The organism is Streptomyces sp. NPDC102451, from assembly GCF_044765485.1.
GTDB lineage: Bacteria > Actinomycetota > Actinomycetes > Streptomycetales > Streptomycetaceae > Streptomyces.
The window spans coordinates 341738-456597 of the sequence record NZ_JBIWKD010000002.1 but is presented as its reverse complement, the minus strand read 5'-3'; the positions used below and the strand labels follow the sequence as shown (position 1 = coordinate 456597).

Sequence of the window (114860 nt, the reverse complement as noted above, 5' to 3'; positions counted from 1 at the left end):
CACGCATCCCAGGAGCGAGCACGCCTACGAGAAGATCTGGAGCGACTCGGTCGCCGACCTCGCCGAGGAGAACGGCGTGCCCGTCCTGATCCGCAACCGGCCCGACGACGAGGAGCTGTTCACCCGTCTCAAGGAGGCGGAGCCGGACATCATCGTGGCCAACAACTGGCGTACGTGGATCCCGCCGCACATCTACGGGCTCCCCCGGCACGGCACGCTGAACGTGCACGATTCGCTGCTCCCGAAGTACGCGGGCTTCTCGCCCCTGATCTGGGCGCTGATCAACGGCGAGCGCGAGGTCGGTGTGACCGCGCACATGATGGACGCCGAACTCGACGCCGGCGACATCGTGATGCAGCGCGCCGTGGAGGTCGGCCCCTCCGACACGGCCACGGACCTGTTCCACAAGACCGTCGACCTCATCGCCCCCGTCACGACGGAGGCGCTCGACCTCATCGCCTCCGGGCGTACGGACTTCACCCCGCAGGACCGGTCCCAGGCCACGTTCTTCCACAAGCGTGCCGCCGAGGACATCCGCATCGACTGGAACTGGCCGGCCGAGGACCTCGAACGTCTCGTGCGCGCCCAGTCCGCCCCGTACCCCAGCGCGTTCACCCACCACAGGGGCGCGCGTCTGGAGATCGTGACGGCGGTCGTGTCCGAGGGCCGTTACGGCGGCACCCCTGGAAGGATCTTCTACCGTGAGGGCGACGGCGTGGTGATCGTCGCCGGGGCGGACGCCCGTACCGGCCGCAACCGCGGTCTGGCCGTCACCCGGGTGCGTACGGAGGACGGCACGGAGCTGCCCGCTGCCGAGTACTTCACCTCGATGGGCGGCTACCTCACCGGCCGGCCCTGACCTCCGGGTCCCCTCCCGGCCGTCGCCACGTTAGGAAGAACCATGCACCAGCCGAGCTCTCCGGGGACGGCGGCCGCCCCCCGGGCCGCGGGCGTGACGCCGCCGAGTGTGCTGAGCCTCAACGCCTATCTCATGTACGCGACGGGCAAGGCCGCACGCCGCAGGCTCACCGACGCGCTGACGGCCCACGGGCTGCGGCTGTGGCACCTGACCATCCTGGCCATGCTGGACGAGGCCGGCCGGCTGTCCAAGGGTGATCTCGCCTCGCGGCTGGACATGAACCAGAGCGATCTGACCAGAACCGTGACCGACCTGGACGCGGCCGGCTACGTCGTGTGTGCCCGCGATTCCTCGGACCGCCGCCGCATCGAGGTCTCCCTGACACCGTCGGGCAGGGGCGCGCTGGCACGGCTCAACGCCGATGTCTTCGGCACCGAGGCGGATCTCCTCGCCCCGCTGGCCCCCGAGGAGCGCGAGCTGTTCGCCTCCCTGCTGCGCCGGGTCCACACCCACCTGGAACGGGACAGGTCGGTCACCGGGCTCACCGGCGGGTTATCCGGTCCTGATCTGCGGCTCGCCGCGGATCAGGACCTGCGACCCGCCCCGTGAGTTCCGCGAGGCGTCCGGCGTCCTCCGTGCCGGGCTCGGCCGTGTAGAGCATGATGCGCAGGTCACTGCCCGCCACGGTGAGGACGTCGCAGTCCAGGGTCACGGGGCCGACGTCCGGGTGGTCGATGGTCTTGCGCGCCGCCTCGTGCCGGCCGGACGCGCCGGAGTCCCACAGTCCGGCGAACCGGGCGCTGTGCTCGTACAGCTCGGCGACCAGGCGCTTCAGCGGCTCGTCGGCCGGATAGCGGACGGCGGCCGTGCGCAGGTCCGCGACCAGGGCCGCCTCGAACCTCGCGCGGGACTCCGGTGTGTGGCGCACACGGCCGGGCGGGCCGACGAGGTTGCGCCAGACCCCGTTGCGCTCGGTGCCGCGCCACCCGGAGGGGTCGCCCATCAGCGCCCCGTACGAGGGATTGGCGAGGAGCAGGTTCCACGTCGCGTCGTACACCGCGACCGGGTTCACGGCCAGCCGGTCGAGCATCCGGTGGACGCTCGGCGGGATGTGGGCGGGCACGGTGTCAGGGCCGGGCATGGCCAGCCCGGCCAGCTGGAACAGCTGGGCGCGTTCCTCTCCCGGCATACGCAGCGCCCGGGCCAGGGCTTCGACGACCTGTGCCGAGGGGTGGGAGGCGCGGCCCTGTTCGAGGCGGGTGACGTAGTCGACGGAGATCCCGGCCAGCAGCGCCAGCTCCTCGCGGCGCAGCCCGGCCGCGCGCCGTCGCCCTCCGGCGGGCAGTCCCGCGTCCGCGGGTGCCACCCTGTCGCGCCGGCGGCGCACCGCCCTGCCGAATTCCGCCGTCGCCATGCCACCAGTGTGCCCCGGCCGGAGCCGGTCGTCCTGGTACCGGTGGTCCCAGGAAAAGCAGGTCACTGGCCGGGCCGTCGGCGCGGCGGGAGTCTGGACGCATGACCACCACACTGATCACCGGAGCGAACAAGGGTCTCGGCTTCGAGACCGCCCGCAGGCTCGTCGAGGCGGGACACACCGTGTACGTCGGCAGCCGGGACGCCGAGCGGGGGCGGCGGGCCGCCGAGCGGCTCGGGGCACACATGATCCACATCGATGTCACCGACGAGGAGTCCGTCGCCGCGGCGGCGAAGACCGTCGAGGCCCGGGGCAGGCTCGACGTACTGATCAACAACGCCGGTGTCGAAGGCACGGTCGTCGGCGCCGGGGAGACGACCGTGGACACGCTGCGGCCCCTGTTCGAGACGAACGTCTACGGTCCGGTGCGCGTCACCCATGCGTTCCTGCCGCTGCTGCGGCGCTCACCCGCGCCGGTCGTGGTGAACGTGAGCAGCGGCCTGGCCTCGCTGGCCCTGGTGAGCGCACCGGACACGCCGACCCATGCGTACCCGGGTGTCGCCTACCCGGCGTCCAAGACCGCGCTCAACATGATCACCGTGCAGTACGCGAAGGCCTTCCCGGACATCCGGATCAATGCGGTGGAGCCCGGATTCACCGCCACGGACCTGAACGGGCACCGGGGCACGCAGACCGTGGAGGAGGGGGCCGAGATCATCGTCCGTATGGCTCAGGTGGGCCCGGACGGCCCGACCGGTGGCTACGTCGACGCCTCGGGCCCGCTCCCCTGGTGAACGCCCCCACGCGGTGCGTCCCTCAGGCTCCCGCCGCCGACTGGGCCTCGGCCGCCGCGCGGTAGAGCCGGCGCAGCCGCACCACGCCCAGGTCGTGCTGGTAGAGGTTCTCCCGCTGGTCGGCGTCGGCCGGCATGGCCTCCAGCATGACGCGGTCCTGCTCCAGGACGTCCCAGTGGCGCTGTTCGATCAGCGTCCGGTACAGGAAGCGCCAGGACGCGCGCTGCCAGTCCTGGACCCGGCGGTAGCGCCAGAAGAAGACGCCGCTGCGCTGTTCGTCGACCGGGCAGACCATGCCGACGATGCCGAACGGGCCACCGGGGCCGGCCGACGGCGGGTAGGGGATGGAGAGGTCGACCCAGTCCACACCGGTGCGGCAGAGCTCCACCCAGTCGAAGTTGACGCCGCGCTGGTCGGTCTTCTCGAAGAAGTAGCCGCGTGCGGTCTCCCGGATGCGGAACTTGGCCGTGGTGTCACCGTCGAACATGGTGTGCGAGTCGTGGTGCAGGAACGCGCCGTGCATGGGGTCGAGCAGGTTCTCCACGGCGTAGCGCCAGGGCGCGTTCCATTCCGCGTAGCAGAGGAAGGCGTCCACGTCGGGGTCGGTCAGCGGCTCCGGCAGGGTCAGCTCGGCCGGCTCGGGGTGCTCCTCGTCGCCGAAGTAGGCGAGGATCGCGCCGGCGACCTCGCGGACCGGCAGGGAGGTCACCAGCCGCTTGCCCTCCAGGCTGCAGCCGGGCAGCCCGGGGACGGAGGAGACGGTGCCGTCGGACTCGACCTCGACCCCGTGGTACCAGCAGGCGACCCGGTCGCCGAGGTGTTTGCCGAGCGACAGCGGTGCGCCGCGGTGCGGGCAGCGGTCGGCGAGCATCGACAGGACCCCGTCGGAGCGCCGGAAGAGGAGCCACTGCTCGCCGAGCGCGGTCACCTTGCGCATGGCGCCGGGGGCCACGAAGTGCGAGGGGACGACCGCGTGCCACTGGTTGCGCAGACCGGTGGCGTAGATGTGGTCCGCGGTGGCGGAGGACGACAGCGTCATGGTCAGGCTCCCAGTCGGTTCATCTCGGCGCGGAAGGATTCCTCGGTCCACGGGGCGCCGTCGGCGGCGTGGACCTGGCGGGCGTTGAGCCCGCGCACGACGTCGGCGAGCTCGTGGCCCTCGCGGGTGAAGACCTCTTCGAGGGTGGCGGCGAGTTTGTACTCGTACGGGGTGGGCTCGTGGCTCCGGGACTGGTGGATGTCCAGGTAGGGCCAGGTGTCGTTCACGGTGTCTCCTGAAAGTGCGGGGGGAGGTGTCAGAGGTCGAGGACGAGCCGGCCGGAGGCGCACCGCGAGACGCAGATCATCATCGAGGCGCCCGCGGCCCGTTCGGCCTCGCTGAGCAGGAAGTCGCGGTGGTCCGGGGTGCCTTCGACGACCCGGGTCTCGCAGGAGCCGCAGATTCCGTCGCGGCACGAGTTGTTGACGGTCAGCCCGGCGCTCTCGGCGGCTTCCAGGACGGAGGTCCCGGCACCGACGGTGAGGGTCACCCCCGAGGTGCGGCACTCGACCTCGAACGCCTCGTCGTCGCCGCTGCGCTCCACGGTCGGTGCGGCGAACCGCTCCAGGCGCAGCCGGTCCTCGGGGCAGCGCTGTTCGACGGCCGCGAGCAGTGGTTCGGGTCCGCAGGAGTACACGAGCGTGCCGGCGGGCACTTCGGCGAGCACGGAGTCCAGGTCGATGTGGCCGTGTTCGTCCTGCGGGACGAGCGTGACGTCACCGCCGAGCGCGTCGAGTTCGCCGGTGAACGCCATGGAGGCCCGGCTCCTGCCGCCGTAGACCATGCGCCATCCGGCTCCCCGGCGGGCCGCCTCCCGGGCCATGGCCAGCAGCGGTGTGATCCCGATGCCTCCGGCGACGAACACGTACGACGGGGCGTCCTCCAGCACGAAGTGGTTACGCGGCTCGGAGACCGTGATCTGCTGGCCGGGCCGCAGCTGGGTGTGCACGAAGCGCGAACCGCCGCGCGAGGCGGGCTCGTTGAGCACGCCGATGCGGTAGACGTCCGGGGTGCCCGGGTCGCCGCACAGGCTGTACTGACGGACCTGGCCACCGGCGTGGACATCGAGGTGCGCGCCGGGGGTCCAGGCGGGCAGGGGCTTGCCGTCGGGGTGGGTCAGCTCGACGGACAGGACGCCCTCGGCCTCCCAGGTCATACGGCGGACGGTCAGCCGCAGCGAATCCTCGGTCATGGTCTGTTGCCTCCTTACCGGCAGTTCGGGCGTCCGGGCTACTGGCCCGGAATCCTCACGGGCGGGGTGAACGGGTTCTTCATCGGGCCGAGGGCTTCCAGGTCGACCTCGACGAGGGTGGGGCCCTGGGAGGCGATGGCCTCGCTGAGCACCGGTCCCGCGTGTTCCTCGGCGGATATGCGGGCGTACGGCAGGCCGCAGGCGCGGGCCAGCAGGCCGAAGTCGGGGGTGGTCAGATCGACCCCTGAGCGGCGCTCGCTGTGGTGGTCCTGCATGTTGCGCAGGACTCCGTAGCCGCCGTCGTTGAAGACGATCAGGGTCAGGCGGGGCCGCTCCTGGGCGAGGGTGAGGAGCTCGCCCAGGTGGACGGCGAGGCCGCCGTCGCCCGCGATCACGACGGTGGGCGCGTCGGGCCGGGCGAGCGCCGCGCCGATGCCCATGCCGAGGCCCTGCCCGATGCCTCCGCCGCGCGGGAAGACGTTGTCCTTGGGGTCGTACACCTCCAGGAGCCGGTTGCCCCAGCTGCTGGAGGGGATGGTGACGTCGCGTGCGACGACGGCCTCGCGGGGCAGGGCGGCCCGGATCGCGTCGCAGATGGCGGCCTGCGGTCCGATGTTGTCGTGCAGGATCGCGCGCACCTCGGTGCGTACGGCCCCGACGCGTTCCGTCCAGCCGGGTTCGGCGGTTCCGGCGTGCGGCAGGAGGGCGGTGAGGGTGTCGGCGGCGTCCCCGTGCAGCGCGTGGGTGGCCGGGTACACCCGGCCGAGGGCGGCTGCGTCGAGGTCGATCTGGATGTGCGCCCCGGGGAGTTCCAGGGTGTAGTCGGCGGTCTCGTTCGACCGGAAGTGGGTGCCGACGGTCAGCAGGACGTCCGCGTCGGCGAGCAGGGCGCGCACCGCGGGGGTGGTGGCGAAGTTCCCGATGACCTGCTCGTGGTCCTCGGGGACGCTGCCGCGGCCCGAGTTCGAGGTGATCAGTCCGGCGCCGGTCGCCTCCAGCAGCCGGGCCAGTTCGCCCCGGGCGGTGTTCGCGCCGCCGCCGGCCCAGACGAGCGGGCGGCGGGCCGAGGCCAGGAGGGCTCCCGCGGCGGCGAGTTCACCCTCCGTGGGGGCCACCGGGGCGGGCTCCTCGTACTCGGCGGGTTCGTCGGTCTGCGCGGCGTACTGGAGGTCGATCGGCCACTCCACGCTGGCGGGGCCGCCGGGCGCGGTCAGCGCCGAGCGGGCCGCCTCGCGCAGGATCCGGCCCGCCTGGGCGGCGTCCGGCACGCTCGCGGCGTAAGCGGAGACGGCCCGGAGCATGCCGATCTGGTCCTTGGTCTCGTGGATGAACCCCCGTCCGCTGCCCAGGAATTCGCTCTCCACCTGGCCGGTGACGTGCAGCACGGAGCTGCCCGCGCTGAGCGCCTCGATCAGCGATCCGGCGGCGTTGCCCGCGCCGGTGCCGGTCGAGGTGAGGGCGCAGCCGAGGGTGCCCCGGGCGCGGCCGTAGGCGTCGGCGGCGTTGACGGCGGACGCCTCGTGCCGCACGGGGACGAACCGCAGTTCGCGGTCGACGGCCTCGACGAGCGGCAGGTTGTGGACGCTGACGATGCCGAAGACGGTGTCGATGCCGAGTTCGCGCAGGACGGTGACGAGGAGATCGCCTCCGTTGTCGTGACGCATGGTGGTCTCCTCAGAGGATGGAGCGGCCGACGCCGCCGCAGACGTCGATGCTGGTGCCGGTGATGTAGGAGGCGCGGGGCGAGAGCAGGGCGACGACCGCGTACGCGACCTCTTCGGCCCGGCCGAGGCGGCCCAGCGCGATGCCCCGGTCCGCGGCCAGTCCGGCCTGCCACTGCTCGTACGTCAGGCCGGAGTCCGCGGCCGCGTGGCGGCGGGTCCACTGGCCGGTGTCGACGAGCCCGAGGCAGACGGAGTTGACCCGGATCCCGTCGCCGGCGAGTTCGACGGACAGGGACTTGGAGAGGTTGAGGATGCCGGCGCGTGCCGCGCTGGTGGTGATCAGCCGGGTCTCCGGCTGCTTGGCGAGGACGGCGTTGATGTTGACGACGCTCGCCGCTCCGGACGCGGCCAGGTGGGGGCGCGCCGCCTGGAGCGGGTTGAGCACCCCGGCGAACTTCAGCTCCAGCTCGTCGCGCCAGTCCTCGGCGGTGGAGTCGTCGAGCCCTTTCATCCTGGACTGTCCGGCGTTGTTGACGAGCCCGTCGATGCCGCCGAACTCCTCGGCAGTCCGGCGGACGAATCCGCGGACGGCTTCGGCGTCCCGTACGTCGCAGACGCCGGTCAGCAGCCGGTCGCTCCCGGCGCCGAGGCCGGCCGTCGCCTTCGCGAGCCGGTCGGCGTCACGGCCGCAGGTGGCGACACGGGCGCCCTCGTCGAGCAGGGCGCGGACCGTGGCCAGGCCGACGCCCGAGCTGCCGCCGGTGACCACGATGGTGCGGTCGGCGAGGCCCAGATCCATAACTCGTATCTCCTGCGGTTCAGTTCATGGTGAAGCCGCCGTTGACGGCGATCACCTGTCCGGTCAGGTAGCGGGATTCCTCGCCGAGCAGGAAGGAGACGATCCCGGTGAGGTCGTCGGGCTGCTGCGGCCGGGAGATGGCCCGGTTCATGCGGTAGAGGTCGTGCCGCTCGGCGGGCACGGTCTCGGTCGCCTCGCACTCGGTGAGGCCGGGGGCCACCGCGTTGACGGTGATCCCCCTGTCTCCGAGTTCGCGGGCCATGGCGCGGGTCAGCGCGATGACGGCGCCCTTGGAGGCGATGTAGTGGGCGAGGCGCGGGGAGCCGTACAGTGCGGCGTCCGAGGCGAGGTTGACGATCCGGCCCGGCTCGGTGAAGAGCGGGTACAGGGCCTTGGACACCAGCCAGGGGCTGCGGGCGTTGACCGCCATCAGCCGGTCCCAGACCTCGATGTCGATGTCCTGGAACTCCTTGCCGCCCACGCCGTTGGCGAGCGCCGCGTTGTTGACCAGGCCGTACAGCGGGCCCAGTTCGCGCACGGCGTCGGCGAGCGCCTCCACCGAGGTGGGGTCGGCGACGTCGCAGCGTACGAAGTGGGCGTCGAGGCCTTCCGCGCGCAGCTCGGCCGCGGCGTGCTCGCCCCGCTCCTTCTCCAGTTCGGCGAGGACGACCCGGAAGCCGTCGGTGCCCGCCCGGCGGGCCATGGCCAGTCCGAGGCCACGGCCCGCTCCGGTGACGACGACGGTGCGCCGGCCTGCCGGGGGCTGGTCAGCCACGGGTGACGCCGTGCATCGGCGAGTACTCGGGGTAGGTCGGCACCTGCGGCTTCTGCGTGCCGATGACGACGCAGAACAGGGCGTCGGTGTCGCCCTCGTTCTTGAGCGACCGGGTGACACCGGCGGGGACGACGATCATGTCGCGGTAGCCCAGGGTGCGGTACTCGGCCTCTTCTGCGCCGCGGTGGATGCCGACCTTGACCTCGCCCTCCAGGACGAAGAAGGCCTCCTCGACGTCGTGGTGGGTGTGGGCGGGGCCCTCGGCGCCGGGCGGCAGCAGCATGTTGGAGAAGGTGAATCCGCCGGAGGGCAGGATCCGGCTGTCGCTCTCGTGGTTGCCGGTGGCGCCGGAGCCGACGTAGCGGATCTGACCGCGGCGGAACTGCGCGCCGGCCTTCTCCTGGAAGGACAGGGTGTCGAAGTCGGCGACCCGGGAGGCCTTGGTGGCGATGAGGGAGTCGGTGTACGCGGAGAGGTCGTCGCCGTTGTCGTACGCGTCGGTGGTCAGAGGCATGGTGAAGGCTCCTACTCGGGGATGGATGCGGTGATGCGGAGGTGGGAGAGCACCCAGGCGTCGAAGTGGCCCGGCTGCTCCTGGTTGGCCAGGTGACCGGCGTCCTTGACGATCACGTAGGCGGTCTTGTGGATGGCCCCGGCGATGGCCTGGCTCGCCTCGATGCCGGTGACCCGGTCCTGTTCGCCGCAGAGCACGAGGGTGGGGGCGGCGATCGAGGGGAGTTCGGCGCGCAGGTCGGCGGAGGCCATGGACTCGGCGGCGTACGCGTAGCCCGGCAGCCGGACCGAGGCTGCCATGGTGTCCACCACGCGGCGCACCAGCTCGTCCCGTGCGCCGGGTGACACGAGGCGCGGGCCCCGGGCCTCGGCGAAGGCGCGGGGGCCCAGCTCGGCAAGGTCGGCGGCCCTGGCCCGCATGGCCTCGGCCTTCTTCTCCTCGGTGCCCGAGCCCGGGCTGGAGTCGGCGATGACCAGCGAGGCGACGAGCTCCGGGTGCCGGGTGGCGAGCCGCAGCGCGATCACCCCGCCCCAGGAGACGCCGAGGACGTGCGCGGTGGTGGCGCGTTCCCGGATGAGGGCGGCCGCCGCGTCCGCGTAGTCGTCGAGGCTCATCGGCCCCGCGGGGTCGGGCGACTTCGCGTACCCGGGCGCGTCCCAGGCCACGACCCGTACGTACGCCGAGAGTTCGGCGAGCTGCGGGGCGAAGGCCGCCGAGGAGGAGCCGATGCCGTGCAGGCACAGCAGCAGGGGGCCGTGGTCGCCCGCCTCCTCGACGTGGACATCGGCGGCACTGGTGGCGGCGCTCACAGGATCTGCCCGGTCCGGCCGGCGAGGGCGGCGAGGCTGCGCAGCACGGCGTACGGCACCACCTGGCTGGTGGCGGGGTTGCCGGGGTCGGGCAGGTGCGCGACCTCGAAGCGGTACGTTCCGTGTCCGCCGGACGCCTCGATCACATGGCGGGTGTGGTGGGCCGCCGGGTCGGCGACGACCTGGACCCGCACAGCGTCCAGGTCGCCGACGGCCAGCGCGACCGAGGCGGCCACGTTCGTCGACTTGGGGAACTTGACCGGGACGTCCCGGGCGGTGCCGGACATGACCTCGACCGGCCCGGTCGCCGTCCTCATGCGTCCCAGCAGCTCGTCGTCCATCCACGGCTGTTCGAGGGTGGACGGCAGCTTGGTGGTGGTCAGCCGGACCTCGTCGAGCGGGCCGAGGGTGCGCACCGCCTGGAGCAGGTCGAGCCCGCCGACGGCACCTCCCGTGAAGTAGACACGGCCGGGGCCGGCCGCCAGCAGCCGCTTCGTGAGCTCGTCGTCGGTGAGCGCGCCGGTGGAGGCGATCAGCAGATCGGTGCCGGAGGCCAGGACCCGCTCTCCCCATTCGCGTACGACGCCCTGTCCCGCGGCCTCGACCACGAGGTCGCAGGAGTCCATGGCCTCCTCGAAGGTGGCCTGCCGCACGGGGGCGGCCTCGCCCAGCGGGCGGTTGTCGACGACACAGACCAGCTCGGCGCCGGTCACGCGGCCTTCGGCGAGCGCGGTGCCGACGACCCTGCCGATGGCGCCCCAGCCGACGACGGCGACCTTGCGGACGGTGCTCATGCGGTGGCCTCCTGGGCGTCTGCGGGTTCTGCGCCTGCGGGTTCTGCGTCTTCGGGGTCTGTGTCCACGGGCACGAGCGGGCCGGGGTCCGGGGAGCCGGCCATGCTGCAGCGGATCTCCTTGGACGGCGCACCGGCCGTCCCCCACAGGTCGGAGAGTTCCGGGACCCGCCGCCAGACCCGGGCTATCCAGGCGTCCTCGACGATCTGGGCGACCTCGGAGGTGTACTCGCAGACCAGGCCCGAGGGGTCGGTGAAGTAGGAGAAGGTGTTGTTGCCGGGTCCGTGCCGGCCGGGGCCCCACTGCGGGGTGATGCCGTGGTGGCGCAGCCGTCCGAGACCCCGCATGAAGTGGTCGACCGAGGTCATCTCGTACGCCACGTGGTTCAGTGAGGTCCACTCCGCCTGGTTGAAGGCGATGCAGTGGTGGTCGCTGTTGCAGCGCAGGAACGCCATCTGGTGCTCGGACCAGTCGGAGACGCGCAGCCCGAGGACGTCGCAGTAGAAGGCGACGGCCGCGTCGATGTCGGTGGTGTTGAGCACGGCGTGCGTCACCCCGACGGGCACGGCGCCGTCCCGGCCGCGCGGTACGACGGCTTCGACCTGGGCGCTGATCTCGATGAGACGGCCCTCGGGGTCGGTGAACCGCAGTCCGTAGCCGCCGCCGGCCTGGTCCAGCGGTCCGGGTCCGGTGACGGGCACGAGGGCGCGCGCTTCGAGCCGGCGTGCCGCCTCGTCGACCTCGGCGGGGGTGGCGACGGCGAAGGCGATGCGGCCGAGGCCGACGCGGTCCCGTTCGGTCAGGTGCAGGACGTGGTGCTCGTCGCTCGTACCCCGGAGCCAGCGGGCGCCGGTGTCGGACTCGACGGTCTCCAGGCCCCAGACGTCCTCGTAGAAGTCTGCGGCCTCGGTGAAGGCCGGGGTGTGCAGCTCGACGTAGCGCAGCGAGCGGAGCCGGGCGATCGGACCGGGCGGTGGTTGGTGCATGAGTCCCTCCAGGACGGGCTGGCGTGCCGGGTCAGTTGGCCCACGGGAGCGGGTGGTCCGAGATGCCCCAGTACAGGGACTTCTGGCGCTGGTAGGCGCGGATCGCGTCGCGGCCCTTCTCCGTGCCGAGGCCGCTGTCCTTCCACCCGCTGAAGGGGGTGGAGGCGCTGAACTGCTTGTAGGTGTTGATCCAGACGGTTCCGGCCTCGATCCGGCGTGCCAGAGCCCCGGCGGCCCGCAGGTCGCGGGTCCAGATGCCGCAGGCCAGGCCGTAGACGGAGTCGTTGGCCTGGCGGACCAGGTCGTCCTCGTCGTCGTAGGGCAGGGCGACCAGGACCGGGCCGAAGATCTCCTCCTGGCAGGTGCGCGAGGTGTTCGGCAGGCCGTCGATGACGGTGGGCAGGTAGTACGCCCCGTCCTCGTACGTCTCGCCCTCGGGCGCCGAGCCGCCGCACAGCACGCGCCCGCCCTCCGACCGGGCGAGGTCGACGTAGGCGGCGACGGAGTCGCGGTGGCGGTGGTGGACCAGGGGGCCGACCTGGGTGGACGGGTCGGTGCCGGGGCCGACGCGCAGTTTGCGTACGCGCTCGACGAGTTCACCGATGAAGGAGTCGTAGATCTCGCGTGCCACGAAGAGCCGGGAGCCGGCGATGCAGGACTGGCCGCTGGACGAGAAGATCCCGAACAGCACGCCGGCCAGGGCCTGTTCGACGTCGGCGTCGGCGCGCACGATCGTCGGGGACTTGCCGCCCAGCTCCAGGGAGGCGGGGATCAGCTTCCGGGCGGCGATCTCCGCGATGGACCGCCCGGTCTCCGTGCCTCCGGTGAAGCCGATGCGGCCGACGAGCGGGTGGCGCACGAGGGCGTCACCGACCACCCGGCCGCTCCCCGGCAGCACGGAGAGCAGTGCGGCGGGCAGCCGGAACTCTTCGAGCGCCTGGAAGATCAGCCGGCCGAGAGCCAGGGAGACCAGGGGGGTCCAGGCCGCGGGCTTGAGGATCACCGCGTTGCCTGCGGCGAGAGCGGGGGCGATCTTCTGCGCGTCGCTGGCGACCGGGGAGTTCCAGGGGTTGATCGCGCCGACGACACCGATCGGCTCGTGCGTGCTCACCGTGACGTACGGGCCGCGGGACGGGGTCACCGACTCCTCGGCCGTCTCCAGGGCTGCCGCCATGTAGCGGAAGGTGCCCGCCGCGCTGAGCGCGAGAGCCCTGGTCTCGGTGAGCGTCTTGCCGGTGTCGGCGGTCTGCAGGGCGGAGAGCTCGTCGGCGGCCTGCTCGGTGAGCTCGCCGATCCGGTGCAGCAGCCGGGCCCGGTCGTGGGCGGGCAGGTCGCGCCAGGCCGGGTCGGCCACGGCCCCGGCCGCGGCGCGGGCGGCCTCGGCCACCTCCTCCGCCGTGGCGGAGTGGACGGTGGCGAGGACGCGGCCGGTCGCGGGGTCGATCGTGTCGACGGGCTCGCCCGCACCGCGCCGCCACTGGCCCGCGATCAGGATGTCGGTGGAGAACTGCAGCACGGGTGGACCTCCGGACGAGGCGGAAAGGGGTGGACTCCGGGTGCGGACAGGCTCGTTGGGTTACCGCCACCGGACTGCCGAAGTACTAGAAATCTAAGCGCTTAAGTTTCTCGACACAAGACCCCGAGGTGAAATCGTTGCCCGGGAGGCCTTGAGCACCACATCCGCGGCACCGATGATGGTGGCCGAGTTGCAGGGAGCAAGCTTCCTAAGCTCTTAACTATTGACCGCTTAGATATAGCCCCCTACTGTCTCGGCAACTCATCTGCCCGCGGAAGGACCCCCTCCATGACGACTGTGGCCGGCAAGCCCGCACTCGGCTCGATCGCCGCGAGACTCGAACGGCTGCCGCACTCGCGCTGGCACGTCAAGGTCCGGTTCCTGATCGGCGCCGTCACCTTCTTCGAGGCGTTCGACCAGCTGCTGGCCGCGTCCGCACTGCCCGTCCTGATGAAGGAGTGGCACCTGTCCACCGGGCAGGCCACCTTCGCCGTCACCTCGGCTTCGATCGGCATGCTGCTGGGCGCCCTGGCGGCGGGCTGGCTGGGCGACCGCATCGGACGGGTGCGCACCGTCGCCCTGGGCGTCGTGATCACCGGCCTCGCCAGCCTCGCCGTCGCCTTCTCCGGCACCATAGAGATGTTCTCGCTCTTCCGGTTCCTCCAGGGGCTCGGCATCGGCGGTGTCGTGCCGGTCGCGGCCACGTACATCAACGAGATCGCCCGGTCCGACAAGCGGGGCCGCTTCGTCCTGCTGTACGAGATGATCTTCCCGGCCGGTCTCGCCGCCGCGACCCTGCTCGCCGTCTGGGTGGTCCCCACCTTCGGCTGGCGCGCGATGTTCCTGGTGGGCGCCCTGCCGGTGGTGATCGGTGCGATGCTGCCGCGCCACGTCGAGGAGTCCCCGCGCTGGCTGCTGTCCCGTGGCCGTACGGCCGAGGCCGAGGCCGCCATCGCCCGGATCGAGGCGGAGGTCGCCCGCGCGACCGCCGAGGAGCTCCCCGCACCGGCCCCGTCGGCCGACCCGCCGAACGAGCCCAAGGGCACCCTGATGGACCTGTTCCGGGGTCGCTATCTGCGGCGTACGGCGGTCCTGTCGGGGCTGTGGTTCGTGGCGTACTACGTGAACCACGGCATCTCCACCTGGCTGCCCTCCCTCTACACGAAGGAGTTCGGCCTGGACCTCACCACGGCGCTCGTGTACACGCTGCTCAGCAACGTCACCGGCCTGCTGGGCACCTTCGTCGTGGCGATGCTGATCGACCGCATCGGCCGCAGGCCCGCCCTGATCGGCGCCTTCGTCGGCACGGTGCTCTCGCTCGCCGTACTGGCACTCGCCGGCGCGACCTCGGGCGGCCAGGTGGCGATCTTCGCCTCCTGTACGACGTTCTTCCTGTACGCGGTCAACGCGGGGCTCTACCTCTACTCCCCCGAGCTGTACCCCACCTTCAACCGGGCCAAGGGCGCGGCGTTCGGCGGCCTGTGGAACCGGCTCGGCGTCATCCTCGGCCCGGTGGCCGTCGGTGCGGTCATCGGGGCGGGCGGCGGCCTGTCCCTGGTCTTCGCGCAGCTCGCGGTGGTGGGCGCGGTGGGTGCGGTGATCGCGTGGTTCGCCGTCGAGACCAAGGGCAGGACGCTGGAGGAGCTCAACGCCTGACCACGCCGGTACGGGGCCGGTGGCCCGGAGCAGCGCTCACTGCTCCGGGCCACCGGCCCCGAGCGTGTGCGCCAGGGTCCCCAGGAGCGCCGTGAGCCGCCGGCGTTCCGCGTGGCCCAGTCCGGCCAGCAGCTCCTGCTCCTGGCCGGACCGTACGGCAGCCACCCGGTCCGTGAGTTCGAGGCCCTCGGGGGTGAGACACAGCCGGACGATCCTGCGGTCGTCGGTGTCGCGCTCCCGGCGGATCAGTCCGGCTTCCGTTAGCCGGTCGGCCTGCTGGGTCAGCCCGCCCGCCCGGACCGGTCCCGCCGCCGCGACCTCACCCGTCGTCAGCCGGTACGGGGCACCCGCCTCGCGCAGCGTGGCCAGCACGTCGTAGGCGGGCAGGCTGATGCCGTACGCACGCACGGCTCTGCCCACGACCTGCTGGTGGCGCGCGGCGCACTCGCCGAGCAGGGCGAACAGGCCGGCGGAGTTGTCGCCCGGCTCCGGTGAGGAAGCGGGGGGCTCCGCCGGGCCGGGGTCCGTGCGCGGAGCTGCCGGCCCCCCGGTCCCGCCGAACGCCGTGGCGAGCACGTCCGTCAGCGCCGGGGCGAACTCCGCCGTCGGCACGGACGCCGCCGGTTCGTGCGCGAACACATAGCGCTCCATGATCACGCCGAAGAGGACGCTGCGGATGACCGCGGCCCGCACATCGGCCTCGGCGGTGGTGCCGAGGACCTGGGCGAGGGGCTCCCCCACCTGCGTGTCGAGGATCGTGCGCAGCAGCTCGGCGCTCGGAGGGTGGCTGACCGCCGAGCGGATCAGCGCCGGCCAGGGGTCGTCGGCGGGCAGCCGGTCCCACCGGTCGAGATAGGCGCGGGCGAGGACGCCCGGCAGGTCCGCCGCCTCACCGCCGGTCGCCGCGAGTACGTCACCGCTGACGCCGGCCCCGCTGCCCACCGCCTCCCGGAAGAGGCCGTCCTTCGTGCCGAAGTACGCCATCACGAGGCCGGCCGTCACCCCCGCCTCCGCCGCGATGGCGCGTACTCCCACGCCCTTGTAGCCGTGCGCGCCGAAGAGGCGCCGGGCCGCGTCGAGGACCGCCCGGCGATTGCCCTCCGGGTCGTGCGAGCCGGGGCGCCGGGGCGCGGCCGTTCCCCGCGCGGCGGCGGCGTGCGCGGCGTCGTCCGTCTGTCGTCGCGGGCTCATGCTCTTGCTCTCTGGATCCACGTGCTTCAGATTAAACGGATGTTTATAAAAACAGGCGTTCAAAAACAGTCACATCGTGTGCACCGGACCTGTGCCGACGGTGAGCGGGAGGCCACTGCCGCCGCGTCGTACGGCGACGATCTCCGCCAGGACCGACAGGGCGGTCTCCTCGGGCCCCCGGCCGCCCAGGTCGAGCCCGATCGGCGAGCGCAGACGGGCCAGCCCGGCCTCGGTCACACCGGCCGCCCGCAGACGCACCAGCCGGTCCTCGTGCGTGCGGCGGCTCCCCATGGCGCCCACATATCCGGCGGCGCCGCTCAGGGCACGCGTGAGGACGGGGACGTCGAAGCGGGGCTCATGGGTCAGGACGCACACCGCCGTCGTCGGATCGACGAGGTCCTCGTGGGCACGGAACCAGCGGTCCGGCCGGTCGACGACGACCTCGTCGGCGCCCGGGAAGCGTCCGGGATCCGCGAAGGCGGGCCTGGCGTCGCAGACGGTCACACGGTGGCCGAGGGCCGCGGCGAAGCCGGCCAGCGGCCGGGCGAACTCGGCGGCCCCGAAGATCAGAAGCCGGGGCCGGGGCGCGAAGGACTGCACCAGCAGCTCGCGCTCCGGGACGCAGTCGGGTCCGGCGCCGCCCTCCGCCCTCGCGGTGACCAGCCCGCTCTCACCCCGGCCGAGCATGCCCTCGGCGGCCAGCGCGGCCACCCGGCCGGCGGCCTCGCCGCCCAGTGAACCGCTCACCTCCCCACGGCCGACGGCCAGGCTTCCGCCGCCGTCGAGCGGCGTGACGAGCGCGACCGGGACCCCCGCCGCCAGATCCGCCGAGATCCGGTCCAGCGGCGTCTCGGGCTCCACCTCGCGGATCAGCACCTCGATCGTCCCGCCGCAGGTCAGCCCCACCGCGAAGGCGTCGTCGTCGCCGACTCCCCAGCGCTCCACGACCGGCGGGCCGCCCGCGAACACCTCCTCCGCGGACGCGATCACGGCGGCTTCCACGCATCCGCCGGAGACGCTGCCGACGATCCTGCCGTCCTCCGCCACCAGCATGGAGGCGCCGGGACCGTGCGGGGCCGAGCCCCAGGTCCGCACCACGGTCGCCATGACACAGCGGGTTCCGGAGCTCTGCCAGGCAGCCGCCTGATCGATGACATGTCGCATTCTTCGCCACCTCGGGCCGTGAAATCTGCGGGAGCCTCTTGCCAACCAGAAACTTTAGTGTAAATCATTTCAGGTACTAGATAGATCTGTGCGTATCGATCGTCACGCCGACGCGCCGAGTGCGACGGCGTGACGACCATCCGAGAGGCCCGGTGGCAGCAGATTGAAACCCACACCCTTCGACTACACCGCCCCGCGCACCGTCGCCGAGGCGGTCGCTCTCCTCGCCGACCCGTCGCGGGACGCCAAGGTCGTGGCGGGCGGCCAGTCATTGATCCCCATGCTGAACATGCGCCTCGCCCGTCCTGAGCTCCTCGTGGACATCACGCGCATACCGGAGCTGGCCCATCTGGCGGTCGACGTGTCCGGTGCCCTGCACATCGGCGCCGCCGTCCGGCAGTCCCGCGCCGCCGCCGACCCGGCAGTCCGGCACGGATGGCCCCTCCTGGCAGCGGCGATCAGCCACATCGGCCACCCGCAGATCCGGGGCCGCGGCACCGTGTGCGGCAGCCTGGCGCACCATGACCCCGCCGCCGAGCTGCCGACGGCGGCGAGGGCGCTGGAAGCCCGTTTCGTGATCACCGGGCCGGGCGGCAGCCGCACCGTCACCGCCGAGGACTTCTTCGTCGCCACGTTCTCCACCGCCCTCGACGACGACGAGCTGCTCTCGGAGGTGATCGTCCCCCCGCCGCCCGCGCGGCAGGGTTGGGCCTTCGAGGAACTCACCCGCAGGCACGGTGACTTCGCGACCGTCGGAGTGGCCGTCCTGCTGGAGCGGGACCCCGGTACGGGCCTGGTCCGCACCGCCCGTGTGGTCTTCAGCGGTGCCGGCCCCGTCCCCGTACGCCTGCCCGCCGCCGAGGACGCGCTCGTCGGCACCGGGGCCGACGAAGCGGCGCTGGCCGCCGCGCGGCACGCCGCACTCGCCGGCCTCGACCCCTCCGACGACGTCCACGCGAGCGCCGCCCACCGGCGCGAGACCGCCGCCCACCTCCTCGTCCGCGCCTGTACCACCGCATGGGAGCGCTGCTGATGACCCCGTCCGTCCCTGCCCCCCGCACCGTCCGTACCCCGCCGCTCGCCGAGCCGTCCGGCTGGCACCGGATCGCCCTCACCGTGAACGGCGAGCAGATCACCGCCGAAGTGGAGTCCCGGCTGCTGCTCAGCGACTTCCTGCGCGACCGGCTCCGTCTCACCGGCACCCATGTCGGCTGCGAGCACGGGGTGTGCGGGGCGTGCACCGTACTCCTCGACGACGAACCGGCCCGCTCCTGCCTGACCCTCGCCGTCCAGTGCGACGGGACTGCGATCCGCACCGTCGAGGGCCTCGCCCCCGACGACGCCCCGCTCACCCCGGTCCAGCGCGCCTTCCACACCTGCCACGGCATGCAGTGCGGCTTCTGCACGCCCGGGTTCGTCATGACGACGACCGCCCTGACCGAACAGCCCGAGCGCCCCGGCACGGAAGACGTCGCCGACGCGCTCAGCGGCCACCTGTGCCGGTGCACCGGCTACCGCAACATCCGCCGTGCCGTGTGCCAGGCACTCGACGAGAGCTTCGGGGAGTGACCCGTATGTCCCACGCATCCGACCCGGGCCGGCAGGACGGCGGCAGCTGGATCGGCCGGTCCGTCCCGCGTGTCGAGGACGACAGGCTGCTGCGCGGCAACGGCCGCTACGTCGACGACATCGCCCTGCCGGGCGCCGTCGAGGCGGCCTTTCTGCGCAGCCCCCACGCGCACGCCCGCATCGAGTCCATCGACGTGAAGGCGGCCCTGGAGGCCCCCGGCGTCGTCGCCGTGTGGACCGGCGGCGACGTCGCCGGACTGCCGCCCATGCTCAACAAGGAGGAACTGCGCACCCCGCCGGGCCTCGCCGCACTCCTGGACCCCACGGTCCGTATGACGCCCATGCCCTTGCTCGCCGACGACAAGGTGCTGTACGTCGGCCAGCCCGTCGCCCTGGTCCTCGCTGAGAACCGCTATCTCGCCGAGGACGCCCTCGAACTCGTCGACGTCCGCTACGCCCCGCTGCCCGTGCTCGTCGACCCCGAGGAAGCCCTGGCGGAGGACGCACCGCTGCTGCACGACGGTCTGCCGGACAACGCCGTCGTCGCCGTCACGGCCCGCGTCGGCGACCCGGACACCGTCTTCGCCACCGCACACACCGTGGTCGGCGAGCGGTTCGAGGCCCACCGCTACGTGGCCTCACCGATCGAGACCCGCGCGGTCTCGGCCCAGGTGGACCCCTACAGCGGCCGGCTGAACGTCTGGTCGGGGACCCAGACACCCCACCGGCTGCGGGAGGCCATCGCCCATACGCTCGGCCTCACGGCCGACACGGTCCATGTCGTCGCCGCCGATGTCGGGGGCGGCTTCGGCCAGAAGGGCATCCTCTACGTCGAGGAGCTCCTCGTCCCCCACGCCGCCCGGGTGCTCGGCCGCCCCGTGCTGTGGCGCGAGGACCGCAACGAGAACCTCACCGCCTCCTCGCACGCCCGCGAGCAGATCCACAGCATCGAACTCGCCGCGGACGCCGAGGGCCGCATCCTCGGCGTCCGCGACCGGATCCTGGTGAACTTCGGCGCGTACAACATGACCGGGCTCGTCGTGCCGTACAACTCGCTCTGCCATCTGCTCGGCCCCTACCGCATCCCCCACGTGGACATCGACGTCACCGGTGTCCTCACCAACACCACGTTCGCCACGCCGTACCGGGGGGCGGGCAGGCCCGAGACGGTCTTCGCCATGGAACGCGCGATGGACCGGCTGGCCGCCGCACTGGGCATCGCGCCCGAGGAGCTGCGGGCCCGGAATCTCGTGGGGCCGGACGAGATGCCGTACGCGACGGGGCTGGTGGACCGCTCCGGCAGCCCCCAGTCCTACGACTCCGGCGACTTCCCCGAACTCCTGCGCCGGGCCGTGGCGAAGGCGGACCCCGAAGGCGTACGGGCGAGGCAGCGCGAGGGCGCCCGCGACGGGAAGCACATCGGCATCGGGTTCGCGATGTACATCGAGGCGACCGGTCTCGGACCGTTCGAGACGGCTCGCATCGAGATCGCCCCGACGGGGCGGGTCCGGCTCGCCATAGGCGCGCCGTCCCAGGGGCAGGGGCACCGTACGTCCATGGCGCAGATCGCCGCCGACGCCATCGGGGTGCCGCTCGGCGTCATCGATGTGACCGGGGGCGACACCGAGGCCACCCCCTTCGGTGTGGGCACCATCGCCAGCCGCGCCCTGGTCAACGCGGGCAACGCCACCCACCGGGCCGGACGGCTGGTCCGCGAGAAGATCATCGATGCGGCGGCGCGCCGCCTCGGTGTCCCGGCGGACGGCCTGGACCTCAGCGACGGGGTGGTGACGGCCAAGGAGCCGGGCGGCCCGTCGATGGACCTGGCGGAGCTCGCCGGGCGTGCTCCGCTGCCGGGCACACCGGAACCCACCGACGGCCGGCACGGCACCGAGATCAGCGAGACCGTGCACTTCCGGCCGCCCGGTTTCGCCGTCGCGAGCGGGGCGCACGCCGCCGTCGTGGAGGTGGACGAGCACACCGGCGCCGTCGAGATCCTGCACTACGTCGTCGTCCACGACGCGGGTGTGATCGTCAACCCGATGATCGCGGAGGGCCAGGTCACCGGCGGCATCGCGCAGGGCATCGGCGGCGCGCTGTACGAGGAGATGGTCTACGGGCCCGACGGCCAGCCCAGGACCGGCACCTACATGGACTACCTGGTGCCCACCTCCTCGGAGATCCCCGACCTCGACATGGACGAGCTCTTCACCCCCAGCCCGATGAACGACCTCGGGGTGAAGGGGCTCGGGGAGGGCGGTGCGATCGCCCCGCAGGCCGTGCTCGCCAACGCCGTGGAGGACGCGCTGCGCCCCTTCGGCGTGGTCGTACGCCGCGGCCCCCTCTCGCCGAGCCGGGTGCGCGACCTGATCCGCACCCCGGCCACCCCCGCCTGACCGGCCCCGACGTCCGCCTCAGCAATCCAAGGATGGGAAACCATGCAGCTCGACCACACCTTCACCGTTCCGGCCGATCCCGATGAGGCGTGGAAGCTCTTCCACGACCTCGGACGGGTCGCGCCCTGCATGCCCGGCGCGGTCCTCGACACCCTCGACGGGGACGCGTTCACCGGCCGGGTCAAGGTCAAGATCGGCGCGGTGCAGATGAGTTACCGCGGCGAGGGCACCGTCACGCGCGACGAGGCCGCCCGCTCCATGCACCTCGACCTCAGCGGCAGCGAGACCCGGGGCTCGGGCACCGCCTCCGCGACGGTCACCGCGACCCTGGCCGCCGGCCCCGACGGCACCCGGGTGCACGTGCGGACGGACCTCGACATCACCGGCCGTCCCGCGCAGTTCGGCCGCGGGATCATGACCGAGGTCGGGGACCGGCTGGTCCAGCAGTTCGCGGACCGCCTCGAAGGCCTTCTGCGGGACCGGCCCGGCCCCGGCTCGGCGCCTGCCGCCCCCGCGGCCGAGCCGGAGCCGGTGGACCTCGGCGCGGCGGCCCTGCCGGTGCTGCTCAGGAAGGCGGCCGTACCCGCCGCCGCCGTACTGTTGGCCGTGGTGCTGATCAGGGTGGTGCGGCGGCGGTCCAGCGGCCGATGATCCTCTTATCACCTCAGCGGTAAGATTCTCAGTGCCGTGAGAAGCCGGGGGGACGCCGGCCGACGCCGTACAAGGGGATGAGATGGCAGCATCAAGGCCTGGGGACCAGGACGCCGTGGCGAAGGTGATCGAGGACTGGGCGCGGGAGCGGCCGGAGCTGGACACCAGCCCGCTCGAGGTCCTCGCCAGGCTCCATCGCTCGTTCCTGCGCTACAGCACCGGGCTCACCGAGTCGATCGAGCGGCACGGCCTGTCCGTGGCGGGCTTCGACGTCCTGACCGCGCTGCGCAGGGCGGGCGAGCCGTACCGGCTGACGGCCGGGCAGCTCGCCGACTCCGGGCTGGTGTCCTCGGCGGGGGTGACCCTGCGGATCGACCGCCTGGAGAAGGACGGCCTCATCGTCCGCGAGCGGGACACCCAGGACCGCAGGGTCGTCTACTCCCGACTGACGGAGAAGGGCCTCGCCACGGTGGACACGGCGTTCGCCGAGCACCTGGACAACGAGAACCGGATGCTCGGAGGGCTGTCCCCCTCCGAGCGCCGGCAGCTCGCGCGGCTGCTGCGCAAGCTGGAGATCTCGATCCTCGACGCCGACGAGGAGCGGGCCGGCGCGGAGCGGTAGCCCGCCCGCCCGGGTCTAGGTGTTCTGAAAATAGCGCCGTGGGAAGAGACGGGCCAGCTCCTCCGCCAGCTCGGTGAGCTGGGCGCGCCCGGGGTGTCCGGCGAAGGCCGCGATCTGGAGGAGCGAGCCGCCGCCGCGGACGGTCAGCAGCTCGGTGTCGAGCAGTCCTGGGACGATCCGGCGGATCGCGTCGGTGGCGGCGGGTTCGGCGAGCAGTTCGGCCAGCGGTGTACGGAGATTGAGAGCGCCCTCGGCGAACTCGTGGGAGCGCGCGGCCGGTTCACGGGCCGCCTCGGCACGCTCGCGCTGGGCGGCGACCAGCAGATGGGACTCGCCCACCTCGTCGGGATCGTGCGGCAGGCCGAGCCGCTCGTACTGGTCGTCCGGCGCCTCGCTCGCCTGCAGCCGCTCCACCAGCAGCCTGATCATGCGCAGTTCGGCGGCGTCGTCGACGAGGGGCTTCTCCTGCCGGGGGTCCGCGTCCAGGTCGAAGAGGAGGCTGCCGAAGCGCTGCGGCCCCAGCAGCGGTGAGGGGTTGGCGGCGATCCTGAGCGTGCGTACGCCCTTGGTGAAGCCGAACGGTTCGGCGAGGGTCAGGCCGGAGAGCTCCTCCGGGGTGAAGCGGCCCCGGATGCGGGTGGGCATCAGGGTGTGCTCGTACAGCGGCTGGTTGGTGTCGTCGTGGCAGGCCCGCATGTAGACGTACCGCCCGTCGGTGACGTTCACATGCCCGCCGAACATCCCGAACAGCGCTGCGTCCCGGGGCTGTTGTGCGTCCGGTGTCTCGCGCAGCGGCCGGCCCTGCATGTCGGGGGTCGGTTCGGCCCCGAAGAAGTCGAGGAGGGTCGGCGCGAGGTCGATCGTCTGGACGAGCGCTCCGTCACGGCTGCCGGCGCGGTCCGGGCGGCGCGGGTCGTGGACGAAGAGCGGGGTGTGGACCAGCTCTTCGTACCAGGGGGTGACGACCTTCGCCCACCAGCCCTTCTCGCCCAGCAGATAGCCGTGGTCGGTGCAGACGATGAGCATCGTGTCGTCCCACAGTCCGTGGGCGTCCATGGCGTCCAGGACCCGGCCCAGCGAGTGGTCGCACATGGAGAGCAGCGCCGCGTACTCGTAGCGGGCGTGCTGCTCCTGGTCGTCGGTCTCGGTGACGCGGTTGTAGTCGGGCCAGTCGAAGTGGGGGCCCTCGTAGTCGTGCGGGTAGAGGTCCTTGTAGTGGTCCTGGGTGAAAAAGGGTTCGTGCGGGTCGAAGGTCTCGATCTGGACGAACCAGTCGTCCTCGGTGTGGTTGGTCCGCAGGAATTCGAGCCCCGCGTCGAAGGTGAGGGTCTGCGGCTGCTTCGCCTCGGTGTCGAGGTGCTGCCGGTTGACCCAGTCCTGGCGCCAGAGGTCGTTGCGGGTGGTCCGCAGGTCCTCGGGTATCTCCGGGTCGGCGACCTGGCCCTTCCAGGCGTCGCCCTCCTGGCCGCGGAAGAACTCCCAGGAGTTGTAGCGGCCGTGGTAGGTGGCGCCGCCGTCCTCCCAGTAGTGCTGGTGGTCGCTGACGAGGTGGGTGTAGACGCCGTGCCGCTTGAGGATCTCGGGCATCGAGTCGTCGAACGGCTCCAGCGGGCCCCAGCCGCGGTGCAGGAAGTTGTGGCGGCCGGTGTGCAGTTCGCGGCGGGCCGGCATGCAGGGCATGGAGCCCGCGTAACAGGTGTCGTAGGTGACCGTGCGCTCGGCGAGGCGCCGGAAGTTGGGGGCGTGGGTCCAGTCGGCGCCGTAGGGCGGCAGCAGGTGCCGGTTGAGGCTGTCGAACATCACCATGACGGCCTTCACGAGGTGGTACGTCCTTCCGCTGCTGGGGCGGGTGCGAGGTCGCGGGCACAGCGGAAGCCGCCGTGGCCGGTCGAGGAGTCGGGTGTGTTGTGGGAGCGGGCGGCGACCCGGTAGCGGTTGCAGTACGAGGCGTGGCACAGGTAGGAGCCGCCGCGGATGACGCGTTCGCCGGGCCCGAAGGCGTCGGCGCACCATTCCCAGACGTTGCCCGAGGTGTTGTGGAGGCCGTGGCCGTTGGGTTCGTACGCCGTGACGGGCACGGTTCCCGGGCGGCCGCCGGGCCGCTCCGAGCGGTGCGGGAACCGGCCCTGCCAGATGTTGCACATCTCGCGGCCGCCGGGGGTGAGGTCGTCGCCCCACGGGTAGCGCGCGCCCTCCAGGCCGCCGCGCGCGGCGTACTCCCATTCCGCTTCGGTGGGCAGCCGGACGCCGGCCCAGGCGCAGTAGGCCAGGGCGTCGTCGTGGGAGATGTGGACGACCGGGTGGTCCTCGCGTCCGGCGAGGCCGGAGCCGGGTCCCTCGGGGGCGTCCCAGGAGGCTCCCGCGACGCCGAGCCACCACGGGGCCCCGGCCGCCCGGCCGAGTACGTGGCGTTCGGCGGCCGGGGGGACGAGGAGGTGGAACACGAAGGAGCTGCCGAAGCGTTCGGCGTCGGTGCGGTAACCGGTGGCCTCGGCGAAGGCCGCCCAGTCGGCGTTGCTGACGGCGGCGGTGTCGATGGCGAACGGCTCCACGCGCACCTCGCGCGCGGGGCCCTCCCGGTCGGCGAGGTAGCCCTCGCCGAACGCGTCGCCCATCCGGAAGACACCGCCGGGCAGTTCGGCCATGGCACGGCGGGTGACGGGCGGGGCCTGTGCCGTGCGGCGTACGGACGGCAGGGGCAGCAGGGCCGTCGCGGACCCGCCCGTACAGGGGCGTCCGGGGGTGCAGCAGGCGCTCACGCGAGGACCTCCGTCCGGTGGGAGCGCGGGGCCCGGGGTACGGGTTCGGGGGCGGCGGCCAGCAGCGCGCGGGTGTAGGGGTCGCCGGGGTTCTCGCAGATCTCGTCGGCGCTGCCGCTCTCCACGATCCGGCCCCGGTGCATCACGGCGATGCGGTGGCTGACCTGCCGGACCACGGCGAGGTCGTGCGCGATGAAAACCAGGGCGAGGCCCAGGTCGCGCTGGAGGTCGGTGAGGAGGCCGACGATCTGTGCCTGGACCGAGACGTCGAGCGCGGAGACGGGTTCGTCGCAGATGAGGACGGACGGCGCGGGTGCGAGGGCGCGGGCGATGCCGATGCGCTGGCGCTGGCCGCCGGAGAAGGAGCGCGGGTGCCGGCCGGCGGCGGACGGGTCGAGGCCCGCGAGCCGCAGGAGTTCCGCCACCCGCTCCTCGCGCTCGTCCCGGTCCCCGAGGCCGAAGGCGAGCAGGGGTTCGGCGACGATCTGGCCGACCGTCATCCGGGGGTTGAGGGAGGCGTAGGGGTCCTGGAAGACCATCTGGACCTGGCGGCGTATCCCGTGCAACTCGCGGCGCGAGGGCCGGGTGACGTCCGTGCCGTGCAGCAGCAGCCTGCCGCCGTCCGCGGGATGGGCGTGCGCCAGGACCCGGGCCAGGGTGGACTTCCCGGAGCCGGACTCGCCGACGATGCCGAGGGTCTCCCCCGCGGCCAGGGTCAGCGACACCCCGTCGAGTGCGGTGAATCCCTTACGTCCCCGTGTTCCGCGCCCCTTGTACGTCTTGCGCAGTCCCTCGGCCTCCAGGACGACGGCCCCCGGTGCGGGGCGGTCGATGCGGGAGGGAGGGGCCGGTGCGGGCAGCGGTGCGGTGCGCCCGGCGGCGGGCAGGCAGGCGGCCCGTACCCCGTCCGTCAGCTCGACGAGCGGGGGTGCCGTGGTGCGGCAGCGGTCCTCGACGAGCGTGCAGCGGTCGGCGAAGGCGCAGCCGTCCCCGAGGAGGGTGAGGTCGGGCGGGCTGCCCGGGATGCCGGTGAGCCGGGTGCCCGACGGGGCGGAGAGGCGGGGCACGGCGGCGAGGAGGCCCGCGGTGTAGGGGTGCCGGGGGCGGGTGAGCACCTCGGCGGTGGGCCCGTCCTCGACGACGGTGCCGCCGTACATGACGAGGACGCGTTCGCAGGAGCGGGCGACGACGCCCATGTTGTGGGTGATGAGGACCAGTGCGGTGCCGGTCTCCCGGTTGAGGTCGGCGAGCAGGGTGAGGATCTGGTCCTGGACGGTGGCGTCCAGCGCGGTCGTGGGTTCGTCGGCGAGGAGGATGTCCGGCTCGCCGGCCAGCGCCATGGCGATGAGGATCCGCTGCCGCTGGCCGCCGGAGAACTGGTGCGGGTGGTCGTCCACGCGGCGGTGCGGTTCGGGGATGCCGACCCGGTCCAGGAGTTCGACGGCACGTTTCCTGCGGGCGGCCCGGTCGTGGTGGCCGTGGGCGCGGAGCACCTCGTCGAGGTGGCGGCCGGCCGTCAGCACGGGGTTGAGGGCCGTCATGGGGTCCTGGAAGATCATGCCGATGCGGGCGCCGCGCACGGCGCGCAGTTCCGCGTCGGTGGCCTCGGCCAGGTCCTGGCCGTCGAGCAGGACCGAGCCGGAGGTGATGCGGCCGGTGCCGGGCAGCATCCGGGTCAGGGCGAGCGCGGTGGTGGACTTCCCCGATCCGGACTCCCCCACGACGGCGAGCGTCCCGCCGCGGCGCAGGCTGAAGGAGACCCCGCGCACGGCACGCAGCGCCGACCCGTCGTCGGCCGTGAACTCGACGCCGAGATCGCGTACTTCGAGCAGTTCCCGGTCGGTCATCGGCGTATCTCCCGGTTGAGCGCCTCGGCGACGAGCGAGAGTCCGAGGACGAGCGCGGTCACGGTGATCAGGGGGCCCGCCGCGAAGTGCGGGGCCTCGGAGAGGTAGGGCAGGGACTGGGCCAGTACGGATCCGAGGGTGGGCTCCGGCGGCCGTACGCCCACGCCGAGGAAGCTCATCGCGCCCTCGATGAACACGGCCACGGTCAGCGAGACGGCGATCTGGACGATCAGCGGGTCCGCTGCGTTGGGCAGGATGTGCCGGAACAGCACCCGGCGTCCGGAACTCCCGCCGACCCGGGCTGCGGTGACGTACTCCCGCTCCCGCTGGACGAGGACCGAGCCGCGCAGCAGCCGGCCGAAGACCGGGATCTCGGCGAGGGCGATGACGAGGACGACGGGGATGCGGCCCGGGCCGAGGATCGCGGTGACGGCGAGGGCCAGGATCAGTCCGGGGAAGGCGAGGACGAGGTCGAAGACGCGCTGCACGATCGTGTCGGCCACCGGGTGCGAGGCGGCGAGCAGCGCGGCCAGGCAGCCGAGGGCGGCGCCGAGGGGCACGGCGACCGCGATGATCCCGAGGTCGGCGCGGATGCCGTACAGGACCCGGCTGAGCAGGTCCCGCCCGAGGTCGTCGGTGCCGAGCGGATGCCCGGGGGCGGCGAAGGCGGCGAGGCTCTGTGCGCTCTGCTCGGTGGGCCCGTGGCCCGCGAGGAGCGGGGCGAACAGGCCGGCGAGGACCACCGCGCCGACGAGGACGAGACCGGTCCGGGCCCGTGCGGTCGACAGCGCCGTGCGGTACGGGTGGCGCGGGCGGGACCGGCGGCCCGGCTTGCGGGTGGCGGCGGGAGGGGGCGGGCCGGTGAGGACGGTGTCGGTCGTTGTGGTCATGGGTCACTCCCACCTGATCCGGGGGTCGAGCCAGGCGTACACGAGGTCGGTGAAGAGCTGGACGAGGACGAAGACGGCGACCAGGAGCAGCAGGAGGTCCTGGACGACGGGATAGTCACGGCGGATGAGGCCCTGCTCGGCGAGCTGTCCGAGGCCCGGCCAGGCGAAGATCGCCTCGACGAGGACGGCTCCGCCGAGCAGGTGCCCGGTCTGCATGCCGAGGAGGGTGACGACGGACGGGAGCGCGTTCGGCAGGGCGTGCCGCCACAGCAGCCTGCGGGGTGCGACACCGGCTGCGGTCGCGGTGCGGACGTAGTCCTCGGCCAGCGCGTGCTCGATCCCGTCCTTGAGGTAGCGGCCGAGGACGGCGGCGCTGGGCAGGGCGAGGCAGAGCGCGGGCAGCAGGAGGTACTGCACGGCGAGGTCGGGGGCGGTGAGGAAGGCGATCCGGCCGCCCGGGGGCAGCACGCCCAGGATCACGGCGAACAGGAGCACGAGCACGACGCCGCTGATGAAGGGCGGCACGGCGAGGGCGGCCGTCGTGGTCACCCGGATCGCCGAGCGGATCCAGCGGCTGCGGGAGGTGGCGCCCAGGACGCCGAAGGCGGTCCCGAGCACGACCACGAACAGGAGCGCCGCCAGGGTGAGTTCGGTGGTGGCGCCGAGACCGTCCCGGATCAGGTCGGACGTCTGCCCGCCGATCGCGTAGGAGGGTCCGAGGTCGCCGGTGACCAGCGATCCGATCCAGTGCGCGTACTGCGTGAGGAGGGGCGCGTCGAGGCCGAGCCGTTCCCGGATCGCGGCGACGGTCGAGGCGTCCGCGTCGGGTCCCGCGAGGGTGCTGGCGGGGTCGCCGGGGACAAGCCGCAGGATGGTGAAGATCAAGAACGAGGCGACGAGCAGGACGAGGAGGGCGGAGGGGAGCCTCCGCAGCAGATAGCCGCGCATGTCACACCAGGTAGGCGTCGTCGAGGTTCAGGTACGAGAACTTGTTGAGCGTGACGCCGTGCAGCCCGGCGGCGGATACCTGGATCTGGCCCCGTACGACGAGATCGATGATGAAGGCCTCGTCGAGCAGGATGCCGGAGATCTTCTCGTGCAGGGCGTTCGCCGCCGCGGCACTCGACTCGGGCTTCGTCCAGGCCTCCCGGACGACCGTCGTGTACTCCTTCGACCCGTACCGGGAGGTGTTCTTGGCCTCGTTGAACGGATAGGCGCTCACCGCGAGTGTGGAGGGCTGGACCTGGGCGAACCCGTGCCCCATGGTCCACAGCGCCGGCATGTCCTGGGAGATCAGCTTCTTCTGCCCGGTGGCGGGGTCGGTGGGCTGGAGCGTGACGTGCACACCCACCTGTTCGAGGTCGTACTGGAGCGACTCGGCGATCGCGGTCTCGCTCGGCAGCGCGAGGTGGAGCAGGGGGAATTCGAGCTTGGTGTGCCCGGCGGACCGGAGCAGTTCCCTGGCCTTGCCGGGGTTGTGGGCGTAGTGGGTGCGGTGGGCCTCGGTGAAGGCGGGTGAGGACTTGGGCCAGGGGGCGGCGGAGGCCAGTCCGTAGCCGCCGAGGGTCTGGGCGAGGAGCCGGTCGCGGTCGACGGCCCAGGCGAGGGCGTGCCTGACCACCTGGTCGTCGAGCGGCTTCACGGTCGTGTTGACCCCGAGGTAGATGGCTCCGGCGCCCGTGTCGTAGTCGCTGACGGAGAGCCGCTTGTCGCTCTTGACGGTGCCGAGGTTCTTGCCGGGCACATTGAAGGAGAGCTGCGACTGGCCGGAGCGCAGGGACGAGATCAGCGCGTCGGCCTGCGGTACGACGCGCAGTTCGACGCCGTCGAGATAGGGGCGGCCGGGCTTCCAGTAGTCGTCGTTCCGCGTCAGGCTCAGTCCGGAGCCGGGGCTCCACTTCTTGAGCCTGAACGGGCCGGTGCCGATGAGCTTCTTTCCGGTGACGGCGTCCTCGACCGCCTCCGGGGCGGTGATGATCATGAACTCGAAGAGGTCGAAGAGGTTGTTCACCGGATGCGCCAGCTTGAGCACCAGCTCGTGGTCGCCGCGCTTCTCGAACCCGGTGACCGTCTCGGCGGTGCTACGCAACTGGGCTGCGCGCACCGGGTTCTGCAGGTTCTTCACCGCGAAGACGACGTCGTCCGCAGTGAACTTCCGGCCGTTGTGGAAGGTGACGTCGTCGCGCAGCCGCAGCGTGATGCTGCGCCCGTCCTCGGCGTACGTCCAGGAGGCGGCCAGCTCCGGCTGCGGACTGAGCCTGTCGTCGTAGCGGGTCAGGGTGTTGAAGATCAGCCGGTGCTGCAGGGACTGCTGGCTCTGCGAGTAGAGCAGGGCGGGCGTGAAGTCGGCGTTGACGGCGACGTCGAGGGTGCCGCCGCGCTTGGGTGTGGCACCCGCGCTCCGGGTGTCGGACGAGGCCTCCGAGACCGCCGAGCGGCAGCCGGCCAGGCCCAGTCCGAGAAGCAGGGTGCCGCCGCCCGCGGCGCGCAAGGTGGAGCGCCGGGACGGTCCGGTGGGCGTGGAGGGGTACAGCTCGGTCATCGAAGCCTGCCTGTGACGGTGAGGGACGGGGTGGACCGGGGCGCGCCGACGCTTTGATTCCGCTGCGACACGAATTGAGGGCGCGAGGGAGCGGCTCGAAGAAGACGCGTTCCCGTACGGAGATTCCGGCCGGCCGATCAGGCCGGACGGTGGCGGCGGAGCCCGGGGCGGCCGTGCGGGCCGGAAGCACCGCTCCGCACGTACGGCGTCAGCGGCGCCCGTTGCGGGCCGGAGAAGGGAGGGCGGTGATCAGTCGCGAACAGCACAGACCGCGCTGGCCTGTCGACAGAGGTCGACGTGCCTGCGGGAGACAAGGCGTATGTCCGGGTTCACGGGAGCAATATGACAGCGGCCCCGCCGGACGGTCAACCCGCCCTGTCCGCATCCTGGTACGCGGCCCTCCTCCCGCGCCCCGGCCTCCCCGTTATCGCTCGACGGTCGCCAAAGGGCGCCTGAACAGCGGGTTCAGCAGGATCGTGCCGGCTGCCACGGGCAAGGTGGCCGTCCCGGCATGCGGACTGACGATGCGTTCGGGATCTCCGCAGACATGGGAGAGATCGACCGCGGCGCCGCGGATCTCCTCCAGGTACTCCGGGTTGAGGAGGCTGGAGTGTTCGGTGACCACGATCAGATCGGGGTTCAGGACGTCGAGCAGCAGGGCCGCCGCCCGGCCGACCGCGCGGGCCCGCTCCCGCAGCAGCCGGTCCGCGCGCCGGTCCCCGGCCGCCGCCGCGTCCACCACCAGGAACACATCGGGCTCGGGCACGATGCCGCGGCGCACGGCGGTCAGTGCGATCGCCGTGTTGGACGCCGTCGCCTCCAGGCATCCGGTCCTCCCGCAGGCGCACGGGACCGTGGAGTCCGGTACGGGGAGATGGGCCACGTCGCCCGCGCCCGATCCGGGACCCTGGTGGACGACCCCGGCGATCCCCAGGGCGGCGTCGACCACGTTGCCGACGAAGAGATGGACCAGGCTGCGGCGGGCCGCCGGCCGGCCGAAGAGGATCTCCGACTGGGCGATGGCCCGGGCGTGGTTGTCGATCCGCACCTCGACTCCCCCCAGGCCACGGGCGAGTTCGGCCGCCAGCGGACGCTGGTGCCATCCCAGTGCGTCGTGCCGGACCGCCGTCCCCAGCGCGGGATCCACCCAGCCGCCGAGTGCCGCGCCCACCCCCAGCAGGGGCCTGTCCCGGACCGCGTCGTCGAGGAATCCCCGCATCACGTCCACGATCCGGCGCGGCAGATCCCCCGGAGCGATGCCCTCGTGCGAGAGGTGACGCCGGGCGAGGAGCCGGCCCCGCAGGTCCATGAGGCCGAACGTCGAGGCGGGCACGCCGATATGGATGCCGCCCGCCACCGGACCCGCGGTCCCCTCGTCCCCCTCCGCGGAGCCGGTGTGCAGGTCGATGGGGATCTGGGGCCGGCCCACACCGCTGCTCGCCACCAGCTCGGGCAGTTCCCTCACCAGGCCGAGCCGGACGAGGTCGGTGCACTGGCGCGAGACGGCGGCCGGGCTCAGCCCACAGAGCTCGGCGATCGTCCGGCGGGCGACGGGCCCGTGATCGAGCACCGTGCGCAACACCGTGGCGGCGTTGGCCTCACGGCGGCCGTCACCGGTCGCCCGGGAGATCTGCGGGGCGGCTGTCATGGGGGCCTTCCTTCGGTCCTGCGACACGGGGCGTCGCAACATTACGGCGGCATGAATTCGGTCCGGGCCGTGCGCCCGGTGCTCCGGCTGGGCGCGCACCACGCACGCGACCGGGGAAGGAACCGCAGGCCGGAGGGGGTTTGACCACGCGTCACCGGATGCGGTGCGAGCGTCGTGCGAGCGCTGATTCAACCACCGCCGGGCGGCCTCCGGGGGACGGACGGGTGCTTGACGACCACCGTGGGGCGCTGGAAGTCTCCGGGGCATGTTCGCGACGGCCGTTCCCGCAGCGCGGCCCGCCCACGCCGGCCGCCCCACCACGCCGACGGCGTGTCCGGGCCGCTGTTCCGCCGCCTGACCCGCCACCTCCGGCCCGTACGACCGAGGCGGCTCCCGCCCCGCACCACGGTTCGGTCAGTCATCACCCGACGTTCCGCATCTCCCGCACCCACTGCTCGGCCGATTACTTCCTCTCCAAGATTAATGAATGCCCGGTCTTGGACGAGTCCGCATCCCACATCCCGCATCCCGAAGGGAATCCCGTCATGTCCTCAGCAACCACCGCTCCCGCCTCCACCCTCACCGTCCAGAAGGTCGGCGGCCGCCTCGGCGCCGTCATCTCCGGGGTGCGCCTCGGCGGGGACCTGGACCCGGCGACGGTCGCCGGGATCAGGGCCGCGCTGCTGGCCAACAAGGTGGTGTTCTTCCGCGGCCAGGACCACCTGGACGAGGACAGTCACGAGGCGTTCGGCCGACTGCTCGGTACCCCGGTGGCCCACCCCACCGTCCCGTCCGCGGACGGCCGTTACTCGCTCGGCATCGACTCCGACCACGGCGGCCGCGCCAACCAGTGGCACACCGATGTGACCTTCGTGCCGGCCTATCCGGCCTTCTCGATCCTGCGTGCCGTGGTCATCCCGCCGTACGGCGGCAACACCCTGTGGTCCAACACGGGTGCCGCGTACGCCGAGCTGCCCGAGCCGCTGCGCGTGCTCGCCGACAGCCTGCGCGCGGTCCACTCCAACGACTACGACTACGTGGCCCTTCGCCCCGAGGCCCGCCCGGAGGCACTCGCCCAGTACCGGAAGGTGTTCACCTCGACGAAGTTCCTCACCGAGCACCCGGTGGTGCGCGTCCACCCCGAGACCGGCGAACGCGTCCTGCTCCTGGGCAACTTCGTCCAGCGCATCAGCGGGCTGACCGGCCGTGACTCCCGTGCGCTCGTCGAACTGTTCCAGTCCCACATCGAGCGCCCGGAGAACACCGTGCGCTGGCAGTGGCAGACCGGCGACGTGGCCATCTGGGACAACCGCGCCACCCAGCACTACGGCGTGGACGACTCCGACGCCCACGAGCGCAAGCTGCGCCGCGTCACCATCGACGGTGACGTGCCGGTCGGCGTCGACGGCCGCTCCTCGACGCTGATCAGCCCCGAGGCGGTGCCCGACCCCTCGTTCGGCATCGCGTCCGGCGCCTCGACGGCCGAGGCCGCGGAGAAGACGGACGCATGAGCGGGCACGGTGACACACCCGCCCCGGCGGGCGATGCGCGGGCATCGTCCGCCGGGGCGCCCCCGCAGGTGATCGTGATCCTCACGGACCAGCAGCGCTGGGACACGGCCGGCGTGCACGGCAACCGGGCGGGGGTGACCCCCGAGTTCGACAGGATCGCCCGCGAAGGGACCCTGTTCGAGCAGGCGATCACACCCAATCCCGTCTGCGCACCGGCCCGTTCGGCCCTGCAGACCGGTCGCTTCCCCACCGCGTCCGGCGTGTTCCGCAACGGACTGCCGCTCCCCGGGGACCTGCCCACCCTCGCCGGGGCGTTCGCCGGGGCCGGGTACACGACGGGCTACATCGGCAAGTGGCACCTGGCCGGGGAGGACGGCCCGGACGGCCCCGTACCGCCCGGGCGGCGCGGCGGTTACGAGAAGTGGCTCGCCTCGGACCGGCTGGAGTTCACCTCGGACGCGTACCGCACCGTGGTGTACGACGAGGACGGGGAGCCGGTCCGGCTCCCCGGGTACCGTTCGGACGCCCTGATCGACGCCGCCATCCGCTTCGTGGCCGACCACCACGACCGCCCCTACCTGCTCTTCCTCTCCCTGCTGGAGCCCCACCACCAGAACCCCACCGACGACTACCCGGCGCCCGTCGGTTACCGCGAGCGCTACGAGGGCGCGTGGCTCCCGCCGGACCTGGCGGCGCTCGCGCCGGGCGCTCCGCAGGGCGGCGCCCACCGCCATCTCGCCGGATACCTCGGCCAGATCAAGCGGGTCGACGAGGGGGTGGGACGGCTGCGCGACGCGCTCAGGAGTCTGGGCACGGAGGAGCGCACGGTGCTGGCGTGGACCGCGGACCACGGCTCGCACTTCCGTACCCGTAACAGCGAGTACAAGCGCTCCGCCCATGAGTCGTCCGTGCGGGTGCCGCTGGCACTCACCGGCCCCGGCTTCACCGGCGGCGGACTCGTCCGGCGGCCCGTCGGCACGGTGGACCTGATGCCCACACTGCTGGAGGCCGCGGGCATCGCCGTACCGGACGGTGTCCAGGGCCGGTCGCTGCTGCCGCTGACCGGCGGGGGCGACGACCCCGGCCGGGCGGGATCCGCCTTCGTCCAGATCAGTGAGGACCGGGTCGGCCGCGCGGTGCGCACCTCCCGGTGGAAGTACGTGGTGGACGCACCGGGGGCCGACGCCTGGAACGAGCCGGACGCGGAGCACTACACGGAGACCGAGCTGTACGACCTGGCGGCGGACCCCTACGAGCTGGACAACCTCGCCGGGCTCACGTCGCACCGGACGGTCGCGGACGGACTCCGGACGGAACTGCTGGAGTGGCTGGAGTCGGTCGAGGGCGTCAAGCCCGTGATCGAGCCCGCCGCCCCACGGCCTGCCGGGCAGCGCCGCGCGGAGCCGTTCCCTGCCGAGATGCCGTGGGAGGGGGTGAGGTTCGGCCACCGGTCCGGCGTCCGGCCGGGGCCACCGGCCCCGAACCTCTGACCGGGGCACATCAATCCGAGCGGGCCAGGCCCATTGACGGCACCGATTGCGTGATCAAAATCCGGTGCGGTTAACATATGAGCACCGCCTAGCTCGAAAGATGGACTTGTGACTGCCACCGAGGACTCGTTCACCAATTGGAAGACCCGCGAGGAGATCGCGGAGTCGATGATCCCGATCATCGGGAAGCTGCACCGGGAGCGGGACGTCACGGTCCTGCTCCACAGCCGCTCCCTGGTGAACAAGTCGGTGGTCAGCATCCTCAAGACCCACCGGTTCGCCCGCCAGATAGCCGGTGAGGAGCTCTCGGTCACCGAGACCCTGCCGTTCCTGCACGCCCTCACGGCGCTCGACCTCGGCCCGTCGCAGATCGACCTCGGCATGCTCGCCGCGACGTACCGGACCGACGACCGCGGCCTGTCGGTGGACGACTTCACCGCCGAGGCCGTGGCCGGCGCCACGGGTTCCAACAAGACGGAGCGCCGCGAGTCGCGCGACGTGGTCCTCTACGGTTTCGGGCGCATCGGCCGCCTCCTGGCCCGCCTGCTCATCGAGAAGACCGGCTCCGGCAACGGTCTGCGGCTGCGCGCCATCGTCGTGCGCCAGGCCGCCGGGCAGGACCTCGTGAAGCGTGCCTCGCTGCTGCGCCGCGACTCCATCCACGGCCAGTTCCAGGGCACGATCACCGTCGACGAGGCGAACAGCAGGATCATCGCCAACGGCAACGAGATCCAGGTGATCTACTCCGACGACCCGACGGCCGTCGACTACACGGCGTACGGCATCAAGGACGCCATCCTGATCGACAACACGGGCCGGTGGCGCGACCGCGAGGGCCTGTCCAAGCACCTCCGCCCCGGCATCGGCAAGGTCGTCCTGACCGCGCCGGGCAAGGGCGACGTCCCCAACATCGTGCACGGCGTCAACCACGACACGATCAAGCCTGACGAGCAGATCATCTCCTGCGCCTCCTGCACCACCAACGCGATCGTCCCGCCGCTGAAGGCGATGGCGGACGAGTACGGCGTGCTGCGCGGGCATGTGGAGACGGTCCACTCGTTCACCAACGACCAGAACCTGCTGGACAATTACCACAACTCGGACCGTCGTGGACGCTCGGCGCCGCTGAACATGGTCATCACCGAGACGGGCGCGGCCTCCGCCGTCACCAAGGCGCTGCCCGACCTCCAGGCCAAGATCACCGGCAGCTCCATCCGGGTCCCGGTGCCGGACGTCTCGATCGCGATCCTGAACCTGCAGCTCGCGCGCGGCACCAACCGCGAGGAGGTCCTCGACTACCTCCGCAACGTGTCGCTGACCTCGCCGCTGCGGCGCCAGATCGACTTCATCACCGCTCCCGACGCGGTGTCGAGCGACTTCATCGGCTCGCGTCACGCCTCGATCGTCGACGCCGGCGCCACCAAGGTCGAGGGCGACAACGCGATCCTCTACCTCTGGTACGACAACGAGTTCGGCTACTCCTCCCAGGTCATCCGGGTCGTCCAGCACGTCTCCGGGGTCGAGTACCCGACCTACCCCGCCCCGGCTGCCTGATCCGGACGGGAGACCCCCTCGGCTCCCGGTGCCGCGAGACGGCGCCGGGAGCCGGGCCCGGTCGACACCACTTCCCCGTAGGAGCAGGGCAGTTGACCCCGGCTCGCGGGCCGGGAACGGGACGCCGGCCGCCCTCAGACCAGATCCGTCTCCTCCGCGTCCGGAAGAGGCTGTTCGGCCCAGATCGTCTTGCCGATGCTGCTGTACCGGGTGCCCCAGCGCTCGGTGAGACTCGCGACGAGCAGGAGGCCGCGTCCGCCCTCGTCGAAGATCCGGGCGCGGCGCAGGTGGGGAGCGGTGCTGCTGCCGTCGAAGACCTCGCAGATGAGCGCGGTGTTCCGGATGAGGCGGAGCCGGATGGGATCGCCCCCGTAGCGGATGGCGTTGGTGACCAGTTCGCTGACGACCAGCTCGGTGGTGAACACCGCGTCGTCCAGGCCCCACGCGGTGAGTTGCGCGGCGGCGCGTTTACGGGCGTTCGAGACGACGGCGGGGTCGGTGGGGAGGTCCCACGAGGCGTAGTGGCCTGCGTCGAGGCGCCGGGTGCGGGCCAGCAGCAGGGCGACGTCGTCGGTCGGCTGCTCGGGGACCAGCGCGTCCATGACGGTCTCGCACGCCTCTTCGAGGGAGAGTGCGGGGCGGCCCAGCAGCTCGCGGAGCTCGTCGAGAGCGCTGTCGACGTCCCTGTCCGCCGTCGTCTCGATCAGACCGTCCGTGTACAGGGCGAGCCGGCTGCCCTCGGGGAGCTCGAACTCGGTCCCCTCGAAGGTCACACCGCCGACCCCGAGCGGAGGTCCGGCGGGCAGTGCCAGCTGCCTGACGGTGCCGTCGGGGCAGGCCAGCATCGGCTCCGGGTGGCCCGCCCTGGCCATCGTGCAGCGCCCGGTCGCGGGGTCGTAGACGGCGTAGAGGCAGGTCGCGCCTGCCACCTGTCCGCCCTCGGAGCTGTCCGCCGGCCCTTCGCGGTCGAGTGTGAGCGCCAGGTCGTCCAGCTGGGTGAGCAGTTCCTCGGGTGCGAGGTCGACATCGGCCAGCGTCCGTACGGCGGTACGGAGCCTGCCCATGGTGGCCGAGGCGTGCAGACCGTGGCCGACGACATCGCCGACCACCAGCGCGACCCGCGCGCCGGACAGCGGGATGACGTCGAACCAGTCTCCCCCGATGCCCGCTCCGGTGGTGTTCGGGAGGTAGCGTGCCGTGACCTCGACCGCCTGCTGGCGGGCCGCCCGCCGCGGGAGCAGGCTGCGCTGCAGGGCGAGGGCCGTGGCCCGCTCGCGGGTGTAGCGACGGGCGTTGTCGACGCATACCGCCGCCCGCGAGACGAGTTCCGTGGCGAGCTGCAGATCGGCGGCATCGAACACCCCGGGGGTCCGGTGCCGGCAGAACAGCGCCATACCGAGGGTGACGCCACGGGCCCGGAGGGGAACCACGAGTACGGAGTGGATCTTGTTGTCACATACGCTCCGCGTCCGGGCGGGGTCGACCGGCGCCCAGCGGAGCAGCGTCTCCTCGTCGACGGTGAAGCGCGCCGGTTCTCCGAGGACCAGTGCCCGGCCCACCTCGGAGTTCCGGTCGTAGGCGTGCGTCTCACCGAGCGGGACGACCGACTCGGGGCACCCTTCGAGCACGGACTGCTGGGCCACCCGGTGGAAACCGATCTTCTCCCTGTGCAGCACGGAACGCGCCTCGTCACCTCTCAGCACCTCGGAGAGCAGGTCGACGGCGACGAAGTCGGCGAAGTCCTCGACGGCGAGCTCCGCCAACTCCTCGGCGGTGCGGCCCACATCGAGGGTGCTGCCGATGCGCGTGCTGGCCTTGTTCAGTACGGCCAGGCGTTTGCGCGCCCGGAACTGTTCGGTCGTATCGAGTGCCACGACGGAGACGCCCTGGATCTCGTCGGCGCCGTTCCGCACCGGCGACAGCGCCGACTGCCAGATGCGCTCGTCGCCTCCCACCAGGACGTGCGCGCTGAAGGACTCGCCCTCGCCCGTCCGCAGCACCCGGTCGACGGCATCCGCGAGGGCTTCCCAGCTTGCGAGGAACCGTCCGGACTCGACCTCTCCGGGCGGCAGCCCGAGCATGGCCGCCTCGGTGCTGCCGACCGAGGCGGCCGACGCCGCATTGGCCATGGCGAGCCTCTGGTGCTGGTCGAAGTACGCCACCAGCACCGGCAGCTGTTCGAGGATCTGGCAGCGCAGTTCCTCGGTCGGGACGTCGACGGGCAGCCTGCCATCGGCGGCCGGGGGCGCGCCACGGTCCGCGTCAGGACCCTGGCGGCCCGTCTGGTCCCTGCTCATGGGCCCATCACTCGTCCTCCACGCCTGGGCAGGTCGCCCACGAACACACATATGCGACCTTTTCTCAAGAATGCCCTTGTGTGTCCCCGCGCTCAACCGCCCCTTCCCCCGGGCGCGGCCGATTGGCTCAGCCGGACCCTGGGGCAGCCCTCCCGGCACCGGACGGGCGCGCGGTCAGTCGACCGCGACGGCGAGCGGGCCGTCCGCGCGGAACGCCAGCTCCGCGAAGCGTTCGCCGATGCGGAGGTGCGTGGCGGCGTCGGGGTGCAGGGCGTCGGGGAGCGGCAGCTCGACGGCGTCCGCCTCGCCGTAGAGTTCCCGGCCGTCGAGGTAGTGCAGGTTCGGGTCCTCGGCCGCCCGCTGCTCGACGATGCGGGCCAGTTCGGCCCTGATGATGCTCAGGGTGAGCTTTCCCGCAGCCGTCTCGGCGGGGTCTCCCGCGGCCCTGAAGCTCAGCTTCCCCTCGCTCAGGGCGCTGTGGTCCGGGGCGCTGGGGCCCGGGGTGTTCTCGTGGATGGGGCACAGGACGGGCGAGACGACCAGCAGCGGGGTGGTGGGGTGGCCCTCGCGGATCGTGTCGAGGAAGCCGTGGACCGCCGGGGTGAAGGCACGCAGGCGCATCACGTCGGTGTTGACCAGGTTGATGCCGAGCTTGACGCTGATCCGGTCCGCGGGCGTGTCGCGCAGGGCGCGGGCGGTGAACGGGTCGAGCAGCGCGCCGCCGCCGAACCCCAGGTTGACCAGCTCCACCCCGCCGAGGGCGGCGGCCCGCGCGGGCCAGGTGGTGGTGGGGCTCGCCGCGTCGGAGCCGTGGCTGATCGAGCTGCCGTGGTGCAGCCACACCGCCCGACCCCGGCCCGGGACCGGCTCGACGGGGGCGTCGGTGCGCAGGGCGATCAGCTCGGTGGTCTCGTTGTGCGGCAGCCAGATCTCGATGTCCTTGAGACCGGCGGAGAGACCGCTGAAGCGGAGGGTTCCCGCCGGCCCCGGCAGGACCTCGGCGGATCCGGTCGCCATGTCGATGGTCAGGGTGTTGCCGCCGGCCACGGAGGCCCGGCCGGCGAGCCGGCCGTCGACCAGCAGGTCGTACACGCCGTCCGGCCGGGGCGGGGCGCCCACGTACACCCGTTTGGTGGGCACGGTGTCCAGCTCGACGACCGTCGCCCGGGTACGCAGGACGAGCCGTACGCCGGAGGGCTGGGCCTCCGCCATGGCCAGCTGGCCATCGGTGTTCCGGGCGCGCGCACGGGCGGGCAGCCGGTGCGGCAGCAGACCGTGCCCGGTTCGCTCCAGATCGAGGGCGCCGCGCAGGAGGTCCTCGGTGAGAGGGGTGGTTATCAGGGGGTGGGTGCTCATCCTCGGCTGCCTGTCCGTCGTGCGGTCTGTTCGATAGGGGCCGGCCGGGATCAGGGCGCCGGCCAGTTGCGCAGGAGGGCGTCGAGGGCGTCCAGGACACGTGACCAGGTCTCCTCGGTGCCGGGCTCGCTGTGGCTGAAGCTTCCGCCCGACTCCAGGCTGATGTAGCCGTGGAAGACGCTGCCCAGCAGCCGGACGGCGTGTGTCTGGTCCGGCTCCGTCAGGTCGTAGCCGCGCAGGATCGCCCGCGTCATCCCGGAGTGCCGGGGGCCCGCACTGGCGGCCGCCGCCTCCGGGTCGAGCCTGGTCTGCGCCGCCGCGTAGCGGCCCGGGTGTTCCCGGGCGTAGTCGCGGTAGGCGTTGGCGAACGCCTCCAGCGCGTCCTTGCCCGCCCGGCCGGCCAGCGCGGCAGCGACGCGGTCGGCCATCTCCGCCAGAGCCAGCAGGGCGATCCTCGTCCTGAGGTCCTGGGAGTTCTTCAGATGCGAGTAGAGGCTCGCGTCCTTCACACCGAACTGCCGGGCGAGTGCCGCGACGGTCACCTTGTCGAAGCCGACCTCGTCGGCCATCTCCGCTCCGGCCTGCGCCAGACGCTCCGCGTTCAGTCCTGCCCTGGCCATACACATCATCTCCTCCGGCAGATTCGATTATGCATTTACCTAGGAATATTAGGCAAATACCAAGCACCCCTAAGAACGAGATCCCGAGATCGGACTCCGGTACGAAACTTTCGACACTCGTCGCTCGATCACCGGAAGCAGATGCCAGATGCAACAACAGAACGATCGGCGGAAATGGCTGCACAGGACCGCTGAACAGCAAAGACGCCCCATGGCATACCTCTCCGCTCGACCGACTCTTTCGTAGAACCTGCCGAAACTATTGACACCTGACAGGTCCAGTTCAACACTCGACACTCCCGCTCCCTCCTGACGAGAAGGACGCACCCGCATGCACCTCACCCCCCGTCTGTCCCTGCGACCGGTGGTCACGGCAGTCGCCGTCGCCGCGATGGCCGCGACCGCCACCGCCGCCGTGGACACCACGCCCTCCCACGCGGCCGCCGCCTGCAACGGATATGTCGGGCTCACCTTCGACGACGGCCCGTCCGGCAGCACGGCGGCTCTGCTCAGCGCCCTGAAGCAGAACGGGCTGCGCGCCACGATGTTCAACCAGGGCCAGTACGCCGCGTCCAACCCGGCCCAGGTACGGGCGCAGGTGGACGCCGGCATGTGGGTCGGCAACCACAGTTACACCCATCCGCACCTGACCCAGCAGAGCCAGGCCCAGGTCGACTCGGAGCTCTCCCGGACCCAGCAGGCCATCGCCGGCGCCGGCGGGGGCACGCCGAAGCTGTTCCGCCCTCCGTACGGTGAGTCCAATGCGACGGTCCAGGCATCCGCGGCCAAGTACGGGCTGACCCAGATCATCTGGGATGTCGACTCGCAGGACTGGAACGGCGCGAGCACCGACGCGATCGTGCAGGCCAACGCCCAGCTCACCAACGGCCAGATCATCCTCATGCACGAGTGGCCGGCCAACACGCTCGCCGCCATCCCCCGCATCGCGCAGGGTCTGGCGGGCCGGGGACTGTGCGCCGGCATGATCTCCCCGCAGACCGGCCGCGCCGTGGCCCCCGGCTGAAACTCCGCCCGACACCCTGCGCACACCGGCCCGATGGGGGCGGCGGCCCTGCCCGCCGCCCCCACCGGCTTCCGTCACGGCCTGGTACGTAGACGACATCGCCGACGAAGTGACCTGTTTCGGCAGCGGAGTTGGTCAACGTAACGACATCTTCGGTACGCGCGTTGCCTATTCTGTTCGCAAGCTGATCATCCGCTGCCGCGCACGCACACGAACACCCAGGAGTTCGCCATGTCCCGACCGGAGAACGATGCCCCCGCCCTGCGCATCGACACCAGCAGACCTCATCCGGCCCGGATGTACGACTGGTTCCTCGGCGGCAAGGACAACTACCCGGTAGACGAGGCGCTGGGCCGGCAGATGCTCGCCGTCGAACCCGGGGTGCCGGTCATGGCGAAGGTGAACCGGGCCTTCATGCACCGCGCCACCCGCTGGCTGACCGCCCAGGGAATCCGGCAGTTCCTCGACATCGGCACCGGGATCCCCACCGAGCCGAATCTCCACCAGGTGGCCCAGCAGGCGGCGCCCGCGACGCGCGTCGTCTACTGCGACAACGACCCGATCGTCCTGGCGCACGCGGAGGCCCTGCTGAAGGGGACCGAGGAGGGCGCCATCGACTATGTACAGGCGGACGCCCGCGACGTGGAGGCCATACTCGAACGCGCGGGCAGGACCCTGGACTTCAGCCGGCCGGTCGCGCTCTCGATGATCGCTCTGCTGCACTTCGTGAGCGACGAGGACGGCGCCCACGAGCTGGTGGACCGGCTGACGGAGGTGCTCGCGCCGGGCAGCCACGTGGTGATCTCGCACCTCACCGCCGACTTCCACCCGACGGCGGCCCGCAAGGTCGACGACATGTACAAGGCCAACACGCTCACCCTGGCGCCGCGCACCCGCGATCAGTTCGCCCGCTTCTTCGACGGACTCGACATCGTCGAGCCCGGCATCGTGGCGGCCGAGGCCTGGCACCCCGAGCTCGGCGAACCGGTCCCCGGCCAGGACGACGTCATCAGCGCCGGCTATGTGGCGGTGGGCCGCAAGCCGTAGCCGCCGCTTGAGACACGAGGGCCGTCGCCTCCCCGGGGGCGACGGCCCTCGTGTCTCAAGCGGGCCGGCCCGGACTCCGGAAGCAGGACAGGACCACGACGAGGGGCCAGAAGGACTGCGCGAACGTGAGGACGCGCTCGGCCGCTCCCGCGGTGTCGAGGACGAAGAGGGCGAGCAGGAACCAGGCCCCGCCGAGCCACATCAGCGCGGCCGCCGTGACGGACGGTCCGGGCCTCAGCCCCCATGGCGGAGCCGTCACGCGCGGCAGGCCGGCTGCGCCCGGTCCGGACGTGGTCCGCGCTGCCCTTCCGCGTCGTACGGCCAGGACCGGCCACAGGGCGAGCAGCGCGAAGCCCACGGCCACGACCACGCCGTGAGCGAACGAGCCACCGCTGCTCGGCGCCGGGAACAGGGCCAGCAGCATCGCAGAGAGTCCGCCGCCGGCCAGGGCGGCCCGGCCGAACGGCGCGGCGGGTCGCAGTCCGCACGCGGTGACGACGTGGCAGGCTCCCAGGGCGAGCAGGGCCGACGTCATCACCCAGTACCCGGCGGCGCCGTCGGCCGCCAGGACACTGATCGTCGTCGTCGCGGAATCGTAGCCGGGTCCCTGGAGCTGCTCCGCGACCGCCCATCCGCAGACGAGGAGGATCGGGGCGCACAGGGAGGAGAACAGGACCCACCGGGAGACAGACCGCATCGGTGAACGGTAGAACGCCCGGGCCGGCAACCGCCGGTGTACACGCAGGCGGGGAGCGTACTCCGCCCGCACATGGGTACACGCGTGACGCCGGGTCACATGACCGCGTGTGCGACCGCACCGCTCGGCCGGACCACCGGCCCCCTTGTCCCGGCGCGCCGCACCGGACGTGGATCCGAACAGAGGAGAATCTGCTGTGCTGACACCCAGTCCTCAGGACCTGAGAGCCGCTCTCGCCCGCTACGCCGACGCACGGATCGAGGACGCGCGCCGCTCCACGGCGGCGACCGCCCGTGCCGCGGAGGACGCCGCCTACACCCTGTGTGTGATGACCGGTTCCCGGGCCGTTCCGCAGGCCCTGCACGTCGCCGACACCATGCTGGGCATGCGGACCACGGTCTCCCCGGCCCTTCGCCGGCCCGGCGGGGCGCCGCGGGGTGACAGCCTCCAGACGGCCTGAGGGGCCGTCGGCCCGACGGTGCCGACCGCCGCCGGGCACGCGCGCCCCGGCCGGCTCCCGGCATGCCCGCTGTCGGCCTAATCCCGACCGGTGTCGCCCCCGCCCCTGGACGCTGGGAGGGTGGACGACACCCGAGCGGGCACGGGCGACGAGAAGAACGCGGAGCGGCTGACCGCCCTCTCCGACGGGATCTTCGCGATCGCCATGACCCTGCTGGTGCTCGATGTGCGTGTGCCGCCGGGTCTGAGTCCGGACGGTTTCCGGGACGCCGTCCGCGATGTGCTGCCCGACCTCGGCGCCTACGCCCTGAGCTTCATGATCCTGGCAGCCTTCTGGCGGGACCACCGCCGGATCGTGGAGCTGGTCCCGCGGTTCGAGGGGCCTTCGCTGAAGCTCGCGCTCATCTGGCTCGGCACCATCGCGCTCATCCCGTTCCCGACCGCGCTGCTGTCGGAGTACGCCTCCGAGCCCCTGGCGGTCGCGGTCTACGCGAGCGCCGTGTGCGTCACCAATCTGCTGGAACTGGCGGTGCTCAGGACAGGCCTGCGCGCGGCGAGGCACGCCGATCCCGCCACGGAGAGGACCGCCCGCTTCGTGGTCACCGATCTCGTGGGCACCGCCCTGGTCTTCGGCGCCACCGTCCCGCTGGCCTACGTCCTCTCCCCCGCCTTCGCCATGTGGTCCTGGCTGGCTCTCCTCCCGGTCAAGGTCACGACCGGCCGCAGGAGCCGCCGTGCGCAGTCCTCCTAGCGGTGCCGGACAGCGCTCCGGCGCCACCGGGGATTCCGGTGGCGCCGGTACCGTCCCTCATTCCGGGGCGTCGGTCAGGGATTCGTAGTACGCGCCGAGCTGCCGCAGGTAGAAGAGGTCGCCGGTGTCCTGATCGCGTTCGAAGCGCGGGGCTTCCTTGATCTGGTCCTTGGTACAGCCGACCTTGATGATCCGCTCGGTGTCGTCGACGGCCGCCACCATGCCGACGGGCACGACGACGCTTCTCCCGAACTTCCAGACTCCGGCGTCGATCACCAGATGGCCGAAGCCTGGTACCGACGAGAGTCTGACGACGCTGCCCACGCTTCTGTCCGGCGCCTCCACCTCGTAACCGATGACGTCGTCATCCAGCGGGCGGGCCAGCCGTGCCGGAACTGCCCAGACCGTTTCCATGGTCTCCTCCTCCTGGCAGCCGGCCCGATCCGGCCGCCGGATCTTCCGTATGCCCCCGGGAGCCCGGGCGATGCGGCCCGGTTCCGGGAAGGCTGCCAGGAGTGGTCCGGCGGTCGGGCGCCGCCTACGGGGCCATCTCGTAGGACCCGGACAGCGCCTCGACGCGCTCCCAGACCCGTGCCGCGCGCGCCTCGTCGACGACGGGGCGGCGTACGGCCGCGAGGGCCCACCCCTGCTGTTCCCCGGTCGCGGAGTCCTTGCCGTGCAGTTCGACGGCGTGCGCGGAGAAGTCCCGGACGAGTACGGAGAAGAGCTCGTCGAGCACGTCCTCGTCCAGGCCGGTCAGCCGGGCCTGCTCCAGGATGAGCTGCCCGTGGACCACGAGTGCGAAGAGCTGGCCCACCGACAGCAGGAAGTCGAGGTCGCGGCTCTGCTCCTCGTCGGGGGCGGAGTCCGACACGAAGGCGCACAGGGCGTCCGCCTGCTCCCGGAAACGGGCGACGTTGGGGACCGAGGCGTACGCGTCGTAGGCCGGGCGCCAGTCGTGGAAGCGTACGGATCCGAGGCCGCGGGCCGGTCCCTGGCGGAAGAGGAACACGTCGTCCGCGGCGTCCAGACGTGTCGTCACGGGCTCGTACCCGGCCGGGTCCAGCAGGTGGTTGCGCATGAACTTCAGGATGAGCGCGAGGTTGACGTGGACCGTGCCCTCCAGCTTGGGAAGGCCCCGGATCTCCACGGCCGCCTGGGCGAAGTAGGTGTCCTTCTCGAAGCCCTTGGCGGCGATGACGTCCCACATCAGGTCGATGACCTTCTCGCCCTCCGTGGTCACCTTCATCTTCGTCATCGGGTTGAACAGCAGGTACCGGCGGTCGTCGGGTCCGGCCGAGCGGAAGTAGTCGACGGCCCGGTCGCTGAACAGCTTCATCCCGACGAGCCGGACGTAGGCGTCGGCCAGCTCCCGGCGGACGTGCGGGAAGGCGGTCACGGGGCGGCCGTAGAGGATGCGGTTCTGCGCGTGGGTGACCGCCTCGTACATCGCGTGCTCGCAGATGCCGATGGAGGCGGTGCAGAGGTTGAACTTGCCGACGTTGACGGTGTTGAGGGCTGCGTCGAAGGCGGCGCGGCCGGTGTGCAGGACGTCGTCGGGGCCGACCGGGTAGCCGTCGAGGCGGAACTCGCTGACGTACTTGGAGGAGTCGACGACGTTCTTCACCAGGTGGTAGGCGGGGTGGCGGCTGTCGGCCGCGAAGAAGACGTAGCCGTCGGGGCCTTCGACGTCGGTGCGCCTGCCGAAGACGGAGACAAGGCCGGCGGCGTTGCCGTTGCCTATGTAGTACTTGGATCCGGTGGCCAGGAAGCCTCCGTCGCCGTCCGGTTCAAGGAGCATGTCGGTGGAGTAGATATCGGCGCCGTGCGCCTTCTCCGACAGGCCGAAGGCGAACACCTCGCCCTGGGCGAGGAGTTCGGCGGCGCGGGCGCGGGCGACGGCGTTGTCGCTCTGCCAGACCGGGCCGAGACCGAGGATGGTCACCTGCCAGGCGTACCAGTAGTCGAGGCCGTAGAAGCCGAAGATCTCGTTGAGCGCGGCGATCCGGGCGGTGTCCCAGCGCTGGTCCTCCCGCTCGGCGGCGGATGCGGGGGTGAGGAAGGTGGCGAACAGACCTTCCTTCGCGGCGAACTCCAGGAAGTCCCCCAGCCAGGCGCGGGTCCGGTAGTCCTCGATGATCCGGCGCTTGCCGCGGGCCTCGAACCAGTCGACGGTGGCGCGCAGCAGCCTGCGGGTCTCGGCGTCGAAGTGCGCCGGGTCGTAGGTACGCGGGTTGAAGAGCAGCGGGTCGGCCATGATGGTTCGCCTTCCGGGAGGGTACGGGCGGGAGGGTGCGGGGCGGTTCAGGTGCGCGGGCCGGCCGCGCCGAGCCGGTGGAGCGTGGCGAGTACGTCGTCGAGCCAGGCGACCGTCATGCGCTCGTAGGCGATGCCGCCGCGCAGCACGACGTGCTGCAGCTCCTGGCCCGCGTCGAGCGGCACGGGGGCGCCGGGGCCGGTGAAGTCACGCAGCTCCCCGGCGAGGTAGTGCGCGAGCCGGTCGCTGTGGACCCGGTGGTGCCGCTCGACCTCGTGGAGCAGCGCGGCCGGGTCGTCGAAGGCCGCGCCACGGATCTTCACGGCGAGATCGTGGCGGAGGCTCTCGGGTTCGATCGGTTCGTGCAGCCACGCGGAGAGGGCTGTGCGGCCGGGTCCGGCGACGGAGTACTCCTTCTTGTCCGGCCGGCGCTCCTGCGGGACGTCGCGGACGTCGAGCAGGCCGTCGCTCTCCATGCGCTTGAGGACGCGGTAGATCTGCTGGTGTGTGGCGGTCCAGAAGTAGCCGATGGACCGCTCGAAGCGCCGGGCGAGCTCATAGCCCGAGCCGGGCTGCTCCAGCAGGGAGACGAGGATCGCGTGTTCGAGCGCCATGCCCCGATCGTTCTATGCAACTGGTTGCATAGCAAGCGGCGGGGGGGGGGGGGGGGGGGGCGCGCCCCCCCCCCCCCCCGGGGGGGGCCCCCCCCGGGGCCCCCCCCCGGGGGGGCCCCCCCCGGGGGGGCCCCCCCCCCCCCCCGGGGGGGGCGCCCCGCGGCCGGGCCGTGGGGGGGGCTCCCCCCCCCCCCCCCCTCTTTCTTCTCCTTCTTGTTCCGCCCCCCCCCACGGGGGGGGGGGGGGGGGGGGGCCCCCCCCCCCCCCCCCCCCCCCCCGCCGTGTGGACGACCTCAGTGCTCACCCCAGGGCGATCCGTACGCCGAGGCGAGCGCGCCCGCCTCCTCGGGTGTCAGCAGGCGCGGGGACCGCTCCCCCAGGGCGAGGAGGAGGGCGGACACCTCCTCCAGTTCCACCGCGGCGTCGACGGCGCGGGCCATGGTGGGGCCGGCGAGCACGGGGCCGTGGTTCTGGAGGAGCGCGGCGCGGAACGGGAAGGGCAGCCGGGCGAGGTCCTCGGCCTGTCCCGCGTCACCGGGCGGGGCGTACGGGAGGAGGGGGGTCTGGCCGACGCGCATCACGAAGTACGGGGTCAGGGGAGGCACCGCGCTCCTCGGCGACCACGGGTCGAGGCAGGACACCGCGGTGGCGTGCCGGGCGTGCAGGTGGACGACGGCGCGCGTGCTGTCGTCGCGCCGGTAGAAGGCGCTGTGCAGGGGGAACTCCTTCGACGGCCGCGGTCCGTCGAGGTGGGTGCCGTCGGGGCCGAGCACGCTGAGCCCGTCGGGGTCAAGGTCGGAGAGGTCGGCGCCGGTGGGGGTGATGAGGATGCGGTCGTCGATCCGGACGCTGAGGTTGCCGGAGGAGCCGGGGCTGAGCCCGAGGGCCGCGAGCCGGGCGCCCGCGGCGGCGAGTTCGGTGCGGGGGTCGCTCATGCCAGGGCGCTCCAGGCTTCCGTGAAGATGGCGGTGTCGCCGAAGTTGCCGGACTTGAGGGCGAGGTCCACCGCGAGCTGCCGACCGTGCGCCCGGCCTTCGGCGCGTGCCCAGGTGACGCCCGGTGCGATCGGCGAGCTGATGGCCAGGGTGCGGACGCCGAGGGCGGTGACGACGGCGCCGGAGGTCTCGCCGCCGGCCACGAGGAGGCGGCGTGCGCCTGCGGCGACCAGGGCGGTGGCGCAGGTGGCGAGGGCACGCTCGACCAGTTCCGAGGCGGCGGGGCCGTCGTGCGGCGCCGCCTGTTCCAGGTCGCCGAGGTCGTCGACCGCGTAGATGAGCGGGGGCTTCCCCGGGTCGTCCTCCCAGGACCGGCGTGCGAAGTCGACGAGTCCGGCGACCGCCCCGGTGAAGTCGGCGCGCAGGGCTGCCAGATCGAGCTTGCGGTGCGGCAGACGGGCGCGCGCGTGGGCGACCTGGGCCCTGGTGGCGGACGAGGCGCTGCCGGAGAGGACGACGCCGGGGTCACCGGGGCGGGAGGCCGGTGCGGCGCGGGCGGCCTCGGCGTGCGGGCCGGTGAGGCCGAGGGCGAGGCCCGCCGCACCGGTGACGAGGGTGAGGTGGGTGGTGGCCGCGCAGACCGTCACGAGGTCCTCGTCGGTCACGGCGTCCACGACCACCAGGGCGTCGGCGAGCTCCGGGGCGTCGAGTGCGGCGCGCAGCGCGCCGCTGCCCTCCCGCACGGTGTCGAGGCCGACGAGGTGGACCGGGTGGCCGGTCTGCGGGGTGAGCAGCCGGCCGAGGTCCGAGTCACGCATCGGTGTGAGCGGGTGGTGCCGCATGGGGCTCTCGTCGAGGGGTTCGCCGTGGACGAGGAGACGGCCCCCGTGGACGGTGCGTCCGGTGGCGGGGAAGGAGGGGACGACGACCGTGCGGCGTTCGCCCAGTTCCGCGAGGAGGGCGTCGGCCACCGGGCCGATGTTGCCGCGCGGGGTGGAGTCGAAGGTGGAGCAGTACTTGAAGTAGAAGCGCGCGCAGCCGGACGCGCGCAGGGCACGCAGGGCCGCGATCGACGTACCGACGGCCTCCTCCACCGGCGCGGTGCGCGACTTGAGGGCGACCACCACCGCGTCGGCGTCACGCACCGCTGTCTCCCCCGGGCCGCCGGAGAGGGCGTCCGGGCCCACGGTCACCACGGTCCGGTGGCCCCGGGCGACGAGCATGGTGGCGAGATCGGTGGCTCCGGTGAAGTCGTCGGCGATGGCCCCGAGGGTCGGCATCGGACCTCCTTGCGTTGGGGGGTGCGGTGCCGAGTGGGATTCCCCGACAGCCTGTGTGTGAAAAAATGTTAACAGACTTTACGCACACGAGATCTGCTGGTACATCTTGTTAACACGCTCCCCTGTGGTGCTCGTGCCGTGGCCGAGACCGCGTCTGCCGGAGCCGTTGAACCGAGCCGTGTGCCCGTCTAGGAGAGCCCATGAACCTGCATCACCTGTTCGCCGGAACCGGCGACCGGACCGTGCGTTACGCACTGTCCGGAGCCGGCGGCGGCTTCGCCCGGACCCTGCTGGCCCAGACCCCGCGCATCGGACGTCTGGCCCCGGCCGTCCTGTGCGACCGTGACGTGGAGCGGCTGCGCGGGATGCTCGTCGAGCTCGGCTACCCGGCGGAGGGCCTGGCGGTCTGCGCGGACGCCGACGAGGTCGCGCGGGCCGCCGAGCAGGGGTCGATCGCCCTGGTCGCGGACGGCTCCCTGCTCTCCGCCGCTCCCTGGGACATCCTGGTGGAGGCGACCGGGAGCCCGGCCGACGGATACGCCATGGCCCGCGAGGCACTGACCGGCAGCCGTCACGTCGCCATGGTGAGCAAGGAGGTCGACTCCGTCGCCGGCCTGCACCTCGCGGATCTGGCCCGCGACAACGGCGTCGTCTACACCACGGCCGACGGTGACCAGCCGGCCAACCTCATCGCGCTCGTGACCTGGGCGGAGCTGCTCGGCCTGGACATCGTGGCGATCGGCAAGTCCAGCGAGTACGACCTGGTCCTCGACCCCGAGGCCGGCACGGTCACGCAGCTCGACACCACGGTGCCCGCCCCCGAGCTGGCCGGGCTGCTGAGTCTCGGTTCCGACGTACGCGCCACACTCGCCGCCCGCGCCGCCGCGGTGACCGCGCTGCCGACCGGGGCCACCGCCGACTACTGCGAGATGGCGGTGGTCGCGACCAGCACGGGCTTCCGGCCGGACACCGAGCGCCTGCACTACCCGGTCGCCCGGATCGCCGAACTCGCCGACGTCTACGCCCTGCGCGAGGACGGCGGCCTGCTGCACCGCGCGGGTGCCGTCGACGTGTTCAGCGCGCTGCGGCTGCCGGACGAGGCCTCGTTCGCCGGGGGCGTCTTCGTCGTCGTACGCACCGGTGACCCGGTCACCTGGGAGACGCTGCGCGGCAAGGGACACGTGGTCAGCCGGGACGGGCGCTACGCGGCGATCTATCTGCCGTACCACCTGATGGGTGTCGAGACCCCGGTCTCGCTGCTCTCGGCGGTGCTCCACGGCCGGCCCTCCGGCGGCACCGACCCGCGCGCCCACGCCGTGCTCGCCGGCCGGGCCCGGCGTGACCTGCCCGCCGGCACGGTGCTGGACATGGGCGGCCACCACCACGACGTCACCGGCGTCCAGGCCGTCCTGCTCCGCGACGAGGACGCTCCCGCCGACACGGCCCCGCTGTACCTCGCCGCGCACGCCACCCTCGCACGCGAGGTGCGGGCCGGTGACCTGATCACCCTCGGCGATCTCGCCGACCCGGACGCGGACCTGCTGCACGCCTGGACCTCCGGGCGTAACTCCCGCGCCACCGCCTCCTCCGCCCCCTACGCGAGCCGATGATGGGTACCGACCTCCAACACCTCCTGCTGGGCGCCGCCGCGGTCGTCGTCCTGATCCTGCTGATCACCAAGGCCAAGCTCCACCCGTTCCTGGCGCTGGCGCTGTCCGCCCTCGGCCTGGGACTCGCGGCGGGCCTCGGGCCCGGCGACACCGTCGAGCACTTCCAGGACGGCTTCGGCGACGCGCTGAAGAGCACCGGGCCCACCATCGGGCTCGGCACGATCCTCGGCGGCATCCTGCTGGGCTCCGGCGGCGCCGACCGGATCGCCACCGTCTTCATCGGCTCCCGGCCGGTGAAGTGGATCCCGACGGCGATCACCGCCGCCGCCCTGCTCATCGGGATGCCGCACCTCTTCGACGTCAGCTTCGTGATGCTCGTGCCGCTGGTGTACGCCGTCGCCAAGCGCACGGGCACCCACCTGCTGTACGTGGGGCTGCCGCTCGCCGCCGGCCTGTACATCTCGCACGGCCTGCTGCCCCCGCACCCCTCCCCCACGCTCGCCGTCTCCGCGTACGGGGCGAACACCGGCCTGACCATCATGTACGGCCTGATCATCGGCATCCCGATCGCGGTGATCAGCGGACCGCTGCTGACGAAGTTCGCCTCGCGGTGGTTCGGCCCGGCCCCGGACCTCGACAAGGGCCCCATCCCGGAGACCGGCCCCGAGCCGGAGAACCGCAAGCGGCCGGCCTCGTTCACCCTCGCGCTGATCACGGTGCTGCTGCCGCCCGTCCTGATGCTCATCGGAACGGTCGGTACCTCGAACACCGCGGAGGGCTCGCTCCCGTACGCGATCTTCGAGGCGTGCGACTCCTCGGTCATATCACTGCTGGCCGCGGTGATTTTCGCCTTCTTCGCGCTGGGTCTGCGCTCCGGCTTCGGTCTGGGCCAGCTCCAGAAGATGGCGGGCAAGGGCCTCGGCCCGGTCGGCGGGATCGTGCTGATCCTCGGCGCCGGCGGCGGCCTCAAGGCGATGCTCACCGCGACCGGCATCGACAAGCTGATCTCCGACTACGCGGTGCACTGGTCGATCCCGCCGCTGCTGCTCGCCTGGCTGGTCGCCGCGCTGCTGCGGATCTGCCTCGGCTCGGCGACGGTGGCCACGGCCGCCGCCACCGGGATCGTCGCCCCGCTGATCGGCGCCTACCCGGGCCTCTCCCCCGAACTGCTGGTGCTGGCGACGGCGTCGGGCGCGGTGATGCTGTCGCACGTCAACGACTCCGGGTTCTGGCTGTTCAAGGAGTACTACCAGCTCTCGGTGGCCCAGACGTTCCGCACCTGGACCCTGATGCTGTCCCTGCAGTCGCTGCTCAGCCTCGGCGGGGTGCTCCTGCTCAGCACCTTCGTGGGGTCCTGAGGCCGCGCCCTGTTGGGGCGCCGCACGCCGGGACGGCACAATCGAGCAGCGACCGCGGTGGTCGCAGGAGGAAAGGTAAGAAGCAGTGGCCGACGAAGAGCAGTTGCCCCTGATCCCCGATCAACGGCGCGAGCTCCTGTTGAAGCATCTGCGGCGCGACGGGGTACTGAGCGTGCAGCAGATCACCCAGCTCTTCGGCGTCTCCCACATGACTGTCCGCCGCGACATCGCCGAACTGGAGCGTCAGGGGCTGGTGTTCTCCGTGCCCGGCGGGGCGCGGATCGCCAGCCATCTCCAGAGCGAGCCCAGCTTCCAGGCGAAGTCGCTGACGGAGCAGCCGGAGAAGCAGGCCATGGCCACGACCGCCGCCGGACTCGTACGCGAGGGGATGACGGTCTACCTGGACGCGGGTACGACGCTGCTGGCCATGGTGCCGTTGCTCGCCCGCCACGAGTCACTGACGGTCGTCACCAACGACTTCACGACCGTCGACCGGCTGATGGCCTCGTCGCACCTCGACGTCATACACATCGGCGGCCAGGTGGACCCCTCCAACCGGTCGAGCGTGGGCCGGCTCGCGGCCACCACGCTGCGCCAGCTCGCCCTCGACATCGCCTTCATCAGCACCAGCTCCTGGGATCTGCTGCGCGGGGTGACGACCCCTTCGGCGGCGAAGGTGGAGGTCAAACAGGCGGCGATGGAGTGCACGGGGTCGAGTGTGCTGGTCGCCGGGGCGTCGAAGTACGGGACGTTCGGCAAGTTCCGGGTGGCGCCGCTCAGTGCGTTCGACACGATCGTCACCGACGACTCGCTGGCGGAGGCCGCTGCCGAGGGCCTGCGGGCCGGCGGCGCCGACCTGCGGCTGGCAGCCGTCTGAGCGGACACCGGATGTGCCCCTGAGCAGCCGGGGACCGTAGTGGCTTCCACCGGGCCCGGGCGCCCTCAGCCGCCGTCCGGCCGGGCGCCCGGGCCCGGCTGCGGGGCCTTCTCCGTGGGCGGGTCCCCGGTGACCCGTGTCCCCGGATGCCGGAGGGCGCACAGATAGGCGACGCCGAGGGCGATGGCCATCCCGTAGAACACCCATTGGTTCGCCTCGGCGAAGTCCATCCTGACCGCGTTCATCGAGTCCCTCATCAGGGTGGCGACCGGACCTGAGCCGGTCGGCTCCTGTGCGTCCGGGTTGCCGGTGACGGCCTCCGCGACCGATCTGGCGGCGTCGTTCGCCGCGCCCGCCGGAACCCCCTTGGACGTGAGGGTCTCCACGACCCTGTCGGTGGTGACATGGGTGAGGACCGTCCCGAAGACGGCGATGCCGACGGCTGCCGCGTAATTGCGGACGGTCTGAGTGATGCCGGTGACCTCGCCGTACGAGGCGCCGATCGACCGGTTGACCGCGTCGGTGGACGCGGGGGCGAGGAGGAAGCCGATACCGGCGCCGGCGAGCGCGGCGTACGGCCACTGGTCGTGCATCGACAGGTCCGTCAGCTTGTTCGCCCACAGGGCGAACCCGACAGCGCCGAGCGCCGTTCCGAGCTTCATCGCCGGACGGGCTCCGCGCCGGTCCAGAATGCGGCCGCCCCACTGGGACGCGATCCCGAAGCCGATGAAGAAGTACAGCAGGTACAGGGCCGCCTGGTTGGGTGAGGCGCTCAGCGACACCTGTGCGTAGACGGAGGCGAAGAAGAACACCGGGACGAAGGCCAGCATCGAGAAGAAGAGGACGAGGCTGTCGACGGTGAACGCCCGGTCGCGGAAGACACGCAGCTTGATGAGTGGCTCCGCCACGCCGAGTTCGAAGCGGCAGAAGACCGCCAGGACGACGAGCCCGCCCACGATGCACGCCCAGGTGGCGACGCTGCTCCAGCCCCAGGCGGAAGCCTGCTGGAACCCGAGCACGCTCAGCCCCATGCCCACGGCGACCAGGACGGCACCGGGTACGTCGAGCTTCTCGCGGCGGCGGGTCTCCGGGATGTGGGCCAGGGCGGCGAGGACGAGGGCGATGACGGCGATCGGCACGTTCACCCAGAAGATCGCCCGCCAGGTCCAGGCCGTCAGCCAGCCGCCGAGCAGCGGTCCGACCGCGGTGAGAGCGCCCGACAGTCCGAAGAACAGCGCCAGTGCGCGCCCGCGCTTCCCCACAGGAAAGACGGCGATGACCACGGCGAGCGCGGCAGGGAACATCAGCGCAGCGCCGAGCCCCTGGGTGGCACGGAAGATGATCAGCCAGGGCTGCGCGAAATCGCCTTTCGGGACGCACCCGCACAGCACGGAGGAGACGACGAACACGAGCGTGCCGATCACCATCACCCGACGGTGGCCGAGGATGTCGGACAGCCGCCCGCCGAGCGCGAAGAAGGCGGCGAGCGCGAGCAGGTAGGCGTTGACGACCCACTGCATCCCGGAGGACGAGAGGCCCAGTTCGTGGATGATGCTGGGAGCGGCGATGGCGACGATCGTCTGGTCGATGAACGTCATCGACACGGCGAAGAGCATCGCCGCGAGGGCCAGCGTCTGGTGGGCGCCCCCTCCGGCAGGGGGGCCGGCCGGACCCGGGCCGGAGGCCGGAGGAGGGTCGTTGGGCATGGGACGAGTGTGAACCGGATGGGAACCGCGCGCACTCCAGGTCGCGCCCGCTGTACGGCGGATGGCTGATGGCCGGCGGTGGTGCCTCAGCTCCTCCGCAGGAGGAGGCCCGCCGCGACGAGTCCCGCCAGGCCCACGTCCGCGTCCGTGTACTCACCGCCGAGGAGGTGGTCCACGTACGCGTCCTGCTCCAGGGTGAACGGCTCGACGAACTCCTCAGCGTCAGGTGTGGGTTCGGCGACCTCGCGGCAGCCCCTGGCCAGCACGGCGTACCTCACGTTGGTCGCGTAGGACGCCAGGTACGTGCGCATGACGACCTCGGCCGTCCCCACCTGATATCCGGTCTCCTCCAGGAGCTCCCGTGCCGCCGCGTGCAGCACGTCCTCGCCGGGCTCGATCATGCCGCCGGGGAGCTCGGCCAGCACCTTGCCGGGGCCGGGGCGGTACTGGCGCACGAGAATGCCCCGGCCGTCCTCCGTGAACGCGACGAGGGCCACCGTCCTCGGGCCCTGGAGGATGTCCCAGTCCGATTCCTTGCCGTCGGGCTGGACATAGGTGCGGCACCGCACCGTCAGATAGCCGGCGGGCTCCGGGCGCTCGCTCTTCAGCGTCCACGTCACTGCGTCAGGGCTTTTCGTCACGAACCGGATCATGTCCAGCCCGGCGGGGGACAAACGGGCGGGGGTGCGGGCCGGTCAGAGCGGGGAGACGGCCGGGGCGGGTCCGTGTCCGGGGTGCGCGCGGTGCAGGGCCAGCATGGCCTGGTCGTCCTGCGGCCGGCCGCCGACATGGCGCCGCACGTCCAGGATCAGCGCGTCCAGGATCTGCCCCGGCGTGACGCGCCCACCGGAGAGCGCCCGCCTGCCGAGCACGAGCGGCATACGGGCGACGGGGTCGTAGAAGCGTCCTGCGATGTCGCGTGACTCGGTGACGCCGTCGGTGTAGCAGAGCAGGGTGGAGCCGGCCGGGAAGGGGAAGCTGTCGACCGGGGAGGACCAGACGCCCAGATCGCTCATCCCCAGCGGGGGTGACTCCTCGGACGCCTCGAGCAGGGTCGTGCGGCCCTCCGCGTCCAGGATCACCGGCGGCGGATGGCCCCGGTTGACCAGGCGCACGGTCTCCAGGTCCGAGGAGAACTCCGCGATGAGCGCCGTGGTGAAGCCCTCCTCCTGCTGCTGGCCCCCGCGCCTGCCGCCCTCGCGCAGCAGGGCCCGCTCCAGCCGGGCCACCAGCTGCGGAAGGTCCTCGGCCTCGTCGGCCGCGTACCGGAATGCGCCGAGGTCGGCACTGACGGCGCTGACCGCCCCGAGCCCCTTCCCCCGCACGTCACCGACCATGACCCGGATCCCGTACGGGGTGCTCTGCACCACGTACAGGTCCCCGCCGATCAGGGCCTCGCTCTCGGCGGGCACGTACCGCGCGTCGATGTGGAGGTCCCCCAGGCGGGACGGGGGTCTGGGCAGTACGGCCCGCTGGGCGACGGCCGCGACGTGCTGGGCGCGCCGGGCGCGGTCGTCCCCTCTGCGCAGCGTGCGGTGGATCAGGACGGCGAGCGCGGTGACGGCCGCCAGGGTGATCTGGTTGGCCACGCCCGCGCGCCAGCCGAAGGTTCCGTCGACCCGTGCGAGGAACGCGTGGACGACCATCGCCGTGATGCCGACGCCGATGATCCCGCGGACACCGCAGAGCGGTGCGGCGGCGACGGGCGCCGCCATGAGGAGCGGCGCCGACGTCACGTCGTGCGGCGTGACCAGGTCGACCACCACGGCCAGCACGATGAGGCCTACGGGGATCCACTGGGTTCTCGGCAACGGCGGCACTCCCCCACGCTGCCCGCAAGCACGGCCCTCCGCATCCCCGGCGGCGCGGTTCCGGCGTACATGGCGGGGCTTCTGACGGGCATGAGCACATATGTATGACACATGCGCCTGCTCGTACGGAGCAGCCGGTGCCTGACGGCAGGGGAACTCATGCGCCTTCGCAAGACATCTGTCGGGGTCGCGGTGGTGGCCGCGCTCTCCCTCGCCGCCTGCGACGGCGGCGGCAGCAGTGACGTCGGCGCGGCGGCGTCCGCGTCTGCGTCCACATCGACGGAGCCCTCCGCCGGTTCGGGAAGCCCGAGCGGCGACGGTGCCACGGACGGCAGCACGGACGGTTCCGGCGGCGGGGACAGTCAGGCGTCGGCCTCCGCCACCGCCTCCGTCAGCCCGTCCGGCTCCTCGTCCGGCGGTGTCTGCCGGACCGCGGACCTCTCCTTCAGCAGTTCCGGAGGCATGGCGGAGGGCGAGCTCCTGATCAACCTCCGGAACACCGGATCCGCGTCCTGCTCGATGCACGGGTTCCCCGGCCTGGACCTCAAGGGCAAGGACGGCACCGTGAGCGCCGCCCGTAACAGCGGCAGGTCGGCGCCGACGGTCACACTGACGCCCGGCGAGGCCACCAACTTCTCCCTCTACTTCCCGCCGAACAGCAGCGGAGGCTCCGGTGTCACGTTCACCTCGGCGCTCGTGACACCGCCGAACGAGACCCACTCGCACAGCATGTCCCTCTCCGTGAACGTCCCCGCGGGCGACGGCACTGCTTCCCGCATCACGGTGACGCCGGTCGGCTCGGGCAAGTAGGGATGACGACGTCTCAGGAGCGGCGGAGGGCCGGCTGCTAGGGTCGTGCGGACATCGTTCTCTCGGTGAGGAGACCGGACATGGTGGGAGACGACGACATCTCCGGGTGACACCCGGATGTGATCGCCCGTGGGCAGGTGCGCGACAGCGCCGCTGCCGCGAGGCGCCGTGTCGTGCCCGCCCCCTGCCCGCCCCGGGCGGAAGCCTGTCCGCCCGCATGCCCCACGAGGTCTTCTCCCATGTCCGACACTCCCGCAGCCCTGCTCGCACGCGACATCGTCCGCTCCTTCGGCACCGGGCGGGTGGTCGACGGCTTCTCCCTCACGGCGCCCCCAGGCCACCGCATCGGGCTGATCGGGGAGAACGGCGTCGGCAAGTCGACGCTGCTCCGCCTGCTCGCCGGGGCCGACGAACCGGACGCGGGGAGCATCACCCGCCCGGCCGATCTCGGCTTCCTGCACCAGGAGATGCCGTTCGCCGCCGCGGCGACGATCACCGACGTACTGGACGAGGCCCTGAGCGAGGTCCGCGACGCCCTCGCCGAACTCGAACGCCTCTCGGCGCAACTCGCCCACGCCGAGGAGGACTCCCCCGGTTACGCCGCGCTGCTCGACGCCTACGGCCGGCGGCTGGAGCGGGCCCAGGAGCAGGAGGCGTGGGACGCCGACCGCCGCGCCACGATGGTGCTGGAGGGTCTGGGCCTCGGCGGGATCCGGCGGGACCGCACGCTCGGCTCCCTGTCCGGCGGGCAGCGCGGGCGTCTGGCACTGGCTTCGCTGCTGGTCAGGAGGCCTTCGGCCCTGTTGCTGGACGAGCCGACCAACCACCTCGACGACAGCGCCGCCGCGTTCCTGGAGGAGCAGGTGTGCGGGCTGCCCGGTGCGGTCGTCGTGGCCAGCCATGACCGGGCCTTCCTCGACGCCGTGTGCACGGACCTGATCGACCTCGACCCGGCCGTGGACGGCCCGGTGCGGTACGGCGGCAACTACACCGCCTACCAGGCCGAGAAGCGTGCCGAACGCGAGCGCTGGGAGCGGCGCTACGCCGAGGAGCAGGAGGAACTGGACGTACTGCGCCGGTCGATCGGTACGACCACGCACCGCGTCGCCCCGGACCGTGGGCCCCGCGACAGCGAGAAGATGGGCTACGGCGTCCGGGCCAACCGGGTGCAGAGCCAGATCTCGCGCCGGGTGCGCAACGCCGCGCGCAGGCTGGACGAGCTGGAACGCGGCCGGGTCGCGGAGCCTCCGCAGCCGCTGCGGTTCCGCCGCACCGCGCTCGCCGGGCCGTCGGCGGACGGCGTGCTCGTCGCCCTGCGCGAGGTGCGGGTGCCGGGCCGCCTCACCCTCGACCGCCTCGATGTGTCCGCCACCGAGCGTCTGCTCGTGACGGGGGAGAACGGTGCGGGGAAGTCGACACTCCTGGCCGTACTCGCCGGGCGTCTCGCGGCGGACGGCGACGTACGGCACAAGGGCGGGCTCTCGGTGGGGCTGCTGGCCCAGGACACCGTGTTCCGCCGGCCGGACCGCACCGTCCGGGACACCTACGCACAGGCGCTCGGCGCCGCGCGCGCGGAGGCCGTGCCGCTGAGTGCGCTGGGGCTGATGAGCGAGGCGGACCTGGGCAAGCAGGTGGGGCGTCTCTCGGTCGGTCAGCGCCGTCGGCTCGCGCTGGCGCTCCTGGTGGCGCATCCGCCCGAGTTGCTGCTGCTCGACGAGCCCACGAACCATCTGTCGCCCCGGCTCTGCGACGAACTGGAGGCCGCCATGGGAGCGGGCCCCGGAGCGATCGTCCTGGCCGGTCACGACCGCTGGCTGCGGAGGCGCTGGCAGGGACGCGAGCTTCGCCTGTAGCCGTAAGCGGGAGGCCGCCCGAACAGACGTGGGCGGAGGCCGCCCGAACAGACGTGGGCGGAGGCCGCCCGAACAGACGCATCCTGGACATCGCGTCCGCATGATGAGACTCGCTTGCGGAGGCCCACGCCTGCGGAGTCTCATCGCGCCTGTGCAAACCGAACAGATATCCCCTGATCAACCGGCCTCCGACGACAAGGCGGCGAGGCGTGCCGTCACGGTGTTCCCCGTCCTCGTACTCGTGGCGGGCGTAGCCGGTCTCGTCACTCCCGGCACGTTCGACGGCTGGACGGAATCGGTTCCGTACCTGCTGGGGATCGTCATGTTCTGCATGGGGCTGACGATGACTCCGCTCGACTTCAGGGGCGTGGCGAGGCGCCCGTGGGCCGTGGCGATCGGCCTGGTCGCGCACTACGTGATCATGCCGGGGCTCGGCTGGGCCATCGCCCATCTGCTCGGGCTGCCGCCGCAGCTGGCGGCCGGGCTCATCCTGGTCGGCTGCGCGCCGAGCGGCACGGCGTCGAACGTCGTGACCTTCCTGGCCCGGGGCGACGTGGCGCTCTCGGTCTCCGTCGCCACCGTCTCCACCCTGGTCGCCCCTCTGGTGACGCCGCCGCTGACGCTGCTCCTGGCGGGTGCGTACCTGCCGGTGGACGCCGGTTCGATGATCACGGACATCCTCAAGACGGTGCTGCTCCCGGTCCTCGGCGGTCTGGTGGTGCGGCTGGTCGCGGGGAAGCTGGTCGACCGGGTACTGGGCCTCATGCCCTGGCTGTCCTCGCTGGCCATCGCCGCGATCGTCTGCGCCGTCGTCGCGGGCAGCGCCGGCGCGATCAAGTCGGCCGCCGTGACCGTGCTGATCGCCGTGGTGCTGCACAACGGCCTCGGGCTCGCGCTCGGCTACGGCGCGGGCAAGATCTCGGGGCTCGGCCGGCCCGCGAGCCGCGCCATGGCCTTCGAGGTCGGCATGCAGAACTCCGGGCTCGCCGCTTCCCTGGCGACCGCTCACTTCAGCCCGCTGGCCGCTCTGCCTGCCGCGGTGTTCTCCGTGTGGCACAACATCTCGGGCGCCCTGGTCGCCGCCTGGATGTCCCACCGGTCACGCCGCGACGAGGCGGCGGTGACCGCCGGGGCGGCACCGGCGGCCGCGACCGCCGGGGAATCCTGACCTGATTCCGGCTTCCGCCGGTTCCACCACGAGAGGCGTCCGTCCGGGGTTCCGGACGGACGCCTCTCGTGTTTCGCGGGGCTCACGCAGACCCGGCCGCCATGCTCCGCACCAGGCTCCTGGGCCGCAGGTCGGTCCAGTTCTGCTCGACGTAGTCGAGGCAGGCCTGGCGGGTGTCCTCCTGGTGGGCCACGGTCCAGCCACCGGGCACCTCGGCGAAGGCAGGCCACAGCGAGTGCTGTCCCTCGTCGTTGACGAGCACCAGATAGGTGCCGTTCTCGTCCTCGAAGGGGTTGGTCACCGGTACTCCTTTAAGTTAGGTAAGGCTACCTTCACTTGATCGGTGCCACCTTACCCAGATCGCTCCCGGTTGACGCTCCGGGTGCCCCGACCCGTCCCGTTTCTTCCTGAACGTCCGGCCGTAGGGGAGCGCGTACTCCGATCGGGCCGTCCCTCGCACGGAGGACCACGGCACGGTTCCCGTGGCTCTCAGGGACGACCCACGACCAACACGGAGAGGGATTCGTGGAACCCCCGCCCGCCCATACCGTCTTGATCAGGGACGGCGGCCGACCAACCGCCGGAACAACGGTTCCACGGACGGACAAGACAGTGAGCGGGTGGCACGGGTGACTCAGCAGGATCGGCCGAAGGACAAGGCGTTCGCTCCCGAGTATCAGGGGGCGCTCGGCTCGTTGTCGGTGAACTCCTCCCTCACCGAGGTGCTGGACAAGGGGATCGAGGAGCTGCGGGCAGCGGAACGTGCCGGGCAGCAGCGGGAGATGGCGCGCTGCGGGCTCGCCGTCGCGGAGGCGTACCGCCGGCTGGGCCGGGTGGCGGAGGCCGACGCCGCCTGGAAGTCGAGCTACCGTGCGGCGCGTTCGGCGGGGGATGTCGGAGCGATGGCCTGGGCGCTGTGGAGCGGTGGCACGCTCGCGCGCCAGCGGGGCTCGCTGGCACTGGCGTACCGGCTGCTCGGGCTCGCGGCCGAACTGGGCGAGCGAGGGGGCGACGTGGTGGTACGGGGCTACTCGCTCGCCGGACTCGCGGAGACCGGGCGCATCCAGGGCGACTACCAGGCCGTCGGCGAACTGCACGAACAGCTGCTCGCCGAGGCCCGCAGGCGCGGGGAGGCACGGCACACGGTGTGGGCGCTGGAGGGCATAGCCCAGATGCACCGGAACACCGGCTCGTACGACAAGGCGCTCGCCCTGTTCGAGGAGGCGGCCGAGACCGCGGGCGCGGCCGACGACCGGCGGGGCCGCGCCTGGGCGCTGCGCGGGATCGCGGACGTGGTGTCCGTGCGCGACGGCGATGTGGAGCGCGCGCTGGCGCTGCTCACCGAGGCCGAAGAGGCCTGCCGCGAGATGAAGTTGTCCAGCGCACTGGCGTACAACCACAAGATGCGCGGCAATGTGCACTACCGGGCCGGGCAGTACGCGCAGGCCCGCGACACGTACACGCGGGCGCTCGCCGAATTCGAGGAGATGAACGAGCCGCGGGGCACGGCCCTGTCCCGGCTGGGGCTCGCCAAGTCGCTGGCGCGGCTGGGGCGGAACCCGGCGGAGACGGCCGTCGAACTGGCGGAGCTCCACCGGACCCTGGACCGGATCGGTCTGCGGCACGCCCGGGACATGGTGGACAAGGCCGCGGCCGAGCTGGGGGTGGGCCCGCTGCCCGACGTGGGCCACCGTGTCGAGGAGGCGGCGACGCGATGACCTTCCCCACGACCGTCACCGTGAATGCCCGGGAAGCCGCGGGCTCCCCGCAGCCGGACGTCGCGGCCGGCGTCCCCCGCGTGCTCGCCCGCTGCCGCGATCTGGTGCGTCCCTCCCTGTCCGCCGCGATAGAGCGCCTCCACCCCTGGCCGGGCGAGATGGCCGCGTTCTCGCTCGGCTGGTGCGAGGTCGGCGGCGCGCCCGCCGACGGGTCCTTCGAGGGCAAGGGGCTGCGCCAGACCCTCGCCGTGCTGTGCGCCGAGGCGGTGGGGGCTCCCGGGGAGAGCGCCGTACCCGGGGCGGTGGCGGTCGAGCTGGTGCACACCTTCTCGCTGCTGCACGACGACATCATGGACGGGGACGGGACCCGGCGGCAGCGGGAGACCGTGTGGAAGGCGTACGGCACCGGGCCGGCCGTGCTCGCGGGTGACGCCCTCTTCGCCCTCGCCGTGCAGACCCTCGCCGAGACGCCGGGCCCGCACACGGCCGCGGCGGTGGCCCGGCTGTCCAGGACGCTGAGCGGTCTCGTACGCGGCCAGGCCGAGGACCTGCTCTTCGCTGCCCGGCCCTGGACGGGACCCGACGCCGTACGGACGGACGAGTACCGTTCGATGGCGGAGCTCAAGACCGGCACCCTGCTGGGCTGCGCGGCGGCGCTCGGCGGCCTGCTGGGCGGAGCGCCGGCCCGGACCGTCGCCGCCCTGGACCGGGCCGGACGCCACCTCGGGGTGGCCTTCCAGGCCGTCGACGACCTGCTCGGCATCTGGGGTGACCCGGCGGTGACGGGCAAGCCGGTGTACAGCGATCTGCGGCAGCGGAAGAAGACCTACCCCGTGCTCGCCGCCCTCGCCGGTGCGGGTCCCCGTTCCAGGGAACTCGCCGCGCTTCTGAACTCACCGCTCGCTCTCGACGACGCCGGAGCGGTCCGCGCGGCCGCACTCGTCGAGGCGTGCGGCGGCCGCGCCGCCACCCTGGAGGAGGCCCGCCGTCACCTGGACGCGGCCCGCGCCTGCTTGCGGAGCGTGCCCCTCGTCCCGCGCGCGGCGCGCGAGATCGAGGCGCTGCTCGGGTTCCTGCTGCACCGCAGGGTGTGACAGCGGCGGGGGCGTGAGGCGCGGATCACCGCACCGAGGGGCGCGGATGCGCGGCCCAGTACTCGGCGGCGGTGATGCCGAGCAGGACGACGTCGTGGTGGCCGCCGGCGAAGAACTCGTGCTGGCGGAGCCGTCCTTCCTCGACGAAGCCCAGCGCCCGGTAGAGGGCGAGGGAAGCATCGTTGAAGGCGTAGACCTCCACCTCGCACTTGTTGTGGCGCTGTTCGGCGAACATGTAGGTGAGGACGAGTTCGGTCGCCTCGGCCGCGTATCCCCTGCGGCGGTGATGGCGGCCGATCTCGATGCCGGTTCTGAACCGTCCGGCGCGGCTGTCGGTCTCCCCGACGGTCACCGACCCCGCGAAGGCCCGGTCGGCCAGCGCCTCGATGACCAGGCGGAACGCGTCGCCGCCGGGCGGCCGCCCGGCCCGCTCGGCGGTCCAGGTACGGAAACTCTCGGCGGAACGCGGGGGTTCGACCAGGTCGGCGTTGCGGACGTCGAGGGTGTCCCGGGCCAGGTCACGGAAGCCCTCCCAGTCGTCGGGCTCGACACCTCGCAGGCGTATCTTCTCGCCGGTCCACATGTCGCTCATGACGCCTGCCACTTCGGTGTCGGGTGCCGGCCCTGGAGGCCGTGCACACGGAGGTCGACACCCTAGAGCCTGCCGCCTGCCGGGCACTCGGTCGATCTCCCCAAGCCGCCACCACCGGGGAGTGAGCGGCGGGAGGTGGGACGCGGTCGGTACGATCCCCGGCGGAACAAGCACGCCGGACAACCGACGGGGGATCTCTCATGCAATGGCCGGCTCGTCAGGAATTCGACCGCTGGGCCGGACGGCAGCAGAACTGGGGTGCCGGCCTCATGGCGGTGTCGGCGGCCCTGTTCCTCTGGCTGGGCTATCTGCTGCTGATCCCGTTCAGCGTGGACGACTACCACGACGAAATCGCCTGCGAGGCACCGGTGTTCTACGACGGCGAAAGGACCCCGTACAGCGAGGGCGCGGGGAAGCTGTGCAGCGTCGAGCGTGACTGGCCGGAACTGCTCGGGATCGGGGCCCTGGCCGTTCCGCCCGCCGTCGCGGGTGCGGCGCTGTTCACGAGCGGGAGTGCGCGCAAGCGGGCGAGCGCCCATGTCTTCCGGATCCTGGAGATACAGGAGTCCGAGGAGCGCGCCCGGCGGAAGAAGGCGCGACCGGACCTCTGAGTGCGGTCCTCAGCCCAGAACGGCGGCGACGGCGATCAGTACCGGGACCGAGACTGCGGTGGACAGCAGGATGGACTCCCGGGCGATCTGTTCCGCCACGCGGTACTGCGAGGCGTACGTGTAGAGGTTCTGTGCCGCGGGCAGCGCCGAGATCACGACGACGTCGAGCAGCGCCGCACCGTGCAGATGGAAGACGCCCGCGCCCAGTGCCCAGGCGATGACGGGCTGGGCGGTCGTCTTGAGGGCGGCGGACAGGACGATGGCGGGCCGGTTCTCCCCCCGGGCGGGCATGCCGCTGCCGCGCAGGGAGATGCCGAAGGCCAGCAGGACCGCGGGGACGGACATGTTGCCGATGAGGGTGAGCGGTTCGAGGGCCGGTGAGGGTACGGACCATCCGGTGGCGGCCACCGCGACGCCCGACAGCGAGCCGACGGCCATCGGATTGCGGAGCGGTGAGGTCAGGCGCTGCCACAGCGAGCGGGGTGCGCCGGGCCTGCTCAGGTCGAGGACAGTCAGCGCCAGCGGGGTGACGGCGATCTGCTGGAAGAGCAGGACGGGGGCGACGAGGGAGGCGTCTCCCAGTACGTAGACGGCGATCGGGATCCCGAGGTTTCCGGCGTTGACATAGCTGGAGCACAGGGCGCCGATGGTGATCGGTCCCGTGCCCCAGCCTCGTAGGAGTCCTACGGTGATGAAGAGGGCTGCCGCGGAGAGCGTCGCGGCCGCCGTGACGAGGAGCCGCTGGGAGAAGATGACCGACAGGTCCGCGCCCGCCAGGGTGGTGAAGAGCAGTGCGGGGGTCGCCACGTTGAAGGCGAGCCTGGTCAGGACCGTCCGGCCGTCCTCCCCCAGGTGCCCGCGGCGTCCGAGGACGTAGCCGGTGCCTATGACGACGGCGATCACCGCGAACCCGGTAAGAACTCCCTGCATGACGTCCTTGCTGATGAATCGTGTGCGGCCGGCCTGCGGGCTGGTGGGCGCCCGGTGCCGACGGCCCGGCCCCTCGGCGCCGGGCGTTGACCACGACGTAGCCTACGGTCACCGCCGAGCGGCCCTTCCGCCGCCCGTGGGATGAGGACCGGCCCCTCAGGACCCGTTCCCCGGGGCGAGGTGCTCAGCGCGGCGCACCGGCGGTCGCGAAGCGGGACGGCGGTGTGCCGAAGGCCCGGGTGAACGCGGCCGTGAACGCGGCGGGTGAGGCATAGCCGAGGCGCGCGCCGACCGCGCTGACCGACGCGGTGCGCAGGAGCGGTACGGCCGCGAGCAGCCGGGCACGGGCCCGCCAGACGGCCGGGCTGTCGCCGGTCGCCGTACGGAAACGCCGGGTGAAGGCCCGTTCGCTCATGTGCGCCGCGGCGGCCCAGTCGGCGTTGGTGACGCCGGCGTCCGGGGCCGCGAGGTACGCGCGGCAGAGCCTCGCGAGCTCGGCGGAGGCGGGGATCGCCACGTGGAACGGTAGCGGGGCGCGCTCGGAGATCTCGTGCAGAAGGAGATCGGCGATGCTCCCCGCACGCCCGGAAAGGCTGTAGTCGGGCTCGAACTCCACGGCGGCGAGGAGCAGTTCACGCAGCAGCGGCGGGACGTCGACCACCGTGCAGACGGCGGGCCACCAGGGGACGGCCGCCGGTTCGACGTACAGGCTTCGGGTGCTCACCCCCAGCATGCGGACGCGGTGGCGGGTGGTGGACGGAATGAGTACGGCGCGCTCGGGCGGCACGGTCCAGGTCCCGTCGGCGGTGTCCACGACCATGACGCCGGTGGCTCCGTAGAGGAACTGCGCGCGCCGGTGGGCGTGCCAGTCCAGCACGTGACCGGGCGGGTAGTCGGTGCCGATCGGCAGGACGGCCCGGTCGACGTGGTCGACATCGGCCAGGGGGACGTTCTTCACCGCTCCAGCGTAGTGGCCGGGACGCGAAGGAAGTGTGCCGACCATCGCATGCGGGACACCCGCCGGAGCTGGTGGAGTGAGGCGCATGGACATGGTGATGCTGGCAGGGGTCGGGCTCCTCACCGGGATGACGACGGTGCTGTTCGGGTTCGGCGGTGGCTTCGTCGCGGTGCCGGTCGTGGTGTGGGCCGACGCCGCGCTCGGCGGGGACGCGATGCGGGTGGCGACGGCCACCTCGGCCCTGGTGATGGTGGTGAACGCGGGATTCGCCACGGCGGTCACCCCGCGGCGGGTCCTCGCCGAGCTGCGGGGCAGCCGCCCGCTGCTGGTCCTCCTGGCGGCGGGCGCCTCGGCGGGCGCGCTCGCCACGCGCCTCGCACCGGCCGGTCCGGTGCGCTGGGCGTTCATTGCGTACGTCGCCCTCACCATTGCCGATCTGCTGCTGCGCCCCGGCTTCCTGCGCCCGGCCGTCCGCAGCGGTCCGGGCGAGGAGGCTCCCCGGCCGCTGCCGGCGCTCCTCGGCGCACCGGTCGGTGCCGTGGCCGCGTTCCTCGGGGTCGGGGGCAGCGTGATGACGGTCCCGGCGATGCGGCGGGCCGGTCACCCCATGCGGGTGGCGACCGCGCTGGCCAATCCCCTCACCCTCGCCATCGCGCCTCCGGCCACCGCGGTGTCCCTGGTGACCGCCGCCGTCCCTGCCGCCACCGACGCACAGGTGCACCTGCTGGGACTGATCGACCTCCGGGCCGCCTCCGCGCTGCTCCTCGGAGCTCTGCCGGTGATCGCGGTGCTGCGCCGCCGCCCGCCGCGGATCCCCGACCGCGCCCACGCGTGGGGCTACATCGGGCTGCTCACGGCTGTGACCGCGGCGATGCTGTGCGCGGCCTAGGACCCCTCGCCCGACCGCGCCTCGGGCCCCTCCGTGCTCTCGCGCAGGACGAGACGGTGCGCCACCACGCGGTCCTGAGGTGACTGGACGCCGTGGTCTCCGGAATCGGCCGCCTGCGAAGTCTGCGCGGCCTCCTCGATGCGGTGGTGCAGGAGCTGGACGGCGACCCTGGCCACCGCGGCCTTGTCGGGTGCCACGGTGCTCAGTGTCGGCACGCTGAACCGGCCGCCCTCCACATCGTCGAACCCGATCACCGCGACGTCCTCGGGCACCCTGAGGCCGCGTTCGTGGAGCGCGCGCAACGCGCCCAGCGCCAGCTGGTCGTTGAGGCACAGCAGCCCGTCCGGACGCAGGCCCGCGTCCAGGGCCCTCGTCACCGCCCGGGCTCCGTCCGGCATCCTGAAGTCACCCACCGGCAGCAGCGCGTCCGGGTGGTGGGTGAGGCCCGCCTCGGCCAGGGCCGCGAGGTAGCCGCGCGTACGGGCCTCCGCCGTCCCGAGGCCGGGGGCCTCGTGCCCGCCGACCGCGAGGATGTTCCGGCGGCCGAGGGCGATCAGATGCTCGGTGGCTTGGCGTGCGGCCTTCTCGTTGTCGATGGCCACATGGTCGGCCCCTTCCTCCAGCAGCTCGCCCAGCAGCACCGTCGGAGGTACACCGGCCCGCTGGCGGAGGTCGTCCGCTGTGAGGGCGAGCGGGCTGAGGATGATCCCGTCGACGAAGTCGGAGCCGAAGCCGGCGAGGGCGGCCAGTTCGTGCTCGCGGTCCGCCCCGCTCTGGTGGATGAGCACCGTGAGGGAGAGCTGCTCCGCCTCGCGGATCACATGCCGGGCGAGCTCCGCGAAGTACGGGACGTCCAGCTCGGGAACGACCAGCGCGATGATGCCCGTACGGCCCTTCCGCAGATGACGTCCGGCCAGGTTCACCCGGTACCCGAGGTCTTCGATGGCCTCGCGGACCACGCGCCGGGTCCGCTCGGAGACATGGACGTAATCGTTGATCACGTTGGAGACGGTCTTCTCCGACACCCCGGCGTGCCGTGCGACGTCCTTGATCCTGGGCCGTGCCACGGCCGACCTCCCTGCCCTCGTGCGCTGCCGAGTCTATGTCCCGGCCCTCCGGGGGTCTGCGGGGGCTTCCGGACTCACGCGGGGTGCGCCGCCGAAGGTCTCGAACACCCGTACCGTCCGAACTCTTTACAGCCAATGTACATCGATGTAAAAACATGTGACCGCACCGTTTCAGCCAGTGCGGCCACCCACCTGCCGTGTGCGGTGGACCGTCCACACCGGGCGGTCCCCCGCCGATCCGGCATGAGCGTCCGGCCGTCGAAAGGTCCGTGATGAGTTCTTCGTCCCCCGCCCATGAGGCGTCGGCCACGCCCGGCTCCGGCCCGGCACCCGGGATCGGCCGCCGCCGGTTCCTGCGTTACGGAACGGCCGGGGCGGGCGCGCTGCTCGCCATGGGCCCCCTGGCCGGCTGCTCCTCCCTGGCCTCCGCGTCCGGCGCCTCGGCACTCAGCGTCTGGGACCTGTTCCAGGGCGGTGACGGCATGCTGATGGACGACATGATCAAGGCCGTCTCCGAGGGTCCCGACGGCTTCGAGGTCGACCGTACGATCCTCGACTGGGGGCCCTCGTACTACACCAAGCTCGCCATGTCGGCCGCGGGCGGGCGCGCCTCCGACGTGGCGGTCCTGCACCTGTCGCGGCTGGCCGGCTACGCGCCCGGCGGACTGCTGGACCCCTTCGACCTGGACCTGCTCGCCGAGTTCGGTGTGACCGAGAAGGACTTCACACCGGCCGTCTGGGCGCGTACGAAGCATCAAGGGACCGTCTACGCGATCCCCCTGGACGTCCACCCGTTCATCGTCTTCTACGACCGCGATGCCGCCGCGAAGGCGGGGCTCCTCGACCCGAAGGGCGAACTCGCCCCGATGGGGTCGCCGAAGGCGCTCCTGGAGGCGGGCAAGGCCCTGGCCGATGTGACGGGGAAGTCCGGCATCCTCTTCGGCCACGTCACCGACACCGCCCAGAGTTGGCGGCAGTTCGCCGCGCTCTACGCGCAGACCGGTGCCGCGTTCACGCTGCCGGACGGGGGTCCGGCCGAGATCGACACCGACGCGGCGGTCCGGGTCGTGTCGTTCATGCAGCAGCTCTTCGACGGCCGCACCAATCCCAACAACCTCGACTACAACAGCGCGTTGGCCGGATTCATGGGCGGCCGGGGCGGGATGGCCATGCTCGGCGAATGGGAGCTGCCGACGCTCCAGAAGTCCGGCATCAAGCTGGGAGCGGCCCCCTTCCCCCAGGTGTTCGACCGCCCCGCCGTCTACACCGACTCCCACAGCTTCGTCCTGCCGCACCAGGACAGCCCCGACCCGGCACGCCGCCGGGAGGCGCACCGCTACGTCGCGCAGATCCTCAAGCAGAGCCTGACGTGGGCGAGCGCCGGGCACATCCCCGCCTATCAGCCCGTCCTCGCCGAGCCGGCGTACGCGGAACTGAAGCCGCAGGCCTCGTACGCCGACGCCGGGAAGGTGGCGGTCCTCGATCCGCCGAATTGGTTCGCCGGTGCCGCGTCGAACTTCCAGAACCGCATGTGCCAGCCGCTCCAGTCGGCGCTGCTGGGCAACACCTCCGCCGAGAAGGCCGTACGGCAGATGGTCCGTGAGGCGAACACGCTGCTGCGGCAGCCCAACCCGGTGGCCTGACCGAGCAGAAGGAGTTTCCGACGTGACCACCACCACGCCCATCGGCGCCCCCGCGCCCACCGGCGAGCCACCGTTCACCGCCGCTCCCCCACGCCGCTCCCGCCGACGCGGTCCGGGACCGCTCTTCGTGCTGCCCTTCGCCGTCCCCTTCGTGCTCTTCCTCGTGTGGCCGGTGGTGCAGGGCCTCTGGATGAGCCTCACCGACAGCTCCCTCGCGCTGCGCGACACGGCGTTCGTCGGGTTCGACAACTACGCGGAGGCGTTCGGCGACCCCGACGTCTGGAGCAGCCTCGGCAACACCGTCTTCTTCACCGCCGTCTCCAGCGTCCCGCTGGTGCTGGTCGCGCTGGCCATGGCGCTGCTGGTGCACAGCGGACTGGCCGGCCAGTGGGTGTGGCGGCTGTCCTTCTTCGTGCCGTACCTGCTGCCGGTGACCGTCGTGACCCTGATCTGGACCTGGCTGTACCAGCCGGACGTGGGCCTCGGCAACGAACTGCTCGGGGCGCTCGGCCTCGAACCCGTCGGCTGGCTGTCCGACGAGTCCGTCGCGATGTGGTCGGTGGCCGCGCTCACCGTGTGGTGGACGGTCGGCTTCAACTTCCTGCTCTACCTCGCCGCGCTGCAGTCCCTGCCGACGACGTACGACGAGGCCGCCGCACTCGACGGCGCCGGCGCCTGGCGCCGTCTGTGGTCCGTCACCCTCCCGCAGCTGCGCAGGACCACCGTCCTGGTCGCCATGCTCCAGATCCTCGCGTCGCTGAAGGTGTTCGACCAGATCTACATCCTCACCAAGGGCGGCCCCAACGGCTCGACCCGCCCCCTCCTCGAGTACGTCTACGACGTCGGGTTCACCGGCTACCGGCTGGGCTACGCCTCCGCGGTCTCCTACGTCTTCTTCGCGCTCGTCATCGTCGTCTCGCTCGCGCAGCTCCGTCTCTTCCGCCAGGAGGACTGACCGATGTCCACCACCGCAACCCCCGTGCGGACCCGGCGCCGCCCGCCCAGGGACTCGGCCGGATCGCCCCTGCTCCTCGGCCACGGCCGTCTTCCCCGCATCCTGGCCGGTACCGCGCTCACCGTGCTGGCGGCCGTCTGGCTGGTGCCGTTCCTCTGGGCGGTGGCCACCTCCCTCCAGAGTGAGCAGGACGTCGCCAAGCCCGGCCTGTCACCGTTCAAGGGTGCCTTCACCCTGTCTGCATACGAGCAGATCCTCGAACGCGGGAACGTGCTGCTCTGGGCAGCCAACAGCTTCCTGGTGGCCGGGCTGGTCACGCTGATCACGGTCGTGATCTCCACGCTGGCGGCCTACGGCTTCTCCCGCGGGACCTTCCGTGGCCGTCGTGTCCTGATGGCCGTGACCGTGGCGGCCGTGATGGTCCCGCCGCAGCTGCTCGTCGTGCCGCTGTTCGAACAGATGCTGACGTTCAACCTGGTGGACACCTATGCCGCGGTGATCCTGCCGCAGGTCGTGGCACCCATGATGGTGTTCATCCTGAAGCGGTTCTTCGACGGCATACCCGGAGAGCTGGAGGACGCGGCCCGGCTCGACGGCGCGTCGGAGGTACGTGTCTTCCTGTCGGTGGTGCTGCCGCTGTCCAGGCCGATCGTGGCCGCCGTCTCGATCTTCGTGTTCATCGGCGCGTGGAACAACTTCCTGTGGCCGTTCATCGTCACCAACGACCCCGGCCTGATGACGCTGCCGGTGGGCCTGGCCACCGTCAAGGACGCCTTCGGCATCCAGTACGCCCAGGCCATGGCGTCGGCGCTGCTGGCGGCGCTGCCGCTGGTCGTGGTGTTCCTGCTCTTCCAGCGCCGCATCGTCAGTTCGGTGGCCACCACCGGGCTCGGCGGATCCTGATCCGCCCACCAACCTTCCACCCCGTACGACCCGGGCCGGCCGTCCGTCGCCGGCCCGACGACCCACTGGAGCACGCGTGTCCTCTCACTCCGTACCCCGCCCGGAGTACCCGCGACCGCAGTTCGTCCGTCGCGACTGGCTCAACCTGAACGGCCCCTGGCAGTTCGAGACCGACCGGGGGGACAGCGGCCTCGAACGCGGTCTCCTCACCCGTGAGCTGGGCGGGGAGATCCTCGTCCCCTTCCCGCCCGAGTCCGAGCTGTCCGGGATCGGCGACACCGACTTCCTGGAGGCCGTCTGGTACCGGCGGGTCCTGTCGCTGCCCGCCGACTGGGCGGGACGCCGGGTCCTGCTGCACTTCGGGGCCGTCGACCACGACACCACCGTCTGGGCGGACGGCGTCGAGGTGGCCCGCCACCGCGGTGGCTTCACCCCGTTCTCCGCGGACCTGGGCGACATCGCGGGCTCCGGACAGGACGTGGTCATCACCGTCCGGGCCCGCGATCCCCGCTCGGGCCCGCAGGCCCGCGGCAAGCAGGCGATCAAGTACGCCAACCACGACTGCAACTACACGCGGGTCACCGGCATCTGGCAGACCGTGTGGCTGGAGCCCGTCCACGAGGTGCACCTGAGGCGCCCCCGGATCACCCCGGACCTCGCCGGTTCCGCCTTCCACCTGGAACTCCCGCTCTCCGGCAGCCTGCCGGGCCACCGGGTGCGCGCCGTCCTGAGCGACGCGGACGGGGAGGTGTCCCGGGCCGAGGCGCGGGCCGACCTCGACCTCGCACCCCGCCTGCACCTCCCGGTGCCCGAGGACCGGCGGCGGGAGTGGGGTCCGGACGACCCGCACCTGTACGGCCTCCGGCTCGAACTCACCGACGCGCAGGGCGTGGTGGTCGACTCGGTGGAGAGCTACGCCGGGCTGCGGGCCGTCGGGCTGCGGGGCAAGGCGGTCACCCTCAACGGCCGCCCGGTCTTCCAGCGGCTCGTGCTCGACCAGGGCTGGTACCCGGACGGCCTGATGACCGCGCCCACCGACGAGGCGCTGGTCCGCGACATCGAGCTGGCGATGGAGGCCGGCTTCAACGGGGCCCGCCTGCACCAGAAGGTCTTCGAGGAGCGCTTCCTGTACCACGCGGACCGGCTCGGCTATCTGGTCTGGGGCGAGTTCGGCGACTGGGGCTGCGAGACCGGTGGTTCGTCGGGGAACAACCAGCAGCCCGACGCCTCCTTCGTCGCCCAGTGGCTGGAGGCCGTGGAGCGCGACTACTCCCACCCCTCGATCGTCGGCTGGTGCCCGCTCAACGAGACGTACCAGAAGCTGCACGACCGCATCACGGTGCTCGACGACGTGACGCGGGCCATGTTCCTGGCCACCAAGGCCCTGGACGCGACCCGTCCCGTGATCGACGCGTCCGGCTACGCGCACCGGGTCCTGGAGACGGACATCTACGACTCGCACAGCTACGAGCAGGACCCGGAGGTCTTCCGGAAGCTGATGTCCGGCCTGGAGAGGGGCGAGCCGTTCGTCAACGCCTACGAGAACGGGGCGGCCTACTCCCAGCCCTACCGGGGGCAGCCGTACTTCGTCAGTGAGTTCGGCGGGATCTGGTGGAACCCGGAGGCCGCCGCCGATCTGTCCGGCGAGGACCGCACCGTCTCCTGGGGTTACGGCGAGCGGGTGCGCAACGAGGACGAGTTCCACGCGCGCTTCAGCGGTCTCACCGGTGTGCTGCTGCAGGACCCCGCGATGTTCGGCTACTGCTACACGCAGCTGACCGATGTCTTCCAGGAGGAGAACGGGATCTACCGCTTCGACCGCACCACGAAGCTCGACGTGGAACGCATCCGCGCCGCCCAGTCACGCCCGGCCGCCATCGAGGAGCAGGATGGCCGCTGACACACGGCACTCGGGCCCTCGCGGTGACATGCACCGCGAGGGCCCGAGGGGCCGGGCCTCAGCCCGTGTAGGCGGCGAGGACCCGGGTGAAGTCCCACGGCTGCTGGGAGACCCCCGAGCAGGTGTCGGCCCCGCCGCCGGCGCAGGGCCGGTCGCGGTTGACGGACCAGAAGGTCAGCCGTGCGAGGTGGCGCTGCTGGGCGTAGGCGAGGATGGTCCGGAAGTCGGCCACGGTCACGGTCTCACCGTTGTCGGTGATGCCGTTCATCGAGGAGATGCCGGTGTGCCGGTAGGCCTGGTCGTCGGAGTACCCGTAGGCGTTCTTGACGGCCGTCTTGAGGCCTTCGGCCGCGCGGACGGTGAGCTGGCCCATGTTCTGGCCGGCCCCGCCGAAGTTGAACGGCATGATGGTCCAGCTGTCGACCGTGAGCCCGGAGGCCGCGGCCTTGCCGATCAGGCTGGAGTCGGGGCCGTTCTGCCCGGTGCCGAAGGTGATGTACAGCTTGATCCCGGGGTTGTTGGCCCTGATTGTCTTCAACGCGTCGACCGTCCGCTGCTGGACGGCGGGGCTGTCGTACGCAGCGGCCTCGATGTCGATGTCGATGGCCTTCAGCCCGTACGCGTTGATGACCTTCTGGTACGCGGCGGCCAGCTCACCCGCGCTGGAGCAGGAGCTCTCCAGCTTGTTGCCGCTCCAGCCCCCGAAGGACGGGATGACGTCGCCGCCGGCCGCGCGCACGGTGTTCACCGTCTGCTGGTCGACACCGCCGGTCAGCGGGCGGCCGCCGTCCCACTGCGGGTTGCAGTAGCCGTTGCTGAGGACGAAGGCGAGGGTGAACCACTTGACGCCGGTCGCGTTCATGACGGTGGTGGGGCTGGGCGGGCTGCCCCAGCCGTTGTAGAGGTACGGGGCCACGGCCATGGCTCCGGGTCCGGGGGTCCCGCCGCCCGCGCTCGGCGCGGTCCACTTCTGGTTGGCGGCGCCGGTGCAGGTCCAGATCTGCAACCGGGAGCCGTTGGCACTGCTCCCACCACTCACGTCGAGACACTTGTTCGCCTGGGGGTTCACGATGTCCCGCGCCGCCGGAGTCGCCCACTGCTGCGCGGCCGAACCATTGCAGTCCCACAACTGCACCTGCGTACCGTCCGCCGTACCACCCGACGCCACATCGAGACACTTCCCCAACGCCCGGATCGTCCCGTCACCACCCACCGTCCACTGCTGCGCACCCGTACCGTTGCAGTCGTACAACTGCACCGCCGTACCGTTCGCAGCCGAACCGGCAGCCACATCCACACACTTGCCCGCCAGGCCGGTGATCTGGCCGGTGGCCGTCGCGGCGCCGTTCGCGGGGGTGGCGGTGAGGCCAGTGAGCAAGGCGGCGGTCGCGGCCACCGCGCCCAGCAGTCCCCGTACGCCGGGTCTCGCCATGCGTCTCGTGGTCACCGGGTCACCGTCCACTTCTGGGCAGGGACGCCGGTGCAGGTCGCGATCTGCAACCGGGTGCCGTTGGCGGTGTTCGCCCCGCTCACGTCGAGGCACTTGTCCGCCTGGGGGTTCACGATGTCCCGTGCGGCGGGTGTCGCCCACTGCTGCGCCGCCGAACCATTGCAGTCCCACAACTGCACCTGCGTACCGTCCGCCGTACCACCCGACGCCACATCCAGGCACTTGCCCAACGCCCGGATCGTCCCGTCACCACCCACCGTCCACTGCTGCGCACCCGTACCGTTGCAGTCGTACAACTGCACCGCCGTACCGTTCGCAGCCGAACCCGCCGCCACATCCACACACTTGCCCGCCAGACCCGTGATGGGTCCTCCGCCGCCCGGCTGGCCGCTGTCGGAGCTGACCCGGACGTAGTCGACGAGGAGTTGCTGCGGGAAGGACGTGCTGGCGTCGGGGTCGCCGGGCCAGTAGCCGCCGACCGCCAGGTTGAGGATCACGAAGAACGGTTTGTCGAAGACCCACTGCTTCCCGCCGAGGTCGGCGGGGGTGCGCCGCTGGTAGACGGTGCCGTCGACGGTCCAGGTGATGGAGTTCGGGCTCCAGTCGACGGCGAAGGTGTGGAACGCGTCGGCGAAGGCCTGGCCGCCGGGCAGGCTGTAGCCGGCGCCTATGCCGCCGCTGCCGGAGTAGCCGGGGCCGTGCAGGGTGCCGTGGACGGTGCCGGGTTCGAAGCCGACGTTCTCCATGATGTCGATCTCACCGCTGTTGGGCCAGCCCACCTGGCCGATGTCGTTGCCCAGCATCCAGAAGGCGGGCCAGATGCCCTGGCCGCGCGGGATCTTCATCCGGGCCTCGACCCGGCCGTACGTGGTGGTGAACTTGCCGGCCGTGTTGAGCCGGGCGGAGGTGTACTCGCACCGCCCGTACCAGCACTGGTAGTTGCCGGGGTTGTCCTTGCGGGCGGTGATGACGAGGTTGCCCTGGCCGTCGAGGGCGGCGTTGTTGCTGCCCGCCGTGTAGTACTGCCGTTCGTGGTTGTTGACGTTGTCACCGGTCTCGATCTGCCACTTCGAGCCGTTGACGGCGGACCCGGCCGGACCGTCGAAGTCGTCCGAGAACGTGACGGCGGCCGCCGCCGCGGCGGCCGGGCGCACCGGCGCCGGTGCGCTCTGCGCCGGGACGGCGGCCAGTGAGGCGAGGCCGAGCGCCATGACGAGGGACAGAACCAGACGCCGAGGCGAGCGTGGGGAACTCATGCCTTCTCCCTTCGGGGAGCGTGATGGACTGACGCGCGCATGTCAGATCCGAGCGAGTCGGGCAGGCACCACATCGAACACTCCCCGTACGCCCCCGAACCGAGAGGAAGGGGAGGGCGAAGGGGTGGAAGCACTTAGTTCACCCCTTGATATAAGGAATGAACACGGAGCGTGTCAAGGGTTTGGTATAGACCGGAGATACATACGTCCGAGCGCCTCAGGTGATCGGCACGCAACGCCCCCCGGCACCCACCGCACACCGCCCACCCGAACTATGGTGAACACCGGAGCACGGACGTATGAGGAGGGACACGATCGACACCGCCGAAATGGGCCGGCACCCGCTGGACCCCGCCAGCGTCCTGAACGCGAAGAACACCCTCTTCGAGCTCCTCGGCCGCGCGGGAGTGTTCCGGGGCGAGGCCGAAGAGCTGATCGCGCTCGTGGAGGCCGGCGCCGTCGTGGACGCGCACAGCGAGGTGGGGAAGGCACAGAGCGCCCCGGCCGACGCCGAGGGACCGTACGACGCCGGCTGGCACGACGGCGCCCGGGCGGTGGGGGACGAACTCCTCCGCGTCGCCGAGCGGGCGCTCGAACGTGCCATCGGCCCGGCAGGCGGCTCGGCGGAGGGCGCGGCACAGGGCCACCACCTCGTCGGAAAGGTGGACGTGGAGCGCGCGAAGGTCGCGGTGACACCGCTCTACCTCGCGTTCAGCGGCGCCTCGGACCTCGACCCCGAAGTGTCGGACGAGGTCCTCACCGCGGCGCTCGGCACGATGAGCGTCGTGGGCCGGGTCGCGTACGCCGGACAGCTGGAGCGGTTCACCCAGTACCACCGGCAGCGGCTGGAACGGCTGTACGCACGGTACGGGCCGGACAGCCGCATCGCCGTCCACGGCCGCTACTCCCTCCTCCACTCCCCCACGAGCATCGCCGTACTCGAACGCCTCACCGCCGCACCGGAGGCGCTCCGGGCGGAATGGGAGCGCGCGGAGCTTCCCCCGGCGTGGCTGGAGGGACTCGCGACCGCCTGGCGCGCTTCGGAGGCCCGGGCCGGCTGACGCGGGGCACCCGCGTGGCTCGCAGGTGCCCCACTCCCAGACCCGAACGGAAGTCCCTAGCTCAGCGGTTCGATCCGGATGTCACGGAACCGCACCGTGTTGCCGTGGTCCTGGAGACGGATCGCCCCGGCCGAGGGGCCCTCCGGCGCGCCCGCGCCGGTCGGTCCGTCGATCGTGATGTCGTCGTGGACCTTCTTGCCGTTCCACACCACCGTCACCCGGGCGTCGGCGGTCTTGCGGCCGCTGTCGTCGAAGCGCGCCGCCCGGAACGTGACGTCGTACGTCTGCCAGGTCTCCGGGGCGGTCGCCGCGTTGACGTCCGGTGCCTTCTTCTCGTAGATGGCGCCGGCCTCGTTCGTGGCGGGGGTGGTGTCGCCGTAGGAGTCGAGGATCTGGAGCTCGTAGCGGTCCTGGAGATAGATGCCGCTGTTGCCCCGGTCCTGTCCGGTCACGTCGTCCGGCAGCTGCGGCACCCGGAACTCCAGGTGAAGCTTGAAGTCCTGGTAGGCGTCCTTGGTGCGGATGTCACCGCAGCACACCTCCATCGACCGCTCGGCGGCCAGGGGCCATTCGACGCGCCGTCCGTCCGTGTGCTGCCACTGCGCCTGGGAGGCGGTGGTCCCGTCGAAGAGGGGGACGGGGTCCCCGTGGGGGCGCACGGTGATCAGGTCGAGATTGACATGGCCGGTGTCACCGGGGTCGAAGCGGTACGAGAGTGTGTTGGGCCCCGCGTGCAGACGGACCCGCTCGGTCTGCGTCGACCAGGCGTCCCAGGTGCCGGTCGAGGCGAGTTGCGTCTGCCGCAGCTTCTTCCCGTTGACGTGGAGGGAGAGGGACTTGGTGCCCTGGAAGGGGTCGGGCCCGTTGGAGTAGCGCAGGTTCACGTCGTAGTCGCCGGCCTTGGGTGCCGTCACCTCGAAGGTCGTGGCGGCCTGGCCCTCCGTGGCGTAACGGTCGACGAAGCCGCTGCCCGAGTAGCCGGTGTGGTCGGTGCGGATGCCGGCCTTACCGGTGAGCTTCGCCTCCTCCGCCTCGTACAGCGTGGCCGGCGGCGGCTGCTTCCCCGGCAGGGCGTTGAGCGTGTACCAGGCCTCCGTGCTCCACAGTGTCTCGCCGGACGCGGAGGCGAAGGGGTGCGGTGAGCGCAGGTGCACGACCCGGTCGGGCTTGAGCCCGTCGAGGCGCAGCTGCACGGTGCGGCCGTCGTCGGAGAGGGTCGCCGAGCGCACGCCGAGCTGCTCCTCGGCGATCTTCGGACCGCCGTAGTCGGAGGTGGGGGTGTAGCGCCACTGCTCGGCCCGGTAGCGGTCCGTCAGCTCCTGCGCGGTGTCCTCGGACAGCGGCTGGGTGTACTCCAGGTCGAAGCCTCCGGGAACGGCGCGCATCTCCTTGATGTCGAAGGTGTTGCCGCCGTTGGGCGTGAGCTTCTGCAGGCCGAACTTCAGTTTCCCTTCCTGGCCCCAGTTGCCGTCGGCCCCGAGGCCGCCCGTGTATATCGCCCCGTCGGGACCCATGGTGATGCGGTTGACGCCGGCTTCGAGTCCCTGGGTGTAGCGGAACACGGCACCCTGGTACTGGCCCTTCACCTTCTCCAGGTAGCCGCGCTGGAGTCCGCCGTAGGTGACGTCTCCGAACAGCATCTGGCCGGCGAAGGTGCCCTCCTTGAGGTACAGCGGCGTACTCGGCGAGTTGGCGATCTCGTTCTGCGGCAGCCAGAGCACCGGCTGGGTGACGGGCTGGCTGTCGAACTGGCCCGACGGCTGGGTGTAGTGGTTGAAGAAGCGGTCCTGCTTGATCTGGACGAGCTTCGACGCGGGCAGCCAGCCGCCCTGGTTGTCCGTGGTGAAGATCGAATCGCCGGGGCCCCAGCCGATTCCGTTCGGGGTGCGCAGACCACCGGCGATGGCGTGGATCTTGCCGGTCTTCTTGTTGACCTTGTACGTCGTGCCGCGCCCCTTCGCCGGCTGCGGCGTGGTGGTGGCCCCGCCGTAGTCGATGGCGACGGACAGGTTCACATAGAAGTAGCCGTCGCGGTAGAGCAGCCCGAACGCGAACTCGTGGAAGTTCCCGCCGTACGGCCAGGTGGCGACGGTGCGGTACTCATCGGTGACGAAGTCCTTGTCCGTGTCGACGAGTTGCGTCAGCTCGTGCTTCTGCGAGACGTACAGCGAGCCGTCGACGTACTTGATGCCCATCGGCTCGCGCAGGCCCTCGGCGACCTTGGTCACCGTCACCTTGTCGCGGCTGGTGTCCCCGGTGACGTGATCGAGGAGGTACACCTCGCCGGTCACGTTCTCGGAGCCGCCCCACGTGGACAGGGCCAGCCGCCCGTCGGGCAGCCAGTCCATCCCGGTGACCTGTGGTTCGAAGCCGTCCGGCCGCAGGTCGGTGAGGTCGAGGTCGGGGCGTACGTCGGTGAGCGGCAGCCCGTCACCGGGGCTGTCCGCGCCCGATTCGCACTCCTTACGGCCCGGCGCGGTGACCCTCACGACCCCGGCGTCGGTGCTCAGGGACTCCTGCGGGACCACACCGAAGCCGTCCGCGCCCGGGGGCTTCCAGGCGAGCGTCAGCTGCTGGTCGCCGCCGCGCTCGAAGTAGTCGACCTTGAACGGATGGGAACCGGCGGCGAGTTGGGCGGATCCGTCCTTGGGTTCGGCGCCGTGCAGACCGTCGTGGTCGATGACCTCCCGGTCGTCGATGGTGAGCCGCGAGCCGTCGTCGCTGTTGAGGCGGAAGGCGTACGTCCCGTCCTCGGGGACGACCAGATAGCCGGAGACCTCGGCCACGAAGTTGTCGGCGAAGCCGCCGAAGTCGTCGGTCGTGGACCAGTCCACGGTGGGCATCAGCTTGTCGTGGTTGGGCGTCTGGCCCGGCTTGAGCGTGCACAGGGTGCTGAGTGGCACCTGGGTGTCGAAGACGCGCAGGGTGACGCCGGGTTCCTGGGGCGGGATCTCGTCGGGGGCGGCGGCGGCCGGGTGTCCGGCCCAGACACCTCCCGCGAGCAATGCCCCGAGGAGCAGGGCGGTGAGCTCTCTTCGGGCACGTGGGAACAGCCTTGGATGCATGGGGTCCTCCAGCAGGGGGTCGCACTCCGGTCGGGCTGTACTGATCCGCGAACTTGCAATGCGCCTACGGTGGCGCCGCCACGGTAGGGGACTTCTGCTGGGGAAGTCCATACTTTGTCATCTGTAAGTTCAAAGTCCCTGGACGGCCTCCAAACCCCCTCGTCGGCCCGGGACTTGACGCCGGGTGGGCGCGGTCCGGGGCCGGCGAGGGCGGGTCATGGCTTGCGTGCCTGGGTCCGGGGCAGCCTGGTGGCCCCGGCGGCGGCGAGCAGGCAGAAGCCGAGCACCCACCAGAAGGTGTCGCCGAACGCCGAGGCGATGTCCTGGCCACGGGCGGAGAGCCGGCTCTGCAGGACCACGGCGAGGGCGGCGGTGCCCACCGAACCGCCCACGGTGTTCAGCAGGTTGAGCGCTCCGGACGCACGGGGCAGGTGCTCGGGCTCGATGCGGCTGTAGACGATGTTCATCACCGGCGCGCCGACCATCGCCATCCCGAGGCCGCGGACCGCGAGGGCCGCGACGATCGCGGCGTCCGGGATCCCGTGGCCGAGCTGAGTGAACGGGACGGTGCCCGCGAGGATAAGCACGATTCCGGTCACCACCAGGGTCCGTGGCGCGACCTTGTCGATGGTGCGGTTGACCAGGACCGATCCGGCGGCCGCGCCCAGCCCCTGGGGGGCGAGCAGCAGCCCGGCCTCCCACGCCGTCAGGCCGCGGCCGGTCTGGAAGTACAGCGGCAGCAGGAACATCGTGCCGAAGACGGATGCCCCCAGGACCACCAGTGCGAGGGCGGCGGCGCCGAAGGGCGGTTGGGCGAACAGCCGTGGGTCGACCAGCGGTGTGGCGCGGGTGCGCAGCCCGTGCACGGTGAAACCGGCCAGCATGACGAGTCCCGTGGCCACGCCGATCGTGGCCGGGACGGTGCGGCCGTGGGCCACTTCGGTCAGTCCGTACACCAGCACGGCCAGGCCGGGCGAGAGCAGCACGGCCCCCCGCAGGTCGAACGCCGTACGCCGGCTCGACGGCGGCACCGCGGGTACGTACCGGCGGGCGAGCAGTGCGGCGACCAGCCCGATCGGCAGGTTGACCAGGAACAGCCACGGCCAGGGCGCCACGCTGAGGATGGAGCCGCCGGCGAGCGGGCCGAAGACCGGTGAGAGCAGCGGGACGACCGCGACGACGCTGATCACGCGGCCGGTGCGGTTGGGCCCCGCAACGCGGGCCAGCAGGGCCTGCCCGGTCGCGGGCAGCAGCCCGCCGCCGAGGCCCTGGATCACCCGGAAGACGATCAGGCTGGTCGCCGACCAGGCCAGCGCGCACAGCACCGAGCCGAGCAGGAACACACCCACGGCGGCGAGCCAGGTCCGCTTGCCGCCGAACCGGTCGGCCAGCCAGCCGGATGCCGGTACGGCGGCGACCACGGCCAGCAGATACGCGGTGGTGACCCACTGGATCTCCGCGACGGACGCGCCGAACTCCTCGGTCAGGGCGTCGATGCCGACGCTGACGATGGTGGCGTCCAGGGTGGCCATGAAGGTGCCGAGCACCAGGATGAAGGCGACCCGCAGCAGTTGGCGGTCCACGCGCTCGACGGGAGGCGCGACGTCCTTGCTCATCGGTCCTCCAGAAGATCGAGCACATCGGCGTCGAGGTGCTTGTCCAGCGTTCGGAGCACGTGGAGCAGCTCCTCGGCGAGCCCGTCGGTGTCGACCCCGGCCCGGTGCGCGAGCACACCGGTCCAGCCGTCGCCGTCCGGCATGACCGTGAGGGTCACCGGGTGGTGGGTGGCCTCACGGAAGCGGGTACCGACGACCGTGAGCCCGGGGGCGGGTTCGCGGAGGCGGTCCGGGTCGACGGGGTAGTTCTCGAACACCACCATGCTGTCGAAGAGCCGGCTCCGCCCGGTCAGCCGCTCCAGGTCGGAGAGGGCGACGTGCTGGTGCTCCACCAGGGCCCGCTGCCGGGCCTGGAGATCGGTGAGCGTCTCGGCGAAGGTGCCGGCGAGCCGTGCCCGTACGGGGACGGTGTTGGCCAGCAGCCCGATGATCTCCTCGACGCCGTCGAGCTCCGGTGGGCGGCAGGCGACCATGGCTCCGAAGCAGACGTCCGTCCGGCCGGAGCGCCGGGCGAGCAGCACCGACCACGCGCCCTGCACCAGCGTGTTACGGGTCAGTCCGCGCCCGGCGGCGAGGCGGCCGAGTTCGGCCACCAGGGGCGCGTCGAACTCGATGACCTCGGGTGTCTGCCACGCCGGGCCGGGTTCACCCGCGCCCAGGTGGTCGCCCTCGGGCAGGCCGTCCAGCTCGGAGGCCCAGGCCCCGAGGTCGGGCTCGTGCTCGGCGCACCAGCGCAGGTAGTCGCCGAACGGTACGGGGGCGGGGAGTTCCGGCGCCACGCCTCGGACGTGGGCCGTGTAGAGGGCGAACAGTTCGGCGAGGATCCGCGGGGCGGACCAGCCGTCGGAGAGCACGTGATGGGTGGTCAGGACCAGGTCGGCGCGGTCGGGGCCCAGCCGGATCACGGTCAGGCGGGCGAGCGGTCCCGCCGCGAGGTCGAATGGCTCGGCCAGGTCGGCGGCCAGTACCTCGTCGGCGGGCCCGTCGGTCACCCGGAAGTCGGGCCGGGGCGCCATGGGGATCACCGCCAGGGACGCGGGGAACACGGCGCCCAGATTCGGGTGGCGTGCCAGCAGTTCGGTGCCCGCGGCGCGCAGGGCGTCGGTGTCGAGCGGGCCCGCGAGGGAGAACGCCGACTGCACGGTGTACGGGTCGGGCCGCTCGGTGCGCGAGTGCCGCAGCATCACCTCCTGCAGCGGGGTGAGCGGCTGGATGTCGCTGACCGCCCGGTCGGGGCCGAGCGCCCTGATCTCCGGTGCGGCGGCGACCCGCAGGAGCGCGGTCCGCATGTTTTCGGCCAGTTCCTCGATCTCGGCGGCGGTGAACAGCGCGGACGGCCAGGTGATCCGGATCCCGAGCGCGTCGTCGCGTACCAGGGCGTTGACCATCAGGCTGTGGGGCAGCGGCATCGCGTCGGAGCCGCCGGACCCGAGCGGGTCGGCGTCCGGGGACGGCTGCCACGGCGTCTCCTCGGTGGGGGCGCCGGGGTACCTGCCGAGGTAGTTCCAGGCGACCTCGGGCTCCACGGGGTCCAGCAGTCCGGCCGCGGTGAGGATGCCGTGGCCGAGGCCGTCGCCCTGCGCGCGCAGCCGTTCCCTGACCGCCTGTACGTCGTCGTCCGCGTCGAGCAGCACGGGGTGGACGGCGGTGAACCAGCCGACGGTCTGCGACAGGTCGACCTGCCGCGGGCGTCCGTGGCTCTCCAGGGCGACCAACAGCCGCCGGGTGCCGCGCCATTCACGTACGGCCCGGGCGAGTGCCGTCAGCAGGACGGCGTCCGGTGTGGTGCGGTAGGCGGCGGGCAGGGTCGTGATCAGGGCGCGTGTCGCGTCGGTGTCGAGCCGGATCTCGTGGTGCGTCGCCGTGGCCACGGTGTCCCGGGTGGGGTCGAGCGGGCCGGTGAGTGCCTTCGGGGCGCTCATCCGCCGCCAGTGGGGCAGTTCGGCGCTGCGGTCGGCCTCGTGCAGGGTGCGCGCCCAGCCGAGGAACGACTCGCCGTGCCGGGCCGGTGTCCCGCCGGCGTACGCGTGTTCCACGTCGTCCAGCAGGACGCGCCAGGACACCCCGTCGACGACCAGGTGGTGGGCGATCAGGACGAGCCGGCCGGGCCGGTCGGGACCCGCGTCCACCCACACCGCGCGCAGCAGCGGTCCGGTGCGCGGGTCCATCGAGGCGCGTGCCGCCGCGGTTCCGGAGTCGGCCGCGGCCCGCGGGTCGCCTGCCGCCTCGACGCGGGTCAGTACGTCGGCGCCGGTGACCGCGCCGACGGGCGGGATGCGCAGGACGTCACCGGCCAGACGGGCCCGCAGCACGTCATGGCGGGCGAGGACCGTGTCGAGCACGGCCTGCCAGGCCGTCTCGTCGCCCCCGGGCGGGACGCAGATCTCCACCCACTGGCAGAACCCGTCCGCGGCCGAGCCGGCCCTGCGCAGCAGGTCCCGCATGACCGGGGTGAGCGGGGCGTCGCCGACCGCGGGTGCGTCGCCGGCGTCGAGGTCCCGGGCGCGGGCCGCGATCCCGGCGACGGTCTCCCCCTCGAACACGTCGCGGGCGGCGAGTCCGAGGCCCTGGCGCCGGGCCCGCGACACCACTTGCAGGGCCACGATGCTGTCTCCGCCGACGGCGAAGAAGTCGTCGTCGAGGCCGACCTCGTCGGTGTCCAGGATGTCCCGGAACACGGCGAGGAGCAGTGCCTCGGCCTCGGTGGCGGGTTCACGCCGTGCGGCGGCGGTGATCTCGGGAGCGGGCAGTGCCGAGGTGTCGAGCTTGCCGCTGGGGCTCAGCGGCAGCCGGCTGATCGGCACGAGCGCGGTGGGCACCATGTGGTCGGGCAGTTCCCCGGCCAGGTACTCGCGCAGCCGTGCGGTGTCGAGGTCGGCGTCGTCGGTCGGGATGACGTAGCCGACGAGCCTGCCCTCCCGCATGATCACGGCGCAGGCGCGGACATCGGGATGACCGGTGAGGGTGGTCTCGATCTCGCCGAGTTCGACGCGGAAGCCACGGATCTTGACCTGGTGGTCGGCGCGGCCGAGGAACACCAGCTGTCCGTCGGGCCGCCACCGCACCAGGTCGCCGGTGCGGTAGATCCGCTCCCCCGGCGGGCCGAAGGGGGCGGCGACGAACGTCGAGGCGGTCAGGCCGGGGCGTCCGAGGTAGCCGCGGGCCAGGCTGGGCCCGCCCAGGTACAGCTCGCCCGTCACACCGACGCCGACCGGCTGGAGTCCGCCGTCGAGGACGTAGGCGCGGACGTCGGGGTCGGGGCGGCCGATCGGCAGCGGCCCGGTGTCCTCCGGGTCGTACCGCCAGGTCGTGGAGTTGATCGTGACCTCGGTCGGTCCGTAGGCGTTGAAGAGCGCCCTGCGGCCCTGGCCCCAGCGCCGGGCGAGCTCCGGGTCGAGGCGCTCGGCGCCGACGACGAAGAACACGTCGGGGTCGACGGTGCGGTCGTCGGGCATCGCGGCCAGGAAGGACGGGAGCAGGTTCACTCCCGTCACCCGGTGCTCGGTGATGTAGTCGAGGAGTTCGTCGCCGGGTACGCGCACCTCCTCGGGCGCAATGACGGACGTGCCGCCGGAGAGCAGGGGCACCATGGTCTGCCAGAACGCGACGTCGAAGCTGGTCGACGCGAAGTGCAGGTACCGGTCGTGCTCGGTGACGCCGACGACCTCCTCCTGGAGCGCGATCAGGTCGGGCACGCCCCGGTGGGTCACCCCGACGCCCTTGGGCCGCCCGGTGGTTCCGGAGGTGTAGATGACGTAGGCGAGCGCGTCGTCGGTGAGCGCGGCGCGCGCCTCGGCCGGGTCGGTGTCCGGCGCCGACGCGAGGGTGGCCGGGTCGTCGAGGCGCAGCACCGGCAGTTCGCGGGCGACGGGCAGTTCGGCGCCGGTCGTCACGACGGCGGCCGGGGCGATGTCGTCGAACATGTAGGCGAGCCGCTCGCGCGGGTAGCTCGCGTCCATCGGTACGTACACGGCGCCGGCCTTGATCACGCCGAACAGGGCGACGGTCATCTCGATGTCGCGTCCGAGCAGGACCGCGACCGGGTCCTGGGGCCGTACGCCGCGCGCGATCAGCGTGTGGGCCAACTGGTTTGCCCGCGCGTCCAGTTCGGCGTAGCTGAGGCTGCGGTCACGGCAGACCAGGGCCTCGGCGCCGGGCTTGCGGTCCACCCATGCGGCGAACTCGTCCAGCCAGTGGCCGCGGGCCCTGGCGGCGACGATCTCGGTGCCGGTGCGCAGCATCCGCTCCCGCTCGTCGGCGTCGAGCGCGGGCAGCCGGGCCGCGGGCCGTGCCGGGTCGTCGACGATCTCCCGCAGGAGGTTGTGCAGCCAGCGGCCGTAGTCGCGTACGGCCGACTCCTCGAAGGCGCGCGGCTGGTAGCCGAGGCCGATCGTGATCTCGTCGTCGGGGATCACGATCACGGTCAGCGCGTAGTGCGTGGCGTCGGTGATGTCCACCCCGGCCAGGTCGAGTCCGGGTGCGAGGGGGGTGCGCTTCCGGCTGGAGAGCGGGAAGTTCTCCATCACCAGCATCGTGTCGAACAGTTCGCCGATGCCCGTCGCCCGCTGGATCTCGGGGAGACCGACGTGGTGGTGCTCGGCCAGGGCGACGCTCTCGGCGTGCACCTGCGCCATGAGCTCACGGGCCGTCAGGTCCCGGTTGTGCCGTACGCGTACGGGGATCGTGGTGCCGAGCTGGCCGATCATCGACTCGACTCCGTCGACCTCCGCGGGCCGTCCGGAGACCGGGCAGCCGAACACGACGTCGAGGCGGCCGGTGAGCCTGCCGAGCAGCAGCCCCCACGCGGTCTGGAGCACCGTGGTCAGGGTGACGCCCTCCGCGCGGGCGAACGCGCGCAGCCGGTCGCTGAACTCGCGGCCGAGGCCGACGGTTTCGCGGCCCGGCCGCTCGATTCCGGTCTCGGTACGCGCGGGTGCCAGCCTCGTCGCGTCGTCGACGCCGGCCAGGGCGTCCCGCCATGCGGCGAGCGACGCGTCCCGGTCGCGGCCCGCCAGCCACCGGAAGTACTCCGACAGCGGCTGACCGGCGGGGGCGGCTGGCCCGCCGCCCAGTTCGGCGTAGATGGCGAGGAGGCTGCGGCCGACCAGCGGCATGGACCAGCCGTCGAGCAGGGAGTGGTGGTTGGTGATCACCAGCTTGTGCTCGGCGGGCCCGACCCGGGACAGCAGGAAGCGGATCAGCGGCGGCCGGCTCGGGTCGAACGGGCGCTCAAGATCGGCGCGCGCGGCCTCGGTGAACCGGTCGTCCTCCCGCCAGTCCAGGGTGATGTCGGCGGGGATCACCTGCACCACGTCGTCGCCGGCCGTGCCCAGGTACACGCGCAGGGCGGGGTGCCGGCGCAGCAGTTCGCGTGCGGCCTCGGCCATCCGGTCGGGGATCAGCTCGCCGACCAGGGTGGTCACGGCCTGGACGACGTAGACGTCGGTCTCGTCGTCGTCGCGGAGCAGGGTGTGGAAGGACAGCCCGACCTGGAGGGGGGTCGCGGGCAGTACGTCGGCGATGCGGCCGGCGCGTTCGAGGGCGTCGATGGCCGCCTGGTCGAGGTCGACCAGCGGGAGGTCGGACGGGGTGAGCCCGCCCCGGGTGTGGAGCGCGTGCTCGGTCAGCGTCTCCAGGGCCGAGGCCCAGGCCGCCTGCAGCGCGGTGACGACGTCGGCGTCGAGCACCCCGGTCGCGGCGGTCCACTCGACGGCGAGCCGGGGCTCATCGCCTTCGTGGACGAAGCAGTTGAGGGCCAGGACCTGTTCCAGGGCCTTGGCGCCGGGCTCGGTCACCGAGAAGGCGTCCCGCTCGGGCAGGCTCCACCCGGTCGCGGACAGCGGGGCGAACCGGCCCAGGTAGTTGAGCAGGACGTCCGGGGGCGGGGTCGCCGAGAGCTCGGGGGCGGTCTCCGGGTCGAGGTGGCGCAGGACGCCGTATCCGATGCCCGCGTCGGGGACCCGGCGCCTGGCCTCCTTGGCCGCGCGCAGCGCCCGCCCGACGTCGTCGGTGGCGGGGACACGGACCGGGTACTCGCTGGTGAACCAGCCGACCGTGCGGGACAGGTCGAGGTGTTCGCGGCCGTGGCCCTCCATCGTGACGGTCACGTCGTCGCCGGACAGGCCCCAGTTCCGCAGGGCGAGCACGAGCGCCGCCAGCAGCACCTCGTCGACCCCTGCGCGGTACGCGGCGGGCAGGGTGGTCAGCAGGGCCTCGGTGGCCCCGGGCGAGGCCACGGTCACCGAGCGGTGGGCGGTCGCGACGGTGTCCCGTGCCGGGTCCAGCGGCCGGGCGCCCAGCCGGGAGGCTCCGGCGAGCGCGGTGCGCCAGTGGTCGAGTTCGCCCCGGCGCGCACCGGACGTGCCCTGTTCGGCGAGGAGCAGGGCGTGCCGACGCCAGGAGGCGCCGACCGGGCCGAGGGTGCCGCCGGTGCAGGCGGTGTGCAGGTCGGGCAGCAGGACGCGCCAGGAGACGCCGTCCATGGCGAGGTGGTGCACGACGACGACCAGCCGGTCGGCCGTTCCTTCGCCGGTGCGGAGCAGGGCCGCCCGTACGAGGTCGCCCGTCCTGGGGTCGAGTTCTCCCGCCAGCCGTCCGGCCAGGGCAGTCACGTCGTCACCTGGTACGTCCTCCACGGCGGCCCGTACGGTGCCGCGGGGCAGCACCTCCAGGCCGTCGGCCGCCCGCAGCCGGAGCGCGTCGTGGTGGTCGAGCACGGCCTGCACGCCGGTGGCCAGCGCCTCGCGGTCCAGTGCGTCGACGCTCAGGGCGGTCCACTGGGCGTATCCCGCGATGGTGTCCACGTCGGGGTGCGGGTCGAGCAGGCCGCGTACGATCGGCGGCGCCGGCACGGCTCCCGTGGGCTCGTCCACCGGCTCGGGGACGTCCGCCAGCAGTTCGGCGGAGGCGGCGAGGGCGGCGAAGCTGCGGCGCGCCAGCAGGTCGCGCGGCCGCAGCCCGAGACCCACGGCCCGCAGCCTGCTGCTGACGGTGATCGCGGTGATGCTGTCGCCGCCGAGGGCGAAGAAGTCGTCGTCCACGCCGACCCGTTCGACGTCGAAGGCGTCGGCGAGGACGGCGCAGAGCAGGCGTTCCCGCTCGGTGCCCGGCTCCCGGCCGCCGCCGGCGGAGGCGGGTGCGGGCAGGGCGGCGCGGTCGAGCTTGCCGTTGGGCGTGACCGGCAGCTCGGCCAGCACCACCACAGCGGCGGGCACCATGTGGTCGGGCAGCCGCTCGGCGAGGTACGCACGGGCCTCGTCCCCGGTGACCGAGGCGGACACGACGTAGCCGATCAGCCGGGACGACAGCACCCTGGCGGCGGCCGCGGTGACGCCGGGCACGGCGGCGAGGGCCGCTTCGACCTCGCCGGTCTCGACACGGTGGCCGCGGATCTTGACCTGGCCGTCGCCCCGGCCGCCGTATGCGAGGCCCCGGCCGGGCACCCATGTGGCGAGGTCGCCGGTGCGGTACATCCGCTCGCCGGGGGCGCCGAAGGGGTCGGCGACGAAGCGTTCGGCGGTGGCGCCGGGCCGGCCGAGGTAGCCGCGCGCGAGGTGCGGTCCGGCGAGGTAGAGCTCGCCCGTCGTGCCGTGCGGTACGGGCTGGAGCGCGCTGTCCAGGACATAGGTCCGGGTGCCGGCGAGCGGGTGGCCGATGTGCGGCTCGCCGTCGTCGATCCGGGCGGTGGTGCTGTCGACGGTCGCCTCGGTCGGCCCGTAGATGTTGCGTGCGGCCGTCCCCGACGCGGCGACGCGCTGCCACAAGGCGGGCGGGGTGGCCTCTCCGCCGAGGACCAGCAGCGTGGGCCGCAGGTCCAGCAGGCCGCCCTCGATCAGCGGCGCGGCCATGGACGGCGTGGTGTCGACGACGTCGATGCCGTCGCGGGTGTACGCGGCGAGCAGGGCGTCGGCGTCGCGGATGGTCTCGGCGTCGTAGACGTGCAGTTCGTGGCCGCACAACAGCCACACCAGGTGGTCGAACGCGGAGTCGAAGGCGAACGAGTAGGTGTGGGCGGCGCGCAGCCGCCGGCCCGCGGCCTGTTCGGCCTCCGCGACGACCGTGGAGCGCTGGTGGTGCAGCAGCGAGGCCAGACCGCCGACCCGCCCGAGCACGCCCTTGGGGCGTCCGGTCGACCCGGAGGTGTGGATGACGTAGGCGAGGTGCTCGGGGTGCCGGGGCGCGGCCAGTTCACCGGCCGTCAGGGGCGCGCCGGACAGGCCGGCGGCCTCGTCGAGCAGGGTGTCCCAGGGCAGTCCGTCCACCGCGCCGGAGGTCACCACCAGCGCGGGGCGGGTGTCCTCGATCAGCTCGCGCAGCCGCTCGGGCGGGTAGGCGGCGTCCAGCGGCAGGAACGCGGCGCCCGCGTCCATCACCGCCAGCAGGGCGACGACCGAGTCGGCGGAGCGCGGCAGCGCGAGCGCCACGACGTCGTCGGCCCCGATCCCGCGGGCCCGCAGCGCACGGGCCAGGCGGTGCACCCGGTCCGCGAGGTCCGCGGCGGACAGCCGGTCCTCGCCGCACACCAGAGCCGTACGCCCGGGGCCCGCGGCGGCCATCGCGTCGAAGGCGGTGGGCACGTCCACCGGGGTGCCGGGCAGCGCGGGCGGGCACCAGGCCGCCATCAGCGCGCCGACATCACCGGCCATGGCGATCCGCCCGACGGGCACCCCGTCGACGAGTCCGGCCAGCAGGGCCCGCAGCCCGGCCAGCAGACTGTCCACCGAGGCCTGGTCGTTGGTCCTCGCGTCGACCTCGAAGCCGAGCAGCAGCCCGCCGTCGCCCGCCGGCAGGACGCTCAGGCCCATGTCCTCCGGGGGTCCGCCCGCGACGTTGCGCATCACACCGCCGGACCCGGCGAAGTCGATCGCCAGGTCGAACGCCTTGAGGTTGATCCCGCGTCCGTGCAGCAGCGCACCCGCACCGGGCACTCCGAGGTCCTGCGGCAGGTCCTCGCCCCGGTACCGCTGGTGGTCGCGCATCTCGCGCATGGCGGCGGCCACCCGCCGGGTCAGCTCGCCGAGCCGGTCGCCGCCGCGCACGGTCACCCGCAGCGGCAGCACGTTGACGGCCATGGCGGGCGTGCGCAGTTCGACGGAGCCGGCGCGGCACATCAGCGGCAGCGCGAAGACGACGTCGGTGCGGGCCAGCATGCGGTGCAGGAAGGCGGCGTAGCCGGCGATCAGCGCCTCGCCCCAGGTGACGCCCTCGGCGTCCGCGAACGCGCGCAGCCGTGCTGTCTCCTCGGCCGTGAGGGCGGCGCGCGCGGTGAGGGTACGGTCGGGCGCACCGACAGCGGAGCCGGCGTCGTCGAAGGACCCGAGCTCGGGCAGCGGGGTGAACCGCTCGACCCAGTACGCGCGGTCCTCGGCTGACCGGTCGCTGTCCCGGTAGGCCTCGTCGGCCGCGACGAGGGCCGCGAAGCTGCCGAAGGTGCACTTCGCCGGCTCCTTGCCCCGCACCAGGGCGGTGTAGCGGGCCCCGGTGCGGCGGGCGAGCATCGCCGCCGTGTAGCCGTCGAAGACCAGGTGGTGGCCGAGCTGGGTGTACCAGACCTCACGGTCGGAGAGCCGGATGACGGTGCGCGAGAAGAGCGGCCGGTCCACCATCCCCCGGCACTCCTCGGCCGTCCGCGCGCGCTCCGCGTCGACCAGCGCCTGGGCGGCGGCCACGGGATCGGCCGCCCCTCTGACGTCGAGCACCTCCGGTGGCGCGACCGGCTCCTCGCTGACCGCCTGGCGTGGCCCCTCCGGGGTGTCGTACACCCGCAACCGCAGCGTCTCGGCCTCCTGGGTGGTCGCTCGGACCGCCTCGACCAGCGCGTGGACGTCGACCGGCTCACTGCCGGATATCTCCACGACGTCGCCGACGACGTAGTACGGCGAGTCCGGCTCCAGGCTCTGCGCGTTCCAGATACCCAACTGGGCGCGAGTCAGGGGGAGAAGGCCGCCGGTGGAGACGCTTGCGGTGCTCAACTTACTCTCCTTGAAGTGTGGGTACGACCATCGGTGTGCCGGTGACGGGGTCGGGGACGATGACACTCGGCAGGTCGAAGACGTCCTTCATGAGGGCGGCGTCCACGATGTCCCCGGGGACGCCCTCGGCGATCACGCTGCCGTCCCGCATGGCCACCAGGTGGTCGGCGAACCGGCAGGCCTGGTTGATGTCGTGCAGGACGGCGATCACCGTGCGGCCCTCGTCGCGCAGCCGGGCCAGCAGGCCGAGCAACTGGTACTGGTGGGTGATGTCCAGGAACGACGTCGGCTCGTCGAGCAGCAGGTAGGGCGTCCGCTGGGCCAGCACCATGGCTATCCACACCCGCTGCCGCTGCCCGCCGGACAGCTCCTGCACCGGCCGGCCGGCCAGGTCCTCGACGCCGGCGGCGGCCATCGCCTCGGTGACGGCCTCCTCGTCGTCCGGCGACCACAGGGCCAGCAGCGACTGATGGGGGAACCGCCCCCGGCTCACGAGCTGCCGGACCTTGATGTCGTCGGGGGCGAGCGGATCCTGCGGCAGGAAGCCGAGTTGTCTGGCGAGCGCCTTGGGGGCGTACGCGCCGACCTCGCGGCCGTCGAGCTCCACGTGCCCGGCCTCCGGGCGCAGCAGCCGCACCAGCGCGCGCAACAGGGTCGACTTACCACAGGCGTTGGGGCCCACGACGGCGGTGAACGCGCCGTCGGGGACATCGAGGTTCAGCCGTGTGGACACGACCCGGTCTCCGTAGCGCAGGGTGATGTCCCGCGCGGTCAGGCGTGCGGTCACGCGCGCCTCACCTCCTTGGTCAGCAGCCAGATCAGATAGCAGCCGCCGATCGCGGTGCTCACCACTCCCACGGGCAGCGCGACGGGCGCCAGCAGCATCTGGGCGAGCAGATCGGCGCCTTGGAGCAGTACCGCCCCGGTCAGCGCGGCCGGGAGCAGGGGGACACCGGCCGCACCGGCGAGCCGACGGCCGATCTGCGGGGCCGCCAGGGCGATGAAGGCGATCGGTCCGGCGACCGCGGTCACCGTGGCCGTGCAGCCGACGCCGACCAGCACCATCAGCAGTCGCAGCCGGTTGAGTCCGACCCCGGTGGTGGCCGCGACGGCGTCGCCGAGCGAGGCCTGGTGCATGGCGTGCGCCCGCGTGGTCATGAGGATCAGCAGTACGGCGATCACCGTGAACGGGATCCCCACGTCGTCCCAGCCCACACCGTTGAGCGAACCGGCGCTCCAGCCGACGGCGGCGATCGCCACCTCCAGCTCGGCGCGGAGCACGATCCACGAGTTGATCGCGGTCACCATCGCGTTGACCGCGATGCCGATCACCACCAACCGCAGTCCGGAGAAGCCGCGTTCGTAGGCAAGCAGGTAGATCGCGGCTGCGACGAGCAGCCCGCCGAGCACGGACCCGGCGGCCAGTTGTGCGGAGGTGCCCGACAGCACGGTGATGGCGACCAGGGCGCCGGTGTAGGCGCCCGCGTCCAGGCCGATCACGTCCGGGCTGCCCATCGGGTTGCGGGTGAGGTTCTGGAAGAGCGCCCCCGCCACACCGAGTGCGGCGCCGAAGACGAGCCCGGCCAGCACGCGCGGCAGCCGCCAGTCGGAGATCACCACGGAGCGTTCGGCCCCGGTCAGCACGGCGAACACCTTGCCCGGGGAGGCCCAGGAGGCCCCGTAGCACAGCCCGAGCAGTCCGAGGCCCAGCATCAGGGCGACCATGACCGTGACCAGCACGGTCGTACGGCGTTCGATCCTCAGTCCGAGTTTCTTCACAGCGACCCCGCTCCGTAGCGGCGAACGGCCCAGATCAGCATGGGTCCGCCGAGGAACGCGGTCACGATGCCCACCGGCACCTCGCCGGTCGGCAGCAGCACCCGTGACCCGATGTCGGCGATGAGCAGCAGGACCGGGCCCAGCACCATCGTGTAGGCGATGAGCCAGGGCACCGAGCCCGCGGCCGGCTTGCGCACCAGGTGGGGCACGATCAGGCCGACGAACAGGATCGGTCCCGCCACCGCCGTCGCCGCCGCGCAGAGCACGGTGATCAGCACGAGCGCGGCGGCCCGTACCCGGCCCACTCCCGCACCGAGGGTGTGGGCCACGGTCTCTCCCAGCGCCAGGGCGTTGAGCGCCTTGCTCAGCAGCAGCGCGCCGACCAGGCAGACCACGATCGCGGCCAACGGAAGTGCCAGTGGCGCCTGTTCGCGCGCCGCCAGCGAACCGACGGACCAGAAACGGTAGGTGTCGAAGACGTCCGGGAGCATCAGCCGCAGCCCCAGCGCGACGCCGCTCAGCACGGCGGTCAGGGCCACGCCGGTGAGCACCAGTCGCAGCTGCGAGCGCCGCCCGACCGCGGCCACCAGCAGCGCCGCGAGCACGGATCCGAGGACGGCGAAGCCGAGTTGGCCCGCCTGCCCGGCGGCCAGTCCCAGCGCCGAGCCGACGGTGATGGTGAACCCGGCACCCGCGGTGACCCCGAGGATGCCGGGCTCGGCCAGCGGATTGCGGGCGAGCGTCTGGATCAGCGCGCCCGACACCGCGAGGGCGGCGCCCACCGCGATGGCGAGCAGCGAGCGGGGCCCCCGGACGTCACGCACGATCACGTGGTCGTCGGTGCCCTGGTAGTCCAGCAATGCGCGTACGACCTCGCCCGGGGGGACCGGGCGGGCGCCGATGCCCATGCTGAGCACGGCCACCACCGCCAGCAGCACCAGTCCCCCGACGAGCAGGCCGATCTGCGGTAGGGCGGCCCGCTTGTTCGCCGCCTGTCCCGACGCGCGACCCGCGGCGGTCACGACTTCAGCAGCGGAGCGAGCGACGTGTCGATCGCGTCCAGGGTCTTCATGGCCTGCCCGTAGGTCGCGGCCTCGGTGTAGCGGAGCGGGAAGGTCTTGCCGGCCTTGACGGCGGGCAGGTTCTTCCACAGCTTGGAGTCGAGGACGTACTGGACCGCCTCGGAGACGCTGCCGTCGGCGTTGACCGAGTAAGTCAGGACGTCGGCCTCGCCGAACGCGTCCGGGAGCTCCTCGATGGACGGGTACTCGCTGACCGCGCTCGAACCGGTGCCGGCCTTCTTGACCTTGCCGTAGTACTTCGCGCCCAGGTCCTCGGCGATGTTGGTGCCCCACGAACCGCCGAACTCACGCTGGAAGGTGCCCTTGGCGACCTCGCCGTAGGCGCCGACGTGCCCGAGCTTGAGCTGGGGCAGGACGTCCTTGTACTTCGTCGCCAGCTCGGCGGCCTTGGCCTCGTACGCCTTCTGCCCCTCGTCGAACTTCTCGAGGGCGCCCGCGGCGTCGGCCTGCTTGCGGGAGAGGTCGCGCCAGGCGGACGGCAGGCTCGGGCCGATCGCCACGACGGGGGCGATGGACTCCAGCCGCTTGACGTCGATGTCGCCGAGCACGGGGGCGGGCACACCGATGACGATCAGGTCGGGCTCGGCCTCGGCGATGGCCTCGTAGTTGGTCTCGGCCGCCTGCTCGCCCGCCACCTTGGTGAGCTTCTTGTACGTGGCGAGGTCCTCGTCGCTCATCATCGGCTCGCCGCGCTTCCACGACGAGATCCCGACCAGCGGCGCGTCGGCCTCGATCAGCGCGGGCACGGCGTAGCCGGTGGCCACCACGCGCTTCGGGTCGGCCGGGATGGTGATCTTGCCGTTGTCCGCGGCGAACACCCGGGTCTTGTCCTTCTCGGGAGCGGCGTCCGATCCACCGTCCGACGAGGACCCGCATCCGGCCAGGATCAAAGCCAGCGACACGGCGCCGACGAGGCCGGAGGTTCTGCGTATGGACATGAATTTCTCCTTGAAATTTAGGTAAGGCTTACCTTAGTTGAAAAATTCTCGACAGGACACCCGGGGTGGCATCAAGTCCACTCCCCGGACAGTCCGTCGGTCAGTGGTCGTCCTCGTCGAAGTCGGCGACGCCGCGCTTCCAGTACCCGGTGATGTCGTGGTCGGCCTTGTCCAGCCCCAGCTCGCCACGGACCCAGCGGCGCAGCGGCTTGATCTGCCCCGCCTCACCCGCGACCCACACGTAGAGCCGTTCGCCCTCGGGCACGGCCACCGCGGTCACCGCCCGCACCAGCGCGTCGTCGGCGTCCACCGCGCGGCTGTCGCGGTGCAGCCAGTGCACCTCGACGCCCTCGGGCGCGGACAGCTCGATCTCCTGTGTGGCGTCGGGGACTTCGACGAACGCCCAGCCCTTCGCGGTCCTGGGAAGTTCCTCCAGCCAGCGCGCGATCGCCGGCAGGGCGGTGATGTCACCCGCGAGCAGATAGCGGTCGTAGGTGTGCGGGACGATCAGCCCGCCGGGCGGTCCCGCGAGATGCATGACGGCGCCCGGCCGGGCCGCACTCGCCCATTCCGAGGCGAGGCCGCCCTCGTGCAGGGCCACATCGATGTCGATCTCGCCGGTGGCCGGGTCGTAGCGCCGCACCGTGTACTGCCGCGAGACGGGCGCGGGCCGCGGCCAGCGCAGCATCGCGCCGTTCGGCTCGGGCAGCCTCAGCGAGCCGTCCGGGTCCGGAAAGAGCAGCTTGACGTGTTCGTCCGGCGAGTGGGCCTGGAACCCCTCGGTGCCCGGCCCGCCGAGTGTGACCCGCAGTAGTCCGGCCCCGACCATGGCGGTGCGTACGACCTCGGTCTCGCGGATCCCGATCGGATACCCGACCTTCTCGGCATGGCGACCCGCCCGGACCTCCGCGATCCGGTCCAGGTGCCGGCTGCGGTGGTCGACCCGGCTCATGCGGCCTCACCTGTCAGCAGCTCGGTCCAGTGCGCCAGTTCGGGCTGCTCCGCGAGGTCGGCGTACTCAAGTGAGGCCGCCCCCGCGGTGCGCCAGCGGTCGATCAGGACCATGGTCCGGACCGAGTCCAGGCCGAGGTCGGTCAGGTTCTCCTCGGGCTCGATCTCGGCGGGGTCGCAGCCGATCAGTTCCGCGACGTCGGCCCGGATGCGTTCGGCCGACAAGGTCTGGTTCATGGGATGACTCCTGAGGGTATGGACACCGGCAGCGCGGTCAGCGCCGGTGATGGCGGTCCGGCGCCGGGCGGCGCACACGGACGCCCGGTCGGGGTGCGCGCGGGCAGGGTGCGGCGGCGATGGCGGCAGCACTCCACGACATGAACTCCCCCCTCGCCCACCGAAACCCAGGCGAGGCTAACCTAACTTCACGCTTCGTGGTGCAGCATACGCAATGCGGACCGGTGTGACGCACCCCTCCCGCCCTGCGGTTCCACCAAAGCTGACGTGTCGTCAGCAACGCACGGCCTTAAGGGCATACATGGACATAGACCCCAGCGGAGGCGAGCGAGTCCCTCATGGTTGGTAGCCTCCGAAGGTGACTGTGATCTTCGACGAAGCCGTCCGAGCCCGACTGGAAGCACCCCATATCTGGTACGTAGGCACCGTGTTCCCCGACGGTGCGCCGCAGGTCAGCCCGATGTGGGTGGACCTGGAGGGAGAAGGGGAGCTGACGTTCAACACCTCGGTGGGCCGGGTCAAGGAGGAGAACCTGCGCCACGACCCCCGCGTCTACCTCTCGCACGCGGACGCCGACAACCCCTTCGACCGCGTACAGATCAGTGGCGAGGTCGCCCGCTTCATCGAGGGCGAGGAGGCGCACGAGCGGATGGACCGGCTGGCCCGGAAGTACCTGGGCAGCGAGCGGTTCGAGTGGCTCATGCCCGAGGAGCAGCGGGTCGCGGTGGTCGTACGTCCGCTCAAGGTGCGGCACATCGTCGGGGTGGAACGCTTCCGTCCGGGAGGCCCCGTCCCCGCGCCGTGACCGCCCGGCCCATCATGGACGTCTCCGAGAGGGACGGCGAGTGAGGGGCGGCACCCACGATGACCGACACGACCGGTACACAGGGCCCCGGGGGCACACCCGCGGTCCCCGCGAGCGCGGTGTGGCTCAAGGGGCAGCTGCTGGAGATCGCTTCGGCGCTGCGCCCGGGCCGCCGGCCGGAGGTGGTCCGTGAGTGGACCGACCCGGTGCGGTGGCGCGACCCCACGCCGGTGGGCCACCGCTTCCTGTTCCTGCTCTGCGTCTCCACGGACGACCGCCCCACGCCCCCCGATGACGCCCTGAACGCCTTCACCGCGGCCGGCTGGACCGTGCGGGGGCAGCGCTCGGGCCCCGACGGGGAGAGCTGGGCGACGGCCGGCCGGGAGGACTTCGAGGTCCAGGTCTATACGGGCGCCGGCCGAGGCATCACGACATTCACCGGCTGGACCCCCGTCATCTACGCCGCCGAACAGCAGCTGAGCCAACCGCCCTTCACCCGCAGCACGGCCCCCGGGATCCTCTGCGACGACTGTCACGGCTGGGGGATCTGCCAGGAGTGCGGGGGCAGGGCCTACAGCGGCGGCAGCGGCGGCTACGGCCGATGCTGGTGCACCGGGAACAACGCGGGGCCCGGCCGCTGTGCGGAGTGCGGCGGGACGGGCCTCCTCACCGCGGAGGAGGTGGCACGGATGCAGCGGCAGCACGGGGACGGTGACACCTCCCGGCAGACACCGCCGGAGGACGGACACGACTCCAACACCAGCGCGTTCCTCACCGTCAGCCGGAGGCCCTGCCGCTGCGGGGAGTTCCGCTGCTCCTGGCGCAACACCCTCTCCCGGAGCGGCGACCACCGGCTCTCCCACTTCCACGGCACCTGCCCGACCTGCGCCGCCGCGCGCACCCTCAGGTTCACCCTCCCCCTCCACTGACCCGGAGCCACGGCGGGGGCTCGTCACGGTCGCGGGCCGACAGGACCAGTCGCACTACCACACCGCCCGGCTGTGACGCAACGATCGGAATCCGGCGGCATCCACCGGGGTGATCTTGGGCATGCATGGGCCGCACCCGAACCCCCACGTCAGGAGCAGATGACGCCGTGCACACCCCCACCATCGCATCGTCGGCCCCCACGCCGACCGCACCCGGCAGCTTCCCTCTCATCGGGCACGCCCACCGACTCGCCCGCGATCCCCTTCCGTTCATCACCTCGCTCCGCGAACACGGCAGCGTCGTACGCATACGCATCGGCCCCACGCCCGCCTATGTGGTCACCGACCCGGCGCTGACCCGCCGTGTACTGGTGACGGACGCGGCCCACTTCGCCAAGGGCGGGAAGATCATCGACGCGTTGCGCGTCTTCTTCGGCGACGGTCTGGCAACCGTCGCCGACGGTGACACCCACCTGCGCAACCGGCGTCTGATGCAGCCGATGTTCAACAAAGCGCACATAGCGACCCGCGGCCCCGCCATGATCGACCAGGTACGGGCCATGGTCACCGCCTGGCCCGAAGGCCGCCCACGCGACGTGTACGCCGATATGAACGACATCACGCTGGCGGCGTTCCTGATCGCCCTGTTCGGTACCGATCTGCCCGGCCACCTGCAGAGCGAATTCACCGCCCTGATGCCCGAGATCATGAAGGGGACCATCCGTCAGACCGTCCTGCCCTCCTGGGTGGCGCGGCTGCCCCTGCCCGCCAACCGGGCACACACCGAACGAGTCGAGCGGCTCCGGGTGCTCATCGACCAGGCCATCAGCCACCGTGCGGCCGCCGCGCCGACTCCGGACCACGCGAGCGGGGTGGACCGGAGTGCGGGCTGCCCTCACGCCGTCGCGGAGCGGAAGCGGACCGGCCTCTTCGACACCCTCCTCACCGCCGAGCATCCGCTCACGCACCAGCAGTTGCAGGACGAGGCGATCACGCTCCTCACCGGCGCCATCGAAACCACCGGCACCACCCTCGCCTGGACCCTCTACGAGATCACCCGGAACCCGGCGATCGAGAAGCAGCTGCGCGCCGAGCTGGCCTCCGTGTGCGCCGGCCGGCCCCTCACCGACGAGGACCTCGACCGTCTTCCCTACGCCCGCCGCGTCCTGCAGGAAAGCATCCGGAAATACGGCCCGGCGTGGATGGTGACCAGAACCGCCACGCGGGACTTCGATCTCGGCGGGCACCTCATCCCGCAGGGCGCCGACGTCGTGTGGAGCCCTTACCTCCATCAGCACGACCCGGCGTACTTCCCCGACCCCGAGGTCTTCGACCCCGAGCGCTGGACGGCGGAGCGCGCCCCTCTCGCTCGCGGGTCCTTCCTCGCCTTCGGCGACGGCCGGCGCAAGTGCATCGGGGAGAACTTCGCGTGGAGCGAGCTCCAGATCATCCTGGCGACGGTTCTGCAGAGTTGGCCCCGGCTGGAACTCGCCTCCCGCCCTCCGAAGCCCCAGGCCGTGGTCACCGTCAAACCGGACGCGATGACGCTGACGTTCCACCGCCGGGCCGAGGCACGGGTCCACTGATGTCCGTCCGCGCAGCCGGCGGAGGTGACGCGGTGAACAGCCCGTAATTCAGTTGGTGGCGTCCCCGGAAGTGCTGCCGGCGCTTCCGGGGACCGCTCCCCCGGTCACCGCGCAGGGCGGCAGGAGGCCCGTGACGCCTTGCCGTGGCGTTCGCACGCACACCGCCCACCCGAACTATGGTGTCCCGCCACATACGCCCCTGACCTGCCCCTTCCTACGGTATGGCGACACGGAAACGTCCCCGCCAACTGTCCGGAAGTGGTATCCATGGCCGCCCCAGCAACCGCTCCCCCACCGCCGTCCAACCTCCGCCGCATCGTCGCCGCGAGCCTCGTCGGGACCACGGTGGAGTGGTACGACTTCTTCCTCTACGGCTCCGCTGCCGCGCTGGTCTTCAACAAGCTGTTCTTCCCCGACTCCGACCCGCTCGTCGGCACCCTGCTCTCCTTCGTCACCTACGCCGTGGGCTTCGCCGCACGCCCGATCGGGGCCCTGGTGTTCGGGCACTACGGTGACCGGCTCGGGCGCAAGAAGCTGCTGGTGCTGAGCCTGCTGATGATGGGCGGTGCGACCTTCGCCATCGGGCTCCTTCCGACGCACGCCACCATCGGTTCCGCCGCGCCCGTCCTGCTCACCGTCCTCCGCCTGGTCCAGGGGTTCGCCCTCGGTGGCGAGTGGGGTGGAGCCGTGCTGCTCGTGTCGGAGCACGGCGATGCGAAACGGCGTGGGTTCTGGGCGTCGTGGCCCCAGACGGGGGCGCCGGCCGGGCAGTTGCTCGCGACCGCGGTGCTCTCCGCTCTCACCGCACTCATGTCCGAGTCCTCGTTCGAGGCATGGGGCTGGCGGATTCCCTTCCTGCTCTCCGGCGTGCTCGTGATCCTGGGCCTGTGGATTCGTCTCTCTGTCGATGAATCGCCTGTCTTCAAGGCAGCCCTGGCCCAGGCCGCGGAGCGCAAGGCGGCGGACGGTCCCGCCGAGAAGATGCCCCTGGTCGCCGTTCTGCGGCACCACTGGCGCGATGTGCTGATCGCCATGGGTGCGCGGATGGCCGAGAACATCAGCTACTACGTGATCACCGCGTTCATCCTCGTGTACGCGACGACCTCCGCGGACCTCAGCAAGCAGACGGCGCTCAACGCCGTGCTCATCGCCTCCGCCGTGCACTTCGCCGTGATCCCGCTGTGGGGAGCACTCTCCGACCGGGTGGGGCGCAGGCCGGTCTACATGATCGGCGCCATCGGCGTGGCTCTGTGGATGTTCCCGTTCTTCGCACTGATCGACAGCAGGAGCTTCGGGGGCCTGTTGCTCGCCGTCACGGTCGGGCTGATCTTCCACGGCGCCATGTACGCGCCGCAGGCGGCCTTCTTCGCGGAGATGTTCGCGACGCGGATGCGGTACTCGGGTGCCTCGATCGGCGCCCAGTTCTCGTCCGTCGCCGCGGGCGCTCCGGCGCCGCTCATCGCCACCGCGCTGCTCGCCGACTTCGGCAGCTCGACACCGATCTCGCTGTACGTCATCGCCGCCGCGCTCGTCACGGTACTGGCGATCATCTGCGCGAAGGAGACCCGGAGCCGGGACCTCACGGACGTGGAGCCGGACACCGGCCGACAGGCCGCGGACTCCGCGACACTGCCCGCCGACGCCCGTAGCATCTGAACCGACCATGCCGAGGGCCCGTCTCCACCGTCCGCCGGGGAGCCGGGCCCGTCAGGCCCGGGGGGTCCGTTCGAACCAGGTGGGGCCGTCCGTGAGGGACTGCTTGATCCGGAACAGCGAGAACTCGCTCAGCGGCGGCAGCCCGTCGACGTCGAACCACGCGACTTCCAGGGACTCGTCGTCGTTCACCCGCGCCTCGCCGCCGGTGGCCCGGCAGCGGAAGGTGATGTCGACATACTGACAACGGTCACCGTTGGCGTACTGCACCGGCTTCAGCGCCTGGGTGAGCACGACCCGCTCCGCGACGCAGTGCACCGCCGTCTCCTCGTACACCTCGCGCTCAGCCGTCACCGCGGGCTCTTCGCCGGGCTCCCCGATCCCGCCGATGACCGACCACTTGCCGGTGTCCGAGCGCCGGCCGAGCAGCACCCGGCCCTCGTCGTCGAAGACGACCGCGGTGACCCCCGGCAGGAGAAGCAGCTGGTGGCCCGCGGTGGCCCGGATGTCGCGGATGAAGTCTGGAGTACCCATGGGGCCGAGCCTACGGGGCGGCCGGAGCGCTCGAAGGACCGGCCGCCCGGTCCTTCCTCGCGCGCACCGACCGGGCCGTCGCCCAGCCCAGACCGGCCACGGCGAGCAGCGCCAGGACGCCTTCGGGCAGGGCCCCGAGCCGGGTGGCGGGAGTGAGCGAGGACCGCAGCGGCACCTCGTCGACCAAGGCGTCCGGGGTGAACATCTTCGTCTTCTCCACGATCGTGCCGTCCGGCCGGATCACCGCGCTGACGCCGCTGGTGACGGGCACGACGACGGACCGCCCGTGCTCGACCGCCCGCACCTGGCTCATCGCCAGCTGCTGGTAGGTCATCTCGCTGCGCCCGAAGGTCGCGTTGTTGCTCGGTACGGCGATGAGCTGCCCGCCGTCCTTGACGGTGTCGCGTACGGCGTCGTCGAACGCGGCCTCGTAACAGGTCACGAGCCCGACCTTCGTGCCCGCGAGGTCGAACACCCCGACCTTGCTGCCGGGGCCGAAGTCACGCTGGACCCGGTCGACGTCCTTGCTGAAGATCCGTGCGACGGACCGCATGGGCATGTACTCGCCGAACGGCTGGATGTGCCGCTTGTCGTAGGTGCCCACGGGGCCGCTCTCCGGGTCCCACTGGATCAGCGTGTTGCGGAGAGGCCCGGTGTCGGGGGTGAGGACGGCTCCGATGACGGTGGGGGCGCCGATGGCCCGCACGGCCCGGTCGATGACGTCACGGGCGTCGGCGTTGCGGTACGGGTCGAGGTCGGAGGAGTTCTCCGGCCACAGGACGAAGTCGGGCTGGGGCACCTTCCCGGCCTTCACGTCCTCGGCGAGCTGTTCCGTCCGCTTCGCGTGGTTGTCCAGGACGGCCCGGCGCTGGGAGTTGAAGTCGAGCCCCAGCCGCGGCACGTTGCCCTGGATCGCGGCGACCGTGGCGGTGCCGTCCTCGGGTGAGTCGTCCACGAGCGGGAGGGCCGCCAGTGCCGCGACGACCGGGGCGGCCACGGCGACGGCCGCGGCGACGACGGCGGAGCGGGGCACGGCGCCGGTGGTGCGGTAGCGGCGGACCTGCCGGACGGCCTCCAGGAGCCCGAAGCCGCACAGCACGACGGCGAACGTGAGCAGCGGGGTGCCGCCCAGTGCCGCGAGCGGCAGGAACGCGCTGTCGGCCTGCCCGAAGGCGATCTTGCCCCAGGGGAAGCCGCCGAAGGGGACGCGGGCGCGCAGCGCCTCGTCCAGGGTCCACACGGCCGCCGCCCAGACGGGCCAGTACGGGAGCCGGGAGACGGCGGAGATGCCGATGCAGCCGACGGCGATGAACAGGGCTTCGGCGAGCGCCAGCGCGAGCCAGGGAACGGGGCCGACCTCCTCCCCCGTCCAGTGCAGCAGCGGCAGCATGAAGCCGAGGCCCGCGAGGAGGCCGAGGCCCAGTGCCGCGCGCGCCCGCCGTGCGGTCAGGACCCAGCCCAGCAGGGCGAAGCCCGGCAGCACCAGCCACCACAGGGGCCGGGGCGGGAAGCTCGCGTAGAGCAGCGCGCCGGACAGCACGGCTGCGGCCGGGCGGACGAGCCGCGGCCACAGCTTTCGGCTGCGGGGCGCGGGGGCGGGCTGCGGTTCGACGGTGGTGATGGTGGCGCTCACCTGCCGGAGTCTACGGTGAGCCGCTGTGGGAGCCGCAGCCGCTCCGGGGGCGCAGTGGGTTCAGTGCCCCGGGGTCTTCCCCGTGGCCGGGAGGTGCAGGCGGTCGCGGATGAAGCGTACGGCGGCCTCCGCGTCGTCGACGGTGACGGTGAAGGTCATGCCGTCCCCGAGCCGGAGCACCAGCGCCTCCCCGCGCCGCACGACCACGGCCGTGCCCTGGTCGGGGCGCCAGCGGTAGCCCCAGCCGCCCCACTGGCGCGGAGTGACGGTGGGTGCGAAGTCCGCGCCCACCACATGGGTGAGGAGGATCCGGCGCCTGGGCAGCCCGGCGTGACCGCAGCGCACCTCGAGGGCGTCGCCGTCGACCTTGACGGCCACGTGGACGAAGGCGAGGGTCCCGAAGAGGATCAGGAGTCCCGCGGCGACACAGCCGATGACGGACATGAGCAGCGGGGCGAATCCGCCGCCCCAGGCCGAGTCGACCGCCAGCTCGATACCGAGCGCCAGACACGCGGCGCCCACGGCCGCGAGCAGCCACTGGAAGCGATTGGTGGCCCGTCCCGTCCAGACCGTGCTCGGGGCCTGGCTCGAACCGTGCCACGTGTTACCGGGGTGGTCCGTCATGCCAAGCAGCGTACCCAGGTTCCGCGCCGCGAGGAGGTGGTGGCGGCCGCGGCGGGGCACCGGGTGCGGTCAGATGGCGGAGGTGACGGCCTTGAGGAGTCGGCCCTCGGCGTAGACCAGCGCGCGTTCGGGCAGGTCAGCGGTGTGTCCGCCGAGGAGGACGGTGAGAGTGCCGACGGGTTCGGCCGACGGAGCGGGCGCCGCCCCGACACGGCGCAGTGCCTGGGCGGCCACCGCGTCGGCGGAGCCGTGGAGCACCAGGGGCGCACGGCCGGACCGGCCGGCCTCGACGGCGGTACGGATGCGTTCGGCCACCAGCTCGTAGTGGGTGCAGCCCAGGACGACGTCCGTCACACCGGCCGGTGTGAGGGCGGCGGCAGCGGCGACCGCGCGGTCGATCGCCTCCTCGTCGGCGTGCTCCACCGCGTCGGCGAGACCCGGGCAGGGCACCTCGGTCACGTCGACGGAACGGGCGAAGTCGTTGATCAGCCCACGCTGGTAGGGGCTCCCGGTGGTCGCCGGGGTGGCCCAGATCGCGAAGGGGCCGCCGCCCGCGGCGGCCGGCTTGATCGCGGGCACCGTGCCGATGACCGGCAGCCCGGGCTCCAGCTCGGCGCGCAGGGCGGGCAGGGCGTGGACGGAGGCGGTGTTGCACGCGACGATCAGGGCGTCCGGCCGGTGGGCCGCCGCCGCGCGGGCCACGGCGAGCGCGCGCTGGGTCACGTCCTCGGGTGTACGGGGACCCCAGGGCATCGATCCGGGATCCGAGGACAGCACCAGATCGGCGTCGGGCCGTAGCCTGCGTACCGCGGCCGCTGCCGCGAGCAGGCCGATTCCCGAGTCCATGAGTGCGATCTTCACCCGGTCACCATAGTCGACGGCCCTTGCGCCACCGCCGGAGTGGGGCACACTTCGACGGATGAGCGCCGTTGCCTGGACCGCCGTGGGTTCACTGACCGTATGGCTGTGGCTGTTGCTGGGTCAGGGCTTCTTCTGGCGGACCGACCAACGGCTGCCGTCGCGCAGGGACCCCGCGCGCTGGCCCTCGGTGGCCGTGGTCGTCCCCGCGAGGGACGAGGCCGAGGTCCTGCCGGTGAGCCTGCCGTCGCTGCTGGCCCAGGACTACCCGGGCGACGCGGAGATCTTCCTGGTCGACGACTGCAGCGGCGACGGCACGGGCGAGCTGGCCCGAGCGCTGTCCGGGCGGTACGGAGGGCTGCCGCTGACGGTGGTGACACCCGGCGAGCCGGAACCGGGGTGGACGGGCAAGCTCTGGGCGCTACGGCACGGCATGGCGTCGGCGCGGCAGCGGAAGCCGGAATTCCTGCTCCTGACGGACGCCGACATCGCTCATGAGCCGGACAGCCTGCGGGAGCTCGTCGCCGCCGCCGGGAGCGAGGGTGCGGGCGGGTTCGACCTGGTCTCGCAGATGGCCAGGCTGCGGGTGGCCAGCACCTGGGAGCGACTGGTCGTGCCGGCCTTCGTCTACTTCTTCGGGCAGCTCTACCCGTTCCGCCGGGTGAACGGCGAGAGGTCGCGGACCGCCGCGGCGGCGGGCGGCTGTGTACTGCTGCGGGCCGGAGCGGTCGAGCGTGCGGGGATCCCGGACGCGATCCGTTCGGCGGTGATCGACGACGTGTCGCTGGCGCGCGCGGTGCGTCGCAGCGGCGGCCGCATCTGGCTGGGGCTCGCCGACCGGGTGGACAGCGTGCGGCCCTATCCACGGCTGGCGGACCTGTGGCACATGGTCGCGCGGAGCGCGTACGCCCAGCTGCGGCACAACCCGTGGCTGCTGGCCGGGACGGTCCTCGGTCTCGGCCTGGTCTATGTCGCGCCGCCCGTCACGCTGGTCACCGGGCTGCTGACCGGCGATGCGGTGGCCGCTGCGGCGGGCGGGACGGCCTGGGCGGTGATGGCGGGCACGTACATGCCCATGCTCGGGTACTACCGGCAGTCGCTGTGGCTGGCCCCGCTGCTGCCCTTCACCGCGGTCCTCTACCTCCTGATGACGGTGGGTTCCGCGGTGCAGCACTATCGGGGGCTCGGTGCGGCCTGGAAGGGGCGTACGTACGCCCGTCCCGAGGCCGCACCGGAACCCTGAGCCCTGGGCCCGTGCGGGTCACTTGCGCCCGGGGGTCCAGTTCATGCCCCACCCGTAGGCGGCGTCGATGGTCCGCTGAGGGCTCACCCCGCGCTGGGGGACGAGGTAGCGGGCCTCGCGCTGCACGGTGAGGTCGTTCCCGTCGCTGGTGATCAGCGCGAGCGCGCACACCGTGGACGGCACGGTGCATTCGTCCAGGGAGAAGTCGATCGCCGCGCCGTTCTGAGGCTGGAGGGTGACCGTGGCGTGCAGATCGGCGAAGCTCCGGGCGCCTTCGTAGATCGTGACGAAGATCAGGACACGGCGCAGCCGGTTCTTGTGGTCGAGGTTGACCGTGAGGTTCTCGCCGGTCGAGACGGCGCCGGTACGGTCGTCCCCGTCGAGGTGGATGTACGGCGGCTGCCGGAGGGAGCCGAAGGCGTTCCCCAGCGCCTGCACGACCCCCTTGCTGCCGTCGGTGAGTTCGTACAGGGCGCAGAGATCGAGGTCCAGGTCCGCGTGCATGGCGACGGCCCTGCCGAGTTTCGCGCCCCAGCCCTTGAACTGCTTGCGCACCTCCCAGTTGAGGTTGACGCGCAGCGCTCCGGACGTGCCGCCCTGTTTCGACAGCGACACCGAAGGGGCTTCCTTGGTCAGCGTGACCTTGGTCAGCCGCACGGCCTGCACGACGGGGGGCGCGGGCGGCGGAGCGGGGGCGGCCTGAGGCGCGGCCGGGGGCGCGGGGGGCTGGGGAGCCCGCTGCGGCTGGCGGGGTGGCGGGGCCTGCTGCGGCTGCCGGGACGGCGGGGCCTGCTGCGGCTCGTCGACGGAGATGCCGAAGTCCGTGGCGAGGCCCGCGAGTCCGGTGTCGTACCCCTGTCCGACGGCCCTGAACTTCCAGGCGCCCTGGCGCAGATAGAGCTCACCGAGGATGAACGCGGTCTCGACGCTCGCGTCAGCGCTGTCGAAGCGCGCGATCTCGGAGCCGTTCGCCGCGTCCACGATCCGCACGTAGAGGCCGCTCACCCGTCCGAAGGTGCCGCCGTCCGCGGAGGCGGCGACCACGACCCGGTCGATCGCCGGCTCCATCCGCCCGAAGTCGACGGAGAGGCTGTCCGTGACGGCTCCCCCGGCCGTCCGCTTGCCCTCGTGGCGCACGGCGCCGGAGCCGTGCGCCGGCTGGTTGTAGAAGACGAAGTCCGCGTCGCTGCGCACCTTTCCCGACACGAGGAGGAGCGCCGAGGCATCGACGTCGGGTGTGCCGGGAGAGGTGTTCCAGCCCAGTTCGACCCGTACGGCCTGAGCCGGCACTGCGACGTTGGTTCCCTTTTGCATGGTCATGCTCGCCCCCATCACGAGTCCGGCTGCCCGGAGAGTGTCCCGCCAACCTAATCCCCGGTCCGCGGGGAAGCCCACATTCTCGACACGGCGGCTGCCGGGTCACGATGCGCCGAGTGACGCGGCCTGCTCCCGGAGTGCCTCGATCAGCGTCGTCACCTGGAGTTCACGGCGGTGGCCGAGCACGGCGACACCGAGGTGACGCGCGGGAGCCGGTGCCTCTATCGGGACGATGTGGACGCCCGGCACCCTCGGGACGAGTGCGATGGAGGGGATGAGTGAGACTCCCAGCCCGGCGGCGACGAGGGAGCCGGCGAAGAAGTAGTCGGTCGTCGTCCCCCGCACGTCCGGGTCGAAGCCGGCGCGTTGCGCGTAACGGCGCAGGTACGCCTCGGTCTTGAGGCACCCGAGCACCCAGGGTTCACCCGCCAGCTCGTCGAGTTCGATGGCCGCGCGGCCGGCGAGCGGGTGCCGGTCGGGCAGGACGACGTGCAGGGGGTCCTCCATGAGCGGCGTCCACCGCAGGCTGGAGCCCGTACCCGACCGGCCGGGCAGCGGACCGTCGAAGTGATAGGCGAGCGCCAGGTCCACCGCGCCCTGCCGGACCAGCGGCAGGCACTCCTCGGGCTCGCCCTCCCTGACGTGGAGCACCGTGTCGGGATGGGCCGCGGTGAGCTGGGCGAGGGCGCCGGGCAGGAGGACGCGGCCGCCGCTGGTGAACGTGGCGACGGTGAGCTGGGTGCGGCCCGTGCTGAGCCGGTCGACCTGCTGTTTCGCGTGTTCCAGCTCGGCGGCGACGGACTCGGCGGCCCCGACCATGATCTGGCCGGCCCTGGTCAGCGTGACGCCCCGGGTGCTGCGGGCGACCACCTGCGCCCCGAGGCTGCGTTCCAGGACGGCCATGTGCTGGGACACGGCCGAGGGCGTGAGGTGGAGGGCCGAAGCCGCCTGGTTGAAGCTCCCGTGCTCCGCCACCGCCCGCAGGATGCGAAGCCGCTGAACATCGATCAACAGTATTCCTTAACGCGTTTCCAGTAGGACGGCACTTCTGCTGATGACGATAGGCGACCACGATGGAGCCATGCGAAAGATCTGCGTCATCGGCGGCGGCCGCTACTTCGGAAAACTTCTCGTCCAGCGGCTGGCGGAGGCCGGCCACGAGGTCACTGTGATCAACCGGGGTTCCACCCGCCCACCCGCCGGCGTCGAACACCTCGTCGTCGACCGCGACGACGAGGCGGCGCTGACCGCCGCGCTCGGCACCCGTACCTTCGACGTGGTCGTCGACCAGATCTGCTACACCCCCGTGCAGGCCGCCGTCGCCGCCCGCGTCTTCCGCGACCGCACCCGGCGGTACGTCATGACGTCCACGATCGAGGTCTACGACCCGGCCACCGCCGCGCTCCCGGCCGTCCCCGCCGGCACACCGGTGACGGAGGACCTCGTCGACCCGGCCGTCTGGCGGGTGCGCCTGGATCTGCCCTGGCACGACGCCGCGTACCAGGACGCCCACTACGCCGAGGGCAAACGACAGGCGGAGGCCGTCCTCACCCGGTCCGGTGGATTCGGCTTCGTCACCGTGCGCAGCGCCCATGTACTCGGCGGCGGGACACAGGAGTTCACCGGCCGTCTGGCGCACTACGTCGAGCGCGTCTCCCGGGGCGGGACGGTCGATGTGTACGCCGAGGAGCTGCCCACGGTCTTCATCCACCACGAGGAGATGGCGGACCTGCTGCTGTGGGCGAGCACCGCCTCCGACTTCACCGGCCCGGTCAACGCCTGCTCCGACGGTCTGCTCGACGTACGCGACCTGAGTCGTCTCATCGCCTCCAGGACCGGCCGGGAGCCCGTGTACCGGACCGTCGCCGCAGGCGAGGCGGCAGGACCGTTCTCCTTCGACCGCCATTACGCCATGAGCAACGCCCGTGCGAAGGAACTGGGTTTCGCCTTCTCCCGCACCGCCGACTGGCTGCCCGACGCGGCGGCCGAAGCCTTCGACGCATCCGCCACCCACACCTCCTGAGGGACACACCCGATGCTGTACCGCACCGTCAAGGACACCACCTTCAGCGCCGTCGGACTGGGCGCCATGCCGCTGTCCATCGAGCAACGCCCGGACGAGGAACGGGCGGTCGCCACCATCCACGCGGCCCTCGACGCCGGGGTCACCCTGATCGACACCGCCGACAGCTACCACTGGCACGCGGACGAGACCGGCCACAACGAGCACCTCATCGCCCGGGCCCTCCGGCGCTACGGCAGCGACACCTCGGACGTCCTGGTCGCCACCAAGGGCGGCCGTGGCCGGCCCGGCGACGGCAGCTGGACGGTCAACGGGGACCCCGCCCACCTCAGGAAGGCCGCCGAGGCGTCCGCCGAGCGGCTCGGTGTCGAGGCCATCGGCCTCTACCAGCTCCACAAGCCGGACCCTGCCGTGCCCTGGGCCGACTCCGTCGGCGCGCTGCGTGACCTGCTCGACGCCGGCACCATCCGGACCGCCGGCATCTCCAATGTGACCACCGGTCAGATCCACGAGGCGCACGAGATCCTGGGTGACGGCCTGGTCTCCGTACAGAACCAGTACTCCCCCGCGGTCCGCGACAGCGAGCCGGAGCTCCGGCTGAGCACCCGGCTGGGCCTGGCCTTCCTGCCCTGGAGCCCGCTCGGCGGCATCCGGCGCAGCTCCCTCGACGGACGCTCCGCCCCGACCTCCGCGGGCACCGCCTTCCACCACGTGGCCGACGCACGCGGAATCAGTCCGCAGCAGGTCGTCCTGGCCTGGTTGCTCACCCGCTCCCCGCTGATGATCCCGGTGCCGGGAGCCAGCCGTCCGGCATCGATCCAGGACTCGGCCGGAGCCGCGGAGCTGGAACTGACCGAGGCGGAGCTGAAGCGGCTCGACGAGGCGTGGCCGGGCGCCGAAGGGGCGGAACACGGCGAACCCTGAGACCGGGCACGCGGCCACCGGGTCCCGGCGTACGACCATCCCTCGCACCCCGGAGGTTCAGCTGAGCGGCCGCGGCCGCTCGGCCGTGCGGATCGAGGTGACCTCGTGGACGACTGCCGAACTCATCGCCGGCCCGCGGCAGGTCAGCTGATGCGGCGTGGTGCGGTAGGACCGCACCTCGACGTCGAAGGCCGCCGGACGAGGGGGGTGGCGAATGACGCGGATCCGCCAATGGGTGCCGTCGCGGGTGGTCTCGGCCACCGCGTACTCATGGCGTCCCGCCGGGCCGAAGCGCCTGAGCAGGGCGGCGACGGCGACCTGCTGAGGCGGGAAGAGGTCGGTGTACCCGCGCAGATGGTCGGCGTGGATGCGGTCGGCCAGGTGCTGTTCGACCGCCTCGACGGAGGATCCGGCGTCGAGACCGCCGTAGTAGACGCCGTCCGGCGCGACGGCGACGTTGGCGGCGAACCTGTCACCGCCGACGTGCGTGCACTCCCACACCAGGTCCGGCCAGCGGTCGCTCAGGGCACGCCCCACGGGACGCCCCCGCACGGCGCAGCAGGTGTCGTGCCGGCCATGGGCGCAGACCAGGACGACGGGCGGGCGGCCGAGTTGCCCAGGGGCGCCGAGGGCCCCGACGATCTGTGCCAGGTCCTCGTCGCGGCTCCAGGTGCCCCACTGCTGCCGGTGGGCGCCGGACTTCTCGTGGCGCAGTACGGCCCACCGGCGTGTGCCCTCGGGCTTGTGGCGTCCGTACCGCCTGACCAGCAGGATCCGGGCCCGTACGGCCTGGGCGGCGGAGAACAGGACTGCTTTGGTACGGGGTTCGAGGTCGAGGCCGTCGAAGCCGTTGGCCGGCCAGCCGCCCCGGTACTCGATGAGGACCCAGACGGAGCCGTGCGGCGCTGTTCCTTCCATCGGGTCGCCACGCATCCGGGCCGCGTCGGCACAGAAGAAGCGTTCCTCCGCGGTCATCGCGGCGAGGTCACTGTCCGGCGGGCACCAGCACGCCCGCGCGCAGCAGTCTCCCGACGAGCTCGACGCCCAGATCACCGGCGGTATGCACGTCGCCGTCGAGCAGACGGATCACCGACGGCAGATCGGTTTCGGGGAAGTCGAGCCATCCCACACGTGTGGTCAGGCGTGAGCCCTCCAGCCGTGCTTCGAGCGCCTCACGGAGCCGTACGGGGACCCCGGGGGCGAGACCGTCGACGGCCACGAGCTGGGCCAGCGGTCCCAGCGGAGCCGGGCGCGCCTGTCCCCGCCGGGCGCGGTGGAACGACGGGGCGGAATCGGCCTCGGTGACGGCGGTGACCAGCCGTTCACGGACGAGGTCGATCTCCTCGGCGGGGGATTCCACGCCCAGGGGCAGGCTTCCGCGCATCCGGGGATCGTCGCGCAGCGCCGCGAGCGCGGTCCGGGCCAGCTGCTCGGCGAGCGCGTAACGCGTCCAGTTGTGGATCCCGATCGTCAGGTGGACCGACACCTCTCCCTGCGCCTGGGCGGCGTGCAGCCAGCCCCGCGGCAGGTAGAGGGCATCGCCCGGCTCCAGCACGGTGTCGATGTACGCCTCGCTCCCCGCGGCCTCGGCGACGGCGGAGCGGCGGTCGGTCCAGGGCTGGTCGCGGAGTGGGTCGGGGTGGACGGGCTCATGGACGAGCCAGCGCTTGGTGCCCTCGATCTGGAGGACGAAGACGTCGTGGACGTCGTAGTGGTCGTCGAATCCGCGGTTCTGCGGCGGAGTGACGTAGGCGTTGGCCTGCGCGGGGTGCCCCAGCTCGCTGCTCAGTCCGGTGCAGAAGTCCGCGACGGGCCCCCAGGTGCGCTGCAGCGCCTGCAGGACGAGCGTGGCGCCGTCGGCGAACTCCCGCCACAGCGCGGTGTCGTCGAGCTGGTCGGCGATGGTGGCGCCGACGCCGGCGGACGAGGTGTACGACGACTCGGGAAGGGTGGAGCCGTTCCTGGCGACGCGGAGGAAGGGGGTGCGCAGCCCGCGGCGCGCGACCAGTTCGTCGACGGCGTCGGCGGAGAACAGGTCGGAGAAGTCGCTGACGCTGCGGGTGAGCAGAGCTCTGCGTCCCCAGATGTCGCGGGCGAACTCCTCCTGGTTGAGGCGGGTCAGACGGGCCAGACGGGTCTCCGGAACCCCGGCACCCTCCGTGGGGCCGGGGTCCTGGAGTTCGGTCCGGGAGGTGCTCAACGGCGACTGCCGGACTCGTCCGCCCCGCCGTCCGCCCCGCCGTCGGCGCCACCGTCGGCGCCACCGTCGTGAACACCGGGCGTACCGGCCGCACCACCATCGGCGGGACCCTCCGCCCCACCATCAGCACCACCATCGTGAACACCAGGCGTACCGGCCGCACCACCGTCAGCAGGACCCTCCGCCCCACCATCAGCACCACCGTCATGAACACCAGGCGTACCGGCCGCACCACCGTCGGCCGGGCCTTCCTGCCCGTTCGGATCCTGTTCGGGGTTGGCCATCATTCCTCCTGGAAATCGAGGGACCGGGACCCGGCTCCTTCATCCACGCCGGATCATCGGACAAAGGCGATTCCCTGTACGGGCACCGCCCATAAGCAGCGTACTGCTACAGGACGAAAGCCTCGATTCGGGCAGAATGACTCCACGGACAGCGGGCCGACGCATATGCGCTCAGGAATCGCGAGAGCCGGTGTCACCCCTGACCCAAGAACTGTCCGCTGTCTCGCCATACGTGGCACATGGGGTGCGGAGGCACGCAGACCGATGAGTTTTCCCGCGAGTTGAGGTCATCATCATGACGGCGCGCGACACCTGCTTAGGGCGGCGGGGGGGTGGGGGGGGGGGGGGGGCGGGGGGGGGGGGGGGGGGGGGGGGGGGCGCGGGGGGGGGGGGGGGGGGGGGGCCG

At 72.1% G+C, this 114860-nt stretch carries 96 protein-coding genes (1 of these 96 cut by a window edge); 38 read left to right on the top strand and 58 right to left on the bottom strand.

Translation table 11 applies throughout. The features are described from left to right. Together ACIRD8_RS05570 and ACIRD8_RS05565 are read left to right on the top strand one after the other, a co-directional pair. Positions 1–859: the 3' portion of a methionyl-tRNA formyltransferase gene (locus ACIRD8_RS05570; protein WP_403986485.1), read on the top strand. 89 nt of this gene lie to the left of the window's left edge; the window shows 859 of its 948 coding nt (coding positions 90–948); its start codon lies off the left edge, out of view; it ends in the stop codon at positions 857–859. Between the two features lie 42 nt (positions 860–901). Beyond that, positions 902–1468, top strand: coding sequence for a MarR family winged helix-turn-helix transcriptional regulator (locus ACIRD8_RS05565; RefSeq protein ID WP_403986482.1), 567 nt, complete (start codon positions 902–904; stop codon positions 1466–1468). On the opposite strand, the gene ACIRD8_RS05560 is transcribed toward ACIRD8_RS05565, so the two are convergent. After that, positions 1401–2273: a helix-turn-helix transcriptional regulator gene (locus ACIRD8_RS05560; protein WP_403986479.1), complete on the bottom strand. Its 873-nt coding sequence runs from the start codon at positions 2271–2273 to the stop codon at positions 1401–1403. The two genes, ACIRD8_RS05565 and ACIRD8_RS05560, sit on opposite strands and share 68 nt — an antisense overlap. Positions 2274–2374: 101 nt before the next feature. Between ACIRD8_RS05560 and ACIRD8_RS05555 the strand changes: the two genes are divergently transcribed. Next, on the top strand, positions 2375–3067 hold the full coding sequence (locus tag ACIRD8_RS05555) for an SDR family oxidoreductase (RefSeq protein ID WP_403986476.1): 693 nt from the start codon (positions 2375–2377) through the stop codon (positions 3065–3067). A gap of 22 nt (positions 3068–3089) precedes the next feature. Here the strand turns inward: ACIRD8_RS05555 and ACIRD8_RS05550 are convergent, their stop codons facing one another. From ACIRD8_RS05550 to ACIRD8_RS05500, 11 genes are read right to left on the bottom strand one after another with little or no spacing between them, the layout of a single operon-like run. After that, positions 3090–4106 (bottom strand): Rieske 2Fe-2S domain-containing protein, encoded by a 1017-nt coding sequence (locus ACIRD8_RS05550; protein ID WP_403986473.1) that lies wholly within the window; start codon positions 4104–4106, stop codon positions 3090–3092. Positions 4107–4108: 2 nt separating this feature from the next. After that, on the bottom strand, positions 4109–4333 hold the full coding sequence (locus tag ACIRD8_RS05545; protein WP_403986471.1) for a recombinase-like helix-turn-helix domain-containing protein: 225 nt from the start codon (positions 4331–4333) through the stop codon (positions 4109–4111). A 29-nt stretch (positions 4334–4362) separates the two neighbouring features. After that, positions 4363–5298, bottom strand: coding sequence for a PDR/VanB family oxidoreductase (locus tag ACIRD8_RS05540; RefSeq protein ID WP_403986468.1), 936 nt, complete (start codon positions 5296–5298; stop codon positions 4363–4365). 38 nt (positions 5299–5336) lie between these two features. Then, positions 5337–6962 carry a thiamine pyrophosphate-binding protein gene (locus tag ACIRD8_RS05535; protein ID WP_403986465.1) on the bottom strand — a complete coding sequence of 542 codons (1626 nt, stop codon included), beginning with the start codon at positions 6960–6962 and terminating at the stop codon, positions 5337–5339. A gap of 10 nt (positions 6963–6972) precedes the next feature. Continuing rightward, a complete protein-coding gene (locus ACIRD8_RS05530) occupies positions 6973–7761 on the bottom strand; it encodes an SDR family oxidoreductase (protein WP_403986462.1) in 789 nt (262 codons plus the stop codon). Positions 7762–7780: 19 nt separating this feature from the next. After that, on the bottom strand, positions 7781–8536 hold the full coding sequence (locus tag ACIRD8_RS05525; protein ID WP_403986459.1) for an SDR family oxidoreductase: 756 nt from the start codon (positions 8534–8536) through the stop codon (positions 7781–7783). After that, entirely contained in the window at positions 8529–9050 is a 522-nt protein-coding gene (locus ACIRD8_RS05520; RefSeq protein ID WP_329225666.1) for a cupin domain-containing protein, read from the bottom strand. Before ACIRD8_RS05520 ends, ACIRD8_RS05525 begins: the two co-directional genes overlap by 8 nt. Positions 9051–9061: 11 nt before the next feature. After that, positions 9062–9859: an alpha/beta fold hydrolase gene (locus ACIRD8_RS05515; protein WP_403986456.1), complete on the bottom strand. Its 798-nt coding sequence runs from the start codon at positions 9857–9859 to the stop codon at positions 9062–9064. Beyond that, a complete protein-coding gene (locus ACIRD8_RS05510) occupies positions 9856–10653 on the bottom strand; it encodes an aspartate dehydrogenase domain-containing protein (RefSeq protein WP_403986453.1) in 798 nt (265 codons plus the stop codon). Before ACIRD8_RS05510 ends, ACIRD8_RS05515 begins: the two co-directional genes overlap by 4 nt. After that, on the bottom strand, positions 10650–11639 hold the full coding sequence (locus ACIRD8_RS05505) for a VOC family protein (RefSeq protein ID WP_403986450.1): 990 nt from the start codon (positions 11637–11639) through the stop codon (positions 10650–10652). The genes ACIRD8_RS05510 and ACIRD8_RS05505 overlap by 4 nt, the downstream gene beginning before the upstream one ends. A gap of 31 nt (positions 11640–11670) precedes the next feature. Further along, positions 11671–13155, bottom strand: a complete 1485-nt coding sequence (locus ACIRD8_RS05500) for an aldehyde dehydrogenase (protein WP_403986447.1) — start codon at positions 13153–13155, stop codon at positions 11671–11673. 288 nt (positions 13156–13443) lie between these two features. Between ACIRD8_RS05500 and ACIRD8_RS05495 the strand changes: the two genes are divergently transcribed. Continuing rightward, positions 13444–14811: an MFS transporter gene (locus tag ACIRD8_RS05495; RefSeq protein WP_403986444.1), complete on the top strand. Its 1368-nt coding sequence runs from the start codon at positions 13444–13446 to the stop codon at positions 14809–14811. Between the two features lie 36 nt (positions 14812–14847). Here the strand turns inward: ACIRD8_RS05495 and ACIRD8_RS05490 are convergent, their stop codons facing one another. Further along, on the bottom strand, positions 14848–16002 hold the full coding sequence (locus ACIRD8_RS05490; protein ID WP_403986442.1) for a TetR family transcriptional regulator: 1155 nt from the start codon (positions 16000–16002) through the stop codon (positions 14848–14850). A gap of 69 nt (positions 16003–16071) precedes the next feature. Continuing rightward, positions 16072–17166 carry an XdhC family protein gene (locus ACIRD8_RS05485; protein ID WP_403986439.1) on the bottom strand — a complete coding sequence of 365 codons (1095 nt, stop codon included), beginning with the start codon at positions 17164–17166 and terminating at the stop codon, positions 16072–16074. Positions 17167–17329: 163 nt separating this feature from the next. Between ACIRD8_RS05485 and ACIRD8_RS05480 the strand changes: the two genes are divergently transcribed. The 5 genes from ACIRD8_RS05480 (at position 17330) to ACIRD8_RS05460 (ending at position 22404) form a co-directional block, all read left to right on the top strand. Beyond that, complete coding sequence (locus ACIRD8_RS05480; protein WP_403986436.1) at positions 17330–18199, top strand: FAD binding domain-containing protein; 870 nt, start codon at positions 17330–17332, stop codon at positions 18197–18199. After that, entirely contained in the window at positions 18199–18735 is a 537-nt protein-coding gene (locus ACIRD8_RS05475) for a (2Fe-2S)-binding protein (RefSeq protein WP_403986433.1), read from the top strand. The genes ACIRD8_RS05480 and ACIRD8_RS05475 overlap by 1 nt, the downstream gene beginning before the upstream one ends. 5 nt (positions 18736–18740) lie before the next feature. After that, on the top strand, positions 18741–21131 hold the full coding sequence (locus ACIRD8_RS05470; protein WP_403986430.1) for a xanthine dehydrogenase family protein molybdopterin-binding subunit: 2391 nt from the start codon (positions 18741–18743) through the stop codon (positions 21129–21131). A gap of 42 nt (positions 21132–21173) precedes the next feature. After that, positions 21174–21782, top strand: coding sequence for an SRPBCC family protein (locus ACIRD8_RS05465; RefSeq protein WP_403986427.1), 609 nt, complete (start codon positions 21174–21176; stop codon positions 21780–21782). An 82-nt stretch (positions 21783–21864) separates the two neighbouring features. Beyond that, a complete protein-coding gene (locus ACIRD8_RS05460) occupies positions 21865–22404 on the top strand; it encodes a MarR family winged helix-turn-helix transcriptional regulator (RefSeq protein ID WP_403986424.1) in 540 nt (179 codons plus the stop codon). Between the two features lie 15 nt (positions 22405–22419). Here ACIRD8_RS05460 and ACIRD8_RS05455 read toward each other — a convergent pair whose 3' ends face one another. The 8 genes from ACIRD8_RS05455 to ACIRD8_RS05420 all read right to left on the bottom strand — a co-directional run bounded on the left by ACIRD8_RS05455 (position 22420) and on the right by ACIRD8_RS05420 (position 32090). Beyond that, complete coding sequence (locus ACIRD8_RS05455; protein ID WP_403986422.1) at positions 22420–24222, bottom strand: sulfatase; 1803 nt, start codon at positions 24220–24222, stop codon at positions 22420–22422. Next, positions 24219–25049, bottom strand: coding sequence for a formylglycine-generating enzyme family protein (locus tag ACIRD8_RS05450; protein ID WP_403987276.1), 831 nt, complete (start codon positions 25047–25049; stop codon positions 24219–24221). Before ACIRD8_RS05450 ends, ACIRD8_RS05455 begins: the two co-directional genes overlap by 4 nt. 110 nt (positions 25050–25159) lie before the next feature. Next, positions 25160–27010 (bottom strand): ABC transporter ATP-binding protein, encoded by a 1851-nt coding sequence (locus ACIRD8_RS05445; RefSeq protein WP_403986419.1) that lies wholly within the window; start codon positions 27008–27010, stop codon positions 25160–25162. Then, positions 27007–27900 (bottom strand): ABC transporter permease, encoded by an 894-nt coding sequence (locus ACIRD8_RS05440; RefSeq protein WP_403986416.1) that lies wholly within the window; start codon positions 27898–27900, stop codon positions 27007–27009. Before ACIRD8_RS05440 ends, ACIRD8_RS05445 begins: the two co-directional genes overlap by 4 nt. A 3-nt stretch (positions 27901–27903) precedes the next feature. Continuing rightward, entirely contained in the window at positions 27904–28848 is a 945-nt protein-coding gene (locus ACIRD8_RS05435) for an ABC transporter permease (RefSeq protein ID WP_403986413.1), read from the bottom strand. A 1-nt stretch (position 28849) separates the two neighbouring features. Then, positions 28850–30442, bottom strand: a complete 1593-nt coding sequence (locus tag ACIRD8_RS05430) for an ABC transporter substrate-binding protein (protein WP_403986410.1) — start codon at positions 30440–30442, stop codon at positions 28850–28852. A 249-nt stretch (positions 30443–30691) separates the two neighbouring features. Continuing rightward, positions 30692–30775 (bottom strand): putative leader peptide, encoded by an 84-nt coding sequence (locus ACIRD8_RS05425; RefSeq protein ID WP_387394842.1) that lies wholly within the window; start codon positions 30773–30775, stop codon positions 30692–30694. A 91-nt stretch (positions 30776–30866) separates the two neighbouring features. Then, positions 30867–32090 (bottom strand): ROK family protein, encoded by a 1224-nt coding sequence (locus tag ACIRD8_RS05420; RefSeq protein ID WP_403986407.1) that lies wholly within the window; start codon positions 32088–32090, stop codon positions 30867–30869. Positions 32091–32635: 545 nt separating this feature from the next. Between ACIRD8_RS05420 and ACIRD8_RS05415 the strand changes: the two genes are divergently transcribed. From ACIRD8_RS05415 to ACIRD8_RS05405, 3 genes are all read left to right on the top strand, one after another. After that, on the top strand, positions 32636–33601 hold the full coding sequence (locus ACIRD8_RS05415) for a TauD/TfdA dioxygenase family protein (protein ID WP_403986404.1): 966 nt from the start codon (positions 32636–32638) through the stop codon (positions 33599–33601). Beyond that, complete coding sequence (locus tag ACIRD8_RS05410) at positions 33598–35091, top strand: sulfatase-like hydrolase/transferase (protein WP_403986401.1); 1494 nt, start codon at positions 33598–33600, stop codon at positions 35089–35091. The genes ACIRD8_RS05415 and ACIRD8_RS05410 overlap by 4 nt, the downstream gene beginning before the upstream one ends. 108 nt (positions 35092–35199) lie before the next feature. Continuing rightward, positions 35200–36645, top strand: coding sequence for a glyceraldehyde-3-phosphate dehydrogenase (locus ACIRD8_RS05405; protein WP_403986398.1), 1446 nt, complete (start codon positions 35200–35202; stop codon positions 36643–36645). Between the two features lie 134 nt (positions 36646–36779). Here the strand turns inward: ACIRD8_RS05405 and ACIRD8_RS05400 are convergent, their stop codons facing one another. The 3 genes from ACIRD8_RS05400 to ACIRD8_RS05390 all read right to left on the bottom strand — a co-directional run bounded on the left by ACIRD8_RS05400 (position 36780) and on the right by ACIRD8_RS05390 (position 40918). Then, entirely contained in the window at positions 36780–38942 is a 2163-nt protein-coding gene (locus tag ACIRD8_RS05400) for a SpoIIE family protein phosphatase (RefSeq protein WP_403986395.1), read from the bottom strand. A gap of 174 nt (positions 38943–39116) precedes the next feature. After that, the gene (locus ACIRD8_RS05395; protein ID WP_403986392.1) at positions 39117–40298 is read right to left on the bottom strand and encodes a GDSL-type esterase/lipase family protein; all 1182 of its coding nucleotides are present in this window, start codon (positions 40296–40298) and stop codon (positions 39117–39119) included. 50 nt (positions 40299–40348) lie between these two features. Further along, positions 40349–40918, bottom strand: coding sequence for a TetR/AcrR family transcriptional regulator (locus tag ACIRD8_RS05390; RefSeq protein ID WP_382992342.1), 570 nt, complete (start codon positions 40916–40918; stop codon positions 40349–40351). A 331-nt stretch (positions 40919–41249) separates the two neighbouring features. Here ACIRD8_RS05390 and ACIRD8_RS05385 point away from each other — a divergent pair, with 331 nt between their 5' ends. Further along, entirely contained in the window at positions 41250–41942 is a 693-nt protein-coding gene (locus ACIRD8_RS05385) for a polysaccharide deacetylase family protein (RefSeq protein WP_403986388.1), read from the top strand. A 231-nt stretch (positions 41943–42173) separates the two neighbouring features. Further along, positions 42174–42989: an SAM-dependent methyltransferase gene (locus ACIRD8_RS05380; protein WP_403986385.1), complete on the top strand. Its 816-nt coding sequence runs from the start codon at positions 42174–42176 to the stop codon at positions 42987–42989. A gap of 55 nt (positions 42990–43044) precedes the next feature. On the opposite strand, the gene ACIRD8_RS05375 is transcribed toward ACIRD8_RS05380, so the two are convergent. Next, on the bottom strand, positions 43045–43686 hold the full coding sequence (locus ACIRD8_RS05375; protein WP_403986382.1) for a DUF998 domain-containing protein: 642 nt from the start codon (positions 43684–43686) through the stop codon (positions 43045–43047). 196 nt (positions 43687–43882) lie between these two features. Here ACIRD8_RS05375 and ACIRD8_RS05370 point away from each other — a divergent pair, with 196 nt between their 5' ends. Together ACIRD8_RS05370 and ACIRD8_RS05365 are read left to right on the top strand one after the other, a co-directional pair. Beyond that, the gene (locus tag ACIRD8_RS05370; protein WP_403986379.1) at positions 43883–44146 is read left to right on the top strand and encodes a DUF5133 domain-containing protein; all 264 of its coding nucleotides are present in this window, start codon (positions 43883–43885) and stop codon (positions 44144–44146) included. 120 nt (positions 44147–44266) lie between these two features. Then, a complete protein-coding gene (locus tag ACIRD8_RS05365) occupies positions 44267–44896 on the top strand; it encodes a TMEM175 family protein (protein WP_403986376.1) in 630 nt (209 codons plus the stop codon). Positions 44897–44953: 57 nt separating this feature from the next. On the opposite strand, the gene ACIRD8_RS05360 is transcribed toward ACIRD8_RS05365, so the two are convergent. The 5 genes from ACIRD8_RS05360 to otnK all read right to left on the bottom strand — a co-directional run bounded on the left by ACIRD8_RS05360 (position 44954) and on the right by otnK (position 49982). After that, positions 44954–45310, bottom strand: a complete 357-nt coding sequence (locus tag ACIRD8_RS05360) for a hypothetical protein (RefSeq protein WP_403986373.1) — start codon at positions 45308–45310, stop codon at positions 44954–44956. Positions 45311–45434: 124 nt separating this feature from the next. Continuing rightward, positions 45435–47153: an acyl-CoA dehydrogenase family protein gene (locus tag ACIRD8_RS05355; RefSeq protein WP_403986371.1), complete on the bottom strand. Its 1719-nt coding sequence runs from the start codon at positions 47151–47153 to the stop codon at positions 45435–45437. 47 nt (positions 47154–47200) lie between these two features. Further along, complete coding sequence (locus ACIRD8_RS05350; protein WP_403986368.1) at positions 47201–47767, bottom strand: PadR family transcriptional regulator; 567 nt, start codon at positions 47765–47767, stop codon at positions 47201–47203. A gap of 293 nt (positions 47768–48060) precedes the next feature. Next, positions 48061–48702: a class II aldolase/adducin family protein gene (locus ACIRD8_RS05345; protein WP_403986365.1), complete on the bottom strand. Its 642-nt coding sequence runs from the start codon at positions 48700–48702 to the stop codon at positions 48061–48063. Then, positions 48699–49982, bottom strand: a complete 1284-nt coding sequence (gene otnK / locus ACIRD8_RS05340) for a 3-oxo-tetronate kinase (protein WP_403986362.1) — start codon at positions 49980–49982, stop codon at positions 48699–48701. Before otnK ends, ACIRD8_RS05345 begins: the two co-directional genes overlap by 4 nt. A 200-nt stretch (positions 49983–50182) precedes the next feature. Between otnK and ACIRD8_RS05335 the strand changes: the two genes are divergently transcribed. The 3 genes from ACIRD8_RS05335 (at position 50183) to ACIRD8_RS05325 (ending at position 53827) form a co-directional block, all read left to right on the top strand. Beyond that, a complete protein-coding gene (locus tag ACIRD8_RS05335) occupies positions 50183–51592 on the top strand; it encodes a homoserine dehydrogenase (RefSeq protein ID WP_403986359.1) in 1410 nt (469 codons plus the stop codon). After that, positions 51592–52950 carry a gluconate:H+ symporter gene (locus ACIRD8_RS05330; protein WP_403986356.1) on the top strand — a complete coding sequence of 453 codons (1359 nt, stop codon included), beginning with the start codon at positions 51592–51594 and terminating at the stop codon, positions 52948–52950. The genes ACIRD8_RS05335 and ACIRD8_RS05330 overlap by 1 nt, the downstream gene beginning before the upstream one ends. Positions 52951–53035: 85 nt before the next feature. Beyond that, complete coding sequence (locus ACIRD8_RS05325) at positions 53036–53827, top strand: DeoR/GlpR family DNA-binding transcription regulator (protein WP_403986353.1); 792 nt, start codon at positions 53036–53038, stop codon at positions 53825–53827. A 65-nt stretch (positions 53828–53892) separates the two neighbouring features. Here the strand turns inward: ACIRD8_RS05325 and ACIRD8_RS05320 are convergent, their stop codons facing one another. The 3 genes from ACIRD8_RS05320 to ACIRD8_RS05310 form a co-directional block, all read right to left on the bottom strand. Further along, the gene (locus tag ACIRD8_RS05320; RefSeq protein WP_403986350.1) at positions 53893–55533 is read right to left on the bottom strand and encodes an MFS transporter; all 1641 of its coding nucleotides are present in this window, start codon (positions 55531–55533) and stop codon (positions 53893–53895) included. A gap of 86 nt (positions 55534–55619) precedes the next feature. Further along, positions 55620–56174 carry an NUDIX hydrolase gene (locus ACIRD8_RS05315; RefSeq protein WP_403986347.1) on the bottom strand — a complete coding sequence of 185 codons (555 nt, stop codon included), beginning with the start codon at positions 56172–56174 and terminating at the stop codon, positions 55620–55622. Positions 56175–56228: 54 nt separating this feature from the next. Beyond that, on the bottom strand, positions 56229–57344 hold the full coding sequence (locus ACIRD8_RS05310; RefSeq protein ID WP_403986344.1) for a PP2C family protein-serine/threonine phosphatase: 1116 nt from the start codon (positions 57342–57344) through the stop codon (positions 56229–56231). A 159-nt stretch (positions 57345–57503) separates the two neighbouring features. Between ACIRD8_RS05310 and ACIRD8_RS05305 the strand changes: the two genes are divergently transcribed. From ACIRD8_RS05305 to ACIRD8_RS05295, 3 genes are all read left to right on the top strand, one after another. Continuing rightward, on the top strand, positions 57504–58154 hold the full coding sequence (locus ACIRD8_RS05305) for a DUF4232 domain-containing protein (protein WP_403986341.1): 651 nt from the start codon (positions 57504–57506) through the stop codon (positions 58152–58154). Positions 58155–58393: 239 nt separating this feature from the next. Then, entirely contained in the window at positions 58394–60007 is a 1614-nt protein-coding gene (locus tag ACIRD8_RS05300; RefSeq protein WP_403986338.1) for an ABC-F family ATP-binding cassette domain-containing protein, read from the top strand. Positions 60008–60107: 100 nt separating this feature from the next. Then, positions 60108–61175 carry a bile acid:sodium symporter family protein gene (locus ACIRD8_RS05295; RefSeq protein WP_403986335.1) on the top strand — a complete coding sequence of 356 codons (1068 nt, stop codon included), beginning with the start codon at positions 60108–60110 and terminating at the stop codon, positions 61173–61175. 82 nt (positions 61176–61257) lie between these two features. Here the strand turns inward: ACIRD8_RS05295 and ACIRD8_RS05290 are convergent, their stop codons facing one another. Then, a complete protein-coding gene (locus ACIRD8_RS05290) occupies positions 61258–61476 on the bottom strand; it encodes an MbtH family protein (RefSeq protein ID WP_099171808.1) in 219 nt (72 codons plus the stop codon). A gap of 328 nt (positions 61477–61804) precedes the next feature. On the opposite strand from ACIRD8_RS05290, the gene ACIRD8_RS05285 reads away from it, so the two are divergent. Together ACIRD8_RS05285 and ACIRD8_RS05280 are read left to right on the top strand one after the other, a co-directional pair. Beyond that, positions 61805–62893 (top strand): tetratricopeptide repeat protein, encoded by a 1089-nt coding sequence (locus ACIRD8_RS05285; RefSeq protein ID WP_403986332.1) that lies wholly within the window; start codon positions 61805–61807, stop codon positions 62891–62893. Continuing rightward, positions 62890–63987, top strand: coding sequence for a polyprenyl synthetase family protein (locus tag ACIRD8_RS05280; protein ID WP_403986329.1), 1098 nt, complete (start codon positions 62890–62892; stop codon positions 63985–63987). The genes ACIRD8_RS05285 and ACIRD8_RS05280 overlap by 4 nt, the downstream gene beginning before the upstream one ends. A gap of 25 nt (positions 63988–64012) precedes the next feature. Here the strand turns inward: ACIRD8_RS05280 and ACIRD8_RS05275 are convergent, their stop codons facing one another. Continuing rightward, positions 64013–64579, bottom strand: coding sequence for a GNAT family N-acetyltransferase (locus ACIRD8_RS05275; RefSeq protein ID WP_403986326.1), 567 nt, complete (start codon positions 64577–64579; stop codon positions 64013–64015). A gap of 200 nt (positions 64580–64779) precedes the next feature. On the opposite strand from ACIRD8_RS05275, the gene ACIRD8_RS05270 reads away from it, so the two are divergent. Next, positions 64780–65190 (top strand): hypothetical protein, encoded by a 411-nt coding sequence (locus ACIRD8_RS05270; protein ID WP_403986323.1) that lies wholly within the window; start codon positions 64780–64782, stop codon positions 65188–65190. 9 nt (positions 65191–65199) lie between these two features. Here the strand turns inward: ACIRD8_RS05270 and ACIRD8_RS05265 are convergent, their stop codons facing one another. Further along, complete coding sequence (locus ACIRD8_RS05265) at positions 65200–66120, bottom strand: AEC family transporter (RefSeq protein WP_403986320.1); 921 nt, start codon at positions 66118–66120, stop codon at positions 65200–65202. Between the two features lie 184 nt (positions 66121–66304). Continuing rightward, positions 66305–67078: an AraC family transcriptional regulator gene (locus ACIRD8_RS05260; protein WP_403986317.1), complete on the bottom strand. Its 774-nt coding sequence runs from the start codon at positions 67076–67078 to the stop codon at positions 66305–66307. Between the two features lie 85 nt (positions 67079–67163). Here ACIRD8_RS05260 and ACIRD8_RS05255 point away from each other — a divergent pair, with 85 nt between their 5' ends. Next, positions 67164–67967 (top strand): sulfite exporter TauE/SafE family protein, encoded by an 804-nt coding sequence (locus ACIRD8_RS05255; protein ID WP_403986314.1) that lies wholly within the window; start codon positions 67164–67166, stop codon positions 67965–67967. Here ACIRD8_RS05255 and ACIRD8_RS05250 read toward each other — a convergent pair. Continuing rightward, on the bottom strand, positions 67964–69034 hold the full coding sequence (locus tag ACIRD8_RS05250) for a LacI family DNA-binding transcriptional regulator (protein WP_403986311.1): 1071 nt from the start codon (positions 69032–69034) through the stop codon (positions 67964–67966). The two genes, ACIRD8_RS05255 and ACIRD8_RS05250, sit on opposite strands and share 4 nt — an antisense overlap. Before the next feature lie 272 nt (positions 69035–69306). On the opposite strand from ACIRD8_RS05250, the gene ACIRD8_RS05245 reads away from it, so the two are divergent. The 4 genes from ACIRD8_RS05245 to ACIRD8_RS05230 all read left to right on the top strand — a co-directional run bounded on the left by ACIRD8_RS05245 (position 69307) and on the right by ACIRD8_RS05230 (position 74435). Then, positions 69307–70677: an extracellular solute-binding protein gene (locus ACIRD8_RS05245; RefSeq protein WP_403986309.1), complete on the top strand. Its 1371-nt coding sequence runs from the start codon at positions 69307–69309 to the stop codon at positions 70675–70677. 22 nt (positions 70678–70699) lie between these two features. Then, positions 70700–71632, top strand: coding sequence for a carbohydrate ABC transporter permease (locus ACIRD8_RS05240; RefSeq protein WP_403986306.1), 933 nt, complete (start codon positions 70700–70702; stop codon positions 71630–71632). 3 nt (positions 71633–71635) lie between these two features. Beyond that, on the top strand, positions 71636–72535 hold the full coding sequence (locus ACIRD8_RS05235; protein WP_403986303.1) for a carbohydrate ABC transporter permease: 900 nt from the start codon (positions 71636–71638) through the stop codon (positions 72533–72535). A 76-nt stretch (positions 72536–72611) separates the two neighbouring features. Then, complete coding sequence (locus tag ACIRD8_RS05230) at positions 72612–74435, top strand: glycoside hydrolase family 2 protein (RefSeq protein ID WP_403986300.1); 1824 nt, start codon at positions 72612–72614, stop codon at positions 74433–74435. 58 nt (positions 74436–74493) lie between these two features. On the opposite strand, the gene ACIRD8_RS05225 is transcribed toward ACIRD8_RS05230, so the two are convergent. After that, entirely contained in the window at positions 74494–75867 is a 1374-nt protein-coding gene (locus tag ACIRD8_RS05225; protein WP_403987272.1) for a lectin, read from the bottom strand. An 11-nt stretch (positions 75868–75878) separates the two neighbouring features. Continuing rightward, positions 75879–77141: a ricin-type beta-trefoil lectin domain protein gene (locus tag ACIRD8_RS05220; RefSeq protein ID WP_403986297.1), complete on the bottom strand. Its 1263-nt coding sequence runs from the start codon at positions 77139–77141 to the stop codon at positions 75879–75881. A 299-nt stretch (positions 77142–77440) separates the two neighbouring features. On the opposite strand from ACIRD8_RS05220, the gene ACIRD8_RS05215 reads away from it, so the two are divergent. Then, positions 77441–78202 carry a hypothetical protein gene (locus ACIRD8_RS05215; RefSeq protein ID WP_403986294.1) on the top strand — a complete coding sequence of 254 codons (762 nt, stop codon included), beginning with the start codon at positions 77441–77443 and terminating at the stop codon, positions 78200–78202. 56 nt (positions 78203–78258) lie between these two features. Here ACIRD8_RS05215 and ACIRD8_RS05210 read toward each other — a convergent pair whose 3' ends face one another. The 9 genes from ACIRD8_RS05210 to ACIRD8_RS05170 form a co-directional block, all read right to left on the bottom strand. After that, on the bottom strand, positions 78259–81267 hold the full coding sequence (locus ACIRD8_RS05210) for a family 16 glycoside hydrolase (RefSeq protein WP_403986291.1): 3009 nt from the start codon (positions 81265–81267) through the stop codon (positions 78259–78261). Positions 81268–81482: 215 nt separating this feature from the next. After that, complete coding sequence (locus tag ACIRD8_RS05205; protein ID WP_403986288.1) at positions 81483–82883, bottom strand: MDR family MFS transporter; 1401 nt, start codon at positions 82881–82883, stop codon at positions 81483–81485. Continuing rightward, positions 82880–92854 (bottom strand): amino acid adenylation domain-containing protein, encoded by a 9975-nt coding sequence (locus ACIRD8_RS05200; protein WP_403986285.1) that lies wholly within the window; start codon positions 92852–92854, stop codon positions 82880–82882. Before ACIRD8_RS05200 ends, ACIRD8_RS05205 begins: the two co-directional genes overlap by 4 nt. Before the next feature lies 1 nt (position 92855). Beyond that, complete coding sequence (locus ACIRD8_RS05195) at positions 92856–93641, bottom strand: ABC transporter ATP-binding protein (RefSeq protein ID WP_403986282.1); 786 nt, start codon at positions 93639–93641, stop codon at positions 92856–92858. Beyond that, complete coding sequence (locus ACIRD8_RS05190; protein WP_403987270.1) at positions 93638–94579, bottom strand: FecCD family ABC transporter permease; 942 nt, start codon at positions 94577–94579, stop codon at positions 93638–93640. Before ACIRD8_RS05190 ends, ACIRD8_RS05195 begins: the two co-directional genes overlap by 4 nt. 50 nt (positions 94580–94629) lie before the next feature. Next, positions 94630–95655: a FecCD family ABC transporter permease gene (locus tag ACIRD8_RS05185; protein WP_403986279.1), complete on the bottom strand. Its 1026-nt coding sequence runs from the start codon at positions 95653–95655 to the stop codon at positions 94630–94632. Further along, positions 95652–96653 (bottom strand): ABC transporter substrate-binding protein, encoded by a 1002-nt coding sequence (locus ACIRD8_RS05180; protein ID WP_403986276.1) that lies wholly within the window; start codon positions 96651–96653, stop codon positions 95652–95654. The genes ACIRD8_RS05185 and ACIRD8_RS05180 overlap by 4 nt, the downstream gene beginning before the upstream one ends. A 100-nt stretch (positions 96654–96753) precedes the next feature. Next, positions 96754–97605: a siderophore-interacting protein gene (locus tag ACIRD8_RS05175; RefSeq protein WP_403986272.1), complete on the bottom strand. Its 852-nt coding sequence runs from the start codon at positions 97603–97605 to the stop codon at positions 96754–96756. Further along, positions 97602–97841: a phosphopantetheine-binding protein gene (locus ACIRD8_RS05170; RefSeq protein WP_403986269.1), complete on the bottom strand. Its 240-nt coding sequence runs from the start codon at positions 97839–97841 to the stop codon at positions 97602–97604. Before ACIRD8_RS05170 ends, ACIRD8_RS05175 begins: the two co-directional genes overlap by 4 nt. A 358-nt stretch (positions 97842–98199) precedes the next feature. Between ACIRD8_RS05170 and ACIRD8_RS05165 the strand changes: the two genes are divergently transcribed. From ACIRD8_RS05165 to ACIRD8_RS05150, 4 genes are all read left to right on the top strand, one after another. Next, positions 98200–98646: a TIGR03618 family F420-dependent PPOX class oxidoreductase gene (locus ACIRD8_RS05165; protein WP_403986266.1), complete on the top strand. Its 447-nt coding sequence runs from the start codon at positions 98200–98202 to the stop codon at positions 98644–98646. A 59-nt stretch (positions 98647–98705) separates the two neighbouring features. After that, entirely contained in the window at positions 98706–99575 is an 870-nt protein-coding gene (locus ACIRD8_RS05160; protein WP_403986263.1) for a hypothetical protein, read from the top strand. Between the two features lie 167 nt (positions 99576–99742). Next, entirely contained in the window at positions 99743–101161 is a 1419-nt protein-coding gene (locus ACIRD8_RS05155; RefSeq protein ID WP_403986260.1) for a cytochrome P450, read from the top strand. A 267-nt stretch (positions 101162–101428) separates the two neighbouring features. Then, complete coding sequence (locus ACIRD8_RS05150; RefSeq protein WP_403986257.1) at positions 101429–102817, top strand: MFS transporter; 1389 nt, start codon at positions 101429–101431, stop codon at positions 102815–102817. Between the two features lie 51 nt (positions 102818–102868). On the opposite strand, the gene ACIRD8_RS05145 is transcribed toward ACIRD8_RS05150, so the two are convergent. The 4 genes from ACIRD8_RS05145 to ACIRD8_RS05130 all read right to left on the bottom strand — a co-directional run bounded on the left by ACIRD8_RS05145 (position 102869) and on the right by ACIRD8_RS05130 (position 106466). Further along, positions 102869–103348 carry an NUDIX hydrolase gene (locus ACIRD8_RS05145; protein ID WP_403986254.1) on the bottom strand — a complete coding sequence of 160 codons (480 nt, stop codon included), beginning with the start codon at positions 103346–103348 and terminating at the stop codon, positions 102869–102871. A gap of 10 nt (positions 103349–103358) precedes the next feature. Further along, the gene (gene lnt, locus ACIRD8_RS05140; RefSeq protein ID WP_403986251.1) at positions 103359–104981 is read right to left on the bottom strand and encodes an apolipoprotein N-acyltransferase; all 1623 of its coding nucleotides are present in this window, start codon (positions 104979–104981) and stop codon (positions 103359–103361) included. 60 nt (positions 104982–105041) lie between these two features. Further along, the gene (locus ACIRD8_RS05135; RefSeq protein WP_403986248.1) at positions 105042–105605 is read right to left on the bottom strand and encodes a hypothetical protein; all 564 of its coding nucleotides are present in this window, start codon (positions 105603–105605) and stop codon (positions 105042–105044) included. Positions 105606–105674: 69 nt separating this feature from the next. After that, entirely contained in the window at positions 105675–106466 is a 792-nt protein-coding gene (locus tag ACIRD8_RS05130; RefSeq protein ID WP_403986245.1) for a glutamate racemase, read from the bottom strand. A gap of 58 nt (positions 106467–106524) precedes the next feature. On the opposite strand from ACIRD8_RS05130, the gene ACIRD8_RS05125 reads away from it, so the two are divergent. Next, positions 106525–107706, top strand: a complete 1182-nt coding sequence (locus ACIRD8_RS05125) for a glycosyltransferase (protein WP_403986242.1) — start codon at positions 106525–106527, stop codon at positions 107704–107706. An 18-nt stretch (positions 107707–107724) separates the two neighbouring features. Here the strand turns inward: ACIRD8_RS05125 and ACIRD8_RS05120 are convergent, their stop codons facing one another. Together ACIRD8_RS05120 and ACIRD8_RS05115 are read right to left on the bottom strand one after the other, a co-directional pair. After that, entirely contained in the window at positions 107725–109038 is a 1314-nt protein-coding gene (locus ACIRD8_RS05120) for a TerD family protein (protein ID WP_403986239.1), read from the bottom strand. An 87-nt stretch (positions 109039–109125) separates the two neighbouring features. Next, positions 109126–110034 carry a LysR family transcriptional regulator gene (locus tag ACIRD8_RS05115; RefSeq protein ID WP_403986236.1) on the bottom strand — a complete coding sequence of 303 codons (909 nt, stop codon included), beginning with the start codon at positions 110032–110034 and terminating at the stop codon, positions 109126–109128. A 70-nt stretch (positions 110035–110104) separates the two neighbouring features. Between ACIRD8_RS05115 and ACIRD8_RS05110 the strand changes: the two genes are divergently transcribed. Both ACIRD8_RS05110 and ACIRD8_RS05105 read left to right on the top strand, forming a co-directional pair. Beyond that, entirely contained in the window at positions 110105–111046 is a 942-nt protein-coding gene (locus ACIRD8_RS05110) for an NAD-dependent epimerase/dehydratase family protein (protein WP_403986233.1), read from the top strand. Positions 111047–111058: 12 nt separating this feature from the next. Continuing rightward, positions 111059–111970 (top strand): aldo/keto reductase, encoded by a 912-nt coding sequence (locus ACIRD8_RS05105; protein WP_403986230.1) that lies wholly within the window; start codon positions 111059–111061, stop codon positions 111968–111970. 57 nt (positions 111971–112027) lie between these two features. Here the strand turns inward: ACIRD8_RS05105 and ACIRD8_RS05100 are convergent, their stop codons facing one another. Together ACIRD8_RS05100 and ACIRD8_RS05095 are read right to left on the bottom strand one after the other, a co-directional pair. Then, entirely contained in the window at positions 112028–112945 is a 918-nt protein-coding gene (locus tag ACIRD8_RS05100; protein WP_403986227.1) for a sucrase ferredoxin, read from the bottom strand. A 10-nt stretch (positions 112946–112955) separates the two neighbouring features. Beyond that, a complete protein-coding gene (locus ACIRD8_RS05095; RefSeq protein WP_403986224.1) occupies positions 112956–114170 on the bottom strand; it encodes a cupin domain-containing protein in 1215 nt (404 codons plus the stop codon). Between the last annotated feature and the right edge of the window lie 690 nt (positions 114171–114860).

Bases quoted from the DNA above. Each gene is read 5' to 3' on its own strand.
- ACIRD8_RS05565 (WP_403986482.1), top strand. From the start codon at position 902: ATGCACCAGCCGAGCTCTCCGGGGACGGCGGCCGCCCCCCGGGCCGCG.
- ACIRD8_RS05560 (WP_403986479.1), bottom strand. From the start codon at position 2,273: ATGGCGACGGCGGAATTCGGCAGGGCGGTGCGCCGCCGGCGCGACAGG.
- ACIRD8_RS05555 (WP_403986476.1), top strand. From the start codon at position 2,375: ATGACCACCACACTGATCACCGGAGCGAACAAGGGTCTCGGCTTCGAG.
- ACIRD8_RS05550 (WP_403986473.1), bottom strand. From the start codon at position 4,106: ATGACGCTGTCGTCCTCCGCCACCGCGGACCACATCTACGCCACCGGT.
- ACIRD8_RS05540 (WP_403986468.1), bottom strand. From the start codon at position 5,298: ATGACCGAGGATTCGCTGCGGCTGACCGTCCGCCGTATGACCTGGGAG.
- ACIRD8_RS05535 (WP_403986465.1), bottom strand. From the start codon at position 6,962: ATGCGTCACGACAACGGAGGCGATCTCCTCGTCACCGTCCTGCGCGAA.
- ACIRD8_RS05530 (WP_403986462.1), bottom strand. From the start codon at position 7,761: ATGGATCTGGGCCTCGCCGACCGCACCATCGTGGTCACCGGCGGCAGC.
- ACIRD8_RS05520 (WP_329225666.1), bottom strand. From the start codon at position 9,050: ATGCCTCTGACCACCGACGCGTACGACAACGGCGACGACCTCTCCGCG.
- ACIRD8_RS05510 (WP_403986453.1), bottom strand. From the start codon at position 10,653: ATGAGCACCGTCCGCAAGGTCGCCGTCGTCGGCTGGGGCGCCATCGGC.
- ACIRD8_RS05505 (WP_403986450.1), bottom strand. From the start codon at position 11,639: ATGCACCAACCACCGCCCGGTCCGATCGCCCGGCTCCGCTCGCTGCGC.
- ACIRD8_RS05495 (WP_403986444.1), top strand. From the start codon at position 13,444: ATGACGACTGTGGCCGGCAAGCCCGCACTCGGCTCGATCGCCGCGAGA.
- ACIRD8_RS05490 (WP_403986442.1), bottom strand. From the start codon at position 16,002: ATGAGCCCGCGACGACAGACGGACGACGCCGCGCACGCCGCCGCCGCG.
- ACIRD8_RS05485 (WP_403986439.1), bottom strand. From the start codon at position 17,166: ATGCGACATGTCATCGATCAGGCGGCTGCCTGGCAGAGCTCCGGAACC.
- ACIRD8_RS05475 (WP_403986433.1), top strand. From the start codon at position 18,199: ATGACCCCGTCCGTCCCTGCCCCCCGCACCGTCCGTACCCCGCCGCTC.
- ACIRD8_RS05470 (WP_403986430.1), top strand. From the start codon at position 18,741: ATGTCCCACGCATCCGACCCGGGCCGGCAGGACGGCGGCAGCTGGATC.
- ACIRD8_RS05465 (WP_403986427.1), top strand. From the start codon at position 21,174: ATGCAGCTCGACCACACCTTCACCGTTCCGGCCGATCCCGATGAGGCG.
- ACIRD8_RS05460 (WP_403986424.1), top strand. From the start codon at position 21,865: ATGGCAGCATCAAGGCCTGGGGACCAGGACGCCGTGGCGAAGGTGATC.
- ACIRD8_RS05450 (WP_403987276.1), bottom strand. From the start codon at position 25,049: ATGGCCGAACTGCCCGGCGGTGTCTTCCGGATGGGCGACGCGTTCGGC.
- ACIRD8_RS05445 (WP_403986419.1), bottom strand. From the start codon at position 27,010: ATGACCGACCGGGAACTGCTCGAAGTACGCGATCTCGGCGTCGAGTTC.
- ACIRD8_RS05440 (WP_403986416.1), bottom strand. From the start codon at position 27,900: ATGACCACAACGACCGACACCGTCCTCACCGGCCCGCCCCCTCCCGCC.
- ACIRD8_RS05435 (WP_403986413.1), bottom strand. From the start codon at position 28,848: ATGCGCGGCTATCTGCTGCGGAGGCTCCCCTCCGCCCTCCTCGTCCTG.
- ACIRD8_RS05430 (WP_403986410.1), bottom strand. From the start codon at position 30,442: ATGACCGAGCTGTACCCCTCCACGCCCACCGGACCGTCCCGGCGCTCC.
- ACIRD8_RS05420 (WP_403986407.1), bottom strand. From the start codon at position 32,090: ATGACAGCCGCCCCGCAGATCTCCCGGGCGACCGGTGACGGCCGCCGT.
- ACIRD8_RS05415 (WP_403986404.1), top strand. From the start codon at position 32,636: ATGTCCTCAGCAACCACCGCTCCCGCCTCCACCCTCACCGTCCAGAAG.
- ACIRD8_RS05410 (WP_403986401.1), top strand. From the start codon at position 33,598: ATGAGCGGGCACGGTGACACACCCGCCCCGGCGGGCGATGCGCGGGCA.
- ACIRD8_RS05400 (WP_403986395.1), bottom strand. From the start codon at position 38,942: ATGAGCAGGGACCAGACGGGCCGCCAGGGTCCTGACGCGGACCGTGGC.
- ACIRD8_RS05395 (WP_403986392.1), bottom strand. From the start codon at position 40,298: ATGAGCACCCACCCCCTGATAACCACCCCTCTCACCGAGGACCTCCTG.
- ACIRD8_RS05390 (WP_382992342.1), bottom strand. From the start codon at position 40,918: ATGGCCAGGGCAGGACTGAACGCGGAGCGTCTGGCGCAGGCCGGAGCG.
- ACIRD8_RS05385 (WP_403986388.1), top strand. From the start codon at position 41,250: ATGCACCTCACCCCCCGTCTGTCCCTGCGACCGGTGGTCACGGCAGTC.
- ACIRD8_RS05380 (WP_403986385.1), top strand. From the start codon at position 42,174: ATGTCCCGACCGGAGAACGATGCCCCCGCCCTGCGCATCGACACCAGC.
- ACIRD8_RS05375 (WP_403986382.1), bottom strand. From the start codon at position 43,686: ATGCGGTCTGTCTCCCGGTGGGTCCTGTTCTCCTCCCTGTGCGCCCCG.
- ACIRD8_RS05360 (WP_403986373.1), bottom strand. From the start codon at position 45,310: ATGGAAACGGTCTGGGCAGTTCCGGCACGGCTGGCCCGCCCGCTGGAT.
- ACIRD8_RS05355 (WP_403986371.1), bottom strand. From the start codon at position 47,153: ATGGCCGACCCGCTGCTCTTCAACCCGCGTACCTACGACCCGGCGCAC.
- ACIRD8_RS05350 (WP_403986368.1), bottom strand. From the start codon at position 47,767: ATGGCGCTCGAACACGCGATCCTCGTCTCCCTGCTGGAGCAGCCCGGC.
- ACIRD8_RS05345 (WP_403986365.1), bottom strand. From the start codon at position 48,702: ATGAGCGACCCCCGCACCGAACTCGCCGCCGCGGGCGCCCGGCTCGCG.
- otnK (WP_403986362.1), bottom strand. From the start codon at position 49,982: ATGCCGACCCTCGGGGCCATCGCCGACGACTTCACCGGAGCCACCGAT.
- ACIRD8_RS05335 (WP_403986359.1), top strand. From the start codon at position 50,183: ATGAACCTGCATCACCTGTTCGCCGGAACCGGCGACCGGACCGTGCGT.
- ACIRD8_RS05330 (WP_403986356.1), top strand. From the start codon at position 51,592: ATGGGTACCGACCTCCAACACCTCCTGCTGGGCGCCGCCGCGGTCGTC.
- ACIRD8_RS05320 (WP_403986350.1), bottom strand. From the start codon at position 55,533: ATGCCCAACGACCCTCCTCCGGCCTCCGGCCCGGGTCCGGCCGGCCCC.
- ACIRD8_RS05305 (WP_403986341.1), top strand. From the start codon at position 57,504: ATGCGCCTTCGCAAGACATCTGTCGGGGTCGCGGTGGTGGCCGCGCTC.
- ACIRD8_RS05300 (WP_403986338.1), top strand. From the start codon at position 58,394: ATGTCCGACACTCCCGCAGCCCTGCTCGCACGCGACATCGTCCGCTCC.
- ACIRD8_RS05295 (WP_403986335.1), top strand. From the start codon at position 60,108: ATGATGAGACTCGCTTGCGGAGGCCCACGCCTGCGGAGTCTCATCGCG.
- ACIRD8_RS05280 (WP_403986329.1), top strand. From the start codon at position 62,890: ATGACCTTCCCCACGACCGTCACCGTGAATGCCCGGGAAGCCGCGGGC.
- ACIRD8_RS05275 (WP_403986326.1), bottom strand. From the start codon at position 64,579: ATGAGCGACATGTGGACCGGCGAGAAGATACGCCTGCGAGGTGTCGAG.
- ACIRD8_RS05270 (WP_403986323.1), top strand. From the start codon at position 64,780: ATGCAATGGCCGGCTCGTCAGGAATTCGACCGCTGGGCCGGACGGCAG.
- ACIRD8_RS05265 (WP_403986320.1), bottom strand. From the start codon at position 66,120: ATGCAGGGAGTTCTTACCGGGTTCGCGGTGATCGCCGTCGTCATAGGC.
- ACIRD8_RS05255 (WP_403986314.1), top strand. From the start codon at position 67,164: ATGGACATGGTGATGCTGGCAGGGGTCGGGCTCCTCACCGGGATGACG.
- ACIRD8_RS05245 (WP_403986309.1), top strand. From the start codon at position 69,307: ATGAGTTCTTCGTCCCCCGCCCATGAGGCGTCGGCCACGCCCGGCTCC.
- ACIRD8_RS05235 (WP_403986303.1), top strand. From the start codon at position 71,636: ATGTCCACCACCGCAACCCCCGTGCGGACCCGGCGCCGCCCGCCCAGG.
- ACIRD8_RS05225 (WP_403987272.1), bottom strand. From the start codon at position 75,867: ATGGCGAGACCCGGCGTACGGGGACTGCTGGGCGCGGTGGCCGCGACC.
- ACIRD8_RS05220 (WP_403986297.1), bottom strand. From the start codon at position 77,141: ATGAGTTCCCCACGCTCGCCTCGGCGTCTGGTTCTGTCCCTCGTCATG.
- ACIRD8_RS05215 (WP_403986294.1), top strand. From the start codon at position 77,441: ATGAGGAGGGACACGATCGACACCGCCGAAATGGGCCGGCACCCGCTG.
- ACIRD8_RS05210 (WP_403986291.1), bottom strand. From the start codon at position 81,267: ATGCATCCAAGGCTGTTCCCACGTGCCCGAAGAGAGCTCACCGCCCTG.
- ACIRD8_RS05205 (WP_403986288.1), bottom strand. From the start codon at position 82,883: ATGAGCAAGGACGTCGCGCCTCCCGTCGAGCGCGTGGACCGCCAACTG.
- ACIRD8_RS05190 (WP_403987270.1), bottom strand. From the start codon at position 94,579: ATGGTCGCCCTGATGCTGGGCCTCGGACTGCTCGGGCTGTGCTACGGG.
- ACIRD8_RS05180 (WP_403986276.1), bottom strand. From the start codon at position 96,653: ATGTCCATACGCAGAACCTCCGGCCTCGTCGGCGCCGTGTCGCTGGCT.
- ACIRD8_RS05175 (WP_403986272.1), bottom strand. From the start codon at position 97,605: ATGAGCCGGGTCGACCACCGCAGCCGGCACCTGGACCGGATCGCGGAG.
- ACIRD8_RS05170 (WP_403986269.1), bottom strand. From the start codon at position 97,841: ATGAACCAGACCTTGTCGGCCGAACGCATCCGGGCCGACGTCGCGGAA.
- ACIRD8_RS05160 (WP_403986263.1), top strand. From the start codon at position 98,706: ATGACCGACACGACCGGTACACAGGGCCCCGGGGGCACACCCGCGGTC.
- ACIRD8_RS05150 (WP_403986257.1), top strand. From the start codon at position 101,429: ATGGCCGCCCCAGCAACCGCTCCCCCACCGCCGTCCAACCTCCGCCGC.
- ACIRD8_RS05145 (WP_403986254.1), bottom strand. From the start codon at position 103,348: ATGGGTACTCCAGACTTCATCCGCGACATCCGGGCCACCGCGGGCCAC.
- ACIRD8_RS05135 (WP_403986248.1), bottom strand. From the start codon at position 105,605: ATGACGGACCACCCCGGTAACACGTGGCACGGTTCGAGCCAGGCCCCG.
- ACIRD8_RS05125 (WP_403986242.1), top strand. From the start codon at position 106,525: ATGAGCGCCGTTGCCTGGACCGCCGTGGGTTCACTGACCGTATGGCTG.
- ACIRD8_RS05120 (WP_403986239.1), bottom strand. From the start codon at position 109,038: ATGGGGGCGAGCATGACCATGCAAAAGGGAACCAACGTCGCAGTGCCG.
- ACIRD8_RS05110 (WP_403986233.1), top strand. From the start codon at position 110,105: ATGCGAAAGATCTGCGTCATCGGCGGCGGCCGCTACTTCGGAAAACTT.
- ACIRD8_RS05105 (WP_403986230.1), top strand. From the start codon at position 111,059: ATGCTGTACCGCACCGTCAAGGACACCACCTTCAGCGCCGTCGGACTG.
- ACIRD8_RS05100 (WP_403986227.1), bottom strand. From the start codon at position 112,945: ATGACCGCGGAGGAACGCTTCTTCTGTGCCGACGCGGCCCGGATGCGT.